Source organism: Micromonospora qiuiae (assembly GCF_016863555.1).
GTDB lineage: Bacteria > Actinomycetota > Actinomycetes > Mycobacteriales > Micromonosporaceae > Micromonospora > Micromonospora qiuiae.
In genome coordinates this window covers 1-111620 of sequence record NZ_BOPC01000037.1, presented here as the reverse complement: position 1 = coordinate 111620, position 111620 = coordinate 1, and the positions used below count along the sequence as shown (strand labels likewise).

Annotated in this window: 102 protein-coding genes, 4 tRNA genes, 5 pseudogenes and 1 riboswitch; of the genes and pseudogenes, 68 read left to right on the top strand and 43 right to left on the bottom strand. The window is 69.9% G+C overall.

The genetic code is table 11. The features are described from left to right. Positions 1-1475: 1475 nt before the first annotated feature. The 8 genes from Vqi01_RS14825 to rpmH all read right to left on the bottom strand — a co-directional run bounded on the left by Vqi01_RS14825 (position 1476) and on the right by rpmH (position 7541). The gene (locus Vqi01_RS14825) at positions 1476-2489 is read right to left on the bottom strand and encodes a ParB/RepB/Spo0J family partition protein (protein ID WP_204035361.1); all 1014 of its coding nucleotides are present in this window, start codon (positions 2487-2489) and stop codon (positions 1476-1478) included. Between the two features lie 27 nt (positions 2490-2516). Beyond that, the gene (locus tag Vqi01_RS31305; RefSeq protein ID WP_275408807.1) at positions 2517-3797 is read right to left on the bottom strand and encodes a ParA family protein; all 1281 of its coding nucleotides are present in this window, start codon (positions 3795-3797) and stop codon (positions 2517-2519) included. Between the two features lie 259 nt (positions 3798-4056). Further along, entirely contained in the window at positions 4057-4881 is an 825-nt protein-coding gene (gene rsmG, locus Vqi01_RS14815) for a 16S rRNA (guanine(527)-N(7))-methyltransferase RsmG (protein WP_372444361.1), read from the bottom strand. A 4-nt stretch (positions 4882-4885) separates the two neighbouring features. Next, positions 4886-5467, bottom strand: coding sequence for a Jag family protein (locus Vqi01_RS14810; RefSeq protein ID WP_204035360.1), 582 nt, complete (start codon positions 5465-5467; stop codon positions 4886-4888). 217 nt (positions 5468-5684) lie between these two features. Next, entirely contained in the window at positions 5685-6671 is a 987-nt protein-coding gene (gene yidC / locus Vqi01_RS14805; protein WP_204035359.1) for a membrane protein insertase YidC, read from the bottom strand. Between the two features lie 3 nt (positions 6672-6674). After that, on the bottom strand, positions 6675-6947 hold the full coding sequence (gene yidD, locus Vqi01_RS14800; protein WP_204035371.1) for a membrane protein insertion efficiency factor YidD: 273 nt from the start codon (positions 6945-6947) through the stop codon (positions 6675-6677). 11 nt (positions 6948-6958) lie between these two features. Further along, positions 6959-7369, bottom strand: coding sequence for a ribonuclease P protein component (gene rnpA / locus Vqi01_RS14795; protein ID WP_204035358.1), 411 nt, complete (start codon positions 7367-7369; stop codon positions 6959-6961). Between the two features lie 34 nt (positions 7370-7403). Then, positions 7404-7541, bottom strand: a complete 138-nt coding sequence (rpmH, locus tag Vqi01_RS14790; RefSeq protein ID WP_074478258.1) for a 50S ribosomal protein L34 — start codon at positions 7539-7541, stop codon at positions 7404-7406. 643 nt (positions 7542-8184) lie between these two features. On the opposite strand from rpmH, the gene dnaA reads away from it, so the two are divergent. From dnaA to Vqi01_RS14765, 5 genes are all read left to right on the top strand, one after another. Next, positions 8185-9996 carry a chromosomal replication initiator protein DnaA gene (dnaA, locus tag Vqi01_RS14785; protein WP_204035357.1) on the top strand — a complete coding sequence of 604 codons (1812 nt, stop codon included), beginning with the start codon at positions 8185-8187 and terminating at the stop codon, positions 9994-9996. A gap of 815 nt (positions 9997-10811) precedes the next feature. Next, positions 10812-11945 carry a DNA polymerase III subunit beta gene (dnaN, locus tag Vqi01_RS14780; protein WP_204035356.1) on the top strand — a complete coding sequence of 378 codons (1134 nt, stop codon included), beginning with the start codon at positions 10812-10814 and terminating at the stop codon, positions 11943-11945. A 39-nt stretch (positions 11946-11984) separates the two neighbouring features. After that, positions 11985-12857 carry a phosphogluconate dehydrogenase (NAD(+)-dependent, decarboxylating) gene (gene gnd / locus Vqi01_RS14775; protein WP_204035355.1) on the top strand — a complete coding sequence of 291 codons (873 nt, stop codon included), beginning with the start codon at positions 11985-11987 and terminating at the stop codon, positions 12855-12857. Between the two features lie 15 nt (positions 12858-12872). Further along, positions 12873-14006 (top strand): DNA replication/repair protein RecF, encoded by a 1134-nt coding sequence (gene recF, locus Vqi01_RS14770; RefSeq protein ID WP_204035354.1) that lies wholly within the window; start codon positions 12873-12875, stop codon positions 14004-14006. Continuing rightward, on the top strand, positions 13993-14580 hold the full coding sequence (locus tag Vqi01_RS14765; RefSeq protein ID WP_372444362.1) for a DciA family protein: 588 nt from the start codon (positions 13993-13995) through the stop codon (positions 14578-14580). Before recF ends, Vqi01_RS14765 begins: the two co-directional genes overlap by 14 nt. Here Vqi01_RS14765 and Vqi01_RS14760 read toward each other — a convergent pair. Then, a complete protein-coding gene (locus Vqi01_RS14760) occupies positions 14571-15152 on the bottom strand; it encodes a hypothetical protein (RefSeq protein ID WP_204035353.1) in 582 nt (193 codons plus the stop codon). The genes Vqi01_RS14765 and Vqi01_RS14760 overlap by 10 nt on opposite strands. A gap of 553 nt (positions 15153-15705) precedes the next feature. On the opposite strand from Vqi01_RS14760, the gene gyrB reads away from it, so the two are divergent. The 11 genes and pseudogenes from gyrB (at position 15706) to Vqi01_RS14715 (ending at position 27108) form a co-directional block, all read left to right on the top strand. After that, positions 15706-17652 carry a DNA topoisomerase (ATP-hydrolyzing) subunit B gene (gene gyrB, locus Vqi01_RS14755; RefSeq protein WP_204035352.1) on the top strand — a complete coding sequence of 649 codons (1947 nt, stop codon included), beginning with the start codon at positions 15706-15708 and terminating at the stop codon, positions 17650-17652. Positions 17653-17786: 134 nt separating this feature from the next. Further along, entirely contained in the window at positions 17787-21563 is a 3777-nt protein-coding gene (gene gyrA / locus Vqi01_RS14750) for an intein-containing DNA gyrase subunit A (RefSeq protein WP_204035351.1), read from the top strand. A gap of 4 nt (positions 21564-21567) precedes the next feature. Continuing rightward, positions 21568-21760 (top strand): annotated as a pseudogene (locus Vqi01_RS31605) (DUF3566 domain-containing protein); the annotation flags it as partial. A gap of 92 nt (positions 21761-21852) precedes the next feature. Beyond that, positions 21853-22494 (top strand): annotated as a pseudogene (locus Vqi01_RS14745) (DUF3566 domain-containing protein); the annotation flags it as partial. A gap of 170 nt (positions 22495-22664) precedes the next feature. Further along, positions 22665-22738: transfer RNA gene (locus tag Vqi01_RS14740), tRNA-Ile, on the top strand. 44 nt (positions 22739-22782) lie between these two features. Further along, positions 22783-22911 (top strand): DLW-39 family protein, encoded by a 129-nt coding sequence (locus Vqi01_RS30760; protein WP_217705935.1) that lies wholly within the window; start codon positions 22783-22785, stop codon positions 22909-22911. 25 nt (positions 22912-22936) lie between these two features. After that, positions 22937-23012 (top strand) — tRNA-Ala (locus tag Vqi01_RS14735). Positions 23013-23763: 751 nt separating this feature from the next. Continuing rightward, a complete protein-coding gene (locus Vqi01_RS14730; protein WP_204035349.1) occupies positions 23764-24282 on the top strand; it encodes a SigE family RNA polymerase sigma factor in 519 nt (172 codons plus the stop codon). Next, positions 24279-25427, top strand: a complete 1149-nt coding sequence (locus tag Vqi01_RS14725) for a beta-propeller domain-containing protein (RefSeq protein WP_204035348.1) — start codon at positions 24279-24281, stop codon at positions 25425-25427. The genes Vqi01_RS14730 and Vqi01_RS14725 overlap by 4 nt, the downstream gene beginning before the upstream one ends. 116 nt (positions 25428-25543) lie before the next feature. Then, positions 25544-26098, top strand: coding sequence for an RNA polymerase sigma factor (locus Vqi01_RS14720; RefSeq protein WP_204035347.1), 555 nt, complete (start codon positions 25544-25546; stop codon positions 26096-26098). Then, a complete protein-coding gene (locus Vqi01_RS14715) occupies positions 26098-27108 on the top strand; it encodes a CU044_5270 family protein (RefSeq protein ID WP_204035346.1) in 1011 nt (336 codons plus the stop codon). The genes Vqi01_RS14720 and Vqi01_RS14715 overlap by 1 nt, the downstream gene beginning before the upstream one ends. Before the next feature lie 63 nt (positions 27109-27171). Here the strand turns inward: Vqi01_RS14715 and Vqi01_RS14710 are convergent, their stop codons facing one another. Then, positions 27172-27756, bottom strand: a complete 585-nt coding sequence (locus tag Vqi01_RS14710; RefSeq protein WP_204035345.1) for a GNAT family N-acetyltransferase — start codon at positions 27754-27756, stop codon at positions 27172-27174. 184 nt (positions 27757-27940) lie between these two features. Between Vqi01_RS14710 and Vqi01_RS14705 the strand changes: the two genes are divergently transcribed. Next, complete coding sequence (locus Vqi01_RS14705; protein ID WP_204035369.1) at positions 27941-28903, top strand: L-threonylcarbamoyladenylate synthase; 963 nt, start codon at positions 27941-27943, stop codon at positions 28901-28903. Here Vqi01_RS14705 and Vqi01_RS14700 read toward each other — a convergent pair. Next, positions 28881-33311 (bottom strand): cation-translocating P-type ATPase, encoded by a 4431-nt coding sequence (locus tag Vqi01_RS14700; protein WP_204035344.1) that lies wholly within the window; start codon positions 33309-33311, stop codon positions 28881-28883. The two genes, Vqi01_RS14705 and Vqi01_RS14700, sit on opposite strands and share 23 nt — an antisense overlap. A 256-nt stretch (positions 33312-33567) precedes the next feature. On the opposite strand from Vqi01_RS14700, the gene Vqi01_RS14695 reads away from it, so the two are divergent. The 4 genes from Vqi01_RS14695 (at position 33568) to Vqi01_RS14680 (ending at position 35201) form a co-directional block, all read left to right on the top strand. Beyond that, a complete protein-coding gene (locus Vqi01_RS14695; RefSeq protein WP_239098398.1) occupies positions 33568-34092 on the top strand; it encodes an MFS transporter in 525 nt (174 codons plus the stop codon). 19 nt (positions 34093-34111) lie between these two features. Further along, positions 34112-34252, top strand: coding sequence for a hypothetical protein (locus Vqi01_RS14690; RefSeq protein ID WP_204035343.1), 141 nt, complete (start codon positions 34112-34114; stop codon positions 34250-34252). Positions 34253-34349: 97 nt separating this feature from the next. Beyond that, the gene (locus Vqi01_RS14685) at positions 34350-34544 is read left to right on the top strand and encodes a hypothetical protein (protein ID WP_204035342.1); all 195 of its coding nucleotides are present in this window, start codon (positions 34350-34352) and stop codon (positions 34542-34544) included. Between the two features lie 108 nt (positions 34545-34652). Then, a complete protein-coding gene (locus Vqi01_RS14680; RefSeq protein WP_204035368.1) occupies positions 34653-35201 on the top strand; it encodes a YbaK/EbsC family protein in 549 nt (182 codons plus the stop codon). 7 nt (positions 35202-35208) lie between these two features. Here Vqi01_RS14680 and Vqi01_RS14675 read toward each other — a convergent pair whose 3' ends face one another. The 3 genes from Vqi01_RS14675 to Vqi01_RS14665 form a co-directional block, all read right to left on the bottom strand. Then, positions 35209-35844, bottom strand: coding sequence for a DsbA family oxidoreductase (locus tag Vqi01_RS14675; RefSeq protein WP_204035341.1), 636 nt, complete (start codon positions 35842-35844; stop codon positions 35209-35211). 78 nt (positions 35845-35922) lie between these two features. Next, positions 35923-36351: a SufE family protein gene (locus tag Vqi01_RS14670; protein ID WP_204035340.1), complete on the bottom strand. Its 429-nt coding sequence runs from the start codon at positions 36349-36351 to the stop codon at positions 35923-35925. Positions 36352-36376: 25 nt separating this feature from the next. Beyond that, positions 36377-36802 carry a CBS domain-containing protein gene (locus Vqi01_RS14665; protein ID WP_204035339.1) on the bottom strand — a complete coding sequence of 142 codons (426 nt, stop codon included), beginning with the start codon at positions 36800-36802 and terminating at the stop codon, positions 36377-36379. Positions 36803-37004: 202 nt separating this feature from the next. Here Vqi01_RS14665 and Vqi01_RS14660 point away from each other — a divergent pair, with 202 nt between their 5' ends. Then, positions 37005-37763, top strand: a complete 759-nt coding sequence (locus Vqi01_RS14660) for an HAD family hydrolase (RefSeq protein ID WP_204035338.1) — start codon at positions 37005-37007, stop codon at positions 37761-37763. Between the two features lie 47 nt (positions 37764-37810). Here the strand turns inward: Vqi01_RS14660 and Vqi01_RS31600 are convergent, their stop codons facing one another. The 3 genes from Vqi01_RS31600 to Vqi01_RS14645 form a co-directional block, all read right to left on the bottom strand. Then, positions 37811-38098: a DUF397 domain-containing protein gene (locus tag Vqi01_RS31600; protein WP_204035367.1), complete on the bottom strand. Its 288-nt coding sequence runs from the start codon at positions 38096-38098 to the stop codon at positions 37811-37813. Positions 38099-38403: 305 nt separating this feature from the next. Next, a complete protein-coding gene (locus Vqi01_RS14650; protein ID WP_204035337.1) occupies positions 38404-39621 on the bottom strand; it encodes a COG1361 family protein in 1218 nt (405 codons plus the stop codon). A gap of 75 nt (positions 39622-39696) precedes the next feature. Then, a complete protein-coding gene (locus Vqi01_RS14645; RefSeq protein ID WP_239098397.1) occupies positions 39697-40359 on the bottom strand; it encodes a formylglycine-generating enzyme family protein in 663 nt (220 codons plus the stop codon). Positions 40360-40515: 156 nt separating this feature from the next. On the opposite strand from Vqi01_RS14645, the gene Vqi01_RS14640 reads away from it, so the two are divergent. Continuing rightward, on the top strand, positions 40516-41295 hold the full coding sequence (locus Vqi01_RS14640; protein WP_204035336.1) for an SGNH/GDSL hydrolase family protein: 780 nt from the start codon (positions 40516-40518) through the stop codon (positions 41293-41295). Positions 41296-41383: 88 nt separating this feature from the next. Here Vqi01_RS14640 and Vqi01_RS14635 read toward each other — a convergent pair whose 3' ends face one another. Beyond that, entirely contained in the window at positions 41384-42469 is a 1086-nt protein-coding gene (locus Vqi01_RS14635) for a COG1361 family protein (protein WP_204035335.1), read from the bottom strand. Positions 42470-42714: 245 nt separating this feature from the next. Here Vqi01_RS14635 and Vqi01_RS14630 point away from each other — a divergent pair, with 245 nt between their 5' ends. After that, positions 42715-43605 (top strand): sulfurtransferase, encoded by an 891-nt coding sequence (locus tag Vqi01_RS14630; protein WP_204035334.1) that lies wholly within the window; start codon positions 42715-42717, stop codon positions 43603-43605. A gap of 42 nt (positions 43606-43647) precedes the next feature. Here the strand turns inward: Vqi01_RS14630 and Vqi01_RS14625 are convergent, their stop codons facing one another. Then, positions 43648-44271 carry a TetR/AcrR family transcriptional regulator gene (locus Vqi01_RS14625; RefSeq protein WP_204035333.1) on the bottom strand — a complete coding sequence of 208 codons (624 nt, stop codon included), beginning with the start codon at positions 44269-44271 and terminating at the stop codon, positions 43648-43650. A 108-nt stretch (positions 44272-44379) separates the two neighbouring features. Between Vqi01_RS14625 and Vqi01_RS14620 the strand changes: the two genes are divergently transcribed. From Vqi01_RS14620 to Vqi01_RS14590, 7 genes and pseudogenes are all read left to right on the top strand, one after another. Beyond that, positions 44380-45576, top strand: coding sequence for an FAD-dependent oxidoreductase (locus Vqi01_RS14620; RefSeq protein WP_204035332.1), 1197 nt, complete (start codon positions 44380-44382; stop codon positions 45574-45576). 80 nt (positions 45577-45656) lie between these two features. Next, positions 45657-46283 (top strand): TetR/AcrR family transcriptional regulator, encoded by a 627-nt coding sequence (locus tag Vqi01_RS14615; protein ID WP_204035331.1) that lies wholly within the window; start codon positions 45657-45659, stop codon positions 46281-46283. A gap of 261 nt (positions 46284-46544) precedes the next feature. Next, positions 46545-47912 carry an acetyl-CoA carboxylase biotin carboxylase subunit gene (locus Vqi01_RS14610; RefSeq protein WP_204035330.1) on the top strand — a complete coding sequence of 456 codons (1368 nt, stop codon included), beginning with the start codon at positions 46545-46547 and terminating at the stop codon, positions 47910-47912. Between the two features lie 150 nt (positions 47913-48062). Continuing rightward, positions 48063-48980: a hydroxymethylglutaryl-CoA lyase gene (locus tag Vqi01_RS14605; RefSeq protein ID WP_204035329.1), complete on the top strand. Its 918-nt coding sequence runs from the start codon at positions 48063-48065 to the stop codon at positions 48978-48980. A gap of 210 nt (positions 48981-49190) precedes the next feature. Beyond that, positions 49191-50723 carry an acyl-CoA carboxylase subunit beta gene (locus tag Vqi01_RS14600; protein ID WP_204035328.1) on the top strand — a complete coding sequence of 511 codons (1533 nt, stop codon included), beginning with the start codon at positions 49191-49193 and terminating at the stop codon, positions 50721-50723. Positions 50724-50795: 72 nt separating this feature from the next. Further along, positions 50796-51950, top strand: a complete 1155-nt coding sequence (locus Vqi01_RS14595; RefSeq protein WP_204035327.1) for an acyl-CoA dehydrogenase family protein — start codon at positions 50796-50798, stop codon at positions 51948-51950. Between the two features lie 114 nt (positions 51951-52064). Continuing rightward, positions 52065-54515: pseudogene (locus Vqi01_RS14590) on the top strand (ATP-binding protein); the annotation flags it as partial. A 366-nt stretch (positions 54516-54881) separates the two neighbouring features. On the opposite strand, the gene Vqi01_RS14585 reads toward Vqi01_RS14590, so the two are convergent. Beyond that, complete coding sequence (locus Vqi01_RS14585) at positions 54882-55382, bottom strand: MarR family winged helix-turn-helix transcriptional regulator (protein ID WP_204035325.1); 501 nt, start codon at positions 55380-55382, stop codon at positions 54882-54884. A 101-nt stretch (positions 55383-55483) separates the two neighbouring features. Between Vqi01_RS14585 and Vqi01_RS14580 the strand changes: the two genes are divergently transcribed. Both Vqi01_RS14580 and Vqi01_RS14575 read left to right on the top strand, forming a co-directional pair. Next, positions 55484-56065: a YceI family protein gene (locus Vqi01_RS14580; RefSeq protein WP_204035324.1), complete on the top strand. Its 582-nt coding sequence runs from the start codon at positions 55484-55486 to the stop codon at positions 56063-56065. A gap of 326 nt (positions 56066-56391) precedes the next feature. Beyond that, on the top strand, positions 56392-57870 hold the full coding sequence (locus Vqi01_RS14575) for a glutamate-cysteine ligase family protein (protein ID WP_204035323.1): 1479 nt from the start codon (positions 56392-56394) through the stop codon (positions 57868-57870). 36 nt (positions 57871-57906) lie between these two features. On the opposite strand, the gene Vqi01_RS14570 is transcribed toward Vqi01_RS14575, so the two are convergent. Beyond that, positions 57907-59172 (bottom strand): hypothetical protein, encoded by a 1266-nt coding sequence (locus tag Vqi01_RS14570; RefSeq protein WP_204035322.1) that lies wholly within the window; start codon positions 59170-59172, stop codon positions 57907-57909. Between the two features lie 123 nt (positions 59173-59295). Here Vqi01_RS14570 and Vqi01_RS14565 point away from each other — a divergent pair, with 123 nt between their 5' ends. Next, positions 59296-59943 (top strand): PASTA domain-containing protein, encoded by a 648-nt coding sequence (locus Vqi01_RS14565; protein WP_204035321.1) that lies wholly within the window; start codon positions 59296-59298, stop codon positions 59941-59943. 153 nt (positions 59944-60096) lie between these two features. Continuing rightward, positions 60097-60849 carry a PASTA domain-containing protein gene (locus tag Vqi01_RS14560; RefSeq protein WP_204035320.1) on the top strand — a complete coding sequence of 251 codons (753 nt, stop codon included), beginning with the start codon at positions 60097-60099 and terminating at the stop codon, positions 60847-60849. A 10-nt stretch (positions 60850-60859) separates the two neighbouring features. Here the strand turns inward: Vqi01_RS14560 and Vqi01_RS14555 are convergent, their stop codons facing one another. Both Vqi01_RS14555 and Vqi01_RS14550 read right to left on the bottom strand, forming a co-directional pair. Next, entirely contained in the window at positions 60860-61300 is a 441-nt protein-coding gene (locus Vqi01_RS14555; protein ID WP_204035319.1) for a hypothetical protein, read from the bottom strand. 99 nt (positions 61301-61399) lie between these two features. Then, entirely contained in the window at positions 61400-61687 is a 288-nt protein-coding gene (locus Vqi01_RS14550; RefSeq protein ID WP_204035318.1) for a hypothetical protein, read from the bottom strand. A 467-nt stretch (positions 61688-62154) separates the two neighbouring features. Here Vqi01_RS14550 and Vqi01_RS14545 point away from each other — a divergent pair, with 467 nt between their 5' ends. The 3 genes from Vqi01_RS14545 to Vqi01_RS14535 all read left to right on the top strand — a co-directional run bounded on the left by Vqi01_RS14545 (position 62155) and on the right by Vqi01_RS14535 (position 63835). Beyond that, positions 62155-63036, top strand: coding sequence for a helix-turn-helix domain-containing protein (locus tag Vqi01_RS14545; protein WP_204035317.1), 882 nt, complete (start codon positions 62155-62157; stop codon positions 63034-63036). After that, complete coding sequence (locus Vqi01_RS14540) at positions 63006-63227, top strand: DUF397 domain-containing protein (RefSeq protein ID WP_204035316.1); 222 nt, start codon at positions 63006-63008, stop codon at positions 63225-63227. The genes Vqi01_RS14545 and Vqi01_RS14540 overlap by 31 nt, the downstream gene beginning before the upstream one ends. Before the next feature lie 203 nt (positions 63228-63430). Then, positions 63431-63835, top strand: a complete 405-nt coding sequence (locus tag Vqi01_RS14535; RefSeq protein ID WP_204035315.1) for a hypothetical protein — start codon at positions 63431-63433, stop codon at positions 63833-63835. On the opposite strand, the gene Vqi01_RS14530 is transcribed toward Vqi01_RS14535, so the two are convergent. Continuing rightward, the gene (locus tag Vqi01_RS14530; protein WP_204035314.1) at positions 63803-64405 is read right to left on the bottom strand and encodes a hypothetical protein; all 603 of its coding nucleotides are present in this window, start codon (positions 64403-64405) and stop codon (positions 63803-63805) included. The two genes, Vqi01_RS14535 and Vqi01_RS14530, sit on opposite strands and share 33 nt — an antisense overlap. Before the next feature lie 221 nt (positions 64406-64626). Here Vqi01_RS14530 and Vqi01_RS14525 point away from each other — a divergent pair, with 221 nt between their 5' ends. Continuing rightward, complete coding sequence (locus Vqi01_RS14525; protein WP_204035313.1) at positions 64627-66501, top strand: S8 family peptidase; 1875 nt, start codon at positions 64627-64629, stop codon at positions 66499-66501. A 55-nt stretch (positions 66502-66556) separates the two neighbouring features. On the opposite strand, the gene Vqi01_RS14520 is transcribed toward Vqi01_RS14525, so the two are convergent. From Vqi01_RS14520 to Vqi01_RS14510, 3 genes are all read right to left on the bottom strand, one after another. Continuing rightward, positions 66557-67354 (bottom strand): WecB/TagA/CpsF family glycosyltransferase, encoded by a 798-nt coding sequence (locus Vqi01_RS14520; protein WP_372444359.1) that lies wholly within the window; start codon positions 67352-67354, stop codon positions 66557-66559. After that, a complete protein-coding gene (locus Vqi01_RS14515; protein WP_204035311.1) occupies positions 67351-68466 on the bottom strand; it encodes an NAD-dependent epimerase/dehydratase family protein in 1116 nt (371 codons plus the stop codon). Before Vqi01_RS14515 ends, Vqi01_RS14520 begins: the two co-directional genes overlap by 4 nt. Positions 68467-68531: 65 nt before the next feature. Continuing rightward, a tRNA-Leu gene (locus tag Vqi01_RS14510) sits at positions 68532-68617 on the bottom strand. 255 nt (positions 68618-68872) lie between these two features. On the opposite strand from Vqi01_RS14510, the gene Vqi01_RS14505 reads away from it, so the two are divergent. Genes Vqi01_RS14505 through pknB form a run of 7 tightly spaced genes read left to right on the top strand, consistent with a single transcriptional unit; the run spans position 68873 to position 77876 of the window. Next, positions 68873-69634 (top strand): FHA domain-containing protein, encoded by a 762-nt coding sequence (locus Vqi01_RS14505; protein ID WP_204035310.1) that lies wholly within the window; start codon positions 68873-68875, stop codon positions 69632-69634. Positions 69635-69640: 6 nt separating this feature from the next. Next, the gene (locus tag Vqi01_RS14500) at positions 69641-70129 is read left to right on the top strand and encodes an FHA domain-containing protein FhaB/FipA (protein ID WP_204035309.1); all 489 of its coding nucleotides are present in this window, start codon (positions 69641-69643) and stop codon (positions 70127-70129) included. Further along, positions 70126-71604, top strand: a complete 1479-nt coding sequence (locus Vqi01_RS14495) for a PP2C family protein-serine/threonine phosphatase (protein WP_204035308.1) — start codon at positions 70126-70128, stop codon at positions 71602-71604. Before Vqi01_RS14500 ends, Vqi01_RS14495 begins: the two co-directional genes overlap by 4 nt. Before the next feature lie 27 nt (positions 71605-71631). Then, positions 71632-73122, top strand: coding sequence for an FtsW/RodA/SpoVE family cell cycle protein (locus Vqi01_RS14490; RefSeq protein WP_204035307.1), 1491 nt, complete (start codon positions 71632-71634; stop codon positions 73120-73122). Beyond that, complete coding sequence (locus Vqi01_RS14485) at positions 73119-74624, top strand: peptidoglycan D,D-transpeptidase FtsI family protein (RefSeq protein WP_204035306.1); 1506 nt, start codon at positions 73119-73121, stop codon at positions 74622-74624. The genes Vqi01_RS14490 and Vqi01_RS14485 overlap by 4 nt, the downstream gene beginning before the upstream one ends. Before the next feature lies 1 nt (position 74625). Then, a complete protein-coding gene (locus Vqi01_RS14480; protein ID WP_204035305.1) occupies positions 74626-76050 on the top strand; it encodes a serine/threonine-protein kinase in 1425 nt (474 codons plus the stop codon). 5 nt (positions 76051-76055) lie between these two features. Then, positions 76056-77876, top strand: a complete 1821-nt coding sequence (gene pknB / locus Vqi01_RS14475; RefSeq protein ID WP_204035304.1) for a Stk1 family PASTA domain-containing Ser/Thr kinase — start codon at positions 76056-76058, stop codon at positions 77874-77876. 166 nt (positions 77877-78042) lie between these two features. Here the strand turns inward: pknB and Vqi01_RS14470 are convergent, their stop codons facing one another. From Vqi01_RS14470 to Vqi01_RS14455, 4 genes are read right to left on the bottom strand one after another with little or no spacing between them, the layout of a single operon-like run. Further along, a complete protein-coding gene (locus Vqi01_RS14470) occupies positions 78043-78693 on the bottom strand; it encodes an aminodeoxychorismate/anthranilate synthase component II (protein ID WP_204035303.1) in 651 nt (216 codons plus the stop codon). Between the two features lie 7 nt (positions 78694-78700). Then, a complete protein-coding gene (locus tag Vqi01_RS14465) occupies positions 78701-79000 on the bottom strand; it encodes a hypothetical protein (protein WP_204035302.1) in 300 nt (99 codons plus the stop codon). Positions 79001-79002: 2 nt separating this feature from the next. Further along, the gene (locus Vqi01_RS30750; protein WP_239098396.1) at positions 79003-80820 is read right to left on the bottom strand and encodes a class E sortase; all 1818 of its coding nucleotides are present in this window, start codon (positions 80818-80820) and stop codon (positions 79003-79005) included. Positions 80821-80827: 7 nt separating this feature from the next. Further along, positions 80828-81628 (bottom strand): DUF881 domain-containing protein, encoded by an 801-nt coding sequence (locus Vqi01_RS14455; RefSeq protein ID WP_204035301.1) that lies wholly within the window; start codon positions 81626-81628, stop codon positions 80828-80830. A gap of 220 nt (positions 81629-81848) precedes the next feature. On the opposite strand from Vqi01_RS14455, the gene Vqi01_RS14450 reads away from it, so the two are divergent. From Vqi01_RS14450 to Vqi01_RS14435, 4 genes are all read left to right on the top strand, one after another. After that, complete coding sequence (locus Vqi01_RS14450) at positions 81849-82112, top strand: cell division protein CrgA (RefSeq protein ID WP_204035300.1); 264 nt, start codon at positions 81849-81851, stop codon at positions 82110-82112. A gap of 283 nt (positions 82113-82395) precedes the next feature. Beyond that, complete coding sequence (locus Vqi01_RS14445; RefSeq protein WP_204035299.1) at positions 82396-84603, top strand: (Fe-S)-binding protein; 2208 nt, start codon at positions 82396-82398, stop codon at positions 84601-84603. Between the two features lie 253 nt (positions 84604-84856). Next, positions 84857-85870 (top strand): C40 family peptidase, encoded by a 1014-nt coding sequence (locus Vqi01_RS14440; protein ID WP_239098401.1) that lies wholly within the window; start codon positions 84857-84859, stop codon positions 85868-85870. A gap of 186 nt (positions 85871-86056) precedes the next feature. Further along, positions 86057-86193, top strand: a riboswitch (cyclic di-AMP (ydaO/yuaA leader). Between the two features lie 12 nt (positions 86194-86205). Further along, complete coding sequence (locus Vqi01_RS14435; protein ID WP_204035298.1) at positions 86206-87246, top strand: NlpC/P60 family protein; 1041 nt, start codon at positions 86206-86208, stop codon at positions 87244-87246. Between the two features lie 102 nt (positions 87247-87348). On the opposite strand, the gene dcd is transcribed toward Vqi01_RS14435, so the two are convergent. Next, positions 87349-87927: a dCTP deaminase gene (gene dcd / locus Vqi01_RS14430; RefSeq protein WP_204035297.1), complete on the bottom strand. Its 579-nt coding sequence runs from the start codon at positions 87925-87927 to the stop codon at positions 87349-87351. 79 nt (positions 87928-88006) lie between these two features. On the opposite strand from dcd, the gene Vqi01_RS14425 reads away from it, so the two are divergent. Next, positions 88007-88546, top strand: coding sequence for a pyridoxamine 5'-phosphate oxidase family protein (locus Vqi01_RS14425; protein ID WP_204035296.1), 540 nt, complete (start codon positions 88007-88009; stop codon positions 88544-88546). A gap of 69 nt (positions 88547-88615) precedes the next feature. Here Vqi01_RS14425 and Vqi01_RS14420 read toward each other — a convergent pair. Next, positions 88616-89176, bottom strand: a pseudogene (locus tag Vqi01_RS14420) (zinc metalloprotease); the annotation flags it as partial. A gap of 62 nt (positions 89177-89238) precedes the next feature. On the opposite strand from Vqi01_RS14420, the gene Vqi01_RS14415 reads away from it, so the two are divergent. The 3 genes from Vqi01_RS14415 to Vqi01_RS14405 all read left to right on the top strand — a co-directional run bounded on the left by Vqi01_RS14415 (position 89239) and on the right by Vqi01_RS14405 (position 90907). Then, a tRNA-Gly gene (locus Vqi01_RS14415) sits at positions 89239-89312 on the top strand. A gap of 376 nt (positions 89313-89688) precedes the next feature. Continuing rightward, entirely contained in the window at positions 89689-90105 is a 417-nt protein-coding gene (locus Vqi01_RS14410) for an NUDIX domain-containing protein (RefSeq protein WP_204035295.1), read from the top strand. 427 nt (positions 90106-90532) lie between these two features. Next, positions 90533-90907, top strand: a complete 375-nt coding sequence (locus Vqi01_RS14405; protein ID WP_204035294.1) for a hypothetical protein — start codon at positions 90533-90535, stop codon at positions 90905-90907. Between the two features lie 98 nt (positions 90908-91005). On the opposite strand, the gene Vqi01_RS14400 is transcribed toward Vqi01_RS14405, so the two are convergent. Continuing rightward, the gene (locus tag Vqi01_RS14400) at positions 91006-91308 is read right to left on the bottom strand and encodes a hypothetical protein (protein ID WP_204035293.1); all 303 of its coding nucleotides are present in this window, start codon (positions 91306-91308) and stop codon (positions 91006-91008) included. A 308-nt stretch (positions 91309-91616) separates the two neighbouring features. Between Vqi01_RS14400 and Vqi01_RS14395 the strand changes: the two genes are divergently transcribed. Both Vqi01_RS14395 and Vqi01_RS14390 read left to right on the top strand, forming a co-directional pair. Then, positions 91617-92414: a GntR family transcriptional regulator gene (locus Vqi01_RS14395; protein ID WP_275408809.1), complete on the top strand. Its 798-nt coding sequence runs from the start codon at positions 91617-91619 to the stop codon at positions 92412-92414. Next, a complete protein-coding gene (locus Vqi01_RS14390) occupies positions 92411-93151 on the top strand; it encodes a PP2C family protein-serine/threonine phosphatase (protein ID WP_239098395.1) in 741 nt (246 codons plus the stop codon). The genes Vqi01_RS14395 and Vqi01_RS14390 overlap by 4 nt, the downstream gene beginning before the upstream one ends. A gap of 33 nt (positions 93152-93184) precedes the next feature. On the opposite strand, the gene Vqi01_RS14385 is transcribed toward Vqi01_RS14390, so the two are convergent. The 3 genes from Vqi01_RS14385 to Vqi01_RS14375 all read right to left on the bottom strand — a co-directional run bounded on the left by Vqi01_RS14385 (position 93185) and on the right by Vqi01_RS14375 (position 96065). Further along, on the bottom strand, positions 93185-94384 hold the full coding sequence (locus tag Vqi01_RS14385) for a low temperature requirement protein A (RefSeq protein WP_204035291.1): 1200 nt from the start codon (positions 94382-94384) through the stop codon (positions 93185-93187). A gap of 89 nt (positions 94385-94473) precedes the next feature. Then, entirely contained in the window at positions 94474-95571 is a 1098-nt protein-coding gene (locus Vqi01_RS14380) for a hypothetical protein (RefSeq protein ID WP_204035290.1), read from the bottom strand. Then, positions 95568-96065: a SigE family RNA polymerase sigma factor gene (locus tag Vqi01_RS14375; protein WP_204035289.1), complete on the bottom strand. Its 498-nt coding sequence runs from the start codon at positions 96063-96065 to the stop codon at positions 95568-95570. The genes Vqi01_RS14380 and Vqi01_RS14375 overlap by 4 nt, the downstream gene beginning before the upstream one ends. Positions 96066-96402: 337 nt before the next feature. On the opposite strand from Vqi01_RS14375, the gene Vqi01_RS31300 reads away from it, so the two are divergent. Beyond that, complete coding sequence (locus tag Vqi01_RS31300; protein WP_204035362.1) at positions 96403-96786, top strand: NADPH-dependent FMN reductase; 384 nt, start codon at positions 96403-96405, stop codon at positions 96784-96786. A gap of 29 nt (positions 96787-96815) precedes the next feature. Beyond that, the gene (gene cutA, locus Vqi01_RS14365; RefSeq protein ID WP_204035288.1) at positions 96816-97136 is read left to right on the top strand and encodes a divalent-cation tolerance protein CutA; all 321 of its coding nucleotides are present in this window, start codon (positions 96816-96818) and stop codon (positions 97134-97136) included. On the opposite strand, the gene Vqi01_RS14360 is transcribed toward cutA, so the two are convergent. Further along, a complete protein-coding gene (locus Vqi01_RS14360) occupies positions 97126-98295 on the bottom strand; it encodes an MFS transporter (RefSeq protein WP_204035287.1) in 1170 nt (389 codons plus the stop codon). The two genes, cutA and Vqi01_RS14360, sit on opposite strands and share 11 nt — an antisense overlap. A gap of 201 nt (positions 98296-98496) precedes the next feature. Between Vqi01_RS14360 and Vqi01_RS14355 the strand changes: the two genes are divergently transcribed. Together Vqi01_RS14355 and Vqi01_RS14350 are read left to right on the top strand one after the other, a co-directional pair. Next, on the top strand, positions 98497-99375 hold the full coding sequence (locus Vqi01_RS14355) for an LLM class flavin-dependent oxidoreductase (RefSeq protein WP_204035286.1): 879 nt from the start codon (positions 98497-98499) through the stop codon (positions 99373-99375). Positions 99376-99449: 74 nt separating this feature from the next. Next, entirely contained in the window at positions 99450-99965 is a 516-nt protein-coding gene (locus Vqi01_RS14350; protein ID WP_204035285.1) for an alpha/beta fold hydrolase, read from the top strand. 68 nt (positions 99966-100033) lie between these two features. Here the strand turns inward: Vqi01_RS14350 and Vqi01_RS14345 are convergent, their stop codons facing one another. Then, entirely contained in the window at positions 100034-100582 is a 549-nt protein-coding gene (locus tag Vqi01_RS14345) for a phosphoribosyltransferase (RefSeq protein WP_204035284.1), read from the bottom strand. 244 nt (positions 100583-100826) lie between these two features. Between Vqi01_RS14345 and Vqi01_RS14340 the strand changes: the two genes are divergently transcribed. From Vqi01_RS14340 to Vqi01_RS14325, 4 genes are all read left to right on the top strand, one after another. Beyond that, positions 100827-101474, top strand: a complete 648-nt coding sequence (locus tag Vqi01_RS14340; protein WP_204035283.1) for a septal ring lytic transglycosylase RlpA family protein — start codon at positions 100827-100829, stop codon at positions 101472-101474. Between the two features lie 99 nt (positions 101475-101573). Then, the gene (locus tag Vqi01_RS14335; protein WP_204035282.1) at positions 101574-102701 is read left to right on the top strand and encodes a PP2C family protein-serine/threonine phosphatase; all 1128 of its coding nucleotides are present in this window, start codon (positions 101574-101576) and stop codon (positions 102699-102701) included. A 195-nt stretch (positions 102702-102896) separates the two neighbouring features. Then, on the top strand, positions 102897-104753 hold the full coding sequence (locus Vqi01_RS14330; RefSeq protein ID WP_204035281.1) for an acyl-CoA dehydrogenase: 1857 nt from the start codon (positions 102897-102899) through the stop codon (positions 104751-104753). A gap of 262 nt (positions 104754-105015) precedes the next feature. Next, the gene (locus tag Vqi01_RS14325) at positions 105016-105285 is read left to right on the top strand and encodes a DUF6458 family protein (protein ID WP_013730795.1); all 270 of its coding nucleotides are present in this window, start codon (positions 105016-105018) and stop codon (positions 105283-105285) included. Between the two features lie 38 nt (positions 105286-105323). On the opposite strand, the gene Vqi01_RS14320 is transcribed toward Vqi01_RS14325, so the two are convergent. Next, positions 105324-105863, bottom strand: a complete 540-nt coding sequence (locus Vqi01_RS14320; protein WP_239098394.1) for a SixA phosphatase family protein — start codon at positions 105861-105863, stop codon at positions 105324-105326. A gap of 116 nt (positions 105864-105979) precedes the next feature. On the opposite strand from Vqi01_RS14320, the gene Vqi01_RS14315 reads away from it, so the two are divergent. Then, on the top strand, positions 105980-106264 hold the full coding sequence (locus Vqi01_RS14315; protein WP_204035279.1) for a DUF6458 family protein: 285 nt from the start codon (positions 105980-105982) through the stop codon (positions 106262-106264). Positions 106265-106330: 66 nt separating this feature from the next. On the opposite strand, the gene trhA is transcribed toward Vqi01_RS14315, so the two are convergent. Beyond that, positions 106331-107008, bottom strand: coding sequence for a PAQR family membrane homeostasis protein TrhA (gene trhA / locus Vqi01_RS14310; protein ID WP_204035278.1), 678 nt, complete (start codon positions 107006-107008; stop codon positions 106331-106333). 106 nt (positions 107009-107114) lie between these two features. Between trhA and Vqi01_RS14305 the strand changes: the two genes are divergently transcribed. Genes Vqi01_RS14305 through Vqi01_RS14295 form a run of 3 tightly spaced genes read left to right on the top strand, consistent with a single transcriptional unit; the run spans position 107115 to position 109370 of the window. Then, a complete protein-coding gene (locus tag Vqi01_RS14305) occupies positions 107115-107786 on the top strand; it encodes a 5-oxoprolinase subunit B family protein (RefSeq protein WP_204035277.1) in 672 nt (223 codons plus the stop codon). Further along, positions 107783-108637 carry a 5-oxoprolinase subunit C family protein gene (locus tag Vqi01_RS14300; RefSeq protein ID WP_204035276.1) on the top strand — a complete coding sequence of 285 codons (855 nt, stop codon included), beginning with the start codon at positions 107783-107785 and terminating at the stop codon, positions 108635-108637. Before Vqi01_RS14305 ends, Vqi01_RS14300 begins: the two co-directional genes overlap by 4 nt. Then, positions 108621-109370 (top strand): LamB/YcsF family protein, encoded by a 750-nt coding sequence (locus Vqi01_RS14295; RefSeq protein ID WP_204035275.1) that lies wholly within the window; start codon positions 108621-108623, stop codon positions 109368-109370. The genes Vqi01_RS14300 and Vqi01_RS14295 overlap by 17 nt, the downstream gene beginning before the upstream one ends. Positions 109371-109492: 122 nt before the next feature. On the opposite strand, the gene Vqi01_RS14290 is transcribed toward Vqi01_RS14295, so the two are convergent. After that, a complete protein-coding gene (locus tag Vqi01_RS14290) occupies positions 109493-111328 on the bottom strand; it encodes an NHL domain-containing thioredoxin family protein (protein WP_204035274.1) in 1836 nt (611 codons plus the stop codon). Positions 111329-111430: 102 nt separating this feature from the next. After that, positions 111431-111620 (bottom strand): annotated as a pseudogene (locus Vqi01_RS14285) (hypothetical protein); the annotation flags it as partial.

Here is a 111620-nt window from a genome sequence, read left to right as displayed (position 1 = left end):
AAGACCCCGGACGGGCGCGATCCGTTGTCACTCGACGCTCTCACCGGGCGCTACTGCGAGACAGGGCCTCTCTCTCCAGATCGGGCCGATCGACTCAACTTCCGTGAGGGTGCGGTGTCAGATCCGCTCGATGAGGCAGCACGTTCACGGAGGTGAGTGGATCATTCGGGACCGTAGAGGGGTAGGCAAGAGTTGGACCGGGCCTCGGCGAGTGTTACTCAGGACGGGGAGATCAGGTCGGTCCTTCAGGGCTTACCGGGAGATGCCGCGGGCTCGAAGGCGAGGCCGGACGCAGGGGGCACCTCGACGAACGAACCGTCAGCGAGCCCGTCTCCGGCTTCGTCTCCTGGCACCTCGACCGGAACCACTCGGCGGCGCGGTCGGCCAGGTATGCCCGCCGCCTGGCTTGGCATAGGGATCGGAAACCGAGCGGTGGCGAGGCGAGGCGACTCCTGGTCAAGACTGGCAAGGGACGACGCCCTGCGGGGACGGGGTTCGGCAGGAGGGGGCATGTCGGCGGTGCTGCAACGCCAACGACAACAACGCCGGCCGACGTGCCAGGGCCCGTAGCCCCACCAGTCCCGACGCGCAGGGCCCGTTGCACCCCCGCCAGTCCATTGGCACGACGGAGGCAAGCCCACCGAACGCCAGCGACGGCAGGACGCTAGCAACCAACGGGACGGCAACAACCGACGGGACGGCAACAACCGCCAGGAGGCCGGCAACCGCCAGGAGGCCGGCAACCGCCAGGAGGCCGGCAACCGCCAGGAGGCCGGCAACCGCCACAGGGAGGCCAGCAACCGCCAGGACCCCAGCAACCGACGGGACAGCAGCAGGGGCAGGACGGGCAGCGGCCGGGGCGACGGAGCGCCGAAGGGACCTGAGCCCTCGGATCGCTGGCGTGGGAGAGGTTCCCCCGGCCATGCAGCCAACGGTGGCCGGGGCGGCGAGAAGCCCGCTACCGCCAGCAGGGGCCACGCCCACCGCCAGGCCCTTCAGGTGGGGTGGTGCGGGGCGTTCGGCGGGCCAGTGGGCATCCTGGGCGGCCCGAGGGCGTACTCAGAGGGGCGGCTGCGGGCACTGGTCGCGAAACATGCCCGCTTCAGCTATGGCACCGACCGGCGTCCCAAAAAACCGTGGGCTGGTTTCACGTGAAACCAGCCCACGCCGACCGCTCCAGTGCCGTCGATCGCCGGTTGCGCTACCGCCGCCGGGCCCTGTCCCAGTCGGAGCAGGGCTTGCCCCTGCTTGCAGGCGCACCGGCGACAGGGCGGTGGAGGTGAGGCGGCCTCCTGGCCGAGGCTGGCTGGCGGGGAGGGCAGAGTGCATGCATGGCCGACGACAAGTCCTCCGACCCACGTACCAAGGCCCGTCGCCGCCCCGCCACTCCCGGCGCGCCAGCCCGTTCCAACCCGGCCAGTCCCGACGTGCCAGGGCGCCTCGCAACGCCGCGCCAGTTCTATTGGCAGCCTCTCTTACAACTCGGACTCTGCCCGTTCGACGCCGATCAGGCCGACAATCCGTTCCAGGTCGTCGACCGTGGCGAACTCGATCGTGATCTTCCCCTTGTTGCGTCCGATATCGACCTTCACCCGGGTGTCGAAGCGGTCGGAGAGCCGATCAGCGAGGTCGTTCAAGGCGGGTGCGTGCGGCTTCGGTCGACGCTTGGTCGACTCCTTCTTTCCCGGCCCCTCGCTGAGGGTCAGCGCGACGATCTCCTCGGTCGCGCGGACCGACAGGCCCTCGGCGACGATTCGCAACGCGAGCTGCTCCTGGGTATCCGGATTCTCCAGGCTGAGCAGCGCCCGAGCGTGTCCCGCGGACAGCACCCCGGCGGCCACCCGCCGCTGCACCTGGGCCGGCAGGTTCAGCAGCCTGATGGTGTTCGAGATCTGCGGTCGGCTACGCCCGATCCGGCGGGCCAGTTCTTCGTGGGTGGCGCCGAACTCCTCCAGCAGCTGCTGATAGGCGGCGGCCTCTTCCAACGGGTTCAGGTTCGCTCGGTGGATGTTCTCCAGGAGCGCGTCCCGCAGCATCGCGTCGTCGCGGGTGTCGCGGACGATTGCCGGGATACTTTCCCGGCCGACCGCCTGCGCCGCCCGCCACCTGCGCTCGCCCATGACGAGTTCGAACTTCTCGCCGTCGAGCTGCCGCACCACGATCGGCTGGAGGAAGCCGACCTCCTGGATGGAGGTCTTCAGTTCCTCCAGCGCCTCCTCGTCGAAGACCTGCCGCGGCTGTTTGGGGTTGGGCACGATCGAGTCGACCGGGATCTCGGCGAAGCGAGCACCGGGCACCGGGCTGAGGATCGGATCCTCCGGCTCGCTCGTTGGTGCCGCCGGCGGCGGCACGGCCGGCCGGCCGGCGTCGGCCGTGTCGATCGTTCCAGCCGCTACGACACCGACGCCAGCGCCGGCATCGGGGGCCGGCCCGGTCGGGATGAGCGCCCCAAGGCCCCGCCCCAGACCACCCCGAGGACGGTTCTTCATACCACGCCTCCCAGCGCCTCGTCCGCACTACGCATTACGGCTCACCGGTTCCTTGACCCCTCGCTCGGCAATCTCCTGGGCGGCTTCGAAGTAGCTCGTAGCCCCCCGCGAACCGGGATCGTAGGTCATCACCGATTGGCCGTAACTGGGTGCTTCCGAGACCCGGACGTTACGCGGAATCACCGCCTGGAGCACCTTGTCTCCGAAGTGGTTCCGAACGTCCTGCTCGACCGCGTCGGCGAGCCGGGTGCGCCGGTCGTACATGGTGAGCAGGATCGTGGACACCGCAAGCCGGGGGTTGAGGTGCTGACGGACCAGATTGATGTTGTTGATCAGCTGGTTCAGTCCTTCGAGCGCGTAGTACTCGCACTGGATGGGGATGAGCACTTCCTGAGCGGCCACCAAGGCGTTCACCGTCAACAGGCCGAGCGACGGTGGGCAGTCGATGAAGACGTAGTCGAAGTGCCCGGGGTACGCGTCGATGGCCCGAGCCAGCCGCGACTCGCGCGCCACCACCGACACCAACTCGATCTCCGCGCCAGCCAGATCGATGGTGGCCGGTACGCACCAGAGGTTGGGGATGCCCTCGACCGCCTGGGTCACTTCCTCCAGCGGCACGCTATTGATCAAGCATTCGTAGACGTCCGGCACACCGGTGTGATGCGGGACGTTCAGTCCGGTGGAGGCGTTGCCCTGCGGGTCCAGGTCGACGACCAGCACCCGGTTGCCGTGCAGGGCGAGCGCCACCGCCAGGTTGACCGTGGTCGTGGTCTTGCCCACGCCGCCCTTCTGGTTCGCGACGCACATGACCCGGGTCCGCTCCGGCCGAGGCATGCTCACCTCGCCACTGGGGTTCAGGATCTGCACGGCGCGCATCGCCTCCATAGCCAACGGTGGATCATCCTCTTCGCGCGTTGGAGTTTCATGTGAAACGTACGCGGCGTCAGTGACAGCCGGGACGTACCCCGCCGATGCCACGGGCGGGTCAACCGCCGATCGGGGATCGGGCACCACGCCGGGCACTTGCGGGTTGGCCGTTGCCGGCTCGAACCGCGCCGATGCCGAGGTGTTCCGCCGGATCGGTATCACCCGCGCCTCGGGAGTGGCGTTGACCGGCCGGCCGGTCGGATCGGACGCATCTCGCGCCGAAGGCCACGGGACACCCGACGTGGGCACCTCCCGGCCGGACTCCGGATAGCTCTGCGGTGCCTCGGCGGACCGCCAACCCGGGTATTCGGTTTCACGTGAAACAGGGTCGTCCGCTGCCCCGCTCACCCGTGGATCGTCGTACCTGCCGTCGTCATGCACCTGTCATCCCTACCCGCTTCGGATGGTCGGTCCGCACCCCGTCAACCGGGCCACTCGCGCGCTCTCCGCAGAGGTACCGCCCGGCGGGAGCGGCCGGGCCCCGGAGGGCATCGCCGCCCGCTCCACACTATCGGCGCGCGGTCAGCCTACGGCGCATGGGCGCGACAGGTCCACGTCGGGTTCGCAACCCGCTGGCCGCAGCTGGGTGAGACGTCCGAATTGCCGGCCGGGGAGCTGATAATCACCACGACCGGCCCGGTCACCGCCGGCGGGAACGACCGGCTCGCCGATTCCGGGACGCCACCTTGGACGTCGGGCCGAGCACCCGCTCCCGCACGATCTCCGCCACCGTCGTGGGCGGCTCCACGACGCCTTCACCGCACCGGTGCAGCACGGGCTCGCCACCACCCAGACGGTGCACCGCTGCGGCGTGGTCGGCGATCTCCTCGGCCGCCGAGGCGCCCTTCAGGGCGAGCAGACGCCCACCCGGCACGGCCAGTGGCAGGCACCAGGCGGCAAGCCGATCCAGGGGCGCCACCGCTCGGGCCGTCACCACATCGCCCTGCACCGGGTCCGCCTGCGCTGCCAGTTCCTCGGCCCGGCCCCGCAACACCCGGACCGACTCGTGGAGCGCCAGCGCGTCCACCACCTCCTGGAGGAACGCGGTACGACGGGCCAGCGGTTCGATCAGCGTCACCGTGAGGTCAGGTCGGGCGATGGCGAGCACGAGCCCCGGCAGCCCCGCCCCTGATCCCACATCGAGCACGGTCGCGCCGGCCGGAATGAGTTCGGCGACCGCCGCGCAGTTCAGCAGATGACGATCCCAGATCCGAGGAGCCTCGCGCGGGCCGATCAGGCCACGCAGCACGCCGTCGGTGACCAGCAGTTCGGCGTACGCGGCAGCGAGGTCAAGCCGGTCGCCGATCAGTCGCCGGGCCGCCGCGGCCAACTCGGGCGGCAGCACCGCCACGCCCGGGTCGGGCGACCGGACCGCCCGGGGCGGCTCGGGCTGGACAGCCGGCGGCCCGGGCGGCGTACCACCCGGGCCGGACGGGGGACCGCCCATGATGTCGTCCCGCGCCACCCGTTCACTCCGTCGGGCTGACGATGATGCGCCGGTTGGGCTCGACACCCTCGGACTCGCTCTCCACACCGTCGATCGCGTTGACCACGTCGTGCACACACTTGCGCTCGAACGCCGACATCGGCTCCAGTCGCACCGGCTCGCCGTGCTCCTTGACCTTCTCGACAGCGTTACGGGCGACGGCCGCGAGTTCCTTGCGGCGGTTGGCCCGATAGCCCCCGATGTCGAGCAGCAGCCGGCTCGGCGAACCGGTCTGCCGGAAGACGGCGAGGCGGGCAAGTTCCTGAAGCGCCTCCAGGGTGGCGCCCCGCTGACCGACCAGGTTCTGCAGGCGGCCACCGACCACTTCCACCACCGGCCGGCCGCCGGACACCAGCTCGTCGATATCACCGTCGTAGTCGAGGATGTCGAGCAGCCCTTCGACGTAGTCGGCGGCGATCTCGCTCTGCCGGAACAGATCGCTGTCCCCGGCGGCCTTGCTCGGCGCTGGCTCCGCGTCGATCTCCTCCGGTTCGTCGACCGGAGCCGTCGCGGTCGGCTCGTCGTCCAAGGGCTGGTCGGCGCGGGGGATGCTGGTGTCGGTCACGGTGTCATCTCCGTACTCGCTCGGCCGGACCTGAGGGTCCGCTGGTTTCCCGCGGCCGGCGGGAGGTCGCCGGTGCCACGGGCACGTCATCTGTAGAGGCAGTCTCGCCCGTACGCCGCGGCACGCGCGGCGGTTCGCGCTTGCGGCGCCGGCCTTCCGGCGACGGCACCCTCACGCAACGGGCCGCCGCCGTCTCCGGCGGCGGCCCGAACGATATTCAGCCCTTCCGCTTGGCTGGGCGGCCCTTCTTCGGGTTCACCGGCTTGGCACCCGGCTTGGGCGCGGCAACCTTCGGCGCAGCCGGCTTCTGCGGTGCCGCGGCGGGCTTGCTCCGGCCGAACAGGCCACCGGTCTTCGCCAGCTGCGTCCCGTTCCGTCCGGAGGTGCCCGGCTTGCTGGTCGCCGTCACGGGCGGCGGGAACTTGCGCAGCACCCACTGCTGCTGGCCGAGGGTGAAGAGGTTGTTGGTGACCCAGTAGATGATCACGCCGATCGGGAAGATGGCGCCGGAGATCAGCAGCGACAGCGGGATGCCGTAGAGCATCAGGCGCTGGATCATCCGCTGCTGCGGGTCCTCCGCCCAGCCGGTCTTGAGGATCATCTGACGGCTGGTGAGGTACGTGGTGCCCATCATCACCAGCACCAGGACACCAGCCATGATCTTGACGGTGGTGCCGTTGGCGCCGAGCCGAGCCAGTTCCTCTGCCGTGGATCCGAACTTGCCGGCGATCGGCGCGGTGAACAGCGTGGCCGCCGAGGCGCTGTCGAACTGGTCCACCGTCCAGCCGTACAGCGTCTTGGCGCCCTCGCCGCGGTCCGGGTTGAGGCGGCGGAGCACGTGGAAGAGGCCGAGGAAGACCGGGATCTGGAGGAACATCGGAAGGCAGCCCATGAGCGGGTTGGCCTTTTCCTTCCGGTAGAGCTCCATCATCTCCTTCTGGAGCGTCTCCCGGTCACCCTTGTGCTTCTCCTGCAGCGCCTTCACCTGAGGCTGGAGCGCCTGCATCGCCCGCTGCGACTTGATCTGCTTGACGAAGACCGGGAACAGGATCACCCGGACGGTGACCACCAGGAAGAAGATCGCCAGGATCCAGGACCAGTTGGTGCCGAGGGCCGCGGTGGCCGGAACCCCGATGGTGTCCCAGACCGAATGCCAGGCCAGCAGGATCCACGAAATCGCGTAGTAGATCCAGTCGAGACTCAATTCTCAGGCTCCAGTCACGTCGGCAGCTCGGCGGCCGCCCGGCTCCGGCACCGGGTCGTATCCACCAGGATTAAATGGGTGGCAGCGCGACAGCCGCCGGACCGTCAGCACGGCCCCCCGGAGCGCACCGTGCCGCGCCATCGATTCGAGGGCGTACGCGCTGCACGACGGGTGGAACCGACAGCGGGCCGGCAGAGCCGGACTTATCCACCGACGGTACGCGATGATGGGCAGGGCCAGCACCCGGGCACCGGCGGTAGCCGGTCGGGGCGACATCGGCTCGCCGCTCACCGTCGCCGTCCTCGGGCGGCCCGGGCAGCGGTGAGCGCGGCGTCCAGATCGGCGCCGAGCCGCTGATACGTGGCCTCCGCCGCTGGCGGCAGAGCGCGTACGACGAGGGTGCTTCCGGCCGGCAGGGCGTCGAGCCGGTCCCGGACCAGATGCCGTAGCCGACGGCGGACCTTGTTCCGGACCACCGCGGGCCCGACGGCCTTGGAAACCACGAAGCCGGCGCGGGGTACCGGCGCGGAGTCCGCCTCCGTGCCACCCCGCACCGGCTTCGGCGCTGTGTCGGTGGGTCCGGCTGTGCTCGGCAGGATCAGGTGGACGACCAGGGTGCCCCGGCCGGCCCGACGACCACCGCGAACCGCTGCGGCGAAGTCGCTACTGCGCCGCAGTCGCTGCGCGGCTGCCAGCACGACGCCACATCCCCCGGAGCAGACCCGATCGGCCTCAGGCCGACAGGCGGGTGCGGCCCTTGGCGCGACGGGTCGAGATGATGGCGCGGCCGGCCCGGGTGCGCATGCGCAGCCGGAAGCCGTGGGTCTTCGCGCGCCGGCGGTTGTTCGGCTGGTAGGTGCGCTTGCTCACGTCAGGCTCTCCGTTGTCGGACGCCCCGGGACGAATTGATCGCCGGGGTCGTGGTGGTCCAGGCCGCCGCTGTGGTGGCCCCGATCGGCGCTGCCCAGGCGGTGCGACACCTCCCCGGCACTCGACGACACCTCGACGAGCGGGAGAAACGACCGCGGACAGCAAGCACCCATCACCCTAGCAGAGGGCGTGAGAGCAGCCTCTCCAGCCTAGGTCGGGGTGCAATGACCGTCAAACCACCTCGGCCACGCCGGTAACCTGCGGTAGAGCGCGAATTTTCCCGCATGTTGACAAGGGTGCGGGTGCGTCGCCGGTTGATGATGCGGCGACATCGCTGTTACCGTGCCCGATTGCGGTCAGCGTCTCCAGGTCCGGAATTGTCGCCGGGGCAGGCAAGACCGGACATGGTAGTCAATCGTTCGGCACGGTGAACCCGCTTCAGCGCCCGACCATGGCAGGGGGCAGGTCCGACCCGCGCCCGGCGGACGGCCACAATCGGTCGGTACACAGGCTGTGGATAACTTGTGGAGAACGACCGGTGGGACGTCCGGGCGGGTGATGAGGTGGCGCCCGCTCGGCACGAGCCATCCGGACGGCCGGAGACGGCGGCGTCCGGGAGCAGAGGCGAGGGGGTGGCACGACGGTGGCCGGTACGACCGACCTTGCCGCGGTGTGGACGGCGACCACGGAAGAACTCGCCGACGAGATCATCTCCGCGCAGCAGCGAGCGTACCTGCGACTGACTCGCCTACGGGCCATCGTCGAGGACACCGTTCTGCTGTCGGTGCCGGACGCCTTCACCCGGGACGTGATCGAGTCCCGGTTACGGCCAGCCATCACCGAGGCGCTCAGTCGCCGACTCGGCAGGTCGATCCAGGTCGCGGTGACCGTCCGCGTACCGGACGACGGCCGGGCCGTGGGCACGGTCTACCGCGGCGCACCGGAGGTGGGCCCCGCCGCCGACGATCACGACCAGGCCCCGGACGGCTTCGCGCCCGCCCCGGCCGATTCCCGGCAGCAACTTCCGCTCATTCCCGAGCAACCCGTCTCAGGTCGCTTCGACCGGCCCGCCCCCGACGCCCCACCGTCGGAGGCGGCTCCCCGTACGGGCCCGCGCGTGGCCGACGGCCAGGAGCCTCTCTTCGGCGCCGCGTTCGTCGAGTCGCCCGACCCCTCCGGGGAGGCCGTCCGCCCGCCCGGCGACCGACTCGGCTTCACCGACCACGGCGGCCGTTTCGGCCCGCCGGAGAACGATCCGCGTGGCTTCGGTACCCGGTTCGGCGAGGATCGCGGTCTCTCAGGCCGGGACCAACACGTCATCCGGGCACTGCCGGTCGACGATGGCACCGACAGCGGACCCGGCCGGGGTGGCGCGGATCACCGGCCCCGGGACGACCGGCGACTGTTGACGGGTGCGGACAGCGGCGGCAACCGGCTCAACCCCAAGTACATGTTCGAGACGTTCGTCATCGGCTCGTCGAACCGGTTCGCGCACGCGGCCTCCGTGGCAGTGGCCGAGTCGCCGGCGAAGGCGTACAACCCCTTGTTCATCTACGGCAGTTCCGGGCTGGGCAAGACCCACCTGCTGCACGCCATCGGCCACTACGCCACCACCCTGGGCAACGCCCGCTCGGTCCGGTACGTCTCGACCGAGGAATTCACCAACGACTTTATCAACTCGCTACGCGACGACAAGACCAGCGCCTTCCAGCGCCGCTACCGCGACGTCGACATCCTGCTGATCGACGACATCCAGTTCCTGGAGAACCGCGAGCGGACCCAGGAGGAGTTCTTCCACACCTTCAACACCCTGCACAACGCCAACAAGCAGATCGTGATCACCTCCGATCGGTCGCCGAAGCAGTTGGCCACCCTGGAGGACCGCCTGCGGACCCGGTTCGAGTGGGGCCTGCTCGCCGACATCCAGCCGCCCGACCTGGAGACCCGGATCGCAATCCTGCAGAAGAAGGCCGCCCAGGAACGGCTCTTCGCCCCGCCGGACGTACTGGAGTTCATCGCCTCCCGGGTCTCCAACTCGATCCGGGAGCTGGAGGGGGCCCTGATCCGGGTCACCGCCTTCGCCAGCCTGACCCGATCGAACGTGGAACTGTCGTTGGCCGAGGAGGTGCTGCGGGACTTCATCCCGGACGGCGCCGGCCCGGAGATCACCGCCGACCAGATCATGGCTGCCACGTCCGACTACTTCGGGGTCAGCCTGGAGGACCTGCGCGGGCATTCACGCTCCCGGGTGCTGGTCAACGCCCGTCAGGTGGCCATGTACCTGTGCCGCGAACTGACCGACCTGTCGCTGCCCCGGATCGGCCAGGCGTTCGGCGGTCGCGACCACACCACGGTCATGCATGCCGATCGCAAAATACGCCAGCAGATGGCCGAGCGGCGTTCGCTCTACAACCAGATCGCCGAGCTGACCAACCGGATCAAGCAGAACACCTGAGCGACGGCTTCGGGTCGCGGCGTGGCGCCAGACCCGTCCCCTGAAGCTGTCGTTCCGTACGGCACCAGACAGGCCCGACCGGTGATCCGGTCGGGCTTCTTCTCGCTCTGCCGGTTGACCCTCGACGAGGTGTAGACCACACGCTTGAAGGCGTGTCCAGCCAGGTTGACGATCGTTGTCCACAGCTCGTTGTCCACGGGCGGTGGACAACGACGCGGCGCCGGACCCGGGTTATCCACAGCCTGTGGAGAAAGGCTGGGGACAACGTTGTGGACGCCTGGGGACGGCTGGGGACAACTCGTCGCGTTGTCCACCGACCGCGGCCCACCTGTGGACGACCTGTTGAAGGTTCTGGGGATGACGGTCGCCCGAGCCCGTCCGCCCATCCACAGGGCTGGGGAGAAAGTCGGTGGATAACCGGTGGATAACCGGTGGACGACGGTGGAAAACCGGGGACACGAGGACCCCCTGTGGATCGACAGCCTGGTTTCACACCTAGTTCTCCACAGCTAAACCACCGGTGGATAACCTATCTGACCTGCACCGATACGAGTTCTCCACAGTTTGCACAGGTGCGACGAAGACGATGGGTTATCTCTTCTGAAAGAACGAAAAACCAATCATCGGCGTTGGGCTTTCTGTGGATCGTCCGCAGCTGCCGGAAACACCTGTCAGCACCGACACGATCCATGGGGCCGGACACACAGCCGACACCCTCGCGCCCTAAGGTGCGAGGGGTACCCGCAGACGGCGGGTCGGTGGGCAGCGTCCGGCATGAGAGAGTTGACGACGTCGACGTCGACGCGGAGGCATTGATGAAGTTCCGAGTGGAGCGCGACGCGCTCGCCGAGGCCGTGGCCTGGACCGCAAAGAGCCTGCCCAACCGGCCGTCCGTGCCGGTGCTGGCCGGGGTGATGCTGCGCGTCACCGACGGCAGCCTGCAGGTCTCCGGTTTCGACTACGAGGTCTCCAGCCAGGTCACCGTCGAGGTGCAGGGCGACGCCGACGGCGCGGCCCTGGTCTCCGGGCGCCTGCTCGCCGAGATCACCAAGGCACTGCCGGCCAAGCCGGTCGACATCGCCGCAGTCGGGGCACACCTCGAACTGGTCTGCGGCAGTGCCCGATTCACCCTGCCCACCATGCCGGTGGAGGACTATCCCACCCTGCCCGAGATGCCGGAGAGCGCCGGCACCGTGGACGCCGCCGCGTTCGCCGCCGCCGTCGCGCAGGTGGCCGTCGCCGCCAGCCGGGACGAGACCCTGCCGATGATGACCGGCGTCCGGATCGAGCTGTCCGGTGGCACCCTGGCCATGCTCGCCACCGACCGTTACCGGCTCGCACTGCGAGAGATGCAGTGGGACCCGGACGACCCGGAGATCAGCATCAACGCCCTGGTGCCGGCCCGTACGCTCAACGACACCGCCAAAACGCTCGGACCGCTCGGCGGCCAGGTCACCCTCGCCCTCTCCCAGGGAACGGCCGGCGAAGGAATGATCGGGTTCTCCGGCGGCACCCGGCGGACCACCAGCCGCCTGCTCGACGGCGCCAACTACCCGCCCGTCCGATCGCTCTTCCCCGCCAGCCACAACGCCGAGGCCCGGGTGGCGGTCAGCACCCTCATCGAGGTGGTCAAGCGCGTCGCCCTGGTCGCCGAGCGGACCACGCCGGTGCTGCTCAGCTTCAGCGCCGACGGGCTGGTCGTCGAGGCCGGCGGCACCGAGGAGGCCCGAGCCAGCGAGGCGATGGAGGCGAACTTCTCCGGCGAGCCCCTCACCATCGGCTTCAACCCGCAGTACCTCATCGACGGGTTGGCCAACCTCGGTGCCCAGTTCGCCGTCCTGCACTTCGTCGACGCCTTCAAGCCCGCGGTGATTTCTCCGGCCGGCGAGGATGGCGAGGTCATCGGAGGGTACCGGTACCTCATCATGCCGATCCGCGTGTCCCGCTGACCGGCAGCGCACACCCGCACCACGAAAGGTAACCACGAGATGCAGCTCGGCCTGGTAGGCCTTGGCCGGATGGGCGGCAACATGCGCGAGCGACTGCGCAGCGCCGGCCACGAGGTCGTCGGTCTGGACCACAACCTGGAGCGGAGCGACGTCGCGAACGTGGCCGAGCTGGTCGAGAAGTTGGACCGGCCGCGGGCGATCTGGGTGATGGTGCCCGCGGCCGTCACCGACGCCACCATCGACGAGGTGGCCGACGTCCTGGCCGAGGGCGACCTCATCATCGACGGCGGCAACTCTCGGTTCAGCGACGACGCCCCCCGAGCGGAACGGCTCAACGCGCGGGGCATCGGCTACCTCGACGTGGGCGTCTCCGGCGGGGTCTGGGGCCGACAGAACGGCTACGGCCTGATGGTCGGCGGCGCCCAGGAACACGTCGAGCGACTCATGCCGATCTTCGAGGCACTCAAGCCCGAGGGCGAGTACGGCTTCGTGCACGCCGGGCCGGTCGGCGCCGGCCACTACGCCAAGATGGTGCACAACGGCATCGAGTACGGCCTGATGCACGCGTACGCCGAGGGCTACGAGCTGATGACCGCCTCCGAGCTGGTGACCAACGTGCCCGGCGTGATCAAGTCCTGGCGGGAAGGCACCGTGGTGCGCTCCTGGCTGCTGGACCTGCTGGACCGCGCGCTCGACGAGGACCCGGAGTTGGCTCAGCTGAGCGACTACACCGAGGACACCGGCGAGGGCCGCTGGACGGTGGACGAAGCGATCCGCCTCGCCGTACCGCTCCACGTCATCACCGCCTCGCTGTATGCCCGGTTCGAATCCCGGCAGGACGAGTCGCCGGCGTTGAAGGCCGTCTCCGCGCTGCGCCAGCAGTTCGGCGGGCACACCGTCCGCAAGCGCTGACCGGCACCCAGCCTCGTGTACGTCCGCCGGCTCGAACTGGTCGACTTCCGCTCCTACCAGCGGGTCGACGTCGACCTCGAACCGGGGCCGAATGTCCTGATCGGTGCCAACGGCGTCGGCAAGACCAACCTCGTCGAGGCACTGGGCTACGTGGCGACGCTGGAATCGCACCGAGTCGCCACCGACGCGCCCCTGGTGCGGATGGGTGCCGCCGCCGCGGTCATCCGGTGCGCGGTGGTACACGAGGGCCGGGAACTGCTGGTCGAGCTGGAAATTGTCCCAGGCAAGGCGAAGCGGGCCCGGCTGGGCCGATCCCCCGCCCGCCGAGCTCGCGACGTGCTCGGCGCGCTACGGCTGGTGCTGTTCGCCCCGGAAGACCTCGAACTCGTCCGAGGCGATCCGGCCGAGCGTCGCCGCTACCTCGACGACCTGCTGGTGCTGCGCCAGCCCCGGTACGCGGGAGTCCGCGCCGACTACGACCGGGTGCTCCGGCAACGCAACGCGCTGCTGCGCACCGCGTACCTGGCCCGCAAGACCGGAGGGTCTCGGGGCGGTGACCTGTCGACCCTGGCCGTCTGGGACGCCCACCTGGCCCGCCACGGCGCCGAACTGCTCGCCGGCCGCTTGGAACTGGTTGCCGCGCTGGCCCCGCACGTTGCCAAGGCGTACGACGCGGTGGCCGCCGGGCGCGGCGCGGCGTCCATCGCGTACCGGCCGTCGATGGAACTGGCCGAACCCACCACCGACCGACAGACCCTGGCGGCGATGTTCGCCGCGGCGCTGGAGGAATCCCGCACCGCGGAAATCGAGCGGGGCACCACCCTGGTCGGCCCGCACCGCGACGATCTCACCCTCACCCTCGGCCCGCTGCCCGCCAAGGGATACGCCAGCCACGGCGAGTCGTGGTCGTACGCGCTCGCTCTCCGGCTGGCCGGCTACGACCTGCTGCGCAGCGACGGAATCGAACCGGTACTGGTCCTGGACGACGTTTTCGCCGAGTTGGACACCGGCCGGCGAGACCGGCTGGCCGAGCTGGTCAGCGGGGCGAGTCAACTGCTGGTGACCTGCGCGGTCGCCGACGATGTGCCGGCCACCCTACGCGGCGCCCGCTACGAGGTGACCGAGGGGACGGTGCATCGTGTCAGATGAGCCGCAGCGCCCGGGGCGCGGCGTCGACCCGGCCGGCGACGCCGGGGAACCGGCCGTGAGCGAGTCGGCGGGGATGTCCGGGCCGCAGCTGGCCCGCGCCGTGCTGGACGCGGCCAGGGCGAAACGGGACGCCGCCGGGCGGACCCGGCGGCGCGGCACGACCGGGAAGGGCGACGGCGAGCGCCGGCTACGGGGCTACTCCGGCCCAGGGCCGGACCCGCGCGACCCACAGCTTCTCGGCGCAGTGCTGGACCGGCTGGTGAAGGCCCGCGGCTGGCAGCAACCGGCCGCCGAGGCGACCGTCTTCGGCGCCTGGGAACGGGTGGTCGGCCCCGAAGTGGCCCAGCACAGCCGACCGGTGAAGCTGGAGAACGGCGAACTGACCGTGGAGGCTCGCTCCACCGCCTGGGCAACCCAGCTGCGCCTGCTCGCTGGCTCGCTGCTGCAGCAGATCGCCCGTCAGGTCGGCCACAACGTGGTCCGCAAGCTGCACATCCACGGCCCCGCCGCGCCCTCCTGGTCGCGGGGGCCACGCCGGGTACGCGGTCGCGGCCCCCGCGACACCTACGGCTGACCCGCCCGCCGCGGCGCGGCGGACTCGGCGTAGACGGCGAAACCACGCTCGGCGCAGCGCCGGTAGAACGCGGCCACCACACTCAGCTCCGCACAGGTGAAGGTCCACTGCGGGGCCGCGCCGCTCTCGTCGCGGAGGGCGTCGAGCCGGCTGCCCAGCCAGCGCAGCTGCTGCTCGGCGAGGCGGCCGTCGGAGAGCAACGAGCGCAGCACCGTGCCCACCGACTCGAAGGTGACCGCCTCCCCGTGTGACCGGTGCGCCGCGACGAACCGCTCGATGCCGCTGGCGATCCAGGAGCAGCCGTCTGGGTCGATCACCGGATCCTCGTCCTCGGCGGCTGAATCGGTGGCGTACAGCACACCGTCCAAGCCGAGGATGAGATCCACCACTTCGGTGTACCCGGTGGCGCGGACCGTACCTGTCTTCGCGATGAGCTCGGCGAGCGCGGCGGTCGGCGCCGAGATGCCCGGCACGTCGACGATGTCGCCGAAGTCGACGAACTCGGCCGGTGCGACCGGGTCGTAGAAGCGGCCGGTCCGCGGCCATTGGACCGCGACGTTGTCCAGCCCCATCTGGTGTCACCTCTCAACGAGCAGGGGTCGAGTCAATCGGGTTAAACGTGTCGATCGTCCGGTTCCGGCCGTCAGAGATCAAGACCGGTCGGCGAGCCCGACCGCCGGGAAACGTCCGCCGTGCACGGTACCGGCCTCCGAGACCGATTTGCGGACCGGCTGGACCGCATCGCCGTCACGCGACGGATCCGACGAACACGCCCTAGCGTGTAGGGGGAGTCGCGGATAGCGCAGTTCGGCCCGCTACGTAGATCTGAGCCGCTGTGAAGGGGTGCCGACTGGTGGTTCTATCGCCCGCGCACAGTAAGATTGGGGAGAGACGAAGACCCGGCGCGGAGCGAAGGGTCACGGGGCCGCTGGCGGGCCCGCGACCACTGTCCGACTCGGGTCGAGCCGATCGCGATCCGCGGGCATCCGCGGCGACCGGCGCGTTCGACCCGTACCCCGGAATATGTCCCCGGTGCCGGTCCGCGTGCCGACGTCGCGTACCTGTCCCGCCGAACCCGCGCCCGACGTGCCTGACGGTGCGGACGGCGCGAGAAAGTGGCCGAGGGTGGCAGCGCAGGACAATCAGCAGTACGGCGCCGAGTCGATCACCGTCCTCGAAGGGCTGGAGGCGGTCCGCAAGCGGCCCGGTATGTACATCGGGTCGACCGGCGAGCGTGGCCTGCACCACCTGGTGTGGGAGGTCGTCGACAACGCGGTGGACGAGGCGATGGCCGGCCACTGCGACACCATCGACGTGGTGCTCCTCGCCGACGGGGGCATCCGGGTCACCGACAACGGCCGAGGCTTCCCGGTCGACCTGCACCCCAAGCTCAAGAAGCCGGGTGTCGAGGTGGCACTGACCGTGCTGCACGCGGGCGGCAAGTTCGACGGCAAGGCGTACGCCGTCTCCGGCGGCCTGCACGGCGTAGGCGTCTCGGTCGTCAACGCCCTCTCCACCCGGATGGCGGTGGAGATCCACAAGGACGGCTTCGTCTGGCGGCAGCAGTACCACCACTCCAAGCCGACTCCCCTGGACAAGGGGGAGCCGACCGACCGGACCGGTTCGGCGGTCTCCTTCTGGCCGGACCCGAACGTCTTCGAGACCGTCGACTTCGACTTCCAGACCATCTACCGACGCCTCCAGGAGATGGCCTTCCTCACCCGTGGCCTCACCATCAACCTGCTCGACGAGCGGGTCGAGGAGGGCGAGGAAGGCAAGATCCGCGAGGTCACCTTCAAGTACGACGGTGGTATCGCTGACTTCGTCCGGCATCTCAACGCCTCGAAGAACCCGATCCACAGGACGGTGGTCGAGTACGGTGCCGAGGAAGAGGGCATGTCGCTCGAGATCGCCATGCAGTGGAACGAGTCCTACGGCGAGTCGGTCTACACCTTCGCCAACAACATCAACACTCACGAGGGCGGCACCCACGAGGAGGGCTTCCGGGCCGCGCTGACCAGCGTGGTCAACCGCTACGGCGCGGAGAAGAAGCTGCTCAAGGGCGACGAAAAGCTCTCCGGCGAGGACATCCGCGAGGGGCTGGCCGCGATCATCTCGGTCAAGCTGACCAACCCGCAGTTCGAGGGGCAGACCAAGACCAAGCTGGGCAACACCCCGGTCAAGAGCTTCGTGCAGCGGGTCTGCAACGACCGGCTGGTCGACTGGCTGGACCGCAACCCCGCCGAAGCGAAGATCATTATCACCAAGGCGTCCCAGGCCGCCCGCGCCCGGATCGCCGCCCAACAGGCACGCAAGCTGGCCCGGCGCAAGTCGCTGCTGGAGTCCGGCTCGATGCCGGGCAAGCTGGCCGACTGCCAGTCCACCGACCCGCGCGAGTCCGAGGTGTTCATCGTCGAGGGCGACTCGGCGGGCGGTTCGGCCAAGCAGGGGCGCGACCCGCGCACCCAGGCGATCCTGCCGATCCGCGGCAAGATCCTCAACGTGGAGAAGGCCCGGATCGACCGGGTGCTGAAGAACAACGAGGTGCAGGCGCTGATCACCGCGCTGGGCACCGGCATCCACGACGACTTCGACATCGAGAAGCTGCGCTACCACAAGATCGTGCTGATGGCCGACGCCGACGTCGACGGCCAGCACATCCAGACGCTGCTGCTCACCCTGCTGTTCCGGTTCATGCGTCCACTGGTCGAGCTGGGCCACGTCTACCTGGCCGCCCCGCCGCTCTACAAGATCAAGTGGAACAAGAAGGGCGATGACGCGCAGTACGCGTACTCCGACCGGGAGCGCGACGGCCTGATCGCGCTGCGCCAGCAGAAGAAGCCGAACGCCAAGCCGGACGACATCCAGCGGTTCAAGGGCCTCGGCGAGATGAACTACCCGGAGCTGTGGGAGACCACGATGAACCCGGCCACGCGTACCCTGCGCCAGGTCACCCTGGACGACGCGGCCACCGCCGACGAGCTGTTCAGCGTGCTGATGGGCGAGGACGTCGAGGCCAGACGCTCGTTCATCCAGCGCAACGCCAAGGACGTTCGCTTCCTCGATATCTGACGGCCCGGCTGGCCGAACCGGGCCGGAGTTGTCCGGTTCGGCCAGTCAGTCCACAGAGTTATCCACAGCTTGGCCGGTATCCACAGCTGTTATCCACAGCACGAAAACGACTCACACTCTGATAAGGGTTAACAGTGACCGAATCCCCCGAGTCCACACCTAACGAGCCCGAGGTCCCCGAGGCGCAGGCCGCCGTCGTCTCGCACGACCGGATCGAGCCCGTCGGGCTCGAGGTGGAGATGCAGCGCTCCTACCTCGACTACGCGATGAGCGTCATCGTCGGGCGGGCGCTGCCGGACGTCCGGGACGGGCTCAAGCCGGTCCACCGCAAGATCCTGTTCGCCATGTTCGACTCCGGCTACCGGCCGGACCGTGGCTACGTGAAGTGCTCCCGGGTCGTCGGCGACGTGATGGGCCAGTTCCACCCGCACGGCGACTCGGCCATCTACGACGCCCTGGTCCGGATGGCCCAGCACTGGTCGCTGCGCTACCCCCTGGTCGACGGCAACGGAAACTTCGGTTCGCCCGGAAATGATCCAGCTGCGGCGATGCGTTATTGTCTGACCGGAGATGTCCGAATTCGCACCGCTCTTGGTGGCGTGCGGATCGACCAGGTCGTGCCCGGCGCGGTGCCGAGCAGTGAGACCGACATCGACCTCAAGGTCCGCGACCGCAACGGCGACCTGGTCCGGGCCTCGAAGTTCTTCCACTCCGGCGAGCACCCGACGCTGCGGCTGCGCACCCGCGAGGGGTACGAGCTGACCGGCACCCACAACCACCCGGTGCTCTGCCTGGTGGATGTGGCCGGCGTGCCGACCCTGCTCTGGAAGCTGCTCGCCGAGATCTCTCCCGGCGACCGGGTTGTCCTCCAGCGCAGTGTGCCGGACGAGATCGGCTACCCGATGCTGGAACACGTCGAGGCGGCGGTCCTCGCGGGTGCGCTCGTGAGTGAAGGCTGGATTTCGGATGAGTGGGTGGAGTTCGCCAACACGGACCGTGAGTTTTTCACGCGAGTGGTGGCAGCCTTCGACCTCGCCGTTGGGGGCAAGCGCTGGTTCGGCGAGGAGATCATGCCCTCGGGCAAGAGCTTGCATCGGGTTCGCGCCAGTATCCGGCAGTTCGCTACGACGGCTCTCGGCGAGCTGATCGGGGCTCGGAGTGCCGGCAAGTTCGTGCCGGAGTTCGTCTGGCAGGGGCCGGCTGCGATCAAGCGGGCTTTCCTCCAGGCGCTCTTCGAGGGGGACGCTTCCTCCTCGCTGCTGCCACGCAACACCATCCAGATCTCGTACTCCACCCGCAGCGAGCGCCTCGCCCGCGAGGTGCAGCAGCTGCTGCTCGAGTTCGGCGTGATCAGCAAGCAGTGCCGGTACGACAACGGCGAGATCAAGGTCGTCATCACCAACCGCCGCGACGCGCGGATCTTCGCTGCCCACGTCGGTTTCCTCGGCCGCAAGCAGGCCAAGCTGGAGTCGGAGCTGACGTCGGTGCCGGCGAGCAGCACGGCGCTCTCCAGCGATCATGTGCCGCTGGTCGGTGACTTCATCCGGAGGCACGGCGCGAGCCGCTGGACCGAGCGGGACTGGCTGCGCCGGCACAACGTGGACCGAGTCGAGCGCTGGGAGCGGGACCGGGACGAGATCGCGGCCCGGATCACCAACGCCGAGGTGCTCGATGTGGTCGAGCCGCTGGTGGACGGGCGCTTCTACTACGCCGAGGTGGCCGAGGTCGCGGACGCGGGCGTGCAGCCGGTCTACAGCATCCGGGTGGATACGGACGACCACTCCTTCGTCTCCGACGGCTTCGTCAGCCACAACACGGAGTGCAAGCTCGATCCGCTGGCGATGGAGATGCTGCGGGACATCGACGAGGACACTGTCGACCTGCAGGACAACTACGACGGCCGGGCCAAGGAGCCCACCATCCTGCCGTCGCGGATCCCGAACCTGTTGGTCAACGGTTCCGAGGGCATCGCGGTCGGCATGGCCACCAAGATCCCGCCGCACAACCTGCGGGAGATCGGTGCGGCGGTGCAGTGGTGCCTGGAGAACCCGGACGCCGACGAGGCCACCACGCTCGAAGCGCTGTTGGAGATCGTCAAGGGCCCGGACTTCCCCACCCACGGGCTGATCGTCGGGCAGTCCGGTATCCAGGACGCGTACCGCACCGGTCGGGGCTCGATTCGGATGCGCGCTGTGGTCGAGGTCGAGGAGGACAAGCGCGGGCGCCCGGCGCTGGTGGTCAGCGAGCTGCCGTACCAGGTGAACCCGGACAACCTGGCCGAGCGGATCGCTGAACTGATCAAGGAGGGGAAGCTCGGCGGGATCGCCGACATCCGCGACGAGTCGTCTGGGCGTACCGGTATGCGGATCGTGCTGGTGCTCAAGCGTGACGCGGTCGCGAAGGTGGTGCTGAACAACCTCTACAAGCACACCCAGCTCCAGGAGACCTTCGGCGCGAACATGCTGGCGCTGGTCGACGGGGTGCCGCGCACGTTGAACCTGGCGCAGTTCATCCGCTACTACGTCGAGCACCAGATCGAGGTGATTCGCCGGCGGACGGCGTTCCGGCTGCGCAAGGCTGAGGAGCGGGCGCACATCCTGCGCGGTCTGGCCAAGGCGTTGGACCACCTTGACGAGGTGATCGCGCTGATCCGGCGCTCGCCCACCGTGGAGGACGCCCGGCAGGGTCTGGTCCGACTGTTGGAGATCGACGAGATCCAGGCCACCGCGATTCTGGACATGCAGCTGCGCCGGCTCGCCGCGTTGGAGCGGCAGCGGATCCTGGACGACCTGGCCAAGCTGGAGCTGGAGATCGCCGACCTCAAGGACATCCTCGCCAAGCCGGAGCGGCAGCGGAAGATCGTCTCGGAGGAGCTGGGTGAGATCGTCGCGAAGTGGGGCGACGACCGACGTACTAAGATCGTCCCGTTCGACGGTGAGGTCTCGATGGAGGATCTCATCGCGCGGGAGGACGTGGTGGTCACGATCACCCGCACGGGGTATGCGAAGCGCACGAAGGTCGACCTCTATCGTTCGCAGCGGCGTGGTGGCAAGGGTGTCAGTGGTGCCTCGCTCCGCCAGGACGACATCGTCAGCCACTTCTTCGTCTGCTCCACGCACGACTGGATCCTGTTCTTCACCAATAAGGGGCGGGTGTACCGGGCCAAGGCGTACGAGCTTCCGGAGGCCAGTAGGGTGGCCAAGGGCCAACATGTGGCCAACCTGCTCGCGTTCCAAGCGGACGAGCAGATCGCACAGATCATCGAGATTCCGAATTACCAGGTGGCGCCTTACCTGGTCCTGGCGACGAAGAACGGCCTGGTGAAGAAGACGCGGCTTGAGGAGTTCGACTCCAACCGTTCCGGCGGCATCATCGCGATCAACCTGCGCGATGAGGACGAGCTGGTCGGTGCTGCGCTCGTTGGTCCTGAGGACGACCTGTTGCTGGTTTCCAAGAACGCCCAGGCGATCCGGTTCAACGCCACCGACGAGGCGCTGCGGCCGATGGGCCGGGCGACCTCGGGGGTGATCGGGATGCGGTTCAGCGAGGATGACGAGCTGTTGGCCATGGAGGTCGTCCGGGAGGGGCTGGACGTGCTGGTGGCCACGAACGGGGGATACGCGAAACGCACCCCGATCGAGGAATACCCGGTCCAGGGCCGGGGAGGTAAAGGTGTGCTGACTGCGAAGATCACCGAGCGACGCGGTGGTCTGGTCGGTGCGGTGGTGATCGACCCGGACGACGAGCTGTTCGCTATCACCAGCAACGGTGGCGTTATCCGGACTCCGGTGAAGCCTGTACGCCGTACGCGTGACCGGAACACAATGGGGGTCAAGCTGATGGACCTTCCGGACGGCGTGACTATCGTGGCGATTGCTCGCAATGCCGACGAGCCTGACGAACAGGACTAGTTGAATGACGGAGACACAGGCGAAGTCGGGGAACGCGGGGACCTCGGCCAACCCGGTCGACGAGGAGGCCGCGAAGAGCGGCGCGCCAGCGACCGGCCGCGCGGCCGTGGGCCGGGCCACGGTCCCCGCCGACGCGCCTGCACCGAAATTCACCCGGGCCCCGGGCATGGCGCCGCCGCCCGACAAGGCCACCGACGACGAGGAGGCCGCTTCGGGGGAGCAGAGCGGCACCGAGTCCGCTGGCTCGGGGGAGGCCAACGCGACACCGGCGACCGCCACCGCCGGGCCCCCGTCGACGACCCAGCCGATCGGTAGCCGTCCTGGCCAGTCTTCGACGGGTACAACGGGTTTCCTGCCGAAGATCGGCAGCGGAGCGACGGGCACGCAGCCGAGGGTCACCGGGGCGGCGGCGAAGCCGGACACCACCCGCTCGTTCGGGACCGGACGTCCGGCGAGCGGCGGAGGGCTTCCTCCGGGCGTCGGCGCTGCGGCCGTCGGCGCCGCGCGGGTGGGTGATGCGGTACGCGCAGCCCGTACCTCGGTCAGCTCGGCCGCCTCGCGCGGGCCGCGTCGGGCTCGGCTGAACCTCAAGCGGATCGACCCCTGGTCGGTGATGAAGTTCGCGTTCGCCGTCTCGGTGGTGCTGTTCATCGTGATCGTCGTCGCGACTTCGGTGCTGTACCTGGCACTGGACGCGATGGGGGTCTTCACCAGCGTGAACGACAGCCTGGGTGACCTGGTCAACGCCAGCGGCGGGCAGGGCACCAGCGGCTTCCAGATCACCGCGAAGGGCGTGATCTTCAGCTCGGCGCTGATCGGCCTGGTGAACGTCGTACTGTTCACGGCGCTGGCCACGCTCGGGGCGTTCGTGTACAACGTTTGCGCCGACCTGGTGGGCGGCATCGAACTGACCCTCGCCGAGCGCGACTGATCTCCACAACCCGAACACCGGGCCGGCCACCGCGGCCGGCCCGGTGTTTATTTCGGTGTGGCTGCGGCTGGTCCTCGGGTAGGTTCGGCAGCGACGATGCGGGTGCTCGACCTGCCTGACCCCGATTTGGGGCGGGGTGGGCGGATGGGTTAACCTTGCTCGACGCTAGCGGGGCTATAGCTCAGTCGGTTAGAGCGCAGAGCTGATAACTCTGAGGTCGCTGGTTCGATTCCAGCTAGCCCCACCGCACATGATCCGACGGCACGCCGAGCGTGAGGGGTAGCCCCGATGTTCAAGAAGCTGTTGATTCTGGCCGGCGTTGTCGGCGTGGCCGCGGTGGTAGCCAAGAAGATCAAGGAAGCGAACGACGAGCGAGCTCTCTGGCACGAGGCGACCACCTCGCCGGACCTTCGCTGAACCATCGGCGGCACCGTCCGCCATCGGGGCCCTAGCTCAACTGGCAGAGCACTGCCTTTGCAAGGCAGGGGTTAGGGGTTCGAGTCCCCTGGGCTCCACCACACATCTAGCCTGGTCGCCGGCTCTCTTCACCCTTGATGGGCTCTTTTCCTGATTGAGGGTCGTCATTGAGCGTCAGCAGGAAGTCAGCAGAAGCGTGACATCCGTTGGTAAGCCCTGACAGCGGACGACGGGCGCTGAGTGAAAGACGACTGCGTTGCCGCTTGTCGGTCACGCTCAGCGCCCGCCTCTGCAAGGCAGGGGTTAGGGGTTCAAGCTCCATGGGCTCCACCAGCACTCTCCTTGGCTCATGTCGCTCCGAGGGCAGCTGAGCTGCTCACGAGAAGCCGGTCGATGGCGGAGGTAGCTTGGCGGGCACGCGCCGGCCGGACGTCGTTTCATGCACCTCGGTGCCGTGTGCAGGTGGCCATCGAGAGGGAACGCGGGCGGCGCTGCGGGCAGGACCTTGTCGATCGGAGCACGTTTCTCAAGGACCGCGAAGCCGAACAGGTTGCCCGTTACCCAGCCTCGCTGCTGGGCCTGCACCCACCGCATCGCCTCAGCATCGTTGCTCATGAGAGAGATCGTCCAGCGACGCATCGCGAGATCCTGGCACACCTCAAGCAGTGCGGGAACGTCCTCCATTCGCCAAGGGCGGAGCGTGAGGGCAGGGGCGGCGGGCATCGTGACCGTATGCAGTACGACGGTGTCGTTCACCGGTCGATCGTGGGAACCGGCCAGGATCGGAGGGCGGGTGACGCAGCGAACCATGGCGATCTCGCGTTTGTAGGGGCATGACACGCGGGAGCTTCTATGGATCTTGAGACGCGGCAGGACTTCACTGCCTTCGTCGGGGCGCGGTCGCATGCGTTGTTTCGGACCGCCCTGGCGCTGACCGGCCACCGGCAGCAGGCCGAGGACCTGTTGCAGACGGTGTTGGCCAAGGCGTACCGGCACTGGGGGAAGGTCCGCCACGGCCAGCCCGAGGCGTATCTGCGCCGGGCGCTCTACCGGCAGCAGGTGAGTTGGTGGCGCCGGCCGATGCGGGGCCGGGAGGTGGTTACCGACCGGCTTCCGGATGTGGCCGACACGGACCCCACCGCCCGGGTCGACCTGAGTCTGGCGTTGCGGGCGTCCCTGGACCGCCTGGCGCCGAAGCAGCGTGCGGTGCTCGTGCTGCGTTATCTGGAGGACCTGCCCGACGAGGAGATCGCCGACATCCTGCGCTGCAAACCGACGACGGTACGCAGCCAGGCCGTTCGCGCCCTCGATCGGATCCGCACGCTCTGCCCTGAGCTCACTCACCTTGCCGTGCAGGAGGTTCACCAGTGACCACCCAACTCGAGAACGCCGTTCGTGAAGCGCTAGACCAGCTCACCGACGTTTCCCCACCGGTCGACCTGGCTCAGGTGGCGATTCGTAAGGCCGGCCGGCAGCGAGCCGCACGCCTGGCGGTGACCGGCGTCGCCGGGGTTGCCGTGGCGCTGGTGGCTGTGCCGGTGGCGATCGGTGTCGTGGCGAGCCCTGGTGGCAATCTGTCCCCCGCGGTGATGGGCCAGGGACCGGCGGTCAAGCCGTTCGTCGTGACGGCGTACAGCGGAGTTGACAACCCGGGAGACCCGGGGCCGGCGGACGACTATTCGCTGTTGCTCGACCCGAACACCGGCGAGTACGACAAGGTTCCGTACAACGAGGTGGTGCCATCCCCGGACGGCAGCCAGGTGGTGGTGCACGTGGGGGACAACAGCCCGGCGTACCCGTCGAGGAGAGGGGTGCTGGACCGGGAGAGCGGGGAGGTCCGGTGGCTTCCGGGCAATGCCGGCTACACCTCGGGTGCCAGTTGGTCGCCCGACGGCCGACAGATCCTGATCACCAACCGGCCGAAGCACGGCGGTGGCGACGGTTTCTTGCTGGTCGACGCGGCGACGCTGGACGTCCGCCAGGTCGAGGTTCCCGACGTCAGCACGCAGAACACCAACGGCCTGGTCTTCGTGTGGACACCTGACGGAACGGGAGTTGCTCTGACTCATTCGGTTTCTGACAGCGAGAGTGAGCCGGGCCGGGTGACAGGTGTCGGCTTCTACGATCTGTCCGGCAAACCGACGCGTACCCTCCGCGTCACGGGTGGCTCCCTGCGCGACGGCAGCGGGTTCTCACCCGACGGCAACAGGATCGCGTTGGACAACCCCTTTGTGGACGACCGGATCCAGATCGTGGATGTCGTCACCGGCACCATCGAACAGGAGTTCTCCGTACCGACCGCCGGGACCGTGGTGGGCTGGTACGACAACGAGCACCTGACCGTGTATGACTACGGTGATCGGGACCTCACCGAACGGCCCAGCATCAAGGTTGTCGACCTGACCGGTGAGGTGATCCAGACGGTACAACTCGCGGAAGGGTCGGACACCGCCCAGCGGGTGCATGTCGGATCGTCGGCGGATCTCGCCGCAGCCGCCGAGAAGCTCGCGTTCTGACAGTTGCCCGACGCGGCGGATCGCCGAGAGGGGCGGGTGGAGGTCGACGGTAATCATCGGACCGGTGGTGACACAAGCCAGGGTGAGAGTTCGTCAACCAGGCGGGGAGATCTTGGATGGGCCCACCGGAAAAGCGCGATGAGGATTGGTTCACCGGGGTGTACGCGGCCTCTTACGAACACGTTGTGAGGTACGGCCATCGCCGGCTCGCCGATGACGGAGCGGCGGCTGAACTCGCCCAGGAAGTGTTTGTCATCGCCTGGCGGCGTCGCCGCGAGGTTCCGGACCGTAGCCTGCCCTGGCTGTACGGGGTGGCTCGGCGTCTGCTCGCAAACAGATGGCGAGCTCGGAAAGCTGCACCGGACGTACTACCGATGACCGACGCTGGCCTTTTGCAGGAGCCGGGCGTGTGCGGTGCCGACGCGACGGTGGGCGTCGCTGATCTCCAGGCCGCCCTAGCCACCCTCACCGACCTCGATCAGGAAATCCTCCGGTTGGTCGGTTGGGAGGAGTTGACGGTTGCTGAGGCCGCTCAGGTTCTTGGTTGCACCCGCACCACCGCCGCAGTCCGCTTGCACCGCGCCCGTAGGCGCCTCAACGACGCGATGTCGCACCGATCTGGAACGCCGGCGCAGCAGCCGGTGCTGGCTCGACCTCGAAAGGTCATGTGATGTTCGGAGAACAGCGAACCCGTGCTCTCCTCAAGCCGATCGACCCGGCCCGGGGCAGCAGCGTCGCACCACCCCGGCTGTCGGCACACGAGCTGATCAGCCGCGTTGAGGCTGTCGCCGAGCCGGTAGCTCGTCGCCGTCAGGTACGCCCGACCCGCAGGCTCGTCCTGACGGCCGGGACGCTGGCCGTAGCGGTCGGCGCGGCAGCGATCGCCCAGACGCTCCGCTCGTCCAGCCCGGACACCTCTGAGGTCGCCAGTCCGCGCGGGGCGGACCCGGGGGTGGTGCTCGTGCCGGTGGCGTACGGTGCTGGCACCCGTGATGCTGCAAGCGAACTCCGCGCGTTGGCGAGCAGGCTCGTCGACGCGGAGCACGACAACCGCACCGGCCGGTACATGTACCACCACACGAAGACGTGGGGCGACCCGGTGATGAGTTCTGCCGACGGTCGCTACCAAGTCGCTTTCGCGAACGACACCAAGGTCTGGCAGGCGGCGGACGGGACCGGTGAGCAGGTCACAGTTCAACTTGAGCCACAGTATCCGGACCAGGAGTCCCGGGACTACTGGCAGCGCAACCTCGAACCCACGGCTGCCGCCTCCGCTGCACCGGGCAGGGTTGTGCTGCCACCGATGGACCTCGCGCCGCTGCCGTCGGGTCGAGCACAACTGAACGAACTGCTCAAGGTCAGGTTCGGTGGCGTCGCCGTCAGCAAGGAGGTCGCAACGGTGTACGGGCGGTATGTCGTCCCGCGCCAGACGCGAACTGAGATCTTGCGGGCCCTTGCCGATGTACCCGGGTTCGTGTGGCGGGGCCAGGTCACCGATCGGGCCGGTCGGAAGGGGGTGGGCATCACGTTCGACGACCGCGCGCACAACGCGCAGTCTTTGCTGATCTTCGACCCGAAGACAGGCGAACTGCTCGCTCACGAGCGGCTGACCCTCTCGCCGGTGCGGATCAGCTTGTACCAGGTGATCCTCGACACCGCCTGGACCGATCGACCCAACTGAATTGCCGGTGCCGGGGCCGCTTCTACGAGGTGGTCCCGGTCGGCGTTGCGCAGCCATCGTGGTTCAGACACCGCCTTCGGGCAGTTCGCGAGGGTGACGATGGCTCGCCGTGGACACCTTTCGCCCACCTTCGAACGGCAACGAAAGGTCTCGGCGCATGCAGACCCGGGGCCACCGGTCCAGCCCATGTTCGGCCTCGCGTCGGCGGACGGCCCGAAGGCCGGGCGTGAGGCCGCTGTCGTCGAGGGCCCGGAATCCACAGCGAGCGTAGTACGGGGCGTTCCATGGCACGTCGGCGAACGTGGTGAGGGTCAGGGCAGGTACGCCGCGAGCCGTTGCCTGGTCGGCGAGATGGGCGAGCAGTTGACGCCCGATGCCGCGCCGTGCCCAGCGGGGATGCACCGAGACCTGTTCGACGTGGAAGTTGTCGTCGACGACGTCGGCGATGAGGTAGCCGATCGGCGCGTCGGCGGCATCGGTGGCGACCCAGGCATGGCCTGCCTCGTGGTACCGGGCGAGTACGTCCAGCGGCAGCGGGTCATCGTCGGCGATCTCCGGCATGGCGATGTCTCGGAAGCATTCTCCGGCGGCGCGTTCGATGTCCTGCAGGGCGGTCAGCTCGGCCTGGCGAACGTCGCGGATCTGCATCCGGCCATCTTGCCGTTGCTGGTGGTCAGCATCGACTTCTTTTGCTTGGCTGCGCCGGGCGCGACCCGACTGGGAGAGCGATCCGTTTGTGCAGTCAGCTCGACAGCGTCAGTTCGGATGTGGTGGGGCGCGGAAAAAGCCGGGCGGTAGCGTCGAGCATGTGAGCACCGGATCTCCCCGCGTCCTGCCCGCCGACGGCGATCTCGCCGAGGCCGCGGCCGTTCTGCGTACCGGCGGGCTGGTGGCATTTCCCACCGAGACCGTCTACGGCCTGGGCGCGAACGCGTTGGATGCGCGGGCGGCGGCCCGGATCTTCGAGGCGAAGCAGCGGCCGAGCTTCGATCCGCTGATCACCCACCTTGCCGACGCGGCCGACCTGGAAGCGCTGGTGGGTCCGGTGCCGCCGGCGGTGGCGGCGTTGGCGGACCGGTTCTGGCCGGGGCCGCTGACGTTGATCGTGGATCGGCCGGACGCGATCCCGCCGATCGTCACCTCCGGGCTGGACACGATGGCGGTCCGGGTGCCGGACAACGAGTACGCGCGGCGGCTGATCGCCGCTGCGGGCGTGCCGCTGGCCGCGCCGAGTGCCAACCGGTTCGGCCAGCTCAGCCCGACCCGGGCGGAGCATGTGGTGCGCGGGCTGGGTGCCGCCGTGGAGGTGGTGCTCGACGGCGGGCCGACCCGTTGCGGGATCGAGTCCACGATCGTGGACGCACGGGGGGAGCGTCCGGTGGTGTTGCGGCTCGGCGCGCTGCCGGTCGAGGAGGTGGAGAAAATCACCGGCCCGGTGACCGTCCGCCTGGGCAACTCGGGCCAGCCAGTCGCGCCGGGCACGCTGGCCGCGCACTATGCCCCGCGTACGCCGTTGCGGTTGCTGGCCGCCGGTGAGCCGCCGGCCGGGGGCGGGCCTCGACGCGGTTATCTGGCCTTCCGGGACCGGCCGGCACAGGGTTGGGCGGTGGTCGAGGTGCTCTCGGCGTCCGGTGACCTGACCGAGGCCGCGGCGCAGCTATTCGAGGCGTTGCACCGGCTGGACGTGGCCGGGGTGAGCGAGATCGTCGCCGAGCCGGTGCCGGATACGGGGGTGGGTCGGGCGGTCAATGATCGGCTTCGCCGTGCCGCCGCTACCTGGCAGCCTGCTGGCTGAGGTGCTGCTCGCCGTCGAGCTGCGGTAGGCGGGCGACCAGGCGGGTGAGGGCACCGTTGGCGAGGGTGGCGCCGAGCGCGGAGCCGGTGGCGATGGTCCAGCCGACCGGCCCGAGCGGGGTGCAGCCGAAGAACTGGCTCACCCCGGGGGTCTGCACCACCGCGGCCAGCACACCGACCGAGGCGGCGGTGGAGGCGAGCACGGCCGGGCTGGTGCCGCCGGCCAGCACGGTCTGGCCGAGTTGCGTGCCGACGAGGGAGACCAGGGCGACGGTGCCGGCTCGGCGACGGGTGCCGGTGTAGCGGGCCAGGGTCCAGCCGGCGGTGGCGCCGAGCGTGGTGGCGGCGGCCCGGAGCCCGATCTCCCGGGTCATGGTCGCGCCGAGCGACGTGTCCGGTCCTTCGCGGAGCAGACTGTCGGCATGGTCGCCGCCGGGTGGTCGGACGGCGATCGCCAGTGCGGGTGCCATGTCGGTGAGCAGGTTGACCAGGAGCAGTTGGCGACCGTTGAGCGCGGCCTGCCCGGTGGTGGCGGCGGTCAGGACGCTGAAGGCGATCTCGCCGAGGTTGCCGCCGACCAGGATGCTCAGCGCGTGGCGTACCGACGACCACATCGCCCGGCCCTCGACCAGGGTGGCGATGATGGTTTCCAGCCGGTCGTCGGTGACCACCAGGTCGGCCGCCGCGCGCGCCGCCGGGGTGCCCCGTTGACCGAGGGCGATGCCCACGTCGGCCAGCCGGATGGCGGGCGCGTCGTTGGCGCCGTCGCCGGTCATCGCGACGGTTCGGCCGTACTTCTGCAGGGCCTGGATGATGCGGACCTTGTGCGCGGGGGTGCACCGGGCCACCACGTCGGTGGCGGCGAGCCGGGCGGCAAGGGCGTCGTCGTCGAGCTGGTCGAGTTCCGCTGCGGTGACCACCTGCTGCGCGTCCCCGTCGCTGATGGCGGCGGCGATCGCCTCGGCCGTCGCTGGGTGGTCACCGGTGATCATGATGGTGTGTACGCCGGCCTGGCGGATCCGGCGTACGGCCGGGGCGGCGCTGGTGCGTACCACGTCGGCGAGTGCCAGGAAACCGGTGAAGACCAGGTCATCGACGTCGTCGTCGGTGATGTCGTGGTCGCCGACGACGGATTCGGCGACGGCCAGGATGCGGTGGCCCGCGCCGGCCCGCTCGGCGAGCAGCCGGTGCAGTTCGGCCCGGCCGGCGTCGTCCAGCGGCTCGTCCCGGCCCCCGCTGCGGCGGGCGGTGCAGCGGGGTACCACCTTTTCTGGTGCGCCCTTCACGCTCAGCAGCTTTTGTCCCTGCGTCTCGCCGACGGTGGCGTGATAGCCGCGGGACGGTTCGAACGGCAGGCCGCCGAGGGCTCGCCAGCCCGGTGCGCCGTCCTGCTCGGACACCTGGATGGCAATGGCGCCCCGCCGCACCGCCCGGTCGGTCTGCATGGACAGTTTCTCCGGGTCCGCTGCGCCGGGGGTGGCCCGCAGCGCTGCGGCGAGGGTCCGCCGCAGTCGCTCGTCGAGTTTCTCGACCGGCGCGTACCCGTCGGTGTCGCCCACCGTGGCCAGCATCAGGTGCCCCTCGGTGAGGGTGCCCGTCTTGTCGAAGCAGAGCACGTCGACCCGGCCCAGCGCCTCGATGGTGCGCGGGTTGCGGACCAGGGCGCCGTGCTCGGCCAACCGGCGGGCGGCGGACAGTTGGGCGGCGCTGACCAGGAACGGCAGCCCTTCTGGCACCGAGGCGACGGCCAGGTTCGCTGCGGTCGCGGCGGTCTGGGCCAGGGGTACGCCGTGCAACAGTCCGGCACCGGCCACCGCCACGGCCGACCCGGCGGCCAGCGGGATGGCGGTGCGGGTCAGTCGGCCCAGCCGTGCCTCGACGCCGCTGCCGGGCGGCGCCTGCCGGGCCAGGGCGAGACTGCGTCCGGCTTCGGTGTCCGCGCCGGTGGCGACCACCACGCCGATGCCGTGCCCGGCGGCGATCGTGGTGCCCTCGTAGAGCATCGATCGGCGTTCGGCAACGGAGGCAGCCACCACCGGCTGCTCGGTCTTGTCGACCGGAAGCGACTCGCCGGTGAGGGAGGACTCGTCGGCCTCCATCCCGACCGCCTTCAGGACCCGGCAGTCGGCGGGTACGGCGTCGCCGGAGGCGAGCACGATCACGTCGCCGGGTACCAGGTCGTCGGCGGGTACCACCCGTTCGGTGCCGGCTCGCCGGACGCGGGCCGTGACCGCCGAGCGGGACAGCAGTTCGGCCAACGACTTCTCGGTGTTGCGCTGGTGTATCGCGCCGACCAGCGCGGAGCTGCCGATCACTCCGCCGACGAGGGCGGCGTCGACCAGCGAGCCGAAGCTGGCGGAGAGCACCGCTCCGGCGGCGAGCACCGGGGTGAGGGGGTTGGCCAATTCGTCGACGAAGGCCCGCAGCAGCCCACCCGGGCCGGGCGTCTCGTCGCGGCCGGCGACCTGCCGGCGCTCGGCCTCGGCGTCGGTCAGCCCGTTTGGTCCCGTGTCGAGTTGGTCGAGGACGGTCGGTGCCGGCATCAGGTGCCAGGCGGTGATCGCGGGGGCGGGTGACTCGATGCGTCCGGAGAGCCGGCTGGCCCGCCACACGCCGTGCGCGAAGGCCAGCGCCGCAGCGCCGTTGACCGCGGTGAGCGCACGGCCCGGCAGTTGGACGGGGGCAGCGGTGAGGGCACCGATTGCGCCGAGGCCGGTGCCGGCCAGGCCGATGCGTAGGTTCTGTCGGGTCATCCGGCGGGCCACCCCCGCCGCCTCGATGATCAGTGCGACGACCTGCAGGTCGGTGCCGACCAGCAGGTGCGCTCCCCATGGCGGAAGCGCCTCCGGGGCGGCGAGACCCAGCCCGCAGTCCGCTGCGGCGAGCGCCGGCCGGTCGCCGGAGAGCAACATGACCACCGCGCCCTCGCGTTGCAGGGTGCGTATCGATTCGGCGAGCCGGTCGCCGCCGGGCACCAGCGCGTCGGCGTCGTACCGTTGGGCGTTGTCGCCGGCCACCACGAGCCGCAGACCGGCCTGCCGGGCGGCGGTCGGCAGGACGTCGATGCCCGGTGCCGGTTCCGGCTCGATCCGCAGCACCGCGGCCAGGGTGTCGCCCTGGGCGAGGCCGAGCAGGTCCCCGCCACGCTCGCGTAGCCGCCGGCTCTCGTCGGTGTCGCCGGGGTCGCCTGCGTCGAGCCGGTCCAGCGGGCCGAGCCGCCAGCCGTCCAGTTGGCGTATGTCGGCCGGGGCGGTGGGTTCGAAGAGCGCGAAGGCCTGCGCGGCGACCTGCGACGTGTCGGCGCCGGGCAGCGGGGCCAGGTCGGCCAGTACGCACCGGTCGGAGCCGAGCACCCGGTCGTCGAGTACGAGCGTGTCGATCCGGTCCAGTTCCCGCAGCACACTGCGGTCCATCGCGATGACGCCACGTCTGGCGAGGATGCGGCCGAGGTGGGCGGCGTACCCCTCGCGTCCGCTGCCGGGCGCCTTGGGCAGCGCGGAGAGGCCCAGCGCGGCGGCCCGTTTCGGGCCGATCACCGGCGTCGCCGCGGCGAAGGCCGCCGCCCCGCTGCCGAGCATTCGGATGAGGTACCGCTCGACGGGACCGTCCGGCTTGGGGCAGGGGCGTTCGCCGGTTGGTGTGCGGGCGACGGCTCGATCGGGGGCGCCGGTGAGCCGGGGTTCGGCCTTGCTCCAGGCGCGCTGCTGGGCGAGCCCTTCGCCCCATTGCACGATTCGCTGCGCCCCGTCGAGCACGATGCCGGTCCAGCCGCCGGTAAGGCCCTGCACCACCGCCTCGGCCAGCGGAAAGATGAGGTCGGCGCGCGGGTCGCGACGTAGGCCCAGCCCGGCGAGGGAGTGCAGCTTCGGGTGCAGGTCGAAGGCGGTGAGCAGGCCGGACACCTCGGCCGGGACCGGGGTGACCGGCAGGATCCGGGTGGCCGCGGAGATGGTGAGGCCGAGCGCGTCGGAGGCGAGCGCGCCGAGCGTACGCGGGGTGCGTGGTCCCTCCTCGGGAGGGTGCGGCGGTGGGATCTCGGGGTCTGGTTCGTGTGGGCAGGTGCGTTCGACGCGGGCGACGGTGGCGATCAGGTCACGCAGTTTCGGTTCCGGAGTGTCGACGGCCACGACCACCCGCCCGGATGGCGCGTTGACCCGGGCCCAGCGAACTCCCGGCATCCGTTCCAGCGCCGTCTCGACCTGGCGGGCCAACGTGTCGCCGCCGTTCTGGCAGACGCCGTGCACCTCGATGTGGTGCCGGCCGGGGCGGGACCACACCCGCCGGCTGGTGAGCCCGAGCGTGCGGGCCAGTCGGGTGGCGGCGGCGCCGAGGTTACGGGAGGCGTCGTTCACCAGCGGTACGGCGACCGGGGGCCGGAGGCGGCGAGCGATGTCGCCGAGGGCGGTCATCGACGGGTACGGGTCCGGTCGTCGGCCGGCCGCCCGCTGCTCCTGTCGTGCCGCATCTCGCCTCCCACCGTTCGTGCCCCGCGGCCTGGCTTCCCGCCGCTGCGTCCCTTATGCCCGTCCGCGAGAGGGAAGTTTCCTGCTCGCGGCAGGTGTGGCGGGCCCGGCCCGAGGGCACGGTGGAGCGCTCGAGCCCGCCTGAGGGTAAGCGGGGGTCACCCTTGACCTGAAGGCGGGTTGAGGTCCGAGGCTTGGGGGCATGACCGCCACCATCGAAGCGCCGCAGGCTGCGGCGGACTCGCTTCTCGTTTCTCGGCTGCGGGCGATGACGGTGGGCAGCGTCGCGCTGGTCTCGTTGCTGGCGTTCGAGGCGCTGGCGGTGGGCACCGCGATGCCCACCGTCGCACGCGCCCTGGACGGGCTGGCCCTGTACGGGATCGCCTTCGGTGGCCCGTTCGCCGCCGGTGTGGTGGCGATGGTGCTCTCCGGTGCCTGGTGTGACTCCCGCGGGCCGCGCGCCCCGATGTGGTCCGGTCTGGCCGGATTCGTCGCCGGGTTGCTGCTGGCCGGCGGGGCGACCACGATGGGCATGCTGGTGGTCGGCCGGATTGTGCAGGGCTTCGGCTTCGGTCTGCTGTCGGTGGCGCTCTACGTCATCGTCGCGCAGGCGTATCCGGAGCACCTGCACCGTCGCATCTTTGCCGCGTTTGCCGCCGCGTGGGTCGTGCCGTCGCTGGTCGGGCCAGTGGTGGCCGGTTTGGTCGTGGAGCATTTCAACTTGTGACTCGCTCGCGGCGGCGACCGTGCTGGCGCTGACCGGTGCGGTGCTCGCCGCCGGGGCGGTGCCTGGACCCGGCAGCTATGCCGGCACCCTGGTGGTGGCGGCCGGGCTGGCGCTGGTCGGTGCGCTGCTCGCCGGTCGGGTGGTGACGAAGCCGTCCTGACCTGTCGGATCGCCTGCCAACTCGGTGGCCCACACGTATGGGCGAACGGCCGCAAGATGACGCCCGCTCTCATTCATGTTCGATCTACCGTCGGCTCATGCTCACCTTCATCGCCACCAGCATCCTGTACGTCTGCGGGTTCGTCTTCCTCTACGGGGTGATCCGGCTCGCTGTCCGGCATGCGTTGGAGGACATCGAGGTCCGGCGGGTCCAGGCCCAGCGGGCGGAGGAGATGGCCATGGCTCGCGACCGGGCAATGCTCCGGGATCACGGCTTCCTCACCAACGGCTGATCCCCGCGGCGTCCCGGCCTCCCCGTCACGTCCGGTCACCCGCTGGTCATGGTCGAAGGCGGGTACGCGTGACCACGCGCGGCAACGGATGCGACGATCACACCCGTGATGGGAACGTTGAAGACCGAGCCCGCTCGCACCCGAACCGACCTGCTGGCCCCGCCGGTCACCGCGGCGCTCGCCCAGTGGCCCGCCGATGCCGGGGTGGACATCGACTCGGTGCTGGTGGCGCCGATCGACGCCGACCTCGCCGACACCGCCGCCTTCTGTGAGGCGTACGGCGTGGGGCTGGACGAGTCGGCGAACTGCGTGGTGGTCGCCGGCAAGCGCGAAGGAACGATCCGGTACGCGGCCTGCCTGGTGCTCGCCAACACCCGGGCGGACGTCAACGGGGTGGCCCGGCGGGCGCTGGATGTACGCAAGGCGAGCTTCGCGCCGATGGCAGACGCGGTCGAGCTGACCGGGATGGAGTACGGCGGCATCACCCCGATCGGCCTGCCACCGGAGTGGCCGATCCTGGTCGACGCGCGGGTGGTGGCCACGCCGTACGTCATCGTGGGATCGGGCGTACGGCACAGCAAGATCGCGTTGCCCGGGGCGGCGCTGGCCGAACTGCCCGGTGCCCGGGTGGTGGAGGACCTGGCCCGGCCGGCCTGACTTTCGATCAGTTGGCGGAGGATTCCCGCTTGTCGACCTCGGTGAGAGCGGCGAGCAGGGCGTCCGGTTCCTGGGCGCCGGTCACCACGTACTTTCCGGCGAGGACGAAGGTGGGCACGCTCGTCACACCGAGTTGTCGGGCGGCGGCCAGTTCGGCGGTCAACTCCGCCGTTCCCTCGGCCGAGTCGAGGAACCGGCGAGCCGCGGTGCCGCCCAGGCCGATGGCGGCGGCGACCCCCGCGAGGGCGTCCCGCGAGCCGATGTCGACACCGTCGGTGAAGTGGGCGCGGTGCAGGGCTTCGACCGCCTCGTCGCCGTGGCCGCGCTCGGTCGCCCAGTTGATCAACCGGTGTGCGTCGAAGGTGTTGGCCGCGATCGCGCGCTCGAAGTTGAGGTCCAAACCTACGCTGGCACCGGCCTTGGTGACCTGGGCGGTCATCTGCCGGACCCGCTCCGACCCGCCGAACTTGGCGGCCAGCGAGTCGAGCAGCGGCACCGGCCCGGCCACCGGCGACGGGTCGAGCTGGAAGGGCCGATGCCGCACGGTGACCTTGCCGTCGTACGAGGCCAGGGCCTTGTCCAGGCGACGCCGGCCGATCCAGCACCACGGGCAGACCACGTCGGCGTAGATGTCGATCTCCATGACCGTACCAACCTACTGACCGCCCGATATGTTCCCCCCTGAGCTGGCGGGCACTGTCCGCTCAGCGCTGGTGGCGGGTCAGCTGACCTGTTCGCGGAGCTGTCGCTTGAGTCGGGCGAGGATGGCCGTGCCGCCGCGTACCCGCAGTGGGCTGATTGCCTGCGCCAGGCCCATCCGCTGGTACAGGTCGTCGGGTACGGCGAGCACCTGCTCGGGGGTGGCACCGGCCAGCCCTTCGGCGAGAATGCCGGCGAATGCCCGGGTGGTGGGCGCCTCCGGTGGGCAGTCGAACATTGTGCGTACCGTGCCCTCGGTCGTCACCTCGGCACGCAGGAAGAACGCGGTCTGGCACTCCGGCACCTGCTCCATGCCTTCGTGACCCGCGTATTCCGGGGGTAGCGGCGGGACTGAGTCGGAGTACTCCAGCAGCATCTCCAGCACCACGTCGCGGGGCGCGGCGGCGAACTCATCGACGATCTCGGCCAGCTTGCTCGGCATCTCGGGCATTCCGCCAGGCTACCGATGCCGCCGCTCACACCGTGGGGGACTGTTCGCTGATCTCGCTGAGGGCCGAGGTGGGGTCGAGCTGCATCGCCAGGTCGCCGAGCGACACGATGCCGACCAGCTTGCGTTCGTTGTCGCAGACGAGGATCCGTCGGATGCCACGCTCGCGCATCAGCGACGCCGCCTCCCCGGCCGTGCAGAACTGCTCGATCATCACGACCTCCCGGGTGGTGATCGAGCCGATGGTGGTGCTTGCCGCGTCGGCGTTCTCGGCGACCGCGCGGACCACGATGTCGCGGTCGGTGAGAACACCGGCCAGGTTGGCGCCGTCGGTGACCACGACGTCGCCGATGTCGGCCTCCTTCATCACCCGGGCGGCCTCGTCCAGGGTGGTCTCCGCGGGCAGGTAGATCACCTGCCGGGTCATCACGTCAGCGACCCGGTAGTCGGTCATGAGAGCCCTCCAGACACAGTCAACCGATCAGGATGCGGTACCCCGTCACATGACGGCTACACCATTCTTGAAAGGAAGGGCCCCCTATTAACGCCTCGTGTAGAGAAAGGGCCCCTTTTTAACAAGCCGCTGGCCCGCCGCGGCTGCTGAGCATCCGGATCCGAGGGTGCCCTCGGAGATGGATCTACGCGAGGATGAAGGGATGATGCGGGCGCCAGGCGGGTTGTTGCTGGACTTCGGTGGGGTGCTGGCGGATGCGCCGGCCGGTGGGGCGGCCTCGCCGCAGATGGTGCAGCGAGTCGGCGAGGTGATCGGTGGGGTTCTGTCGGCCGAGCGGATCGCGGCCGACCTGATCGAGGGGGCGCGGGCGTACTCGCTGTGGCGAGACGAGATCAGCGCCTCGGCCGAGCCGATCGAGCTGCCGCACAACCGGGTGTGGGCCGATTTCGTCACCCACGGCTGGCCGCAGCAGGCGCGGGCCGCCGTCGAGCACGAGGCCACATCCCTGGCGTACGCCTGGACCTGGCGCACCGAGTGGCAGGTGCGGCCGGGTATCCCCGAGGCGCTGCGGGCCGTTGCCGAGGCGGGAGTGCCGATGGCGGTGGTCAGCAACGCGCTCTGCGGTGCCGCCCACCGGGACTTCCTCGCGGGCGCCGGACTGTCGGGGCTCTTCGTCGCCGAGTTCTACAGCGACGAGACGGGGCTGCGTAAGCCCAACCCGAGGTTTGCGGAGTTGGCCGCCGAGGCGATCGGCGTACCGATCGGGGAGTGCTGGTTCGTCGGCGACAGTCTGCACCGCGACATTGCCTGCGCCCGGCGGGCCGGCACCGGCACGGCCATCCTCATGCGCTCGCCGCGCACCGACCGCGAGCCGGACCACCCCGACGTGTCCCCGGACGCCCGGATCGAGGACGGCCACGGGCTGCTCGACCTGCTGCGGCAGAGCCGGGTGGCGAGCTGACAGCCCCAGTTGCGCGGCGCGGCCTGGCGGCGCGGTGAGCTGACGGTTCAGCTTCGCTTGGCGTACGCGATGATGCTGCGCCAGACGGGCCGGGTGAAGGCGAGGGTCGGGCCGGCGGTGTCCTTGCTGTCGCGTACGCCGATGACGCCGGGCAGGTTGTCGGCCACCTCGGCACACTCGCTGCTGCCGCTGCGGGTGGATTTACGCCAGGTCGCGCCGGTCAGGGTTAGCGGACCGTCGAGTCCAACATGGATGCTCAGCTCGGCCGAGATGATGTGGATCAGCACGCCGCCGCGCTGCACGCAGTCGAGCAGGTGAGCGATCTGCTGCGTCATGATGCCCCGGAAGCTCTCGTCGGCGCACCAACTTGCCGAAATCATCCTGAGTCATGCCGGCGGCCTAGCCGCAGCCGGCGTAGCTGTGTTCGGATCAGTTCGGCGGTCGGCTCTGAACCACGGTGCCACCGCGCGAGAGGCTGACGCCGCCGCGGTGTGCCTCCACGACTTGTCGGCTGGCTTCCCGGCCCAGGACGGCGTCTCCGCGGCCAGATCGACATCATCCGACGGTAATCGCTTGGCCACCACGCGGTCACCCGGTGGCTTGCGAACAGGACCACCGGGTGACAGCGTGGGCTGCGCCGCTACGCGTGCGGCAGTCGGTTTCGGCGTCGGGCGAGGAACAGCATGATGCCGCCACCCGCCAGCATGGCGAGACCAGCGCCAGTGATCAGCCCGGCCGGCGGCCCGGTGACCGGCAAGCCACCCCCGCCCCCGCCGCCATCGTCACCGTCACTGGGGAGTGCGGCGATCACGACGGCGAAACCGTCCTGGTTGTCGCTGGCGTCCACGTCGGCTGCCGGTACGGCGACGGCGTTCGCCGGCAGCCGGGTCCGCTTCGCAGCGGAGCGGGGTTCCGCCCGCTCGGTCAGTCCCTCGACCTGGACAACGCCGCCTTTCAAGGTGACAGGTGCCCTGGTGTCGGCCGGCACCTTTATCAGACTGCTCAATTGGACAGCGGAATAAAGGTCCTCGTTGTGGTTTTCCTCGTCGGCTGGTACGAGCGCGAGCGTGTCGTAGGTGCAGATCGCCGTCCGTCCGCCGCTGTCGATCTCACATGCCTCCTCCGGTTGGATGAACGCCACGCCCTCCGGCAGGCGCAGCGTGACCTTGATGCCGCTGACCGCCTTCCGGCCGTGGTTGGCGACCATGTAGTACACCGCGCCCGCTTTACCCGGGGTCAACGGTCCGGCAGGTTCGATCCTGCCCGGATTGATGGGTACCGACCGAGTCACGTCCGGCGCCACCACCGACAGATCGGCTTCGGGATAGTCGACCACGTTGAGTGTGAACCATTTGCTGGATTCGACAGGCTTGCCCTCACCCCAGGACATGCTGGCTGAGACGCGGAACTTCCCTTCGAAAGGCTCCTGCATTCTCGGGCTGACGGTAATGGTGATAGGAATCTCCACAGTCCCGCCGGGAGCCGGGATGTGGTGTGGGTCATCGACCGAATTGATGTCGCATCCCCAGGACGCCCAGTCGCCGTCGCACTCGCCGACGCCACCGCGATCCGCCCACTCGACGGTGGCCTTGAATCCTCCATCCGGGAAGTCCCATTCCGGCCCGAAGGAACCGACATGGAAGCGGATCTGACTCGAGGCCTCGTCGGTCAGATTGGTGAACCTCAGGTAGACCGTCTTTTTTAACGTTCCCAACGAAACCGTCGTGCTGGTCAGATCGAACGTGAATTTCCCATCGGGATCCACAGCCGAGGCGGGGCTGGCCGGGATGGTCATTCCGGTAAGGAGGAGCAGCGTGGCGGCTGTTTTCGACAGCCATCGACGACGACCAGAGGTCATAGCAGAACCCTTCGGGTGAGCGGACAGTGTGGCTGGAGACGCTATTCGCGTCGGAGCCACAGCGCTATCCCTCGATCATTCGGAGCGCGCCACCCGGAAACCCACATCGTCGACAGTGAACGTCGGATGGCTGCGCCGACGTACCGACGCGCGGCAACTCCAGTGCTCGTCGAACCAGCCGCCGCCGCGCAGCACCCGGTAGGTGCCGTAGACCTCCGCGTCGTAGACGTCCCAGCACCAGTTCCACACATTGCCCAACATGTCGTACAGGCCCCAGGCGTTGGGTTGCCTGCCACCCACGTCGTGCGGGCGCTCGCTGGAGTTGTCGCGGTACCAGGCGATCTCGTCCAGTGGTCCGTAACGGGGGCCGGTCGTGCCGGCGCGGCAGGCGTACTCCCATTCGGCCTCGGTCGGCAGCCGGTACCCGTCGGCCGTGCGGTCCCACTGGACATCGGCGTCGTCGAGCCGGTACGCGGGCTGTCGTCCTTCCCGCTCGGAGAAGGCGTTGCAGAAACGGATCGCGTCCCACCAGGAGACGCTCTCGACCGGCAGCTTCTCCCCGGTGAACGCGCTCGGCCGCTCGCCGGTGACGTGCGCGTACTCCGCCTGGGTGACGGGAAGCGCCGCGATCTCGTACGGCGCCAGCTCGACCGGCCACCGGCGCTGCGTACGCCGATCTGACAGTACGACCTGACCGGCGGCCACGGAGACCATCGTGATTGCCGTGCGGCTGCCCATCCGGGCGATCCTACCCAGCGGATGACCTCTGCCACGTTCCCCTCTGCGGGGCAGCCCAGCGATCGTGCTGGTGCCACACTTTCCGGTGTTAAAAGGGGGCCCTTCCTCTACCGCAGGCGTTAATAAGGTGCCCCTCCTTACTCCGAAGGAGTAGCGGTGCGCTGGGGTAATTTCGTCGCGGTCGGTGACAGCTTCACCGAGGGACTGGACGATCCGTATCCGGACGGTAGCTTCCGGGGCTGGGCGGATCTGGTCGCCACCCGGCTGGCCGTCGAGGCGGGCCCGGAATTCCGGTACGCCAACCTGGCCATCCGAGGGCGTACGTTCCCGAACGTGGTGGCCGAGCAGGTGCCGGCCGCCCTGGCGATGAAACCTGACCTGATCAGCTTCGCGGCGGGCGGCAACGACGTGCTGCGTCGTAGCTTCGACCCGGACAGGCTGGTCAGCCGCTTCGACGAGGTGGTCGCCGAGTTGCGCGGTGGCGGTGCCGACGTGGTGCTGTTCCGGTTCGCCGACGTGATGGCGCGGCTGCCCGGGCAGCGGCTGATCGCGCCACGGGTCGCCCTGCTCAACCGGGCGGTGGGCGAGACCGCCGAACGACACGGTGCGATCCTGGTCGACCTGTACGCCGACGACACGTACCTCAATCCGATGCTGTGGAGCACCGATCGGCTGCACCTCTCGCCGGCCGGACACCGCCGGGTTGCCGGCCAGGTGCTCACCGCCCTCGGCGTCGGCTGCGACGAGGAGTGGCTGCTGGTCCCGCCGACCCCGGCACCCACCCCATGGCTTGCCGCACGCACTGCCGACCTGCGTTGGGCCGGCCGACACCTGGCCCCCTGGATCAAACGCCGCCTGACCGGTCGCTCCTCCGGTGACACGATCACCGCCAAACGCCCCACCCTCACCCCGTTCCCCCCACTTCCGAAAAGTTGATCAAGAAGTTCTGGTCGGGATCCGGCCTCCGGCAGACCAGAACTTCTTGATCAACTGGCAGGGTCACCGGCGACGGCTCTCCGCCGCGCTACGCGTGCGGCAGCCGGTTTCGGCGTCTGGCGAGGAGCAGGAGGATGCCGCCACCCGCCAGCAGGACGAGACCGGCTCCGGCGACCAGGCCGGACTGCGGTCCGGTGACCGGCAGACCACCCCCGCCGCCGCCGTCGTCACCGCCAGTGCGGGGTGCGGCGACCACGATGGCGAACCCGTCCTGGTTGTCGCTGGCATCCACATCGGCTGCCGGTACGGCGACGGCGTTCGCCGGCAGCTTGGTGCGCACCAGCTTGGACGCCGTGCCGACTTCCTCGGTCAAGCCCTCGACCTGCACAACTCCGCCCTGCAACGTGATGGGCGCCTTGGTGGTGGCCGGCACCGTCACCAGGTTGTGCAGTTCGACGCCGGAGTGGATGCCATCCTTCGGGTTGGTGTCCTGGTCGACCGGTACGAGCGCGAGCGTGTCGTAGGCGCAGACCGCCGACCCTCCGGCATTGTCGATGGCGCATTCCTTTGGTGGCTGGGTGAAGTTGACGCCCTCGGGCAGGCGTAGCGTGACCTTGACCCCGCTGACCGCCTTCCGGCCCTGGTTGACGATCCGGTACCGCACCGCGCCGGTCTCACCCGGGTTCAACGGACCGGTTGCTTCGAGCCTGCCGTCCGCGCCGATGCGCACCGATTGCTTCACGTCGGGCGCCACCACCGACAGGTCGGCTTCGGATTCGTCGACCACGTTGAGCGTGAACTGCTTCCTTTCCTCGAGCCACTTCCCGGGCTTGTCCCCCTTCCAGGCCATGTCCACCTGGACTGTGAACCTGCCCTCGTACGGTTCGTGCTTCTCGCGCACGTAAATATCAAGGGGAATTTTCACTGTCCCGCCCGGCGCCGGCATGAGTTCCGGAAACCAGTTCGAAGCGATGTGACAGTAGAAGTGATCGGGCTCACCGTCGCACTCACCGATGCCACCTTCCTCCGGCCACTCGACTGTGGCCTTCTCCCAGGCCAACTCGGTGGGCCGGACGTGGAACTGCAGCGCCTCCGGGGTCTCGTCGGTCAGATTGGTGATTGCAAGGTAGATCCTCTTCTTCTTGACCCCCAACGAAACCGTCGTACCGGTCACATCAAAAGTGAACTTCGGATCCGTTTCCACCGCGGAGGCGGGACTGGCAGGGGCAGCCATCCCGGCAAGGAGGAGCAGCGCGGCGGCGACTGTTCGGGACAGCCATCGACGACCAACAGCCACAGCAGAACCTTTCAGGTGAACGGACAGTGTGGTGCAAGACACTATTCGCAATGAGCTCACTGTGGTGTCCCGCTCATCCGGAGGGCGCCACCCGGAAGCCCTCGACTGGGTACCTTGGCATCATGTCTGTGCCGAGTGATCCCGATCCCCGACTCCAGTCCTACGCCGATCCGCAGCGGCTGGTCACCACCGACTGGTTGGCGGAACACCTGAACGACGAGGGCCTGGTCGTCGTCGAGTCCGATGAGGATGTGCTGCTCTACGACACCGGTCACATTCCCGGCGCCGTCAAAATCGACTGGCACCTGGAGCTGAACGACCAGGTGACCCGTGACTATCTGGACGCCGAGCGGTTCGCCGAGTTGTGTGCCGCCAAGGGCATCGGCCGCAACGACACCGTCGTCTTCTACGGCGACAACTTCAACTGGTGGGCCGCGTACGCCCTCTGGGTCTTCACCCTTTTCGGTCACCCCGACGTGCGGCTGCTCGACGGCGGCCGGCAGAAGTGGATTGCCGAAGGGCGGGAGCTCACTCGGGACAAGCCGAACCGGCCGCGGGCGGAGTACCCGGTGCCGCAGCGTGACGACGCGCCGGTGCGGGCGTTCCGCGAGGAGGTGGCGGAGCACGTCGACGCCGGCCGGCCGCTGGTGGACGTGCGCTCGCCGGGTGAGTACACCGGCGAGATGCTGCACATGCCGGACTACCCGCAGGAGGGCGCGCTGCGCGGTGGGCACATCCCGGGCGCGGTGAGCAAGCCGTGGAAGTCCGCGGCCAACGACGACGGCACGTTCAAGTCCGCCGAGGAGCTGCGTGCCATCTACGCCGACCAGCTCGGGCTGAGCCCGGACGAAGACGTGATCGCGTACTGCCGGATCGGCGAACGCTCCAGCCACACCTGGTTCGTGCTGCGCCACCTGCTCGGCTACCCGAAGGTGCGCAACTACGACGGCTCCTGGACCGAGTGGGGCAACCTGGTCCGGGCCCCCGTCGTCAAGGGCCCCGACCCGAGGTGACTTACGAAGTCGGCGGGCTCGAACAGCCCGCCGACTTCATCATCAATCCGTGCCGGGCGCGGCGCGGAGGTAGCGCTGGACGGTGGGGGAGAGCCAGGTGATCAGGTCGGCGGTGGGAATGTCGACCATGGGGGGTAGGCGCAGGACGTAGCGGGTCAGGGCCACGCCGAGCAGTTGGCTGGCGACCAGGGCGGCCCGGCGGGGGGCTTCCGCCGGGTCGGCGACCAGGCGGGCCACGGCGGTGCTGAGCTGGTTGGCGAAGATTTCGCGTACGCGTTCGGCCGCGCTCGGATTGGTGCTCGCCGTACGCAGCAGCGCCGGCAGCGTGCTGTCCTCCTCCCAGCGGGTGAAGAAGTAGCTGACCAGTGCCGCGCCGAGTCGGTCGGGCGGCACGTCGCTCAGGTCCGGCAGTCGCAGGTCGAATTCCGCCGCCGTGGCGAACAACTCCTCCTTGCTTCCGTAGTAGCGGATCACCATGGACGGGTCGATCCGAGCGTCTGCGGCGATGGCGCGAATCGTCGCCCGGTCGTAGCCGTCCGCCGCGAACCTTTCGCGAGCTGCCCGCAGGATGGCCGCGCGGGTCGCGTCCGAGCGACGCGGGCGCTGGACCCCGGCCGCCGACTCCGCGTCTGATCCTCCCGCTTCCGGGAGTACGCCTTCCGTCATGCGACCGACGATATGCCAACGATTGTTGACTTCTGCCTCCGGGGGCGCCTAGCGTTGCCAACAAGCGTTGGCAAACAATTGTTGGCAACTGCTCCACGGGAGGTCGTCATGCTGCCCGAGCGAACGGACGTGCTGATCATCGGAGCCGGTCCGACCGGGCTGACCGTCGCACTCACCCTGGCCCGTCGTGGTGTCGAGGTCACCCTGGTCGACCAGCGCGAAGAGCCGGCGGTCACCTCGCGGGCAGCGGTCGTGCACGCGTACACCCTGGAGGTGCTGGACCGGCTCGGCGCGGGCGCGCCGCTGGTGGCCCGAGGGCTGCGGTCGGCGCGGTTCAGCGTCCGCGACCGGGACCGGCTGTTGCTCACCGTGCCGTTCGACCGGCTGCCCAGCCGCCACCCGTACGCGCTGATGGTCTCCCAGTCGGTGACCGAGGCGGTGCTGACCGAGCGGCTGGCCGAGGTGGGCGTGCGGGTGCTGCGCCCGTACCGACTCACCGGCCTGCACCACGACGGCGGCGGCGTGGTGGCCCGCCTGGACGATGCGACCGTGCGCGCCCGGTGGGTGATCGGTGCCGACGGCATCCACAGCGCGGTGCGCGAGTTGGCCGGCATCCCCTTCACCGGCCCGGCCGGTTCGATGGAGTCCTTCGTGCTGGCCGACGTACGCGTCGACAGCGCCCTGCCCCGCGACGGCGCGTCGATCTTCCTGGCCCGCAGTGGCCCGTTGGTCTGGGCGCCGCTGCCCGACGGCCGGGTACGACTGGTCGCCACCGTCGCCGAGGCGCCGCCCGAGCCGGACGCCGATCACCTGCAACGACTGCTTGACGAGCGCGGTCCGGTGCATAGGCCCGACCGGATACGCGAGGTGCTCTGGTCGTCGCGCTTCCGGCTGCACCGGCGGATCGCCGAGACCTTCCGTGTCGGGCCGGTGCTGCTGGCCGGTGACTCCGGTCACGTGCACAGTCCAGCTGGCGGGCAGGGGATGAACCTGGGCATCTGTGACGCGGTAGACCTCGGCGAGACCCTCGCCGACGTGCTGGCCGGCGGTCCCGACCAGTTGCTGGACGAGTACGCCGCGCGCCGGCACCCGCTCGCCCACGAGGTGGCCGGCTTCGCCGACCGGCTCACCCGGCTGGCCACCGCACCGCCTATTCTGCGTCCGGCCCGGGACGTGCTGCTGCGCCTGGTCGGGGTGCTGCCACCGGCACGCCGCCGGGTCGCCCTGCGCCTGTCCGGCCTGGCGCAGCGGACCACCGATGCCGCCGCCCGCGGTGGTCCTGCGCCCGGCGGTGTCGTTGGGTAGGCGCAGTGGTGTTCCCGGTAGGCGGACTGGCTGGTAACCGAGACTGCCGGCCGCCAGCACGGTGGGTCTACGCTTGCCCGGTGACGGTGGAGGAGCAGGCCCGGGTTACGAGCGGCGGGTCCACGGGGGCGGGGCGGCGCCGGTCCCGCAAGGACGAGATTCTGGAGATCGCGGTGGGGCTCTTTGCCTCCCGTGGCTACCACGGCGTGTCGATGGACGACATCGGTGCGGCGGCCGGCGTGACCGGCCCGGCGCTTTACCACCATTTCGCCGGCAAGGAGGCGATGCTGGTCGCGGCGCTGGTGCCGGTGAGTGAGGGGCTGCTCGACGGCGGGCGGCAGCGGTGCGCCGCCCACCCGGACGACCCGCGTACCGCCCTGGAGTCCTTGATCGACTTCCATGTCGACTTCGCGCTGGCCAACCCGGCCGTCATCGCACTGCACCTGCACGAGCTGGACCGGTTGCCCGAGGAGCCCCGACGGCGGATCCGCCGCCTTCAGCGGCTCTACGTCGAGGAATGGGTCGTCGTACTGACCGCGCTGCATTCCGGGCTGCCTGCCGCCGAGGCGCGGGTGCTGGCGCACGCCGCGTTCGGTCTGATGAACTCCACCCCGTTCCTCGGTGGTGAGGTCGACCGCAGGCGCCGCGCGGAGCTGCTGCGCGCCGCGACCCTCGCCGCGCTGCTCGCCCCCACCGAGCCGGCCTGACCCGGCCCGCCCTGCCCGCCCCCACCGAGCCGGCCTGGCCCGGCCCGCGCTGCCCGCCCCCACCGAGCCGGCCTGGCCCGGCCCGCGCTGCCCGCCCTGCCTTCCGCCGTTAGCGCGCGGTGCTGCCCGCCCTGCTCTGCCTCGTCGTGTTAAAAGGGGGCCCTTCCTCTACCGCAGGCGTTAAGAGGGGGCCCTTCCTTACACCGAGGGTGGCATGGTTTCCTGGCCCGCGTCCCACAAAATGGAACGCTCGGAGGAGCCATGATCGAATCGCTGCTGGTCGCCAACCGGGGCGAGATCGCCCGCCGGATCATCCGTACCGCCAAGCGGCTCGGGGTGCGCGCGATCGCGGTGCACTCGGAGGCTGACGCCGACCTGCCGTTCGTGACCGAGGCCGACGAGGCCGTCTGCGTGGGCCCGGCCAACCCGGCGCAGAGCTACCGCAACTCCGAGGCGATCCTCGCCGCCGCGAGGTCGACCGGCGCGCAGGCGATCCACCCCGGCTACGGCTTCCTGTCGGAGAACGCCGACTTCGCCCGTACCGTCGAGGCCAGCGGCCTGATCTGGGTCGGACCGGGAGCGGACGCGATCAGCGCGATGGGTGACAAGATCAATGCGCGGAACCTGATGGCGGTGGCCGGGGTGCCGGTGGCGCCCGGCACCACCGAGCCGGCGACGGACCTGGCGGCGGCGATCGCCGCAGCCGCCGAGATCGGCTACCCGGTGATGGTGAAGGCCGCTGCGGGTGGTGGCGGCATGGGCATGGCTGTGGCTGCCGACGAGGCAGCGTTGCGCACCGAGTACGACAAGGTGTGCTCGTTCGCCGAGCGGATGTTCGGCGACGGATCGGTGCTGATCGAGCGGTACTTCCCCCGGGTGCGCCACGTCGAGGTGCAGATCCTCGGGCTGGCCGACGGCCGGGTGGTGGCGCTCGGTGAACGGGAGTGTTCGGTGCAGCGCCGCAACCAGAAGCTGGTCGAGGAGTCGCCCTCCCCGGCGGTCTCGCCGGAGCTGCGCGCGCGTCTGCTCGCGGCGGCGGTACGCGCGGGCGAGGCGGTGCACTACCGCAACGCCGGCACGGTGGAGTGCCTGTTGGTCCCGCGCCAGCGGGACTTCAAGGGTGACGGCTCCGGCGTCGACGAATTTTTCTTCCTGGAGATGAACACCCGGCTCCAGGTGGAGCATCCGGTCACCGAGCTGGTCTACGGCCTGGACCTGGTCGAAGAGCAGCTGCGGGTGGCCGCCGGCCTGGCGCCGGCCTTCGACCCGGAGGCGTTGACTCCGCGCGGCCACGCCATCGAGCTGCGAATCAACGCCGAGGACCCGAAGCGGTTTCTGCCCGGCCCGGGCGTGATCAAGACCTGGGTGGAGCCCACCGGCGAGGGGGTGCGCGTCGATTCCGGCTACGTCGCGGGCAACACCGTCACCCCGTTCTACGACAGCCTGATGGCCAAGCTGATCGTCAGTGCCCCCACCCGCGCCGAGGCGATCGAGCGCGCGAAGGCGGCCGTGGACCGGTTCGAGCTGACCGGCCCGAAGAACAACCTGCCCTTCTTCGTCGAGCTGCTCGGCAATCCCGAGTTCGTTTCCGGCGACTACGACACCACGATCATCCCCCGCATGCGCTGACCCCCACCCCACCAGTCGCGTTGATCAAGAGGTTTGCGTCGGGATCCGCGCTCGAACTGACGGAAACCTCTTGATCAACCAGGCTGGGTTGTTGGAGTGACATGCTGGGGAGAGCAGCAACAGCGCCGTGTCACAGTGAGGTGATCCCTGATGGCGAAATTGCCGGACTTCGTCTCCATCCGGGAGGTCGGGCCCCGGGACGGGCTCCAGAACGAGGAGCCGATTCCGACCGACGCCAAGGTGCGGCTGCTCGACGCGCTCTCCCGCACCGGCGTAGGGCGGATCGAGGCGGTGTCGTTCGTGCACCCGAAGGCGATCCCGCAGATGGCCGACGCCGACGAGGTGTGGCGGCGGGCGACGAAGGTCGCGGGGATCCGCTACTCGGCGCTGGTGCCGAACACCCGTGGTGCCCAGCGGGCGCTCGCCGCCGGGTTCACCGAGATCGAGGTGGTCGTCTCCGCCAGTGACACGCACAACCGGCGTAACGTCAACCGCTCCACCGACGAGTCGCTCGACGACATCGCCGAGCTGATCGACCTGCTGCACGGTGCCGGCGCGCAGGCCGAGGTGATCATCGCGACCAGCTTCGGTTGCCCGTACGAGGGAGACATCGATCCGGCGCGGGTCGCGGCCATCGTGGACCGCGTGGTCCGGGACGGTGCCGACCGTGTCGCGTTCGGCGACACCACCGGCATGGGTACGCCCCGACGGGTCCGTGACCTGCTGACAGCGGTACGCGATCGCAACGCGCACATTCCCGTGCTGCTGCATTTCCACAACACCCGGGGCACTGCGCTGGCGAATCTGCTGACCGCGTTGGAGTTCGGGGTGACCGAGTTCGACGCCAGCGTCGGCGGCCTCGGCGGCTGCCCGTACGCGCCCGGAGCCAGCGGCAACCTGGCCACCGAGGAGGCCGTGCACATGCTGCACGACATGGGCATCGACACCGGCATCGACCTGGACGCCCTGATCGAGGTCGCCAAGTTGGCCGAGACCCTCACCGCCCGCCCCCTCCCCTCCGGAGTCCTCCGCGCCGGCCCCCGCACCCGCCTCACCCCCCTCCCCTGACCCCCGCCCTCTCCCCCCGCGCTCTCCCCAGGCGCGCCCCCAACTCCGCGCCGATCATGCAGTTTGTGTCGGCTATTCGCGGCTTTTGTGGCGATATGCGGCGACGAGAAGTGCAAGATCGCGGGGGTGGGGCGGGCGTGGGGCGTGGTGAGGCGGGGGTGGGGTGGGGTAACCTAACGATCGTTCAGGTCGGTCGGGATGGGGGCCGGGGTGACGGGTGACGGTGTGGCGCTGGAGCAACTGCGCAAGCGGGTTCGGGCCGGCGGTGCGGAGAAGTACCACGCGGCGAACTCGGCCAAGGGGAAGCTGTTCGCGCGGGAGCGGGTCGCGTTGCTGGTCGACGAAGGGTCGTTCGTCGAGGACGGGCTCTACGCCAACGCGCTTGCCGAAGGGCTGCCCGCCGACGGCGTGGTGACCGGCACGGCCACCATCGACGGTCGCCAGGTCTGTCTGATGGCCAACGACTCGACCGTGAAGGCCGGCAGTTGGGGTGCGCGTACCGCCGAGAAGATCATCCGGATCATCGAGCGGGCGTACGACAACGGTGTGCCGATGGTCTACCTGGTCGACTCGGCCGGGGCCCGGATCACCGACCAGGTCGAGTTGTTCCCCGGGCGACGCGGCGCCGGGAAGATCTTCTGGAACCAGGTCCGCGCCTCCGGCTCGATCCCGCAGGTCTGCGCGCTGTTCGGGCCGAGCGCGGCCGGTGGGGCGTACATCCCGGCGTTCTGCGATGTGGTGGCCATGGTCGACGGCAACGCCAGCATGTATCTCGGCTCCGACCGGATGGTCGAGATGGTCACCGGCGAGAAGACCACCCTGGAGGCGATGGGCGGGGCGAAGGTGCACTGCGCCGAGTCCGGCGTCGGGCACTTCCTCTGCAAGTCCGAGGCCGAGGCGCTCGACGTGGTGAAGCGCTACCTGTCGTACCTGCCGGCGAACTGGACGCAGGCGCCGCCGACGGCGCCCGCCAAGCATGCGCCGGAGAAGGCCGACCTGGCCGCGCTGGTGCCGGCGAGCGAGCGGCAGGCGTTCGACATGCGGCGGTACGTCAGGGGCCTGCTCGACGAGGGTTCCTTCTTCGAGATCCAGGCGCTCTGGGCCAAGGAGTTGACCGTCGGGTTCGGCCGGCTGAACGGCGAGGTCGTCGGCGTGGTCGGCAACAACTCGATGTTCAAAGGTGGGGTGCTCTTCGTCGACTCGGCCGACAAGGCGACCCGGTTCGTGCAGCTCTGCGACGCGTTCAACGTGCCGCTGCTGTTCCTGTCTGACGTGCCCGGGTTCATGGTCGGCAGCGCGGTGGAGAAGCAGGGCATCATCCGGCACGGCGCCAAGATGATCACCGCGATCTCCGAGGCGACCGTACCCAAGATCTGTGTGGTGGTCCGCAAGGCGTACGGAGCCGGCCTCTACGCCATGGCCGGTCCGGGCTTCGAGCCGGACGCCACGATCGCCCTGCCCACCGCGAAGATCGCGGTGATGGGCGCGGAGGCCGCGGTCAACGCGGTGTACGCGAACAAGATCGCCGCGATCGAGGACGAGGCCGAACGGGCCGCCTTCGTCGCCGCCAAGCGCGCGGAGTACGAGCGGGACATCGACATCGTCCGGCTGGCCAGCGAACTGGTGATCGACGCGATCGTCGAGCCACACGAGCTGCGCGCCGAGTTGGTCCGCCGGTTCGCCGCCGCCGGTGGCAAGGAACGGCACTTCTCCCGCCGCCGGCACGGGGTCACCCCTGTCTGAGCCGGCCGGCCCGGCACCACCCGTCCCGGCGTCACGAGCGCCCGGCGGCTCCGTCCACACAGGAGGAACCCGATGGACTTCCGGCTCAGCGAGGAACAGAAGGCGCTGCGCGACAGCGTGCGGGACTTCGCCCGCGAGGTGGTCGCGCCGGTCATCGCCGAGCACTACGAGCAGCGCACCTTCCCGTACGAGATCATCCGGCAGATGGGCAAGATGGGGCTGTTCGGCCTGCCCTTCGGCGAGGAGTACGGCGGCATGGGGGGCGACTACTTCGCTCTCTGCCTGGCCCTGGAGGAACTGGCCCGGGTCGACTCCAGCGTGGCGATCACCCTGGAGGCGGCGGTCTCGCTCGGCGCGATGCCGATCTACCGCTTCGGCACCGACGAACAGAAGGCCCGATGGCTGCCGAAGCTGCTCAGCGGTGAGGCGCTGGCCGGGTTCGGGCTGACCGAGCCGGGCTTCGGCTCGGACGCTGGCGGCACCGAGACCCGGGCCGTGCTGGACGAGTCGACCAACGAATGGGTGATCAACGGCGCCAAGGCGTTCATCACGAACTCGGGCACCGACATCACCGCGCTGGTCACCGTCACCGCCGTCACCGGCATCCGCCCCGACGGCTCGAAGGAACTGTCCACCATCATCGTGCCGAGCGGTACGCCCGGCTTCATCGTCGCGCCGGGATACTCCAAGGTCGGCTGGACCGCCTCGGACACCCACGAGCTGATCTTCGACGACTGCCGGGTGCCGGCGGAGAACCTGCTCGGCGAGCGCGGCCGGGGCTTCGCCCAGTTCCTGCGCATCCTCGACGAGGGCCGGATCGCCATCGCCGCGCTGGCCGTCGGCCTCGCGCAGGGCTGCGTCGACGAGTCGATCAAGTACGCGAAGGAGCGCCACGCCTTCGGCCAGCCGATCGGGAACTACCAGGCGATCCAGTTCAAGGTCGCGGACATGGAGATGAAGGCGCACACCGCCCGGCTGGCGTACTACGACGCGGCGGCCCGGATGCTGGCCGGCGAGCCGTTCAAGCGCCAGGCGGCGATCGCCAAACTGCACGCCAGCACCATCGCGGTGGACAACGCCCGGGAGGCGACCCAGATCCACGGCGGGTACGGCTTCATGAACGAGTACCCGGTGGCCCGGTTCTGGCGGGACTCGAAGATCCTGGAGATCGGCGAGGGCACCTCCGAGGTGCAACGCATGATCATCGCTCGCGACCTGGGCATGTAGGCACCGGGCAGCAGGGCCCGGCCGGCCGGGCCGGTGTCGGGTTTCGGCATCGCCCGGTCGGGTGGCCGACGATGCCGTGCCGGCTGTCGGGACGGGCCCGTAGTGTCCCTGCCCATGACTTCGGGTCATGATCGTCAATCCGGCTCGGAACCGTCCTCCACCCTGCCCGGGATGTTGCGCGGGCATCGCCTGGCCGCCGGCCTCACCCAGGCCGAGTTGGCGGCGCGTGCCGGCATCGGCGTACGGACGGTCCGCGACCTGGAACGGGGCCGCTCCGCGCGGCCACAGCGCACCACCGTCGAACTGCTCGCCGGCGCGCTCGGACTGGCCAGCGGGGACCGAGCCGCCTTCCTGGCCGCCGCCCGGGGAACCGGCGTGACGGCTGCACCCCCTGATCCGGGTACGCCGCTGCACATACCGCCGCCGCCCGAGCTGATCGGCCGGGAACCGGACCTGGCCGAACTGGTCACGACGCTGACCGATCCGCGCGGCCCCCGGCTGGTGAGCCTGGTGGGGCTGGCTGGGGTCGGCAAGACGGCACTCGCGCTGGCGGCGGTACACGCCGTCGCCGCCGCCCACCCCGGCGGCACCGCCGGTGTGCTGGTGGGGACCGGATCGGATGTTCCCGACGTGCTCGCCGCCGCGGTGACGGTCCTCGGTGCGGCCCGGGTGGCCGAGTTGGCCGCCCGCCTCGGTGACCGGCCGGCGTTGCTGCTGGTGGACGCGGCCGAACGGGCACCCGACCCGGTGGCCGGGACGTTGCGACGGCTGCTCGACACGGTGCCGTCGCTGCGGGTACTGGTCACCGGTCGGCACCCGGTGGGGCTGCCGGGTGAACGGGTCCGCCCGGTGTCACCACTGGATGTGCCGCCGCCCGGTGTCACCGACCCGGCGGCGCTCGCCGGATATCCGGCGGTGGCGCTGTTCACCGCGCGGCTGGCCCAGGTCCGGCCGGAGCCACCGTCGGATGACGAGCTGCCGGCGCTCGCCGCGCTGGTCCGGCGGCTGGGTGGGCTGCCGTTGGCCATCGAGCTGATGGCGGCGCGTGGGCGGCTGCTCGACCTCACCGAACTGTTCGACCGCTACGGGGACCGCGTCCTGGATCTGGACACCTCGGTGGCGCCCCCCAGCGGCTGGGCGGCGGGCCAGTCCCGGGGCGACGACGCGCGGGCGGCGGTGGTGGAGACGCTGCGGGACGCGGTGGCAACCAGCTACCGGCTGCTCGCGGACGAGGAACGGATGGCGTTGCGCCGGCTCGCCGCGTTCCGCAACCGTTGGTCCGTCGAGTTGGCCGAGGAGATGCTCGCCGATACCGGCACCGCCGATCCGGTACCTCTGCTGAACCGCTTCCTCGACCTGGGGCTGCTGAGCGTACGCGGCGGTGGGCCGTTCCGTTTCCGGCTGGTCGACGCGGTCCGCGACTACGCCGTCGAGCAGGCTGCCGGTGCCGGCGAATCGACCGCGATCCGCCGCCGGCATGCCCGGGTGGTCACCCGGCTGGTGGAACGCACCGCACCCGGGTTGGCCGGTGCCGCTGCCACCGCCGCCGCACACCGGCTCGACGAGGTCACCGCCGACATCAGCGCCGCGCTCGGGTTTGCGGCGGTGGACGATCCGCTGACCGCGTTGCGCCTGGCGGCCAGCCTGCCGTCGTGGTGGCGACTGCGCGGGCGGGACGTGCCGGGCCGGCAGTGGCTGCTGCGGTTGCTCGCCGATCCGCGTACCGCCGACGCTGATCCGGCGCTGCGGGCCTGGGCGTCGCTCGGCGTCGCACTGCTTGCCGACGAGCACGGCGCGGCGGGTGAGGAGGTACGCAGCGCTCGCGTGGCGCTGGAGGCGTTCCGCCGCCTCAACGACGTACCCGGCGAGGTGGAGGCGCGCATGGTGCTGGGCGCCCTGCTGGCCGCTACCGGCCGGACGGATCAGGCGCGGGACCAGGCGGAGACGGTGCTGGCAGTGGCCACCGACGGTGGGCTGACCCGTCAGATGGCGGTCGCCCAGCATCACCTCGCGTGGCACGAGATCCGCGTCGGCGAACTCGCTGCCGCGCGTCGTCGGCTCGCCACCGTGGACCGGCTCAGCGGGCAGTGCGGGGAGCGGCGCCTGCGGGTGCTGGCTCGCGGCACGGTCGCGGAGGTGTTGCGCCTGGAAGGCCGGTACGCCGAGGCGGTCGACGAGGCGCGGCGGGTGCTCAGCGCTCTCGCCGACCTGAGCCCGCCGGGGCAGCGGCGGCGGGTGCTCGGCACGCTGGGGCTGGCGCTCGCCCAGGACGGCCGGGCCGTCGAGGCTGCCCGGGTGCTCGTCGAACTGCGCCCGCTGGGCGCCACCGGCGCGCTGGTCGAGGGGCACCTTGCCCTGCACCGGGGTGATCGGGAGGTGGCCGCGGAGTGGTTCGCCGCTGCAGCGGAGACGGTCGGGGCGGACCGGACCCGTCGGACGGTGGTGGAGGCGCTGGTCGGCCTGGCTGTGAGCACCTCGGATCCGACCGTGCTCGAACGGCTGGACCTGGTCTGCCGGGAAACCGGCATCCGGCTGTTGCGGCCCGAGGAGGAGTTGCTGTACGCGTTGTCCGTGGCCCGGAGCGAGACGCTTGCGGACACTACCGCCGAGCGCGACCGGCCGGGCCAACGGCCCGGCCGGCCAGCGATGCGAACGGGGGTGGCGCGGGCGAGGAAGCCCCCTGTTGCCACCCCTCGCTCATCGCCCGCGCCGGCACCCCCCGATGCGCCCCCGCTGAAGCGAGAGTAGCCAGGCGGCGCCAGACCAACTGTCGGGTTTGACGAACTATCGACCATTGGTCGACCAGTTCTGCCGGTCTTTCTGCCGGTGTCCGTCACGCTCGGCTGGATTGCCTGACACGGAGAGTTCTCCGGCGGGGCGGGGTCGGCCGGACGGTTGGGCGAGGCCGCGACGATCGTTCCGCCGCAAGCATCAGCACGGTTCGGCCGCCTCGTCGGAGTCACCGTTGCTGCCGGCAGTGGCGCAGGGGTTGACGGCATCGCGTACCCGACGTAGACCGTCGAGCACGGCCTCCAGCGCCGACGGGTCGAGCTGGCCGGTGAACCAGTCCTCGATGAGCTGCAGGTGGCCGGGCAGGCACGCGTCGAGCCGGCTCAACCCGGCCGGCGTGACGACCGCGAACGAACTGCGCCGGTCGGAGTGGCAGGCACGCCGGGTGAGCAGGCCGTCGCGTTCCATCCGGTCCACCACCCGGGTGACACCACTGGTGGAGAGGGAGGTCTGGGCGGCGAGGTCGGTCATCCGGAGCTGGGCACCGGGCGATCGGGCGAGTCGGGTCAACACCTCGAACTCGACCGGTGACAGCCCGTGCTCGTCGAGTTGGGCCGCGAATCTGGCGGACAACCCGGCGTGCACCTCGAAGAGCAGGCCGACAGCGGTGATCCGAGGGTCGTCGAACACGTTCGGGTTCACCAGCCCATCATACCAGTATTTGACACGGGGAATGTTGCTTGATGTATAGTTGTTTACACAGCAGTTGTGCAAGCAATCAATCTCTTGAAGGGCAGTCTTTCATGACCAGCAGCACCGAGTCGGTTACCCGCGACTGGAACGGCCTGACCATCCCGACGGCCGGCACCTACCTGCTCGATGCGGCGCACAAGCGGGTCGGCTTCGTCGCCCGCCACATGATGGTCAGCAAGGTGCGCGGTGACTTCGCCGACGCCAGCGCGACCATCACCATCGCCGAGGAGCCCCTCCAGTCGTCGGTCACCGCCACCATCCAGGCGGCCAGCATCAACACCGCGCAGGCCGACCGGGACGCGCACCTGCGCAGCCCGGAGTTCCTCGACGTGGAGAAGTTCGCCACCCTGGAGTACCGCAGCACGGGGGTGAAGTCCCACGAGGGCAACGAGTTCGTCCTCGCCGGTGAGCTCACCATCAAGGACGTGACCCGCCCGGTCGACCTGAAGGTCGAGTTCGAGGGCGTCGGCCGCAGCCCGTTCGGTCAGGACATCTTCGGCTTCTCGGCCACGGCCGAGATCGACCGCGAGGATTTCGGCCTGACCTGGAACGTCGCCCTGGAGTCGGGCGGTGTCCTGGTCGGCAAGAAGATCAAGATCGAGATCGAGGGCGAAGCCATCCGCCAGGCCTGATTCTCGTACGCCCCCCGACCGGCCCGCGCCCCGCACGGGCCGGTCGGCCGTTCTCCGACCGCGCCGGCCCCCGCGGTCGTCCCGGCGGCGCGATGTGAATTGTCACAGCTTGGCCGCCGGTCGACCCGCTGGCCTGCCCTCTCGGGCTGGGTAGAGATGCTGGCAGAGGCGCCGACCCGGTCGGTCGGGGTTCCGCTGGCCAACCGGGTGGGCTGCGACAATGGACCGGCCTTCCGGGCCGATCGGTTCGGCGCTTTTACCGAGTATGGTTCACACTGCGCTGCGGAGCGGAGATCGTTCCGTCGCGTCGCGCGCCGGGAGGAAACATGGGCAGGGACGTCGACCGAGCCGCCTTCTCCCGTGAGGACCGGGTCCGGTACCGGCAGAAGGTCCGCCGCTGTCTGGACGTCTTCGCGCTGATGCTGGACGACTTCGGGTTCGATGCCGACCGGCCGATGACCGGGTTGGAGATCGAGCTCAACCTGGTGGACCCGAACGCCGAACCCGCCATGCGCAACGACGAGATCCTCGCTGCCATCGCCGATCCGCTGTTCCAGACCGAGCTGGGACGCTTCAACCTCGAGTTGAACGCGAACCCGCGGCTCATCGAGGGCAGGGGATTCGCCGACTACGAGCGTGATCTGACCGGCAGTCTGACCCGGGCGAACGACCGGGCAGCCCGGTCGGACACCCGGATCGTCCTGGTCGGCATCCTGCCCACGCTGACCGAGCGTCATCTGGTGGCGGACAACCTCTCCACCAACGAGCGGTACCGGGTGCTCAACGACCAGATCGTCGGTGCCCGGGGCGAGGACATCGAACTCGACATCCGCGGCGTCGAGCGGCTGCGTACGCACACCGACTCGATCGCGCCGGAGGCGGCGTGCACCAGCCTCCAGTTCCATCTTCAGGTCGCACCGGACAGCTTCGCGGACTACTGGAACGCCTCACAGGCGATCTCGGCGGCGCAGGTGGCGATGGGCGCCAACTCGCCGTTCCTGTACGGACGGCAGCTCTGGGCGGAAACCCGGATCGCACTGTTCGAGCAGGCCACCGACACCCGGCCGGACGAGTTGAAGGCCCAGGGGGTACGCCCCCGGGTGTGGTTCGGTGAGCGCTGGATCACCTCGATCTTCGATCTCTTCGAGGAGAACGTCCGCTACTTCCCGCCGTTGCTGCCGATCTGCGAGACAGAGGACCCGGTGGAGGTCCTGCACGCCGGCGGGGTACCCGAGTTGGCCGAGCTGCGGCTGCACAACGGCACGGTCTACCGGTGGAACCGGCCGGTCTACGACATCATGGACGGCCGCCCGCACCTGCGGGTGGAGAACCGCGTACTGCCCGCCGGGCCGACCGTCGTCGACATGCTGGCCAACGCCGCCTTCTACTTCGGTCTGGTCCGTGGTCTGGCCGAGGCCGACCGGCCGATCTGGAGTCAGCTCACCTTCAGCTCAGCCGAGGAGAACTTCCACGCCGCGGCCCGACGCGGGATGGACGCCATCCTGCACTGGCCGCGGCTCGGCGAGGTGCCGGTAACCACGCTGGTGCTCGACGTGCTGCTGCCGATCGCCTCGGCGGGACTCGACGGCTTCGGGGTGGCCCCGGCCGAACGTGACCGCCTGCTCGGCATCATCGAGCAGCGCTGCCGTACCGGCCGTAACGGGGCGGCCTGGCAGACCGCCACGGTCTGGGCCGCCGAGCGGCACCGCAACCTGGATCGCCACGCCGCCCTGCGCCACATGTTGCAGCGCTACGCGGAGTTGCAGCGCACCAACGAGCCGGTGCACAGCTGGCCGATCGGCTGATCGCCCTGTTTGTCCCTGTGGCCCCATGAGGGCCTGTCAGCCCTGTTCGTCGCCGTCAGCGGGGCGTGCGGTGTCGGCATCGGCCGTCCCGGTGGTGCTGGCCGACTCCGTGGTCCGGGTGGCCTTTGCCGCTGGCTTGCGGCTCCTCGCCCCGCGAGTGGCTGGTGCGGCGGGTACCGGCGCCGAGGACGAGGACGCGGGTGTGCGCCGACGACCGGCGCTGCCGGTAGCGGTGCCGCCGGCACCCGGGCCGGTGGGCGTGGCGGGATCGGTGCGTACGGCTGGGGTGTCGACTGCGGTGACCGGATCGGTGCCGGGCGTGTCGTGGTCGCCGGTGCGCTGGCGGGGCACGGCGGTGGCTGCGCCGGGGTCGGGCCTGCTCGTCGCGCGCCGGGCCGAACGCTGGGCGAGCGCCGCGACCAGGACGGAACCGCCGATGCCGACTATCACCGCGTACGGGGCGATCAGGTGGGCGGACACCTGCTCCGGGCTGATCGCGGTAAGCCTCGGCACAGCCAGGAAGTACGCGACCGCCACCAGCAGCGGGCCGGCCGCACCCGAGGCGGTGGCACCGACCCGGCGGTCGGCGTCGCGGACACCCGCCCGGGCGGCCAGCGCGCCGATCAGCAGCGCCGACCCGAGCGAGAGGACGGCCCCGGGCCAGTAGAAGTAGTCCCGGATCCAGAACTGGTCGCTGCCTGAACTGAGCTGCCAGATGCCGAGCTGTGCGGTGGTCAGGCCGCGACCGGCGAGCACCGAGTCGACCACGGCGACCACGGCGAGCAGCCACAACCAGCCGGCCGTGGCGATGATGTTGGTGGCCGCCGCCCGGCAGCGCAGCGCCCAGAGCGCGACCAGCGCACCGACCAGGACGCCGAGCGCCGCGTACGCGGCGGCCATGTCCCGGGGGGACGGCGTGTCCGGCACCACCGCGACCCGGGCCGGTACGGCGACCAGCAGCACCGTGATCAGTGCGCCCAGCGCGGCGGCGCCGGACAGGGCACCCCACCACAGGCTGCCCCCGTCCCGCCGGCCGGCACCGGGACCCTGCGCCGGGCTGGCGGCGACAAAGCGTCGATCGTGCAGCCGCTGGGCGCAGACCGCACCGAAGATGGTCGAGGTGGCCGCGATCCAGGTGGCCCAGATCAGGCTCGCCACCCAGGTCGCCGTGCTGGCGGTGGTCTCGGCCGGTGCCCAGTTGAGGATGCCCAGGCCGTAGCCGAATCCCAGTTGGGCCGCCCCGGCACCGGCCGCCACGCCGGCCGCGGTGGCGATCGATCCTCCCCAGCCCACTCTGGCCATGCCGGGCAGCGTAACGTCCTGTGCTCGGTGCGGCGAGTCGTGCGCCGTACCAGACGGCGAACGGTGACGGACAGTGCTTGGCATCGGCGGATACGGTCGCCGGTGATAGGGCGGTGGGGCGGTATGAACGACGGGACCACGGACGGGCGGTCGGGGCGCGGTGACGCCGGCCCGGACCGCAGGCTGATCATCGGTGGCGGCCTAGCGGCGGTGCTGCTCGCGATCATCGGAGCGACCGGCGGCTGGGTGCTGGCCGGTGACCGGAAGCCGACAACGCCCCTGTCCGCTGATGCGACCGGTGGCCCTACCCCCAGCGCCCAACCCACCACCTCGCCGCCGCGCAGCCGGCCGACCCCGGCCGCCAAGCCGAGCAGTGCGGCGCCGGCCCAGCCGACCGGGCTCACCGTGCCGGACCTTGTCGGGATGGACTTCGAGGAGGCCCGGGAGGAGCTGCGGGACCGGGGACTGGGCTGGCGGTTCGTCTTCGGCAGGGGAAACAGCTCCAGCGTGCGCAGCACCAACCCGGAGGCGGGTACGCCGGTGAAGCGCGGCATCACCGTCGTGGTCAACGTGGCCGGGGCGGCCCCGCCGAACGAGGTGCCGGACCTGATCGGGGACGACTGCAGCGACGCGAAAGACCGCCTCGTCGACGACGGTTTCTCGCCTCGCTACCCGACCGGGAAGTCCGGGACGGTCACCGCCCAGGATCCTCCTGACGGCACCATGCGGCAGTGGAACGACATCGTCTCCATCTGGTGCGGCACCGCCTAAAACTGGATCTTGGGCTGGGGTCCTCCCGGATCCGGGCCTCTGCTCAGGTGACACGCATCCGACGCCACAGGTTGAGGGTGATCAGGGCGGTGGAGCAGTAGGTTGACCGTCGAGGGCCTCGATGCCCGCCCGGCTGGCGGAAGGGGACGTGCGATGAGCGACGACCGCCAGGAGCCCCCCGACGACCAGACCCGCCCGTGGCCACCGGCCGCTGCCGGGCACCCCGAGACCGCGCCGACCGGGCGCACGCCGGACGAGACGGCGCCGTTGGGGCGTACGCCGGGATCCGGCAAACCGGAGGCGACCGCACCGTTGCCGCCGACGCAGCGGTCGGGGCCGGCGGCATGGTCGGGGCGCGCGGAGGTGCCGTCGATCCGGCCGGGCAACGACCGCGAACTGGCGGACGGAGACTGGTACGGCGACGAGCAGCCGGACCGTCCCTGGTGGTTGCCGATCCTCTGGGGAATCGTCCTGCTGCTCCTGCTCGGCCTGATCGGTGTGGGGGTGTGGCTGGCGCGCCAGGCCGTGGACGACGACGGGCCGGCTCCGCAGCAGCCGACAGCGGCACCCCCGACCATCCGATCGGCCTCGCCGACTCCGCGCTCGCCCTCGCCCGCGCCGACGACCAGCGCCGCTGCGGTGCGACTGCCGCTGCCGCCACTGGTCGGTTACTCGGAGGCCGCGGCGCGGGCGGTGCTGGACCAACTGGGCCTCGACCACCGGGTGGAGTACCGCCCGTCGGAGGAGCCGGCGGGCACCGTCATCGCCACCGATCCGGAGGCGGGTGAGCTGGTCGAGGTCGGCGACGAGATCACGCTGGTGGTTGCCGAGGCCAGTGCGAGCCCGTCGCCGACGACGGGTGCGCCGACCACCGAGCCGCCCGCCACGGTGAGCCCCACCGGGTGAGCGCTCCGATTCACCAACCGCGGCGTCTGGTGCCGACGAGCCCCAGGCCGGCGAGCGAGATCGCCAGCCCGAAGATGCCCGACCAGAACAGCGAACGTCTGACCTCGTCGGGTGTGTGCTGCTCACCGGTCGCGTGGTCGGTGCCCGCCGATTCGTCATCCGACGGGAGAGGAGAGGCGTACCCGGCGGTCGGCTCGCCGGCCGCCCTCCCGACCGGGGCGCCGGGCGCGAACTCGTCCCAGGCGCCGCCGGTCCCGTCCGGCTCGAGCGGATCGCTCTCCACCACAGTGATCTCCGGAGCCGGCAGCGGCTCGGCCAGCCGGGTGGACGACAGGGCGGGATCGCGGACCAGTACCACCAGGATGGTGGCACCGAGCAGTGCCAGGAGTCCGAAGGAGTGGATGATACGGGACCGATGGGGCCACCGCGCGGACAGATTGACCATGGCCATCCCAGGTTCGAGGTCCTGGACGCGCGGGGTGGAGACGTGCCGGGGCGGGCACACCGATTCTATGGCGTCGGTATGCCCGCCGGCGGCCGTTCGTGATGCTCAGGCCACCCGCATCGAGCCTCGGGCGGGCGCCCGACGAGCCGAGCGCACGGTGTGCGGACGCGGCTGCCCAGCGGCCTGCAACTGCCGTAGCCCGGCCCGCTGGACGAAGATCGAGCGCCGGTTGACCGCGTCCCCCGCCGCGTTCAACTCGTAGCCTTCGAGCCAGACCCAGCCGTCGTAGGTCGGCCGGTCGAGCACTCGGATCACCCGGAACAAAATGGGTCTGCGGAACTGGACGCTCGCCGCGCGTGTCACGTGCAGTACGTCACCGGAGCGGGGAAGCACATGGGCTCCTGAAGGGTTCGGCCGGCTCAACGGCCGGCGAGGTTGTCGGGGGATTTCCTCCGGCGAACGAGGTCGTGTCTCGTGGGCCGGTACGTGCGGCTTTGCCCGGCGAGCCCGGAATCCGCTGGTGGCGTACCGGTGCCCGACCGCGCGGACTGCACCGTCCCGAACCCCTGATGATCACGTGGAGAGACAGGGTGGGGACGGTGCGTGACCCGGGTCATGCGGACAGACTGCATCAGGGACGTGCTTTGTGCAAGTTGCAGGTCGCTGTTTGCCAAGATGTGAGCGGCTCGCGCGAAACGGCGCTTGTACGTGCCACCGCCTGGACGGCACACTGAGGGCCGTTCTGCCCGTCGCGGCCGGGTCGAACCGGTTCCACCCAACTGCCGCGAACGCCCGCCGCCCAATAGTCGCGCCCTAGGCGGGGTGGTGAGAACGGCGCGTCGAGGCGGAGAGGTGACACCGTGAGCGAGCGGCGCAGCCCGACCATCCGGCGGCGCCGGCTCGGCGCGGAGCTGCGCCGCCGGCGCGAAGCGGCCGGGATCACCATCGAGGCCGTTGCCGAGCACTTGGAGTGCTCGGCATCGAAGATCTCCCGGATCGAGACCGGCCACACCACCGCGACGCCCCGCGACGTCCGGGACATGCTCGGGATCTACGGGGTGGTGGGCCCCGAGAGCGACGAGTTGGTGCAGATCGCCCGCGAGGCGCGACAGAAGGGCTGGTGGCATCCGTACAGCACGGTGCTGGTCGGGGCGTACGTGGGCTTGGAGGCTGCGGCGAGTTCGATCCGCGCGTGGGAGCAGCAGGTCGTTCCCGGGCTGCTGGAGACCGAGGACTACGCCACCGCGATGATCCGCGCCGCCCGCCCCGACTTCACCACTGAGCAGGTGCGGCAACGGGTGCGTGTCCGACTCGGGCGCCAGTCGTTGTTGACCCAGGATGATCCGGTCGATCTATGGGTGGTGCTCGATGAGGCGGTGATGTGCCGTCCGGTTGGCGGGGAAGCGGTGATGCGTGACCAACTGCGCCGACTGGTGGAGGTGGCCCAGATGCCGAACGTGACGCTACAGATCCTGCCGTTCGAGGTGGGGGCGCACGCCGGCATGGACGGCACCTTCACGATCCTCAGCTTCCCCGAAGCCGGTGATCCGGATGTCGTGTACGCGGAGAACGCCACGGGTGGGCTCTTCCTGGAGAAGAGCGACGAACTACAGAAGTACAGCTTCATCTTCGATCACATTCGAGCAGCGGCCATGCGTCCGGAGGAGTCCGTCGGATACATCGCGAAACTGGCAGAGGAGCCGTTGTGGAAATGGCCGCGAAAGCATTCCCCGTCGACCTGACGCAGGCGAACTGGTTCAAGAGCTCGAAGAGCGGGCCGAACTGCGACAACTGCGTGGAGGTGGCCTACGTGACCGGAGCGGTCGGAGTCCGGGACTCGAAAGACAAGGCAGGTCCGGCCCTGGTCTTCGCCCCGGGTGACTGGCACGCCTTCGTCACCAGCACTCGGGACGGCGCCTTCGGCCGGGGCTGACTCCCGGGGCAGCGCTGCAGGGTCCCCGTCCGGCGTGGCCGGGCGGGGACCCGTGCGTCCGCCGAGGACCGGCGCACGGCCCGGCCGCGCGCGATCCGTCGCCCCGCCGTCGCCACAACGTGCCCGTCTCGTTGTACCTGTCGGTACGCGCTGGTCGACATCCCCCCGAGCAGGGCGGGTAACCGAACGAGGCAGGCGAGACGATGACGAGTATCGGGTCAGAGAACCTCACCAACGGGCCGGGAAAGCCGGAGCGGTTCGGTGGCAAGTACCGCGGCGCCCGCCGGGACACCGTGTTGACCGAGGTGGTGTCGACGGAGACCGAGCCGACCGGCCGGGACAGCGCGGTGGCGACCGAGGCGGCCACGCCGCCGCTCACCCTGCCGTCGCTGGACCCCAACCCGCTCACCGAACCGTCGTTCCCGGCGTCCGGCTGGTCGACCACGGACAGCGGCTCCCTCGTGGATCACCCGCTGCTGCGGGGCCTGATGATGGAGTTGCCCCCCAGGGGCAGCGTGCCGCCCCCGGGCTGGCTGGACCGCTGGTTCGAGGCGACCCGGGCGATCCTGGAGCTGCTATACGTGCAGGACGCCGGCCGGACGCGCTGAGGCCGGCGACCGCTCCGGCATGGCCCGCTCGGCGAGCCGATTGTGACGCAGCGCGTGCCGTACGCCGATGGCCCCGACGCCCAGCGCCCCGACGGTGATGGCGGGCCCGATCGCCCCGGGACCGACGAATTGGCCGGCGCCGCTCGCCGCGATCAGGCCCGGCAACAGAGCCAACCCGGTCACCTGCAACGGCAGCCCGATCAGCGGGTGTGCGGCTGTGGCTCGCAACCCGTGCGGCGCCGGTGTCCGGGGTGTGACGGCCAGCGCGCCCGCCCCGGCGCGAAGCCGGTGCAACCTGCGTACGGTGCAGAACGCCACCACCAGCGCCGGAATCGCGGCCAGCGTGAGGCCACTCGCGGCTCGATCCGCCAGGGTCGCGCCGGCGGTGGCCAGGCCGGCGACCGGCAGAGCCACCGTCAGGCCGAGCCCGGCCAGGGTCAGCGCGAGCAACCAGCCGGCGTGCCGGCGGAGCCCGCGGGCGTAGGTCATCCGGGGCAACCTGTCGGCGAGGTAGCCGGCGACCCACCACACGGCGACGACCGGGAGCAGGAGGGCGAGATGGCTCTGCATGCCTCTCAGCCTTGCCCGATTCACCGTCCGTCGAATCGGGCCCATCCCCCCGTTCGTCCCGTACCCGTTCCCCCTAGGGGAACCATCGCGTCAGTGTTATGGGGAATCCAACATGTTCATCTTTCTCCACGCGTCCGACTACCCTCATTTTGATCGGCATTCATCGATGAGCCTGTCACGAGCGGGTGGACGATCGGTGCCGGTCGGAGGGAGGTAGGAAGATGGCTCTTCCACACAGGTCCGTACTCGTCGCGGTGGCCACGCTGGCCATGGTGGCGGCGGCGACGCCCGCCATGGCCGCCGAGCCGGTCGGCACGATCCGCAGTGCCGGCGGCACCACAGCCATCGAGGGCAGCTACATCGTCGTGTTCAAGGACAGCGAGGTCAGTCGCAGCACAGTCGGCTCCTCGGTGGACCGGCTGCTGCGCCGGCACGGTGGCGCGACGGCCCGCACGTACAGCGCTGCCGTCCGCGGCGCCGAACTGCGGGTCAGCGCCAGGGCGGCAGCCCGGATCGCCGCCGACCCCGCCGTGGCGTACGTCGAGCAGAACCACACCGTGTCGATCGCCGCCACCCAATCGAACCCGCCGTCCTGGGGGCTGGACCGAATCGACCAGCGCAACCTGCCGTTGAACAACTCCTACACGTACCCCAACACGGCCGCGAACGTGACCTCGTACATCATCGACACCGGCATCCGGACCACCCACTCGGACTTCGGTGGTCGAGCGATCTGGGGCACGAACACGGTCGACTCCAACAACACCGACTGCAACGGTCACGGCACCCACGTCGCCGGCACGGTCGGTGGCTCGGCGTACGGCGTGGCGAAGGGCAGCCGGCTGGTGGCGGTGAAGGTGCTCAACTGCTCCGGCAGCGGCACCAACGCCGGGGTCATCGCCGGCATCGACTGGGTCACCGCGAACGCGGTCAAGCCTGCCGTCGCCAACATGAGCCTCGGCGGCGGGGCGAACACCGCAGTCGACAACGCCATCGTCAACTCGATCAACTCCGGCGTCACGTACGCGGTCGCCGCCGGCAACGGCAACCTGTTCGGCCAGCGGCAGAACGCCTGCAACTACTCGCCGGCCCGCGCCGAGCCGGCGATCACCGTCGGCGCCATCCAGAACAACGACGCCGCGGCGAGCTTCTCCAACTACGGCACCTGCGTGGACATCCTGGCCCCGGGCGTGAGCATCACCTCGGCCTGGCACACCAACGACACCGCGACGAACACCATCAGCGGCACCTCGATGGCCTCGCCGCACGTCGCCGGAGTGGCAGCGCTGGTGCTCTCGACCAACCCGTCGTGGACCCCGCTGCAGGTACGCAACCACCTGGTCGACACGGCCACCCCGAACGTGGCCACCAACGTGGGCACCGGCACCCCGAACCGGCTGCTCCACGTGGTCAACGGCGACACCCCACCGCCGGCCAACGACTTCTCAGTCTCGGTGTCCCCGACCTCCGGCTCCACCTCACCGGGCGGCTCGGTGACCACCACCGTGGCCACCGCCACCACCAACGGCTCCGCCCAGTCGGTGAGCCTGTCGGCCAGCGGCCTGCCGTCCGGGGCGACCGCCTCGTTCAGCCCGGCCACGGTCACCTCGGGCGGGTCGTCGACGCTGACCATCGGCACCACGGCCAGTACCCCGGCCGGCACGTACACCGTGACGGTGACGGGCACCGCGGCCTCCGGCGCGAAGACCGCGACCTACTCATTGACGGTGACCGGCAGCGGCAGCGGTGGCTGCACCGGGACCAACGGCACCGACGTGACGATCCCGGACGCCGGCTCGGCTGTGACCAGCTCGATCACCATCTCCGGCTGCAACCGGAACGCCTCGTCGACCTCGACCGTGGCGGTGAACATCGTGCACACCTACCGCGGCGATCTGGTCATCGACCTGCTCGCCCCGGACGGCTCGTCGTACCGGCTGAAGAACAACAACATCTTCGACAGCGCGGACAACGTGAACGCCACCTACCAGGTGAACCTGTCCAGCGAGGCGGCGAACGGCACCTGGCGGTTGCAGGTGCGCGACGCCTACGCCGGTGACACTGGCTACCTCAACACGTGGACGCTGACCCTCTGACATCGGCACCGGGCCCCCGACAGCGGAGTCGGGGGCCCGGTGGCGAGATCCGTGGTCAGACTGCGAACCCGGCCGGCCGTTCGGTGGCCGGCGCGGGCGGCCGGGCCTTCCACAGCCCGGTCTTCTGCGCGAACAACCGGCCCAGGTACGCGGGGTTGAGGATCACGTAGCGCCGCCACAGCCGCTTCGGCTCCAGACCCAGCCGCCAGAACCACTCCAGCCCGGCGCGCTGCATCCACGGCGGCGGCTGGCGCAGCAGCCCGGCGTGGTAGTCGAAGGCGGCACCGACCGCCATCAGCGGCATGTCCAGCAGCGGACGCATCGCGTACGCGAAGATCTCCTGGCGGGGGCAGCCCAGCCCGACCAGGACGAGCCGGGCCCCGCTGGCCTTGATCCGGTCGGCGATCTCGGCGTCCTCACCCGGCCGTACGGCGCGGAACTTCGACGCCTCCACCCCCGCGATCTTCAAAGCGGGGAACATCCGCTCCAGCGCCGGGATCAGCCGCGCGAGGGTCTCCTCCGTCGAGCCGTAGAGGTAGACCGGCAGCCCCTCGTCGGCGAAGCGGGAGAGCACGTGCAGAGTCAGCGTCGGTCCGTAGACCCGGTCGGTGAGCCCGGCGCCGTGCAACAGGTTGAGCGCCCAGCGCACCGGCTGGCCGTCCGGGGTCACCACGTCGAACGAATTGAGCCGGGCGTTGTGCGCCCGATCCAGCACCCCGGTCATCACGCCGTGTACGGCGAGCGCGGTCAGCGCCAGCGGCCGACGCTCCTGTGCGGCGGCCACCACCTGCTCGGTGGCCTCTGCGTAGTCGGTGGCGTCGACCAGAACGCCGAGGACATTCCGCTTTCTCACGCTGCCGGCACCCACTTGTCCATGTTGGCCTCGTAGATCTCACGCATGATCATTGGTACGTCGTAGACCTGCTTCCAGTCCGGGTAGTCGGCCTGGAACGCCTCGTTGGAGCCGATCCACCACTTGTGGTCGCCGATCCGGTTGGCCTCCACGTACTCGGTGACCATCTCCTGGCCGGTGATCTGCTCGGCCAGCGCGAAGGCCTCCCGGTTCGAGACGTTGGAGTGCCGGCCGCCGCCCAGGTTGTAGACCGCCGCCGAGCGCGGGTTGCGGAAGAACGCCTCGAACGCGGAGACCACGTCCGAGCTGTGAATCGCGTCCCGGACCTGCTTGCCCTGATAGCCGAAGATCTTGTACGTCCGGCGCTCCATGTTGGCGCGCATCACGTAGCCCAGGAAACCGTGCAGCTCAGTCGCGGAATGGGCCGGCCCGGTCAGCGTCCCGCCCCGGAAGCAGGCCGTCCGCATGCCGAAGTACCGGCCGTACTCCTGCACCATCACGTCCGCGGCGACCTTTGAGGCGCCGAAGATCGAGTGCAGGCAGGCGTCGATCGACATGTCCTCGCGGATGCCCTGCTCGTACGGGTGGCCCGGCTCGATCTCCCACCGGGTCTCGAGCTCCACCAGGGGCAGGCTGTTCGGCCGGTCGCCGTAGACCTTGTTGGTCGAACAGTGGATGACCGCTGCCTCGATGCAGTGCTCGCGGACGTTCTGCAGCACGTTGAGGGTGCCGGCGGCGTTCACGTCGAAGTCGGTGAACGGATCGCGTACCGCCCAGTCGTGCGAGGGCTGCGCGGCGGTGTGGATCACCACAGCCACGTCCCTGGCGTACCGCTTGAACAGGTCGCCGAGCGCGGTTCGGTCGCGGATGTCGATGCTGTGGTGCGAGTACGCCCCACCCAGTTCGTCGGTCAGTCGGCGGACGTTCCAGGCGGTGGAGGCCTCCTCGCCGAAGAACTCCTGCCGCATGTCGTTGTCGATGCCGACGACGTCGAGACCGAGGCCGGCGAAGTGCCGGACCGCCTCGGAGCCGATCAGCCCGCCCGAACCGGTCACGAATGCGACACTCACGAGCCACTCCTGGTGCGTCAGAGGCAGAAACCATCGGAGCATAGCCTGACGTCCGAAACGCTCCGATACGGTGCGAGGGCCCCGCGTCGCCGCGGAGCCCTCGTCTGTGGTGGGGAAGGGGGGAGTTGAACCCCCACGCCCTTTCGGGCACACGGACCTGAACCGTGCGCGTCTGCCATTCCGCCACTTCCCCGTGGCTCGACCGTCGGACTGCGTAGCCCGTGCCGTTGCCCGCTGTGGCCAGCGGACCTCGGCCATGTTACGCGGCCCCGGTCATCACCGCGAATGGCATTCGCTGCGGACAGCGGTTACCGTTCGTGGCGGACGAAAGAGTAGCACGAGGATCGCCGAGCCTCCGAACGGGCTGTGGCCTGCTGGCAGAGCGGCGTATGAGCTGCGTGCGCTCTGGACCGATACCATCATGTCCTCGGGACCCGAGGAGGAGCCGGTGAGCGTGCTGCAACGCTTCGAGAAGCGTCTGGAAGGCCTGGTCGAAGGGGCCTTCGCCAAGGTCTTCAAAGGGGTCGTGCACCCCGTGGAGATCCTCAACGCCATGCAGCGGGAGGCCGAGGCGCACAAGGCCATCCTGGCTGGTGGGCGCACGTTGGTGCCCAACCGTTACGTGATCGATCTCTCGCCGTACGACCATAGTCGCTTGGCGCCGTACGCCGCCGCGCTGGCTCAGGAACTGGCTCAGTCGCAGGCGGAGTTCATCGGTGAGCAGGCCTGGACGGTCTACGGCGACGTGATCGTCGAGATCGAGCGGGGCGAAGGGCTGGACACCGGCATGTTCCGGGTCACCGCCGAGGTCTACACCGGTGGCGAGGTCGCCCCGGTCTCGGCGCCCGGCTACGACGCCGGCCCGCCCGGTTACCCCGCCTACGACCAGGGTGGCGGCTACGGCCCGCCGCCGGGTCACGGCGGCGGGCGCAACGTCCGACTGGTCTCCGGTGACGGCCGCACCTACCCCCTGCAGATGGGCTCGACCGTGATCGGTCGGGGCGACCAGGCCAACCTGCGCCTGCCGGACGTCGGCATCTCCCGACGGCACGCCCGTCTGGACTTCGACGGCGGCCAGGTCGTGCTGACCGACCTCGGCTCGACCAACGGCACCATGGTCAACGGTCAGCGGGTCTCCGCCGTGGCGCTGAACCCCGGCGACATGATCCAGCTCGGCACCACCACCCTGACCTTCCGCGTGGACGGCTGACCCGCCTTGCCGGAACTCGTCATCACCGTCGCCCGGTTCGGATTCCTCATCCTGCTGTGGATTTTCGTGTTCACGGTGGTCGGTGTCATCCGCCGGGACCTCTTCGCGGGGGCCCGCTCAGGCCGGCTGGTGGCCGCGCCCCGCACGGTGGGTGCGTCGACCGGTCAGGCGACCGCGAGGCCGGCGAAGGTGAAGCGAGGGCGGGCGGCGCACCAGTTGGTGGTGACCGCAGGCCAGCTTGCCGGCACCCGGATCACTCTGGGTGAGGCGCAGATAACCATCGGTCGTGCCGAGGATTCCACGCTCGTCATCACTGACGACTATGCCTCCGCGCGACACGCCCGGCTCGTGCCGCGCGACGGACAATGGTTCGTCGAGGACCTCGGTTCGACTAACGGGACGTACCTGGATCGCGCTAAGGTCACCGGACCGACCCCCGTCCCCCTCGGCGTGCCGATCCGGATCGGCCGCACCTCTCTCGAATTACGGCCATGACTCTGACCCTGCGCTATGCGGCCCACAGCGACCGCGGTCTGATCCGAGACGGAAATCAGGATTCCGTCTACGCCGGGCCGCGGCTACTCGCCGTCGCCGACGGCATGGGCGGCATGGCCGCCGGTGACGTCGCCAGCAACATCGTCATCGGCGCCATGGCGCCACTGGACGAGGACGTCCCCGGCGACGCCCTGGTCGACGCGCTCCGATCTGCGGTGGGCACCGCCAACCAGCAGCTCCGCGAGACCGTGGACGCCAACCCGCAGCTGGAGGGGATGGGCACCACGCTCACCGCGACCCTTTTCTCCGGCAGCAAGCTGGGCATGGTCCACATCGGCGACTCGCGGGCCTACCTGCTGCGTGACGGCGAGTTCGCGCAGATCACCAAGGACGACACCTACGTCCAGATGCTCGTCGACGAGGGCCGGATCAGCCCGGAGGAGGCGAGTAGCCATCCGCAGCGCTCGCTGCTCACCCGGGCCCTGGACGGCCGCGACATCGACCCGGAGTACTCGGTCCGCCAGGTGCTGACCGGCGACCGCTACCTGATCTGCTCCGACGGCCTCTCCGGGGTGGTCAGCGCGGAGACCATCGCCGAGACCATGCGTGAGTACGCCGACCCGCAGCAGTGCGTCGAGCGGCTCGTCCAACTCGCCCTACGCGGCGGCGGCCCGGACAACATCACCGTGATCATCGCCGACGCGACCGACCGCGACATCGTCGAGGCCGCTCCGATCGTCGGCGGCGCGGCCGCGCGCGATCGGGGCATGGCGACCTCGGCCGACGGCTCCACGCCCGCCGCCCGAGCCTCGGCGCTCTCCGCCCCCCGTCCGGCCACCCCGGAGGAGCCGGCCGGCAACGACGACGAGCCGGAGGCGCGCCGCCGCCCGCTGCGCGCGCTCGCGATGACGACCGCCCTGATGGTGATCGTCGGCGGCGGAGTCTTCGTCGGGTGGAGCTACACCCAGCGGCAGTACTACGTCGGCGCGACGGAGGACGGCCAGGTAGCCGTGTTCCGCGGGATACAGGGCCAGATCGCGGGCATGGATCTCTCGACCGTGCACTCGAAGAGCAGCGCCCAACTGGACGATCTCACCCTCGCCGCCCAGGAGCAGGTCAAGCAGGGCATACCAGCCAAGAACGAGCCGGATGCGAAACGCCGAATGGCGGAGCTGACGCTGGACAGCCCGACCAACGTCAACCTCAAGCCGATCTGCCCGCCCACTCCCGGCCCGACGTCGAGCCCCACCCCCACGGCCCAGCTGCCATCCGCGGGGCCGAGCGCTCCGGCCGCTTCGCCGAGCGCTCCGGCCGCTTCGCCGAGCGCTCCGGCCGGTCTGCCGAGCGCGGTGGTCAGCGTCGCACCATCGCCCAACGGCGGATCGGTGGCTCCGCCGGCCAGTACGCCGGACGCCCCGCCCGCCGACACCTTCACGCCCACGGTCGACCCGGCGGCCTGCCGGTCGCCCGAGTAGGCGCCGGCTACCGAACCGAGGACGATCGTGACCGCAGCGGCCACCCCGGCAACCTCGCCCGCGACTGCTGGCGAGCGATCCGGCGTGCGCCTGGCCCGATCCCGGCGCAACGCCGAGCTGTCGCTGCTGTTGCTGGCGATGGCGCTGGTCGCCGCGTACGGCGCGATGGTCGAGGCGAAGGTGCTCGACACGGTCACACCCACCTTCTGGGTGCCGGCCGCCGCGCTCACCGCGGTGTTCCTCGGCATGCACCTGGTGATCCGATTCCTGGCACCCTTCGCCGACCCGGCCCTGCTGCCGGCGGTGGCCCTGCTCAACGGGCTCGGCGTCGGCTTCCTGCACCGGCTGGACCTGGCCAACGCGGCGCCCGCCGAGCGGGCGGAACTGGCCACCTTCGCCGGCACTGGTGGCCGGCAACTGGCCTGGACGCTGATATCGGTGATCCTCGCCGCCGGGTTGCTGGCCCTGATGCGCGACCACCGGTCGATTTCCCGGTACGCGTACACCCTGGGCCTGGCGGGCATCGTGCTGGTCATGCTGCCGGCGGTGCTGCCACGCAGCATGTCCGAGATCAACGGCGCCAAGCTGTGGGTACGCATCGGTGGCTTCACCATCCAGCCCGGTGAGTTCGCGAAGCTCGCCCTGCTGGTCTTCTTCGCCTACTACCTGGTCCGCAAGCGCGAGGTGCTGTCGCTGGCCAGCCACCGGTTCCTCGGCATCGACTTCCCGCGCGGGCGGGACCTCGGCCCGGTGCTCGTGGTCTGGGTGATCAGCCTGCTGGTCCTCGTCTTCGAGAAGGACCTGGGCACCTCGCTGCTCTACTTCGGCATGTTCGTGGCCACGGTCTACATCGCCACCGAACGGGTCAGCTGGCTGCTCATCGGCCTGGTCCTCTTCTTCGGCGGCGCCTATCTCGCGTACGTGCTGGGTAGCACGGTGGGGGGACCGTTCCTCAACTTCTACCACCGGGCCGAGATCTGGCTGGATCCGTTCGCCGATCCCTATGACCGGGGCTACCAGCTCGTGCAGGGGTTGCTCGCGCTGGGCACCGGCGGGCTGTTCGGGGCCGGGCCGGGTGGTGGCCAGCCGCTGCTGCTGCCCGAGGTGCAGAACGACTTCATCTTCGCCGGCATCGGTGAGGAGATCGGCCTGTTCGGCCTCTCCGCGCTGCTGATGATCTACCTGCTGATCGTCGAACGGGGCCTGCGGGCCGCGCTGGCGGTGCGGGACTCGTTCGGCAAACTGCTCGCCGGCGGTCTGGCGTTCACCCTCGCACTCCAGGTCTTCGTGATCGTCGGCGGGATCAGCAAGCTGATCCCGCTCACCGGCCAGACCACGCCGTTCCTCTCCGCCGGCGGCTCGTCGCTGATGGCGAACTGGCTGATCATCGCGGTGCTGCTGCGGGTCTCCGACGCCGGGCGTCGCCCGGTCAGCGGGGTCGGCGGCAAGGTGAGCCGCCCCGCCGGCGGCCCGCCCGAGCAGCTGCACGGTGCTCCCACGGAGGTGATCAGGCCGTGAACGCACCCCTGCGCCGGGTCGGTGTCGTGGTCATCGTCCTGTTCGGCCTGCTCTTCGCGAACCTGAACTGGATCCAGGCCTACAAGGCCGACGAATACCGCACCAGCGACTACAACGGTCGGGTCCAGGTCGCCAAGTACGACCGTAAGCGGGGCAACATCGAGGCGGGCGGCACCGCCCTGGCGGTCAGCAAGGAGACCGACGGGGAGCTGAAATACCTGCGTACCTACCCGGGCGGCGCAAAGTACGCCCATGTGCTCGGGTACGAGCCGGTCAACGGCTCGGCCACCGGCCTGGAGCGGTCCGAGAACGACTTTCTCGCCGGCACCAGCGACCAGCTCATCGTCAACCGGCTGCGGGACATGGTCACCGGCGACCGGACCGCCGGCGGTAACGTGCTGCTCACCCTCTCGAAGCGGGCCCAGGACGTCGCGTACGACCAGCTGCGCAACAACAACCGGGGGGCGAACAAGGGCGCCGCGATCGCCCTCGACCCGCGTACCGGTGCCGTGCAGGCGTTGGTTTCCATGCCCAGCTTCGACCCGAATCCGCTGTCCAGCCACAGCCGGAACGAGGCGAAGGCGGCGTACAACAAGCTGGAGCAGGACCGTAACCGTCCGCTGCGGAACCGGGCGCTGGCCGAGGTGCTGCCCCCGGGCTCCACCTTCAAGATCGTGGTGGCCGCTGCGGCGCTGGAGAACGGGATCGGCAAGGACACCAACATCTCGGCCGGCCCGAGCTACACCCCGCCCACCTCCGGCCAGCCGATCACCAACGCCGCGCCGTCGATCTGCCCGCAGTCGGAGGTGACCCTGATGAAGGCGGTCACCGACTCCTGCAACACCGGCTTCGCCAAGCTCGGCGTGCAGCTCGGCCCCGACGTGATCAAGAAGAAGGCCCAGGAGTTCGGCTTCGAGCAGGAGGACCTGACGGTCGGCCGGCTCGGTGAGGGCGGTCATTCCGTCGCCGCCAGCCGTACCGGCAGCATGGAGAACCCGGACGGCGGTGCCGACCCGGCGGCGCTGGCCCAGTCCTCCATCGGGCAACGGGACGTGCGGATGACCCCGCTGGAGGGGGCCATGATCGCGGCGGCGGTCGCCAACAACGGCAGCCAGATGCGTCCCTACCTGGTGCGCCAGCTGCTTGCGCCGGACCGCACCACGGTCTACGACACCGCAAAGCCCGGCGAACTGCGCCGGCCGGTCAGCGGCCAGGTCGCCGCGGACCTGCGGGACATGATGGTCAGCGTGGTGCGCAACGGCACCGGCCGCAACGCGCAGATCAGCGGCTACACCGTGGGTGGCAAGACCGGTACCGCTCAGTCGGCGCCGGACCGGCCCGACCACGGCTGGTTCATCGGCTTCGCGCTCGATTCCGACGGCAATCCGGTCTCTGCGGTCTGCGTGGTGCTGGAGGAGGCCGGCAGCGGCGGCAGCGCCGAGGCCGCCCGGATCGCGGGGCAGATCATGCGGGCCGTCATCGCCGAGCCCGGGGGTCGCTGACATGCTCAGTCCCGGAGTGCAGCTCGGTAACCGGTACCGCCTCGACGAGCGGATCGCCAGCGGCGGCATGGGCGACGTGTGGCGCGGCACCGACCAGGTGCTCGGCCGTACGGTGGCGGTCAAGAGCCTGCTCCCGGCGTTGCTGGACGAGCCGGGGTTCGCCGAGCGGTTCCGGGGCGAGGCCCGCACCATGGCGACGATCAACCACCCGGGCGTGGTCGACGTCTACGACTTCGGCAACGACCAGCACATCGCCTTCCTGATCATGGAGTACGTCGAGGGTGACCCGCTGTCGGCCACCCTCAGCCGGGTTGGCCGGCTCACCCCGGCCCGGACCATGGCGCTGGTCGCGCAGGCCGCCGACGCGTTGCACGCCGCCCACGTCAAGGGCATCGTGCACCGCGACGTGAAGCCCGGCAACCTGCTGGTCCGCCCCAACGGGACGCTGGTGCTGACCGACTTCGGCATCGCCCGCTCCGAGCTCGTCGGGCAGCTCACCGCGGCCGGCTCGGTGCTCGGCACCGCTTCGTACATCTCGCCGGAGCAGGCGACCGGTCAGGTCGCCACCCCCGCCTCTGACGTCTACGCCCTCGGTGTGGTCGCCTACCAGTGCCTCGCCGGGCGCCGGCCGTTCGAGGGCGACAACCCCCTCGACATCGCCATGCGGCACGTCCGGGAGACCCCCAGGCCGCTGCCCTCCGACATTCCGCCCCAGGTCTGCGCGCTCGTCGAGCGGGCGATGGCCAAGGACCCGAAGGACCGTTGGCAGAGCGCCGCGGTCCTCGCCGGGGCGGCCCGGCAGTTGAAGGCGGCGCTGTCCCGGCAGGCCCGGGGGGGCGCTGGCCAGGCCGCGCCGATCTCGGCCGCGCCGGCATCGCCGGCCCCCGGCCGGGCCGCGCCGATCTCGGCCGCGCCAGCGTCTCCCGCTCCCGGCCGGGCTCAGGTGCCGCCGCGCGCCGCACCGCTGGTCAGCCCGGCCGCGCCGGTGGCGCCACACCGGCCGGCCACGGCACCGCCGCCGAACCGTCCGCCGGTGGCGCAGCCACTGAACCGTCCGCCGGTGGCGCAGCCGCCGCGCCCTACGGTGGTCGCTCCGGCGGCAGCCGGTTATCCACGCGGCGCGGCCACGGTCCCGTCGGCCTACTCCCCGCAGCCCACTTCGTCACGGAATGCGCCCAAGCGGTCGCGATCCGGAATGGTGTTCCTGGTCATCGTGCTGGGCGTACTGGTCGTGGTCTGCTCCGGCGTGGTTTCCTACAAACTGCGGAACAGCCTCAATGTCATGCCGGGCGGGGTATCCGTGTCGGCGGTGACCTCTGAGGCGCTGCGGCCGGACGGACGAGACGACCCGGCCGGCACGGCGTACCGTCGACTGGATCAGCTCCGACCGGACGGCGACGAGACGATCACGAGCGAAGGACGATAGACGCGATGACAGCCCAGGCCCGCCTGCTCGGTGGCAGGTATCAGGTCGGCGAGCTGCTCGGGTACGGCGGCATGGCCGAGGTGCACCGCGGCCGCGACCTGCGACTCGGCCGGGATGTCGCGATCAAGATGCTGCGGGCGGATCTTGCCCGTGACGCCACCTTCCAGATGCGCTTCCGCCGGGAGGCGCAGAACGCCGCCTCGCTCAACCACCCCGCCATCGTCGCCGTCTACGACACCGGGGAGGAGCAGGCCCCCACCGGCGAAACCCTCCCGTTCATCGTGATGGAGTTCGTGAACGGGCGCACCCTGAAGGAGGTGCTCGGCGCCGAGGGCCGGCTGCAGCCCCGCCGCGCGCTGGAGATCTGCGCCGACATGTGCGCGGCGCTGGAGTTCAGCCACCGGCACGGCATCATCCACCGCGACATCAAGCCCGGCAACGTGATGCTCACCCAGACCGGCCAGGTCAAGGTGATGGACTTCGGCATCGCCCGGGCGCTGGCCAGCGGCGCCACCACGATGACGCAGACCAGCGCAGTCATCGGCACCGCACAGTACCTCTCCCCGGAGCAGGCCCGGGGTGAGGCGGTGGATGCCCGCTCCGACGTGTACGCGGCCGGCTGCGTGTTGTTCGAGCTGCTCTGCGGTCACCCGCCGTTCGTCGGCGACAGCCCGGTGAGCGTCGCGTACCAGCATGTGCGGGAGGCCCCGCCGACGCCGAGCGACCTCAACCCGGACGTCAACCCGGCGGTCGACGCGATCGTGCTCAAGGCGCTGTCGAAGAACCCGCTCAACCGCTACCAGAGCGCCGGCGAGATGCGGGCGGACCTGCTCCGCGCGGCGGCCGGCCGGCCGGTGATGGCGACCCCGGTGATGCGCGAGGACGAGACCGTGGCGATGGCCGCGACCCCGAGCCATCCGTCGGCCGGCGCGACGCAGACCCGGCAGATCCCGGCCCGGGTGGGCGACCCGCGCCAACGCCGGGCCTCGTCGTGGCTGATCGCCGTCTTCGCCGCGCTCGGCGTGCTCGCGGTGATCGCCCTGGTCGCCGCGCTGTTGCTGAACGATCGGGAGCCGCCGGACGTGCCGGTGCCGACGCTCACCGGGATGACCGAGCAGGAGGCGTTCGACCGGATCCAGCAGGACGGCCTCCAGCCGGCGCGCGGTGAGCCGGAGTTCACCTCGGACTGCAAGAAGGACACGGTCACCAGCCAGACCCCGCAAGCCGGGGAACGGGTGGCACCGAACAGCACGGTGACCGTCCGCATCTGCGGCGGCAAACCCGAGGTGACCATCCCGCCCGGTCTCGTCGGCAGCAAGGTCGACAGCGCCCGGGAACGGCTCGATGAACTCAACCTCGAGGTCAAGACCGTCGAGGAGGACAACGCTGAGGCGGCCGGTCTGGTGCTCAAGGTCGACCCGCCCGAGGGCGAGAAGGTAGCCGAGGGGACCAAGGTGACGCTCACCGTCTCCAGGGGCAACGTAGTCCAGGTGCCGAACGTGGTAAACCTCACCGAGGCCGAGGCGAAGCGGCAACTGCGCAACGCGGGCTTTGTCCCCGATGTGGTGCTCGGTCCGGAGGTGCCTGCCGCTCAGGCCGGCCGGGTCGTCGATCAGAGCCCGAACGCCAACTCCCGGCAGACCAAGGGCAGCAAGGTGAAGATCGTGGTGTCGGTGGAGGAGCCGGAGGATCCGGATCCGCCGACCCAGACCCCGCCGACCGGCACGCCCACCACGACCCCGCCGCCAGACGGCGACGACGGTGGCGGTGGCGGCGGCGGTCAGATTTCGCCGCCCCTCCCGCCGTTCCGCCTGCCCGACAGCTGAGGGGCCTCCGGCCAGCCCTCTCCAGGCGTCAACCAGCAACTCCGTTTCGTCGGTATGGCGGTGTCTGAGCGGTCGGGACACCGCCATTACGGCGAAACGGCGATCGGCGATGATCAAGGCGATGACGCCCCGCCTGTTGCCGGTCGCCCCGGACCGAGACCCGATTTCAGCTGGCGGCGAAGGCGGCGCGGCGACGGGCGTCGACCTCGGCGGCCAGCGCGGGAGCCCTCTCCAGTGCCTCCGGATGACCGCAGCCGGCGAGCCAGTTGGCCAGCATCAGGTGGCCGCCCTCGGTGAGCACCGACTCGGGGTGGAACTGGACGCTCTCGATCGGCAGGGTGCGGTGACGCATCGCCATCACGATCCCGCCGTCCGTCCAGCCGGTCACCTCCAGCTCCGGTGGCAGCGTCTCGCGCAGCACCGCGAGGGAGTGGTAGCGGGTCGCGGTGAACGGGTCGGGCAGTCCGGCGAGGACACCCGTGTTGTCGTGCCGGACCTGCGAGGTCTTGCCGTGCAGCAGTTCCGGGGCGCGCGCGATGGTGGCGCCGAACGCCTTGCCGATCGCCTGGTGGCCGAGGCAGACGCCGAAGATCGGCAGCTTGCCGGCGTACGCACGGACCAGGTCGAGGCAGATGCCGGCCCGGTCGGGGGTGCCCGGCCCCGGTGAGAGCAGTACGCCGGCCGCACCGACCCGGCCCACCTCGGTCACCTCGATCTCGTCGTTGCGTCGCACCTCGCAGTCGACGCCGAGCTGGCCGAGATACTGCACCAGGTTGAAGACGAACGAGTCGTAATTGTCGATCACCAGGACGCGCATGTCCGCCTCACCCGTCCTCGTCCGATGGCGCCGTGTTGTTCCGCTCGGTGTCGTACGGCAGGTCGTGCTCGTCGTCGGCCGGCGCGTCGTCGGCCGGATCCCCGCCGGGCACCCCGTCGCCAGGCGCGCCGGGCACTCCGGAATCCTCGGTGACCTGCACGTCGCTACCGGTGAAGGGCAGCAGCGGCTCCGCCCACGGGAACACCACGTACCAGAGCAGCGCCACCATCGTGGTGGCGAGCAGCAGGCTGCCGACGAGCTTGCCGGGCAGCCCGAAGGGAAGTTTGCGCCAGATCCAGGCGTACATGGTCAGGCTCCCAGCTCTGCCGGGCGTCCCTCGGACTTCGGCTGGGTACGCGTCAACTCGGCGTGAATGATCAACCGCTGATAGTTGTCGAACTTCGGGTTGCAGGTGGTGAGGGTCAGCATACGTTTGGTCGGCTTCTGGCCCGGCCGGCCGGGGACCGGGGCGACCACCTCGACCTGGGACGGTTTCACGATCAGGCTGTCGGTGACCTGGTAGACGTACCACTCGTTGCGGCCCTCGACGAGGATCGGGTCTCCCTTGCGCAGCTCGTCCAGCCGCCAGAAGGTGGCCCGGTTCCGGTGCCCGGCCACGGAGAAGTTCCCGACCTCACCCGGCATGGCGCTGTCCGGGTAGTGGCCCGGGGCGTACCGGATGTCCTTCTGGGTGACGCCCTCGACCACGATCCATTCCTTGTCGAGCTTCGGAATGGCGAGGAGGGCGATCGGCTTGCCGTGCACCGGCGGCTTCGGCTTGCTCGATGGGCTCGCCGAGGGCGCCACCGTGGGGTCGCCTTCGGGCCCCCACGCCTGAGCCAGTTGCTCACTCAGATCGCCCTGGTGGGCGTCGACGATCGCCGACTTGCCCCAGATCTCGTAACCGGCGAAGAGGAGCACCACCAGGCCGAACGTGATCAGCAGCTCGCCACCGAAGCGCAGGCCGGTACGGACCCGAGACCAGACCGAGGGACGGGTCAGCTCCGAGTAGATGCTCTTGTATCCCTCGTCGACCTGCTGCGCGCGCAACTGGACAACCCGGTCGCCCCGACGCGGTTTGGGCTGCTCGGCGGAGCGGTCGGCCTCGTCCGACGGCTCCTCCTCCCGGGGTGGCCGGGGCACCGCTCCCATCAGGGCGGTCGAGTCCAGCGCGGGCTGGCTGCCCGGCCTGACCCCGGTGACGGCCGGAATGAGCGCGGTGGCTGCCGGGTCCAGCGGCCGTCCCGGCGTTGCCGGTCCGGTCTGTTGGGTCGAAGCGGTCGGGCTGGTCTGCTGGTTCGCCAGGGCTGGTGCACCGGTCGGGTCCGGGCGACGCACCTCGCCCGACCGGCCCAGGTCCGACGGCGGGTTGGTCCTGGTGTCGCTGATTTTCGGTATCAGCGCGGTCGCACCTTCGTCGTTCGACCAGCCGCCCTGACCGCCGGCACGGCCGGTGGGATGCCGCGCAGGCTCGCCACCGTGGCCACCGTTGCCCTCCGCCGCCCGGGCCGGCGCCGTCCACGGCAGTTGGGTCTGCGGCTGCGGTGGGGTGGGTGCCGACGGCTGTGCCTGTGGCTGTGGTGCGGTGGGTGCCGACGGCTGGGCCTGCGGCTGCGGTGCGGTGGGCGCCGACGGCGCACCGGGCCTCAGCGGAGCACCGTGCGCGGGCGGCGCGGCGTACGACTGCGGTACGGCCTGCGGTTGGCCGTGGCTCGGCTGCCCGGACAGCGGCTGCGTGCCCTGGGAAATCCATCCCGGCTCACGCCCCGGCGCGGCGTGCGGCGGCTGCTCGGGTCGGCTCGGCCGGAAGGCGTCCCGCCAGGGCGTCGGTTCGCCGAAAGGGCCGGGCTGGCCGGCCGTCGAGCCGGCGCCGTTGCGCTGGTCGGCACCGCTCGTGGCCGGTCGCCAGCTGGCAGGGGCGAGGCTCGGGTCGGGCGCCCTGCCCCACTGCTCCGTCGCCGGGTGTTGCTGCCGGCCCGGCGCGGGGCGCGGTGCCACCTGGTCGTCCGGCCACGGCAGGGTCGGACGCGGAGGGACCGGGGCGGGCTCTGCTCGCTCGACCTTGGGCAGGAAGGCGGTGGACTCGCCGGTCTGGTCGCGGTGCCGGCCGTTTGGTTGCTGGCTCATTGCGGCCTCACTTCAGCACGGTCGCGGAGCGCAGGGTGGTGGAATCCTCGAAGGCGGGAACGGTGACCGTCGAGATCTTCTCGGAGTAGCCGAGCTGGTAGTTGTCGACCGCGTCCCTGAACCACCGGACTCCCTCGGAAGCGGCGAGGGCCTGCCGGAGCGCGGCGGGATCGCCAATTGCTACGATCTTGAAAGGTGGGGAGTACACCCGCCCGTGCAGCAGGAGGGTGTTACCCACGCAGCGTACCGCGCTGGTGGTCAGGACGCGCACGTCCATGATTGACATGGCCTCGGCGCCGCCCGCCCAGAGCGCGTTGACCACCGCTTGGACATCGCCCTGATGGACGACCAGGTCGTCGTTCTCGACTCCCTCGGGCAGGCTGCCGACCTGCGGCGCATCGTTGAGCTCGACGGTGAGCCCTGGACCGGTGAGGGCGGTGAAGCCAGCGGCGCCGAGACTCGCGGCAGAGCGCTCCTGCTGCTCCCTGATCGGGCCGTCGGAATCCGCGAGATCGGTCGTGCGGCTCTCGACCTCCCGGCGCAGTCTCGCGGCCCGTTCCTCGTTGGCGGCCACCTGGGCCCGCCGGTCCTCGATGAGTTCGGTGAGCTGGGGACGTCGGTCCTCGCGCAGCGCGGTGCCGCCAGCGGTGGTGGCGGTGGTGGTGAAGAGCAGGCCGGCGGCGGCAGCGATCAACGGTACGCCGATCGACCAGCCCGGTCGGCGCTGCCACGGCCGGCGAGGCAGCAACCCGGCGACGAGGCGTCGCAGCGCCTTCTGCCACGAGGCTGCGCCGGACGTGTACTCCACGGACCGTTCCCCTTTCCCCACCTGTCGTGCCCGCGGGATGCGGTCGGATCGAGCGCCGTCGGCAGTCCGTTTCCGGGTTGCCCGGCACCTGTCTGGCCCCATTCGTGGATTGGACGAGCCTTCCGGACTACGCTAGCTCTCGAACATTATTGGCCATGGACCGTCGCCCTCGCGCCCGGTTGTCAGGCCGGACGAGGTCGTAACCCCTCTGGAGAGCGTCGTGCCCAAGTCTCAGGTCCGCAAGAAGAAGGTGTACACCCCGCCCACGGACGTCCGCCCGACGGCGACAGCGGCGACGCGCAAGCCCAGCCCGCTCTGGCTGCCGGTCTCGGCGGTGTCGCTGATCGTGTTCGGGATCGGCTGGCTGGTGGTCTACTACCTCTCCGAGCAGGAATACCCGGTCATGGAGCTGGGTTACTGGAACCTCGCGGTGGGCTTCGGCGCCATGGTCGCCTCGCTGATCCTGCTCTCCCGCTGGCGCTGAGCGGCGGCCAACGGGCGCGCCGAGCGTAACCGGCAGGTCACCTCAGGCTGCCCGACGAGCGATGCCGCGGACCTCCCAAGGTCGACGCAGGGCGAGATGGGCCCGTCCAGGTGCGATAAGGCTCACGTTACTGTCGGGTAACGTTGCGCGTACGCTGCACTGCATGACCCAGTGGAGCGAGATCGTCGACTGATTCGGTTGACGATGCGGTGGTGTCGGCGGATCGTGCTCGATCCGGTCGCCACGCCCGCTCGACAGGCAGCAGACCGGGAGGGCCAACTCGATGGGCAGCGTCCAGATCGTCACCACGATCCTCGCGGCCGCCATCACCGCCGTGGCGGTGTGGCTTGCGGTGTGTGCGGTCATGAAGATGGTGGCTGTGATCCGGCTGGGTCAGCCCGACCCGTCCCGAGCCGGTGACCTTGGCCGCCGCACGAAGACCATGCTCGCGGAGACCGTCGGGCACACCCGGATGCTCCGGTGGAGCGTGGTGGGGGCGGCGCACTGGTTCGTGATGGTCGGCTTCATCGTGCTGTCGCTGCTGGTGCTCGAGGCGTACTTCGAGGTGGTGTCGCCGACCGGCGGGCTGCCGCTGATCGGCGGCTGGGCGCTCTACGGGCTGGTCACCGAGTGGATCGGCATCCTTGGCATCGTCGGGATCGTGGTGCTGATCGCGATTCGGCTGGCCAACCGGCCGAACCGGCCCGGCCGCCGGTCGCGCTTCACCGGCTCCACCATGTGGCAGGGCTACTTCGTCGAGGCGGTCGTCCTCGCCGTGCTGATCATGGGCTTCCTGATCCGCGGCTTTAAGGTGGCCACCGACCACTTCGAGTACCCGGCCTGGGCCGCCCCGTTGAGCCACGCGGTCGGTTCCGGGCTGCCGGACTGGGAGGCCGGCGTCAGCATCGCCGCCCTCATCAAGATCGCCATCTCGATGACCTGGCTCATCGTGATCTCGCTGAACGTCACCATGGGTGTCGCGTGGCACCGCTTCCTCGCCTTCCCCAACATCTTCTTCAAGCGCGAGCCGGGTGCGGCCGGCTCCGGCCTCGGCGCGCTGCGGCCGATGATGAGCGACGGAAAGCCGCTGGACTTCGAGGAGGCCGACCCCGAGTCCGACCAGTTCGGCGTCGCTCACGTCGAGCAGTTCACCTGGAAGGGCCTGCTGGACTTCACCACCTGCACCGAGTGCGGCCGATGCCAGTCGCAGTGCCCGGCCTGGAACACCGGCAAGCCGCTGTCTCCGAAGCTGCTGGTGCTCAGCCTGCGTGACCACGCGTACGCCAAGGCGCCCTACCTGCTGGCCGGCGGCGGCAAGGACCTGACCGGCGAGGAAAAGGCCACCGCGGCGCAGCTCGCCCACGTCGACGTGCTGGCACTGGCCGAGGCGGAGAAGCCGCTCATCGGTGACGCCGAGGCGGGCGGCGTGATCGACCCGGACGTCCTCTGGTCGTGCACCACCTGCGGTGCCTGCGTCGAGCAGTGCCCGGTGGACATCGAGCATGTCGACCACATCGTCGACATGCGCCGCTACCAGGTGCTCATCGAGTCGAGCTTCCCGTCCGAGGCCGGCGTGATGCTGCGCAACCTGGAGAACAAGGGCAACCCCTGGGGCGCCCCGCAGAACACCCGGGAGGACTGGACCAAGGGCCTCGACTTCGAGGTCCCCCGGGTCGGCGAGGTCGACGACTTCGAGTACCTGTTCTGGGTGGGCTGCGCCGGCGCGTTCGAGGACCGGGCCAAGAAGACCACCCGGGCGGTGGCCACGCTGCTGAACGAGGCGGGCGTCTCGTTCGCCATCCTCGGCGAGGGCGAGACCTGCTCGGGCGACCCGGCCCGGCGGATCGGCAACGAGTTCGTATTCCAGATGCTCGCCCAGCAGAACGTCGAAACCCTCAACGAGGCGTTCGAGGGCCGGGAGAAGGCCAAGCGCAAGATCGTCGCCACCTGCCCGCACTGCTTCAACACGCTGGGCAACGAGTACGGCCAGCTCGGCGGCGAGTTCGAGGTGGTGCACCACACCCAGTTGCTGGCTCACCTGGTCGCCACCGGAAAGCTCACTCCGGTGCAGCCGGTCGACGGCGGCGTGACCTACCACGACCCGTGCTATCTCGGCCGGCACAACCGGGTGTTCACCCCGCCGCGTGAGGTGCTGGACAGCGCCATCGGTGGTGGCTCCGGCGGCGGTGTCATCGAAATGCCGCGCAACAGCGAGCGCTCCTTCTGCTGCGGTGCCGGTGGCGCCCGGATGTGGATGGAGGAGCGCATCGGCAAGCGGATCAACGTGGACCGGGTGGAGGAGGCCATGTCCACCGGGGCGCGGACGGTGGCGGTCGGCTGCCCGTTCTGCTCGACCATGCTCACCGACGGGGTGAATGGCAAGGGCGCCGGTGAGCAGGTCGAGGTGGTCGATGTGGCCAGCGTTTTGCTGCGTTCGGTCAAGCCCGGGCAGCACCCGGCCGCCCCGGAGCAGGAGCCGGTCGGCGGCTGACCCAGGGTCCGTACGCGGGGTGCGGCGATGCCTGGACGGTGTCGCCGTGTCCCGTTTACGTATTGGCGTAGATAACTGTTGCGACAATGGTCGACACCCTTTGTATTCGACCGGTCGCGCAAACGTGAATGGGCCGTAGGTCGCCTTGATTCCGCCCCGCGCCTTCCCTAATGTTGGGCACCGACCGCCGTGGGTCGTCTGTCTCGCCCCTTACCGCTCGCGGGACGCCCGGTGGTCGGTTGCAAAGGAGTCGCTGCCGGTGGCAACCATGCCCCTTCATCGTCGTGTGCCCGGGCGTTCCCCTCGCCCCGGTGGCCTGCGCAGGGTCGCCCGTCGGCTGGTCGTCCTGGTCGCTGCCACCGCGGTGGGCGCTGGCCTGCTCGCCGCTCCCGCATACGCGGAGCCCTCGGTCGAGCAGATCGAGGCGGAGATCGACAAGCAGTGGCGGAAGCTGGAGCCCACCATCGAGCAGTACAACAAGGTGCGGGCTCAGCTGAAGGTCAACCGTGAGAAGTCGAAGAGCCTGGAGAAGAAGATCCAGCCGCTGGCCCTGGAGGCCGAGTTGGCGATGAACCGGGTGGGCGACATGGCCTCCCGGTACTACATCAGCGGTCCGTCCCACGAACTCGGCGCGGTGCTGCTCAACGCGAAGCCGGACACGCTCGGCGAGCAGATGGCCTTCCTCAACCGGCTGGCGGCGGAGGAGCGCCGGCAGCTCGAGGGCGTCATGAAGATCAAGAGGAAGTACGACGGACAGAAGGCCAAGCTGGACGCGTTGATCGCCGACCAGGAGGTCAAGGAGAAGCAGCTGGCGGCGAAGAAGAAGCAGATCGACGCCGAGATCAAGCGGCTGGAGAGGTCGCTGCCGGTGACCACGGTCAAGACGACCAACTGCCCGACCATCAACGGCGTGGTCAGTGGGGCGGCGCGGACCGCCATCAGGACGGCCTGCGCCCAGGTCGGCAAGCCGTACGTCTGGGGTGCCACCGGGCCGAACGCGTTCGACTGCTCCGGGCTGACGCAGTACGCCTACCGGGCCGCCGGCATCCACCTCACCCACTTCACGGGTGCCCAGTGGAACGAGGGCAAGGCCATCTCCCGGGCCGACGCCCGGCCGGGTGACCTGGTCTTCTTCTTCAGCGACCTGCACCATGTCGGGCTCTACCTGGGCAACAACCAGATGGTGCACGCGCCCCGCGCCGGCAAGCCGGTCAACGTCTCGCCCATCACGACCATGCCGGTCGCCGGCTTCCGTCGACCGGGCTGATCCACTCGGCTGAGCGGTAGCGCAGGAACGAGCCGAAGGCCCCCGGTCAAGCGACCCGGGGCCTTCGTCGTTGTCGGATTTATGCACCGACGGTGATGGCGTGGGTGTGTTGCGTATCGACGCAGATCGTCCCTACGCTGGGCAATCGCCGGCCGGCTGGCAGCTCCGCCCATCAGGGGCGGTAACGGTCCGGCACCGCCGAGTCGCTGCCCGAGCGAGCCGGGGAACCAGGTACCCGGGGTGAGTCCGCGATGTGCGCGGTAGGGCGTCCCCTTCCCGCCCGAACCCGTCAGCTAACCCGGTAGGCGGTATGGGAAGAAGGAGTACGGAGCCCGGTGGCACACCATGCCCCGCGGCCACCGTCGCAGCGGCCGGCGATGCCCGGCCCGACGACGGCTGCGCCGCGTTCCCGCTGGTACCGCTGCACCACCGCACTCGCCGCCTTGACCGCGGCCGCCGTCATCCTGACCGGCGGAGCGACGGTGGCGTACGCCGACCCCACGGTCGCCGACATCGAGCGCCAGATCGACGAGGACTGGAACCGGCTCGAACCTGTCATCGAACGGCACAACGCCACCCGGCAGGACCTGGCCGTCAAACGGCGCCAGGCCGACGCCCTGGCCACCCGGATCGCCCCGCTGCAAGCCAAGGTGGACGAGGCGATGAACCGCGTCGGCGCGCTGGCCGCCCGGGCCTACAAAGGCGGTACGGTCCGCGCGGTCAACGCGCTGCTGGGCAGCAGATCCCCTGGCGAGGTGGTCGAGCAACTCGGCCTGCTCGACCGCTACGCCCGCTTCGAACAGCAGGACGTACGGCAGGCGAGCGAGCTACGCGACGAACTCGCCGCCGCAAAGGGGACGCTGGACCGCAGCATCGCCCAGTTGACCCGCACCGAGGCCGAACTCGCGCGGAAGCGGCGGCAGATCGACGCCGAGATCGACCGGTTGCAGCGGCTGCGGCTGCGGGCGTACGGCAACGGGGGCGGCGGCCCGCTGCGTCCGGCGCCCTGCCCGGCCGGCTACCCCGGCGGGCCGGCCGGGAAGGCGGTCACCTTCGCCTGCGCCCAGATCGGCAAGCCGTACTCGTGGAGTGCCGAGGGGCCGAACGCGTACGACTGCTCGGGGCTGACGCTGGCCGCGTGGGCGCGGGCCGGAGTGACGCTGCCGCACAACGCGGCGCGGCAGCGCCAGGTGACCGCGTCGGTCAGCCGGAGCGCCCTGCGCCCGGGTGATCTCGTTTTCTACTACCGGGACCTGCACCACGTCGGCATGTATGTAGGCGACGGTTGGGTGGTGCACGCCTCCCGCGCGGGCCAACCGGTGAAGATGAAGCGAATGGACGACAGCCCCATCCACAGCTTCGGCCGGCCCGGGTGACGGATGTCGCGTACGACGGCAGGGGCCGTGCCCACGGCGGCGCGGCCCTGCCGCTCGCGTGCCTGCGCGCCGCCCTGCCGCTCGGGGTGTATCTCTCGTGGGTCAGTGGGTCGGCCAGGTGCGCCAGTTCTGCCAGGCGCGGCTCGGCGTCGGGCCGCGTTGGCCCTGGTAGCGCGAGCCGTAGACAACCGAGCCGTACGGGTGCTCGGCCGGGGACGAGAGCCGGAAAATGCAGAGCTGGCCGATCTTCATGCCTGGCCAGAGAGTGATCGGCAGGTTGGCCACGTTGGACAGCTCCAGGGTGACGTGACCGGAGAAGCCGGGGTCGATGAAGCCGGCGGTGGAGTGGGTGAGCAGACCGAGCCGGCCCAGGCTCGACTTGCCTTCGAGCCTTCCCGCGAGCTGGACGCCGAGGGAGATCACCTCCAGCGTGGAGGCGAGCACGAACTCACCCGGGTGCAGCACGAAGGGCTCACCGTCGGGCACTTCGACCGGCGAGGTCAGGTCGTCCTGTTGGGTCGCCGGGTCGATGTGGGTGTAGAGATGGTTGTTGAAGACCCGGAACAGATTGTCCAGGCGTACGTCGATGCTGGACGGCTGCACCAGCGTGGGCTCGAAGGGCTCCAACGCCAGGGTGCCCGCCTTGATCTCGGAGACCAGGTCGCGGTCGGAGAGCAGCATCGCCACACCATAGCTGCCGGTACGGGTGACCTGCGTGTCGGACTACCTGCTTCGAACGTATGTTCGATAAGATGTCGGCATGGCTTCCTGGTCCGAATTCGCCGCTGACGAGCCTCGACTCGCCGACGGGATCCGCCTTCTCATGCAGCAGTACGGCCCGGGCTTCGGCTACCTGGCCACGGTCCGCGCCGACGGCGGGCCCCGGGTGCACCCGGTCTCCCCGGTGATCACCGACGACGGTCTGTTCTGCTTCGTGATCAACTCGCCGAAGCGGCGCGACCTGGAGCGCGACGGGCGCTACGCACTGCACTCGTTCCCGCCCGAGGAGAGCGACGACGAGGCGTACGTCGCCGGCCGGGCCCGCCCGGTCACCGACGACGCCACAGTGGCCCGACTGGCCCTCGCGGCACGGGCCGCGCCGCACGCCGACTGGCGGTTGTTCGAGTTCTCGGTCGACGTGGCGATGCTCGCCCGTCACGAGCAGCGTGGCGCTGGGCCCGGCGACCTGGTGGGCCGTCCGGCCGTCCAGGTCTGGTTGGATCCGGCCGGCGCCGCCGCGGACGCTGTCCCGCCCGCGCCGTTACCGGTCCGGGCGGGCCGACACGCCCGCGCCGCCTGAGCCAGTGTGCGCCGGTGCCGGCCCCGTCTCGCGGGACCGGCACCGGGTCACTCGTCGATTTGGTCCGCGCTACGCCGCGCGGTACGTGTTCCAGGCGTTGATCATCCGGGTCGCCTGACCCGGCGTGAACTGGTACATGCAGGAGTCGTACGAGTAATCCATGAAGTTGGTGATCGGGTCCAGGCCCGGGGCGGAGCAGGTGTCCCGACCGGTGGGGCAGCCGCTGGCCGGAGATGCCTCCGCCGGGGTGTCCGCGACCTGGTCGCCCTGGCCCGAGCAGCCGCCCTGGAAAGTGTGGTAGGGGTTCAGCCAGTGGCCGACCTCGTGGGTGCCGGTGTCGCCCTGGTTGTAGTTGGTGACGGTGCCGCCGGGCAGCGACTCGCTCAGCACCACCACGCCGTCCATCACATTCAACGTGGTTTGCGGGAAGGTCGCCCAGCCGAGCAGGTTGTCGCTCAGCGCGCCGAGATAGATGTTGAGCGTCGCCTTCGTACCCTGGCGCAGTTGGGTCTTCATCTGCCGCTCGGCCGTCGAGCCCTGCCGGATCGGGTACCACGCCGAGTTGGTGACCCGGTTGATGCGCTGAAGCTGGAACGCGAAGGCCGTGGCGGCACCGCCGGTCGCCTGGGAGCCGGGGTGGATCGAGCCCTGGGTGCGTCGGGGTGGCCGGCTCAGGTAGAGTGGTCCCGCCTGCGGGTGTAGTTCAATGGCAGAACATCAGCTTCCCAAGCTGACAGTGCGGGTTCGATTCCCGTCACCCGCTCCACAGCGAAGGCCCTGGCCAGGACAACAGTCCCGGGCCGGGGCCTTCACTATTTCTCGGTCAGAGTCATGCAACGTGGCATTAACCCATCGAGCGGCCCACTGCTACGCCGCGAGCAGGTTGGCCAGTGCCGCCATGTGGGCGACGCGCCCACGGTGCTGCCGGGCCTGAAGCACGAGGTTCGCTACGACGAGTGCTGGGTCTGATTCCGGTGCATCGATCTTGAGGTTGTGTCTGATCCAGGGGACGACCTCGCTTCACCGGTAGAAGGATGTGCCCTCACAAGCCGGGTTGACCGGTGGTGGGAAGGTGCCAGGGCCGCGATCCCCGGTGGCGTATCGGCGCATCAGCAGACAGGCGGGGTGCGGTGGATGTACGGATGACGGAACGCAGACGAGCGGCAGCGGTGATCGTTCGCGACGGCCGCGTGCTGATGGTTCGGGAGCGAAGCCTTGGACCGTCCGGGCGACACGACGGCCTGGAGTACTGGACGCTCCCGGGGGGTGGCATTGCGGACGGAGAGACCCCCGAAGAAGCCGTGCGACGCGAGGTTGAGGAAGAGGTCGGACTGACCCCACTCAGTACTCGCTACCTCATCGATGTGCCTTATCCATCAGGGCTGACGGCATGCTTCGCGGTGACTGTGGCCGACGGTGAGCCCCGGGTCGGCCACGACGAACTGCCCTGCGATTGCCCGAGCCTGGTGTCGGTGGACTGGGTGCCGCTGCCACCCGTGAGCCCCGAAACAATGGGTGCTCCCATCCCAACAATGATCGTGGTGTGGCCCACACACTGACGGTCGCGCAAGCAGTACAGCCACCGTGCAACTCCAGCCGGCCGACGGGCGGGGGTCAAAGCGACCGCAGCGGACAAGCCGAGGCAGCCAGCGGCAGTGGGTGACGGGGCGGACCGCAGTCTTGATTTTTCAAGGCAAAGGTCGGGCTGGGCCATCCGCGGGCCACAAGGTGGTGTCACGAGAGGCTACGCGAGGCGGCCGCCGGCCAGGTCGACAATGCGAAACGCCACGCTCCGAACCGATCTTGTGCAATTCCCAAGCTTGCAGTGCGGGTTCGATTCCCGTCACCTGCTCCAAGGCACGAAAGCCCCTGGTCAGGGCACGTTCCCGACCTGGGCCTCATGCGTTCCGGTCAGTTCCCGTTGTCACAAGCGCGATTCCCCGGCCAGGGCCTTCGTCCACCGCGCCGGAAGGCTTCGTCGGACAGATGTTCGCGACGATGAAGCCGTACCTGCCCCCGCCGCCGCCCGGCGCGCAGCCCGCACCACTGTGGGGCAGCGAGGAACACGTACGTGGACTACTCGGCGAGCAGGTCACCGATGTCGTGGCGCGCCGGCAGACGGTCACGGTCGACGTGTTCGCCAGCCCGGACGCCTTCCGCGACTTCTTCAAGACGAACTACGGACCGACGGTCGCCGCGTACCGCGGGCTCGCTGGAGAACCCCACCGGGTGGCGGCACTGGACCGCGACCTCGCCGCACTCGCGGCGCGGCACGACCAGGGCGGGGACGCGAACCGGATCGTCATGCAGTGGGAGTACCTGCTCTGCACGGCCCGCAAGCACAACCCCACTCCTGGCTGACCAAACGCGCCGAGCTGGACCCGCGCCGTTGCGGCGAAGTGGCGGTGTCCGCCTGGGGTGGATACCGCCATTTCGGCGAAACGGAGTGGATCAACCCGTCATACCGTCACTTGGCCGCGTATGAGTGCGGTCTGAAGGCGGTAGCCGAGGTTGACGGCCGTCTGCTCCCGCCTACTGGAGCCCCAGATCCGGCGGATGGTGGCGATCTCATCCGGCGCATCAGCTGAAGGGTCGGAGCGGGTCTTGTCGCAGTAGGAGATGTTGGCGGCCCGCGTTTCGGCGTTGAGGTGGCGGGCCTGGGCCAGGCCGAGCTGGGCGATGCCGGCGTACGCGAGTGCCCTGATCTGCTCGACGGTCAGCGAGCTTGGCTTGGCGGGAATGCCGGCGGCGTGGATGGCCACGGCGAGTTCCCCGTAGCTGAGGGAGTCCAGCCGGACAGGTGAGGGCCCAGGGTGGCCGGTAGTAGTGGTCGTGGCGCTCGTCGGAAAATGGCCCGAGGCGCACGGAGCAGGGTGAACGGTAGGCTGAGCGGGCATCGTGGGTGTCCTTTCGCGAGGACCGATGCGCCGGCCTCGACGGGTAGCCGCCCGTCGAGGCCTTTTGCTGGCCACGTTGTCCTGGGACAATGGCTTGGCAATAGTCTGGGGACAATCGGCGTGCCCGTCAAGGATTGTCCCCGGATAATCAAGAGGGGAAGTGTTTCTTGCCCGTGCACTCGCGCTACCTGGACATCGCGTCGAAGATCAGAGGCCGGATCGAAGCCGGAGAGTGGGCGCCTGGGGCCCGGCTTCCCCGACTGAACGACTTCGCGGCGGAGTACGGCGCCAACCGCGACACGATCGGCCGAGCCATCGCCGTGTTGGAGGCCGAAGGCTACGTGTGGGCGGTTCAGGGACGAGGTATCGCCGTGCGCTACGGCACGATGCGTCCTCGCCGCCCCCGTGGGGACCTGGTCAAACGCAACGAGCAGGCGACCGGATACTCGTTCCCCTCGGCCAGTGGTCAGGAGGTGTGGGTGCGCCACGGGACGGCCAGCAGTGCACCGACCCGGCTGGAGGACCCGCGCATCGCCAAGCTGCTCGGCGTCGAGGCCGGCACCGAGGTGCTGCGCCGGTTTCGCGTGACCGGGCCGGCTTCCGAAGCTCCCTTCCAGATCAACGTCTCGTGGATCCACCCGCGCGTGGCCGAGATCGTCGCCGGTGTTGACGCCAACCCCGCAGTTGGTGAGTGGCTCTGCCGCATCGAAAAGGCCGGACACTGGCCCATCCGGTGGATGGAGATCCATCGAGCCCGGATGCCCAGCAAGGAAGAGGCCGCTCTCCTGGAGATCCCGACCAACCTGCCCGTACTGGAGATCGTGCGGGTCGGCACGTCAGGTGCGGACAACCAGCCGGTCGAGGTCACCGAGTACGTCGTGGCGAGCGACCGGGTCGAAACCGTCCACGTCCTGCACCGCGATGAGAAGGCACAGGAGCCGTGGCCCGACGAGCCCGAAGACCATTCATGATGGGACTCCTGAGGTTGAGTGCCGCAAGCCGGACGCACGTAGGCCACGTCCGTCGACGCAACGAGGACAGCCTTCTTCACGGGCAGTGGTTGTATGCGGTCGCCGACGGACTCGGCGGCCACGTCGCCGGTGACATCGCGAGCGCCACGGCGGTCCAGGCCATGAAGGCGTACGACCGTCCAGCCGAGGTGGATGACCTGGCCGACGCCCTGGGAAGAGCCATCAGTGACGCCAGCGAGGCGCTACGCCGGAAGACCCGCGAGGAACCGGGTTTGAGCGGGATGGGCACCACGATTGTCGCCCTACTGTGGTCCGGCACCACCGCTGTCGTGGGAAACGTGGGAGACTCTCGCGCCTACCTGATGCGCAACGTCGGATCACCCAGGAACACGTTGACCCAGGTGAGCGAGGACCACACCTACCAACACCTGGTGGCCGAGGCCAAGATGATTCCGAACCTTCCCGATAAGCTGGCCCGCTTTCTCGACGGGCGCAAGGACGGCCGGTCTCCCGATCTGACGACCCTGCGTCTTCATCCCGGCGACCGGATCCTGCTGTGCTCGGACGGGCTGAGTTCGTACGTGCCGGCGGACTCGGTCCGAGCCACCCTGAACTCTGCCGAGGACGCTGAAAGCGTCGCCGACCGGCTCGTCACGCTGGCCCTCGACGAAGGCGGTCGGGACAACGTCACCGTCATCGTCATCGACGTGCACCGCGCTAGTGGTGCTGGCCGGTGAGATCCCCCGAGACGCCCGGGTTGCTGGCGTGGGTCACCGGGCCTGAGTGCCCGGCGGGGCGAGTGCCTGCGGGAGCAACCGCCACGTGACCACGTTGGACAGGGCGATCGCGGCCAGCACCACCGCGGCGACCATGGCGACCACGACCGGCGGCAGCCTGAGCGCCACCGGGGCCAGTGCGGCGAGCAGGAGCACCCCGATCGGACGGGACCAGGAGACGCGGCTGAAGACCGCGTAGTCGAGCATGCTCCGCCCGGCCAGAAAAAGTGCGGGCCCACCGAAGATGACCACGACCCAGGTCCACTTCGTGTTCCCGAAGGGGTGCCTGATGATCAGCGTGTCGCCCACGGCGCTGAGGCTGATGCCGATCACCATGACCAGGTGCGCGTACGACGCGAGTTCGCTGATGCGGGCAGGGGCCGAGGCCGAGGCGATGGCGGCGTGGAGCAGTACGCCTGCCCGGTAGTAGTAGAGCTGCCAGAGCAGCACCGTGATGACGAACGACACCAGCAACGCCACCGTCCGGTCCCGCTCGAAGCCGTACGGGCTGAACTGGATACCCGAAGCCAGGACCGCCTCGCCGAGCGCGATGATGAGCAGTTGACGGCAGCGTTCGGTCAGATGCTCCCCCGAGATCGGCTGAAGCCGGAGTCCCGCGCGGCCGAGCCGTGGTGTCGGGAAGTCGAGAATCCCACCGCCGTAGTCGATGACGATCGCCAAGGACCACAGGGCCAGCCGCAGGCCGTCCTGGGTGAAGGTCCCGGCAATCCAGGGCACCGCCGACACGGCTGTCCAGAAGAGGATCCGGACGTGCACGAGTCGCGGGTAACCATCTGCGCCGCCGATCAGCAGGAGCCAGAGAGGGCGGAGCAGTTGGACGGTGACGTAGACCCAGGCGAAGACCACCCCGCGCTCGGTGAGAGCCGCCGCAGGCACCGCGGCCGACATCAGCAGGGTGCCGAGCATGGCCACGATGACCAGGAGTTGGATGGCTGGACGCTCCGGGTCGTACCTGTTGGTCGTCCACACCACCCGGTACCAGAACCACCACATGGCCAGCATCAACAGCAGCGTCGCCCAGGTGTTCTCCCAACTGAAATGCTCGACCAGCCGCTCGCCGAACCGGGTGAACGCGAAGACGAACACCACATCGAAGAACAGCTCCACGAAGCCCACCGGCTGCGGATGTTGCTGGCTCCCCGCGGCCTCGGGCGGTCCCCCCGGCCTGGCCATACTGAATCACCCCCGCTCGGCCACTATTCCCCCGAAATAGTGGCCGAGCGGGGCGTTTGGTCGGTCTGCCTGCAGGTCGTCGGTGTGCGTCAGCCTTGGGCTGCTGAGTCCTGCCATTCGGACCGCAGTTCAGCCAGCCAGGGGCCGGTGGCGTGCTGCGCGGTGACGGTGATCGTGACGTGGTCGCCGTCTTTTACAGACTGGAGTTCGGGTACGCAGAACCCCTGATCGTTTCGCTTGACCTGGCAGCTGGCGTTCGGACCATTGCCCGAGTAGTCGTAGACCTCCCCGGCGAGCACGCTGATGCCGTTGACGGAGACCTGGTAGATGCCGGGCGTCTGCGGGATCACGGTGAAGTCGTATCCCCTGTGCCAGGGCATGCTGATGCTGACGGCCTTGTTGGCATCTGTGGGATCGCTGTGCACGATCCTGGTGCCGGGCTCGGTTCCCATTCCGTCCGGCTTCGGGAGCTTCAGTTTGGTCGGCCGGGGCGGCAGGGGGTACTCGTCGAACGGCACCTTCTCGGCCACGGCGAAGTGCAGGATGCCTTCCGTCGGGATCGTCGCGAGTTGGCGACCGGTGCCCTTCATGTCCTGTGCGGCGGTGACCGTGTACGTGACCGTCACCGTCTCCCCGATGTTCGCCCCTACCCTGCGGGATCCTGGGGTCATCGGGCCCTGATGCACCTCCGAGAGGCAGTTCATGGAGCCAGTGGATTCGCCGTTGATTGCTACCTCGGCGTCGAGCGAGATGTACTTGTTCGGAAGGCCGGGGCAGTAGCTGAAGAACTGGACGTCTGTCGAGTTGACCGTCCAGGTGAGCTGCACCTTCTTTGAGCTCACCGGCGCCTCGCCGGCGGCCATGACCCGGTAGCCGCGGGCGTATTCGGCGAAGGGACCGAGTTTGCGGCCCGCCACGGGTTTTGGAGTAGCTGATGTGGTGATGGTCGGCTGTCCGGCTGACGCGGCCGCCGACCCCGGGCCGAGCGTCGGTGGCTGAGCCGGCTCCGCGCCGAGAACTAGGGTGGAGGCCGCCGCCAGTGCCAGCACTGCCGCAGCGGCCGCTGTTCCCGCCAGGGCGCGCCTACGCTGCCGTAGGCGGATCTTGTGTTGGACCTCCGCTAACCGCCCGTGCCCCGGGGTGCCGTGAGCCGAGCGTTCATCCATCAGATCCTTGAGATCGATCACTGGTGCAACGCCTCCAACGTCAGCGACTCGTCCAGTCGCAGCTTCTCCAGGGCCTTCTTGGCCTGACTTTTGACCGTGCCCACCGAGATGCTCATCGCGTCCGCGATCTGCGCCTCGGTCATGTCTTCGAAGTAGCGCAGCACCAGCACCGCTCGCTGACGTCGCGGCAGCCTCCCCAGCGCCTGCCACACCTCGTCGCGCCTATCCACCCGCGAGACCTGGTCGGCCGCAAGCCGATCCGGCAACTGAGACATCGGCCGTTCGACGTGCCGCCATTTACGCCGCCACCACGAGGCGTAAACGTTCACCATGATTTTTCGCACGTACGGCTCGGGGTTCCCGTCGATCCGTCCCCACGCGCCCCATGCGCGCACCAGGGCCGTCTGCAGCAAATCCTCAGCCTGCGCCCAGTCATGGGTGAGTAGGTACGCGGTGCGCTGAAGGTCGGGTGACCGGGCCGTCACAAATTCAGCGAATGTATCGCTTGATGCCACGGGCTCTCCTTCGAAGACGAGTCACCCGCTACTACCTCACCGACGCATCCGAAGGTTGCCTCCCGAGCGAACTTGCGACGGGCGCGCGTGCGAGACAGCCCACGGGAGCCCCGGGAGGATGTTTCCCGCAGGCGTCGCCCCGGATGTGTCGAACACGGCACGAGTGCACGCATCCTGGTCCAACCTTGAACGCGAACACCTCGGACCGGACCGAGCTATCGCTGTTGGAGGGGAAAATGCGTTCGTATAAGGTCGGCTATTTCGTCGGAAGCCTCTCGTCCACGTCCGTCAACCGGGAACTTGCGAAAGCCCTGAAGCTCTCGCACTCAAAGGCGCTATTCGTCAGGTTGACGCGGTACTGTTTGTCACTCCGGAATATAATCGCTCTATTCCGGGTGCGTTGAAGAACGCCATCGACTGGGCCTCCCGGCCGTGGGGTCAGAATTCGTTCGACCACATCCCAGCGGGAGTGATCGGTGCCTCCATCGGGCAGATCGGCACTGCCGTGGCCCAACAGAGCCTGCGCGCCGTGCTCACTTTCTGCAACGCCCGGCAGATGACCGCTCCCGAGGCATACATGCAGTACACGCAGCAGATTTTCCCGGGCGAAGGTGAGGTCGCCGACGAGTCCACAAAGGCTTTCCTGAGCAACTACATGGCGGAGTTCCGGGACCACGTCGTCCGGGTCCTGGCCGGACTGCCTCGTCAGGCCGCCAGTTAGGTGGCGGAGCGGGATGATGTACTTGGGAAATGACCGACGTAGTCGAGGTGATCATCACCGGCCCGGACGCGGACTGGCTCGCCGCCTTCACCCGCCGCGTGGTCGACGACCGCTTGGCTGCCTGCGGGCACAACCTCGCCCAGATCCGCTCCATCTACCGCTGGCAGGGCAGCGTCCACGACGAACCGGAGGCCCGGGTGGCACTGCACACGCGGGCGAGTCTGGTCGAGCGCATCACGGCGCGCGCCAACGAGGAACATCCGTACGATGTTCCCTGCGTCATCGCCCTGCCCGTGGTGAGCGGTAATCCTGCCTACCTGCAATGGGTCCTGGACGAGACTACGGCGTAGCTTTCTCCACGACCCGTCGACTGGTCCGGGCAGCCAGGAAGATCGGCACCGAGGCCAGTTGTGCGCCGGCCGCGAACAGCACGAGCGCGATCCGGGACTGTTCGTAGAGCAGACCCGCCGCCACCGCGCCGACCAGCCAGCCCACACCGTATCCGGCGTAGTAGAGGCCGAACGCCAGGTTGCGTCGCCCCTGCGGCAGGACACTCGCGACGAGGGCGGCGAGCAGGCTGTCCTGGGTCGCCTGTCCGATGCCCCAGAGCACCATCCCGACCAGCGCGAGATGAGCAGGCAGAAGAAACACGAACGGCGAGAAGGCGGCAGTGGCGAGCACCGCCACGATGACCGTGGGGAAGCCCACCCGGTCGTACAGCCGGCCGAGGCCGAGACTGGCGAGTGCGCCCACGCTTGTGGCCAGCACGAGGAAGAGCGGCACGGAATGGTGTGGCACACCGTTCCGGGACAGATGAAAAGAGATCAGCTCGAAATTGATCAGACCCGCCGCGAAGAACGCGCCTGCCGCCAGGTAGAGCCAGTACGACCGGCGGAACCCCGCGACGCCTTTCTTCGGCTTCTGCTGTCCGGATGAGGCGGGCGCAGGAAGCTGCTGCTGTTCGAACGAGGCGGGCGCAGGAAACCGGATCCGCACGACCGCCAACGTGACCAACGCCAGCACGGCCGGAATGACGAGCAGCGCGTACGCCGTCCGGAAGATCTCCGCGAAGAGGAGCACTCCGGCGACGACCAGTGGACCGAGCGCGCGTCCCGTGTGGTCCAGCGCCGTGTTCACCCCGTATACCCACCCCTTGCCGTACCGCTTGGTGGTGTAGGACAACATGGCCTGCACGAGCGGCTTGCGGACGCCACGTCCGATGCCCTGTAGAAGGATCAGGCCGGCGGCGACCTGCCAGTGACCGGCGAGCGCGAGCGCGGGCACGGCGAGCAGATTGACGCCGTAGCCTACGAAGACCAGTGACCAGCGCCGGCGAATCCGGTCGGCGAAATAGCCGGACACCCCGCGAGTGAGGTAGTTCAGGAATTCGCTGAGCCCACCAACCATGCTGATCACGGCGGCGCCCGCGCCGACCGACGCGAGGAACAACCCGTTCATGCTCGCGCCACCGGAGTACGTGGTGTCTCCGAAGAGGTCGACGACCCCCATGAGGAGGACGAATCGGAACGCCGTCGACCCTGGCGTAGTACCAGGGCTGGTCCGCACTGCCGCCCCTTGTCTGCGTACTCCCTGCAACTCCACCGTCAACGAGCCAGCACACCGCGCCGATGCGGGCGCCCACGGCGGTGGCACGGGTGCCGCCGCTCACGCGGGCCGACCGGGCGGGCTCACCGCCGTACGCTGGCGATCATGCGGATTGGCATCGTGATCCTGCCGGACCAGCGTTGGTCGGTGGCCCAGCACCGCTGGCGGCAGGCCGACGAATGGGGCTTCGACCACGCCTGGACGTACGACCATCTGGGCTGGCGCGACCTGGTGGATGGTCCGTGGTTCGACTCCATGACCACCCTGACCGCCGCCGCGACCGTGACCGCCCGGATCCGGCTCGGCACGCTCGTCGCATCCCCGAACTTCCGGCATCCGGTCGCCTTTGCCCGGCAGGTGACCGCGCTCGACGACGTCTCCGGCGGGCGGGTGCTGCTCGGGCTCGGGGCCGGTGGCATCGGTTTCGATTCTGCTGTGCTCGGTGGGGAGACGCTTCCTCCGCGGCAGCGGGTAGAGCGGTTCGCCGAGTTCACCGAACTGCTCGACGCGATCCTGCGCGAGGACGGGACGACGTGGCGGGGCGACTGGTTCGCGGCTGTGGATGCCAGGAACAACCCAGGGTGCGTCCAGGCTCCGCGGATGCCGTTCGTGGTGGCCGCCAACGGCCCGCGATCGATGCGGCTGGTCGCTCGATTCGGGCAGGGATGGGTGACCACCGGTCCCGGGGCGGACGACCTGGACGGCTGGTGGGCCGGGGTCGCCGAGTTGGTGAAGCGGCTCGACTCGACGCTGACCGCGCAGGGGCGTGATCCGGCCAGTCTGGACCGCTACCTCTCGTTGGATTCGGCGCCCGTCTTCTCGCTCAGCAGCGCGCAGTTCTTCGCCGACCAGGTCGGCCGCGCAGCCGAGCTGGGCTTCACCGATGTGATCACGCACTGGCCTCGAAAGAGCAGTTGGTACGCCGGCGATGAGGCCGTGCTGGCGGATGTCGCCACCCGCCTGCTGCCCGGCCTACGCAGCTGAGCCTCCGTATGGCCGGTGGCGTTACCGATCGGGCCGGCAGGGGTACGGTCGATGGCCAACGAAAAGGAGATGACATGGCGGACCGACGTGCGGTGCTCATCCCGGGAGGCGGTTACGACACCCGGTATCCACTCTTCGTCTATCTCGGTGAGGCACTGCGCCGGGCCGGTTTCCGGTTGCACGGGATTTCCTGGCAGGTGCCGGAGAACTTCAGCTTGGACACCGGCGGCCCTTGGGTGTACGACCAGGTCGCCGCGACTCTGACCGAGCGCACCCAGTTGCTGGTCGGCAAGTCACTCGGCAGCATGGCGGCACCGCTTGCCGCCGACCGTGGCCTGGCCGCCGTCTGGCTCACCCCGCTGCTGCATCGCAACGAGGTGGTCGAGGCGCTGCGTCGGGCCACCGCCCCGTTCGTGCTGGTCGGCGGGACCGCCGATCCGTCCTGGGACGGTGCGGTCGCTCGGCGGCTCACCCGGTACGTGCTGGAGATCCCGGAGGCCGACCACGCGCTGATGGTCCCCGGGCCGCTGGCCCGCTCCGCCGAGGCACTCGGCCGGGTTTGTGCGGCGGTCGAGGACTTCGTCCGCTGAGCCTCGATGGTGGTTTGTTAAAAGGGGGCCCTTCCTCTACACCAGGCGTTAAAAGGGGGCCCTTCCTTTCACCCAAGGTCGGTGGCGGTTAGTAGGGCGTGGATGCGTAGGTCGGCGGCGAGCGCGGGTGGGCAGCCGAGGACGATGGTGGAGGTCCCGATCGGCTCGGCGCCCCGGGCTGCGCAGATGTCGTAGAGGGCACGTACCTGGGCGGCGGTCGCCACCCAGTCGTCGACCACCAGCACTCGGTCGTCAGGGCCGAGGTGCTGATCCCGGACGGCCAGGTCGACCCGTCGGCCACGGAAGTCGGGCGGGCTCTGCGCCCAGGTCAGTGGGCCGGCGGGCAGCCGTCCGTCACCCGGTTTGTGTGCCGCGACGAAGCCCACGCCGAGCGCCGTGGCCGCCAGCGGGCCGAGCAGGAAGCCGGTGACCGCGGGGGCGACGACGACGGTGGGCTGGGCCGAGCGGAACGGGGCGACCAGTGCCGGGCCCAGCGCGGCGAGCGTCACCGGGTCCCGCCACCAGCCGGAGATGTCACTGACCAGATGGCTCGCGTCGGGATCGGGGTCGACCCAGCGGAACAGTTCGACGAGGCGTTCCTTCAGCTCAGTGGGCATGGCACCCATCGTGCGCCAGCGTCGCGCCAGGTGCCGGACCGGTCGACCCGGCGCCGGGGCGCGTCCGGAGCGGCCGGCCCGGCGTCGGGGCAGGTGCCGGACCGGCCGGCCCACCTCGGATCGGATGATCAGCTTCACGTATCGCCGCAATTGCGGGCATAACGTCATGATCACGTTGACTTCCGAAGTGCTTCTCTCGTTATGGTCCGACCCGATTTGATCCGTTGACGAAAGGACCGGGCCGGTGGCTGGTAGGCACTCCCGTACCCGCAGGCTGACGCCGACTGGTCTCGCGGCCAGCGCCGCGGTGGCCGTCGCCCTGGCTGTCGGGGGCACCGTCGGTGCCGTGCATCTGACCGCCGGTGCGGAGCCCGCCCGGCCGCCCGCCGTCGACCTTGGACCCGGCGTCGACCCGGACCCGTCGACCACGAGTGGCAGCGCGTCGCCGAGTGCCAGCGCGTCGCCGAGTGCGACCGGCTCGCCGAGTGCGAGCGCGACGGCGAGCCCGACGCCGTCGCGGGCGGCGAAGGCGCCGTCGCGCAGCAAGCCGCGTACGCCCAGTCCGAAGCCGACGCCGAGCGCGAAGAAGACGACGGCTCGCCCGGTGGTCGAGACCGGTTCGTGCGGCGCCTCCTTCTACTGGCAGGGGCAGATGACCGCCAACGGCGAGACGTTCAACCCGGAGGAGTTGACGGCGGCCCACAAGACGCTGCCCTTCAATACCAAGGTGAAGGTGACCAACCCGGCCAACGGCAAGTCGGTCACGGTGCGGATCAACGACCGGGGCCCGTTCATCGAGGGACGCTGCCTGGACCTGTCCCGGGCGGCGTTCGCCCAGATCGCCTCCCTCGATCTCGGCCACATCACCGTTCGGTACGAGGTGCTCGGCTGAGCTGATGCGAGCGTCGTTCGGGTTCTGGTCGCGGCCCTCGCGGCCAGAACCGGCTCGTCCGACGAGTCAGGGTCATTCTTTCCGTCCCGGCCATCGGGCATGCTGTCGCATGTACGCACGCAACTCCTTCAGCCGGGCCGTAGCCCGCTGAGTCCCGGATCCCGCGCCGGTCTCGGCGCGGCCCTCGTCCTGCTCGCGATCGTCGCGGCGATGGAGTGGGCGGACGGCCCGTCGGCGAACTACATCGCGCTGATGGTGGCCGCCCCGTTCCTGGCCGCGGCGTTGGCGTCCTGGCGGATCGTGCTGGGGGTCGGCGCTGCCGCGTCCCTCCTCGGGGCGGCCTTCGCGCTGGCCGAGCGGCCGGTCTCACTCTCCGCCGCGGTCGCCGTGGCCGGCATCGTGCTGGGCACCGGCATCGCGGCGGCGGTGGCCGCGATACGCGAGCGGCAGGCCGAGCAGATCGCCGAACTGTCGAAGCTTGCGGCGGTCGCACAGCAGGCGGTGCTGCGCCCGCTCGGTCCCCAGGTGGGCACCCTTTCCGTGGCCGCGCGCTACATCTCCTCGACGGCCAAGGCGGAAATCGGCGGTGACCTGTACGAGGTGATCGACACCCCGTACGGAGTCCGCATGATTATCGGCGACGTACGCGGCAAGGGGCTGGAGGCCGTCCGCCTGGCCAGCATCGTGCTCGGCTCGTACCGGCACGTGGCGTACGAGCGGGCCGACCTGCGGGCCGTGGTGACGGACCTGGACCGGGCGGTGGCCCGTAGCGTGGGCGACGAGGACTTCGTCACCGCGGCGCTGGTCGAGGAGCGGGGCGGCACCCTGACCATCGTCAACTGCGGGCATCCGGCGCCGCTGCTGCTGCGTGGCGGCGAGGTGATGCCGATGGAGCCGCCGGCACCGGCGCCGCCGTTGGGCTTCATGCCGGTGGTTCGGCCGCGGGTGGAGCGGCTGGAGCCGGGCGACCGCCTGCTGCTGTTCACCGATGGGCTGGGCGAGGCACGCCGGGACGGCGAGTTCTTTCCCACCGCCGACCGGGCGTGGCGGCTGCTCGGGCACGGCACGGTCGCCGACGGCCTGGCCTCGCTGGAGACCGCCCTGGTCGAGTGGGTGCACGGCCGGCTCGACGACGACATAGCGCTGGTCCTGATGGAGTACACGGGCTCGCCGAGCAGGGCGACCGCGGCGGTGCCGAGCTGGGAGGTCGGCGCGACCGAGGGCTGACCTGACCGCCAGCAGGGTGGGCGCGGGTGGCCCGCCAACGGTGGGCGAGGAGAGGGCGGCCGGCTGGCCGGGTATCTGAAACCACGCAGGTGTGTAACCGCTGTCACTTCGGCGGGTGGCTTGCCGCTGCCTACTTACGAGTAATAGAGTCAGGGTTACTGATCGGTAACACCTGTCCGGAAGCGGGGCCAGCGCATGACCCACTACAAGAGCAACCTTCGGGACCTCGAGTTCAACCTGTTCGAGGTGTTCGGGGCGGACCGGGCGTTCGGCCAGGAGCCGTACTCCGACCTCGACGTCGACACCGCGCGCAGTTTTCTCGCCGAGGTCGACCGCCTCGCCCGGGAGGACCTGGCCGCGAGCTACCAGGACAGCGACCGCAACCCACCGGTCTTCGACCCGGCCACGCACACCGCGCCGCTGCCGGAGTCGTTCAAGAAGTCGTACCAGGCGTTCATGGAGTCCGAGTTCTGGCGCCTGGACCTGCCCCCGGAGCTGGACGGCACCAACGCACCCCGGGCGCTGTGGTGGGCGCTCGCCGAACTGGTGCTCGGCTCGAACGCCCCGGTCTGGATGTACGCCTCCGGCCCGTCCTTCGCGCACGTGCTGCACGTCGAGGGCACCGAGCAGCAGAAGAAGTGGGCCAAGCTGTTCATCGACAAGCAGTGGGGATCGACCATGGTCCTCACCGAGCCGGACGCCGGGTCGGACGTCGGCGCCGGCCGTGCCCGGGCCATTCCCCAGCCGGACGGCTCGTGGCACATCGAGGGCGTCAAGCGCTTCATCACCTCAGGTGAGCACGACCTGAGCGACAACATCGTCCACTACGTGCTGGCCCGTCCGGTCGGCGTGGAGGGCGTCGGCGGCCCGGGCACCAAGGGCCTGTCGCTGTTCGTCGTGCCGAAGTACCACTTCGACGAGAACACCGGCGAATTGGGCGAGCGCAACGGTGTCTTCGCCACCAACGTGGAACACAAGATGGGCCTGAAGGTCTCCAACACCTGCGAGCTGACCTTCGGCGAGCACGGCGTACCGGCCAAGGGCTGGCTGCTGGGCGAGAAGCACGACGGCATCCGGCAGATGTTCATGATCATCGAGTACGCCCGGATGATGGTCGGCACCAAGGCGATCGCCACCCTCTCCACCGGCTATTTGAACGCCCTGGAGTACGCCAAGAACCGGGTGCAGGGCGCCGACCTGACCCAGTCGGCGGACAAGACCGCCCCCCGCGTCACCATCACCGCGCACCCGGACGTGCGCCGCTCGCTGCTGCTTCAGAAGTCGTACGCCGAGGGCCTGCGCGCCCTGGTCATCTACACCGCCTCCTGGCAGGACCGGGTCGCCATCGCCGAGGCGGCCGGCGACGAGCAGGCCATCAAGCTGGCCAAGCGGGTCAACGACCTGCTGCTCCCGCTGGTCAAGGGCGTCGGCTCGGAGCGGGCGTACGAGCTGCTCGGACACGAGTCGCTGCAGACCTTCGGTGGTTCCGGCTTCCTGCAGGACTACCCGGTGGAGCAGTACGTCCGGGATGCCAAGATCGACACCCTGTACGAGGGCACCACGGCGATCCAGAGCCTCGACCTGATCTTCCGGAAGATCGTCCGGGACAACGGCAAGGCTCTGATGACGGTGGCCGGTGAGATCCAGGAGTTCATCACCAGCGAGGCCGGCAACGGCCAGCTCAAGGAGGAGCGCCAGGCGCTCGGCAAGGCGCTCGCCGAGATCCAGACCATGCTCGGCGTGCTCACCGGCTGGCTGGGCGAGGCGCAGGGCGGCGACCCGCGGGCCCTGTACAAGGTCGGGCTGAGCAGCCGGCGGTTCCTGCTGGCAGTCGGCGACCTGGTGGTGGGCTGGCTGCTGCAGCGGCAGGCCGGCGTGGCGTTGACGGCGCTGGCCGGCGAGGTCTCGGCCACGGACAAGGCGTTCTACACCGGAAAGGTGGCCGCGGCCCGGTTCTTCGCCCGCGAGGTGCTGCCCCGCATCGGCGCCGACCGGCGGATCATCGAGGGTGCCGACCTGGACGTCATGGACCTCCCGGAGGAGGCCTTCTGAGGCCGGAACGGTAGGCCGGGCAGCCGGCGGGCCTCGCCCGCCGGCTGCCGCCGTTACCGCAACGATCGACCGAGGGCGGCTGACCGGTTGATCGGTTTGGGACAGAGAACCTCAGTTCCGTCCCGCGTTGCCCGATTCCCCGACGGGCCGGTGTCGACGGGTTCGCCGGCCGACGGCGCGGGTAACCCCGTGCCGGACGGGTAACCGTCGCGGACCAGTCAGATGTACGCCCAGAGCAACCGCACGGGGGAGTGCCGCGCACATGGGCATCGGTAGTGGAATCTTCCTGATCGCGATCGGCGCGATCCTGACCTTCGCCATCAGGGCCAACGTCTGGTGGGTTGACCTGCGCGCGGTCGGTTGGGTCTTCATCCTGGCCGGACTGGGCGTCCTGCTCACCACGCTCTGGTTCTGGCAGGACCGCCGCAAGCGGGCCCGGACACTGATCGTGGAGGAGAACCGGCTCTCACACCCGACGGCCATGATGCCGCCACCTCCCGATCCACCGCCGCCGACCGCACCACCGAGCTGAGGGCGCCCCGCCGACACACCGCACGCGGCTGATCCGACTCAGCCACGTGCGGTGTGTCGCGCGCTGATCGGGGCGGGGCTGCGACCCAGTTCCGCCCAGGGCCCCGCCGGCCGGTGCACGACCAGGTCGCTGGTGCGCAGTCCGTCCGGATCGGCGCCGAGGGGATCGAGCAGCTCCGACAGGAGCGAGATGCCGGGATTGTGCGCGATGAACAGCACCCTGGCGGCGTTGGGTTCGACTCCACGCAGCAGCGTCAGCAGCTCGTCCGGATGCGCCTCGTACGCCTGCGGCTCGTAGCGGACGATCGGCACCGGACCGGCCGGCCCGCCCTCCGGTGGTGAGCCGGTCATGCCCATCTCCACCTCGTGCCAGGTCTGCCGGGTGCGCAACGCCGCCGAGCAGAGCACCACGTCCGGCAGCAGTCCGTGGCGGGCCAGCCAGGCGCCGGCCGCCCTGGCGTCGGCACGCCCTCGGGCGGCCAACGGGCGAGCCGTGTCGGGGCCGTCCGGCGTGGGTGGTTCGGCCTTGGCGTGCCGCAACAGCACGAGCGTGCGTTCGGCAACCGGAATGTGCGTCACCTGCTCAGCTTGCCCGATTGGCGATCTCCGTGCCGGGGTAAGTCCCTCGATGCCGCAACCGTCATCCATGGCCGCGGCGGAGTGATTGCCAGCTCGAAAGCCGAGGAGACGACGAGATGGGTATCGGTGGCAGTATTTTCCTGATCGCGGTAGGTGCGATCTTCGCGTTCGCCGTGCAGGCGGAGATCGGTTGGCTCAATCTGAACGTCGTCGGCTGGGTGCTCATGCTCGCCGGGGTCGCCGGCCTGATCGTGACGCTTTACTTCTGGAACTCGCGTCGGCGTGCGGTGGTCGCCCCGCCCCCTGCCGAACGGGTGGTCACCGAGCGCGCCGTGCCGGTCCAGAACGACCGGGTGGTGCAGGAGTACCGCGAGGTGCGCCGGCCCGGTCCGACGGTCTGACCTGTTCTCTCGGCGGCAGTGGAACGGCCCACTGCCGCCGCTCCCGTCCCGCCCCGGGATCACGCCTCACGCGAACAGCGCGAAGTAGATGGCGATGTGGTGACAGATCGCCGCCACCAGGGTGCAGGCGTGGAAAAACTCGTGATGACCGAAGACGGTGGGCCACGGGTTCGGCCGGCGTAGTGCGTAGAAGACCGCGCCGACGGTGTAGATCCCGCCGCCGACGATGAGCAGCACCAGCGCGGTGACCCCGCCCCGGTGGAGGATGTCAGGCAGCATCGCCACCGACACCCAGCCGAGGGCCAGGTAGAGCGGTGCGGAGACCCAGCGTGAGGCGTGCGGCCAGATCAGTTTGAGCGCCACCCCCGCCATGGCTCCACCCCAGACCACCGACAGCATGACCACTGCGGCGCGGGTCTCGAGCAGCAGAACACAGAACGGCGTGTACGTGCCGGCGATGAACAGGAAGATCATCGAGTGGTCCATCCGGCGCATGATCTGGAAGCCGCGCGTCGACCACACCCGACGGTGGTAGAGGGCGCTGGTGCCGAAGAGGCCGCAGACGGTGAGGCTGTAGACGACGCAGACGGCCAGGGGGGTCCAGCCGGGGCGGGCGGCGGCGATCGAGCAGAGCACGATGCCGCAGACCAGGGCGACGAAGAAGGCGTACGTGTGCAGCCAGCCGCGCATCCGAGGTTTCCCGATGTCGACCGGCTTGAGCCGGGGGCGTGCTGAGGTGGTCACGACCATCAGGTTACGGCAGCGTAGGTTACCTACGGGTAGTGGAACTCGTCACGCTTCTGACCGGCGACCGACGCCGGCATGAACGCCGATCCGGGATGATGGCGCAATGCGGATCCGACCGGTCGGCGCGCACGCCCTGCTGCTCGACTTCACCGCGAACCCCGCCGAGCCGGCGGACCTCCGGGCGGCGCAGCCGTCTGCCGCCGAGGTGGCCGGAATGGTGGAGGCGTGGCGCGCGGAGCTCTGGCGTCGCCGGGACCGGGGCGACCTGGTCGCCACCGAGATCGTGCCGGCTGCCGCCACCGTGCTGCTGAACGGCGTACCGGACCCGATGGCCGCCGCCGACCGGATCGCCGGCTGGGCACCACCGTCGCCCGCAACCACGGCCCTCGCCGACGCCGACCTGCTCGAGGTGCCCGTGACGTACGACGGGGAAGACCTGCCCCGCGTCGCCGGACACTGGGGCACGGACGTGCCGGGCGTGGTGCGCCGGCTGGGCCGGACCGAGTTCCGGGTGGCGTTCTGCGGCTTCGCACCCGGCTTCGGCTACCTGACCGGGCTACCCGCCGAACTGGCCGTACCCCGCTTGGCCACCCCACGCCCCCGGGTGCCGGCCGGCTCGGTCGCCCTGGCTGGCCCGTACGCCGGGATCTATCCCACCGCCTCCCCCGGCGGCTGGCTCCTGGTCGGTCGCACGGCGCTGACCCTGTTCGACGCACACGCCCACCCGCCGGCCCTCCTCACCCCCGGCACCCGCGTCCGCCTGGTGACGGCATGACCCGCTTGTGCGTGGTGCGGGCGGGGGCCTTGAGCACGGTGCAGGATCTGGGGCGGGCGGGGTGGGCGCACCTCGGGGTGGCCCGCTCGGGGGCGCTCGACCCGGGAGCGCTGCGACTGGCCAACCGCCTGGTCGGCAACCCGGAGTCGGCGGCCGGCCTGGAGACTACCCTGACCGGCTGCGACCTGCGGCCGACCCGGGCCACGACAATGGCCGTGGTGGGAGCCGAGGCCGACGTGTGGGTGGGCGACCGCCCCGGCGACACCGGTCGGCCCCTCGCCGTGCCGGGCGGAACGCTGCTGCGAATCGGTCCCGCCCGACGGGGTCTGCGCTGCTGGCTCGCGGTGGCCGGTGGGATCGCCGTCGACCCGGTGCTGGGTAGCCGGTCCACCGACACGCTGTCCGGGCTCGGTCCGTCGCCGTTGCGCGACGGCGACCGGCTGCCGCTGGGTGCCCCGGCCGGTCCGCCCGCGCCGGTAGACGTCACCGTGCCGGTCGCGCATCCGGCGCAACTGGACCTCGCTGTCCGGCTCGGCCCCCGACACGACTGGTTCACCCCGGCCGCGCTCGACCTGCTGTTCGGCACGGCGTACCAGGTGAGTCCGGTGAGCAACCGGGTCGGCGCGCGACTGACCGGCGCGCCGCTGCCCCGCGCCGTGGCCGGGGAACTGCCCAGTGAAGGGCTCGTCCTCGGGGCGGTGCAGGTGCCGGCGGACGGCCAACCGTTGATCTTCCTTGCCGATCATCCCGTGACCGGCGGGTACCCCGTCATCGCAGTGGTGGACGACGTGACCCCGCTCGCGCAGGCCCGCCCAGGCACTACCGTCAGGTTCCATGGACCTCAACGCTGATCTCGGTGAGGGATTCGGTGCCTGGCGGCTCGGCGACGACGAGGCGCTGCTGGATCTGATCACCTCGGCCAACGTCGCCTGCGGCTTTCATGCCGGCGATCCGCCCACCATGCGCCGGGTCTGCGCCGCCGCCGCGCAGCGGCAGGTCGCCGTCGGTGCCCAGGTGGGCTACCGGGACCTCGCCGGCTTCGGTAGGCGGCACATTGCGTACGACTTCGCGGAACTGCGCGACGAGGTGCTCTACCAGCTCGGCGCGCTCAACGCGTTCTGCCGGGCATACCGCACCCGGGTCCGCTACCTCAAGCCGCACGGCGCGCTCTACCACGCCGCCGCCCAGGACGAGGTGCAGGCCGCTGCGCTGGTCGCCGCGATCTGCGACTACGACCCGGAACTGCCCGTGCTCTGCCCAGCCGGTTCCGTGCTGGCCCAACTCGCCCAGGGGGCCGGGCTGCGGGTGGTGGCCGAGGGCTTCGCCGACCGGAACTACCTGCCCAACGGGCGGCTTGTACCCCGGACCGCGCCCAACGCCCTGATCACCGATCCGCAGCAGGTGGCCCGCCAGGCGGTACGGATGGCCACCGAGCGAAGCGTGATCGCCATCGACGGAACCGTCATCCCGTGCGCCGTCGAGTCCATCTGCCTGCACGGCGACAGCCCCGACGCGGTGGCCGCCGCGGAACTCGTCCGCGCCGTCCTCATCGACGCCGGCGCACCCCCCACCCCCTTCACCTGAAGTGAAAGGAAGGGCCCCCTTTTAACGCCTGGTGTAGGTAAAGGGCCCCTTCCTAACACCGAGCAACACCGAGCAGCGGCGGGCAGCGGGAGGCAGCGGCGGGCAGCGGGAGGCAGCGGCGCTCAGCCGGCGTCCAGGCCGCGCAGAACGAGCGGGAGGCGGGCCGCGCCGTCGGCGACGACCCGTACCGGCACGCCCCAGTCCTGCCGGGTCAGGTGGCAGGCCGCGTGCTCCACGTCGGCGTCGCAGGTCGCCGCCTGTGCGGTCACCTGAAGCACACCACCGGGCACGGAGCCGTCGACCACCAGGCGGCGGGACAGCTCAGTGCCGGTACCCGCCCCCTCGACCAGCAGCTCCGGCGGCGACGCGGACACCACCAGGCGGGTCGACGGACCGTACGTCTCGTCCAGCTTCTGCCCGGGCGCCGGAATGAAGACGACGTCCAGCACGACCTCGCCAGCGGCCAGGTCGATCGGCTTGCGTTCGGTACGGTGCCGAGGGCCGTCGACGGTCTGGGCCCCGGCCGCCGAAAGCGCGCCCGGCGCCACCTGGGTGACCCGGTGTGCGGCGGACTCCACCACCAGCACCGCGCCGTCGGGGGTGAGCACCAGGTCGCTCGGCTCGCCGAGCCCGGCTGCCACGGTCGAGACCAGGTCGGCCGCCGGGTCGTAACGGCGGACCGCACCGTTGTACGTGTCTGCGATCAACACCGAGCCGTCCGGCAGCGCGCAGACACCGAGCGGATGTTGCAGCAACGCCTGCGCCGCCGGCCCGTCCACGTGACCGAAGTCGAACAGGCCCTGGCCGACCACGGTGCCCATGACGCCGTTCTCGACGTACCGGATGGCGCTGGTCTCGCTGTCGGCGACCCAGAGTCGCGCACCATCGGCGGAGACGGAGAGCCCGGACGGCTGCGCCAACCACGCCTCGGCCAGCGGCCCGTCCCGCAACGCCTCGACGGTCGTGCCGGCGTACATCCCGGCGGTGCGCTTGACCGGGTCGAACCACCACAGCTGGTGGATGCCGGCCATGGCGACGATGACCCTGCCGTCGTACCAGGCCAGGTCCCAGGGGGAGGAGAGGTCGATCGAGAGCGCGTCGTGCGCGTGGTCGTCGACCGTGGACCGCCACTGCCGCCCGGTGCCGGCGGCGGTGACCACCTCACCGGTGTCCAGGCGTACGCCACGCAAGAGGTGATTGACGGTGTCGGCGACCACCAGGTCGTACCCGGCGACCTCGGCGACGTGCGCCGGGAGCAGGCACAGCCCCTGCGGCTCGGAGAAGCTGGCGGTATCCGCCGCGCCGTCGGCTCGACCCCGGCTGCCGGTGCCGATCGCGCGCACCACGGTCTCGCCGTCGTCGGCAAGCTCGACCACCCGGTGCCGGGCCGAGTCCGACACCAGCAGACCGCCGTCGGGCAGGGCCACCGCCTTGCCGGGAAAGCGCAGGGTGGTCTGCGGCTCGGCGGGCGGAACGTACGGGCCGTCGCCCCGGTGCAGCGTGCTCTTGGCCTCGTGGGTGGCGATCAGCTCGTCGATGAGCCGGACCAGCCCTTCGGCGTGGCCCTCGCCGGCCATCGTGGCCACCACGTATCCCTCGGGGTCGATCACCACGAGGGTCGGCCAGGCGCGGGCCGCGTACTGCTGCCACATGTCCAGCTCGGGATCATCGAGTACGGGGTGGTGCACGCCGTACCGCTCGACGGCGGCGGCCAGCGCGTCCGGGTCCTTCTCGTGCTCGAACTTCGGCGAATGTACGCCGATCACCACGAGGACGTCGGCGTACTTCTCCTCGATCGGGCGCAGTTCGTCTAGCACGTGCAGGCAGTTGATGCAGCAGAAGGTCCAAAAATCCGCGATTGTGATCTTGCCGCGCAGGTCGGCGAGCGTCAGCTGCCGCCCACCCGTGTTCAACCAGCCCCGGCCCCGAAGCTCGGGCGCCCGCACGCGTGCACTCATCACCCCATCGTGCCCTACCAGCGGCATCGGCCGGCCTGGCGGGCGAGGGGCCGCCCGGCGGATCTTGGACGCAGGAGGCCCCTCTTGGGGCAGAAAGGTTGCTCAAGCCCTCATGGGGATCTCATATTTGTGGCTCGTCGCCGTCGCCCCATCTGAGCCCGTGACGCCGGCCGCACTGTGCCAGCCGGGGTGGCCGGTGACGTCCATGCAGATTTCGTTGTCCGGGCCGATCCGGCCGCAGAACACCGGCTCGACGTGGTTCCAGGCGTCGGCGCGGGACAGCAGCGCCGCA

Excerpts from the sequence above, each read along its gene's own strand:
- Vqi01_RS14720 (WP_204035347.1), top strand. The coding sequence starts at position 25,544 with ATGGGCCCACCGGAAAAGCGCGATGAGGATTGGTTCACCGGGGTGTAC.
- Vqi01_RS14645 (WP_239098397.1), bottom strand. The coding sequence starts at position 40,359 with ATGGGCAGCCGCACGGCAATCACGATGGTCTCCGTGGCCGCCGGTCAG.
- Vqi01_RS14360 (WP_204035287.1), bottom strand. The coding sequence starts at position 98,295 with ATGGGGGTCGTCGACCTCTTCGGAGACACCACGTACTCCGGTGGCGCG.
- Vqi01_RS14345 (WP_204035284.1), bottom strand. The coding sequence starts at position 100,582 with ATGCCCACTGAGCTGAAGGAACGCCTCGTCGAACTGTTCCGCTGGGTC.
- Vqi01_RS14330 (WP_204035281.1), top strand. The coding sequence starts at position 102,897 with ATGACCCACTACAAGAGCAACCTTCGGGACCTCGAGTTCAACCTGTTC.
- Vqi01_RS14445 (WP_204035299.1), top strand. The coding sequence starts at position 82,396 with ATGGGCAGCGTCCAGATCGTCACCACGATCCTCGCGGCCGCCATCACC.
- Vqi01_RS14315 (WP_204035279.1), top strand. The coding sequence starts at position 105,980 with ATGGGTATCGGTGGCAGTATTTTCCTGATCGCGGTAGGTGCGATCTTC.
- pknB (WP_204035304.1), top strand. The coding sequence starts at position 76,056 with ATGACAGCCCAGGCCCGCCTGCTCGGTGGCAGGTATCAGGTCGGCGAG.
- Vqi01_RS14410 (WP_204035295.1), top strand. The coding sequence starts at position 89,689 with ATGACGGAACGCAGACGAGCGGCAGCGGTGATCGTTCGCGACGGCCGC.
- Vqi01_RS14605 (WP_204035329.1), top strand. The coding sequence starts at position 48,063 with ATGGCGAAATTGCCGGACTTCGTCTCCATCCGGGAGGTCGGGCCCCGG.
- Vqi01_RS14385 (WP_204035291.1), bottom strand. The coding sequence starts at position 94,384 with ATGGCCAGGCCGGGGGGACCGCCCGAGGCCGCGGGGAGCCAGCAACAT.
- dcd (WP_204035297.1), bottom strand. The coding sequence starts at position 87,927 with ATGCTGCTCTCCGACCGCGACCTGGTCTCCGAGATCAAGGCGGGCACC.
- Vqi01_RS14760 (WP_204035353.1), bottom strand. The coding sequence starts at position 15,152 with ATGGGGCTGGACAACGTCGCGGTCCAATGGCCGCGGACCGGCCGCTTC.
- yidD (WP_204035371.1), bottom strand. The coding sequence starts at position 6,947 with ATGTCGCCCCGACCGGCTACCGCCGGTGCCCGGGTGCTGGCCCTGCCC.
- Vqi01_RS14495 (WP_204035308.1), top strand. The coding sequence starts at position 70,126 with ATGACTCTGACCCTGCGCTATGCGGCCCACAGCGACCGCGGTCTGATC.
- Vqi01_RS14425 (WP_204035296.1), top strand. The coding sequence starts at position 88,007 with ATGGCTTCCTGGTCCGAATTCGCCGCTGACGAGCCTCGACTCGCCGAC.
- Vqi01_RS31600 (WP_204035367.1), bottom strand. The coding sequence starts at position 38,098 with ATGACGCAGCAGATCGCTCACCTGCTCGACTGCGTGCAGCGCGGCGGC.
- Vqi01_RS14630 (WP_204035334.1), top strand. The coding sequence starts at position 42,715 with ATGTCTGTGCCGAGTGATCCCGATCCCCGACTCCAGTCCTACGCCGAT.
- Vqi01_RS14620 (WP_204035332.1), top strand. The coding sequence starts at position 44,380 with ATGCTGCCCGAGCGAACGGACGTGCTGATCATCGGAGCCGGTCCGACC.
- Vqi01_RS14575 (WP_204035323.1), top strand. The coding sequence starts at position 56,392 with ATGGGCAGGGACGTCGACCGAGCCGCCTTCTCCCGTGAGGACCGGGTC.
- Vqi01_RS14300 (WP_204035276.1), top strand. The coding sequence starts at position 107,783 with ATGACCCGCTTGTGCGTGGTGCGGGCGGGGGCCTTGAGCACGGTGCAG.
- Vqi01_RS14540 (WP_204035316.1), top strand. The coding sequence starts at position 63,006 with ATGGCCGCGAAAGCATTCCCCGTCGACCTGACGCAGGCGAACTGGTTC.
- Vqi01_RS14335 (WP_204035282.1), top strand. The coding sequence starts at position 101,574 with ATGCTGTCGCATGTACGCACGCAACTCCTTCAGCCGGGCCGTAGCCCG.
- Vqi01_RS14730 (WP_204035349.1), top strand. The coding sequence starts at position 23,764 with ATGGATCTTGAGACGCGGCAGGACTTCACTGCCTTCGTCGGGGCGCGG.
- Vqi01_RS14680 (WP_204035368.1), top strand. The coding sequence starts at position 34,653 with ATGGGAACGTTGAAGACCGAGCCCGCTCGCACCCGAACCGACCTGCTG.
- cutA (WP_204035288.1), top strand. The coding sequence starts at position 96,816 with ATGACCGACGTAGTCGAGGTGATCATCACCGGCCCGGACGCGGACTGG.
- Vqi01_RS14355 (WP_204035286.1), top strand. The coding sequence starts at position 98,497 with ATGCGGATTGGCATCGTGATCCTGCCGGACCAGCGTTGGTCGGTGGCC.
- Vqi01_RS30760 (WP_217705935.1), top strand. The coding sequence starts at position 22,783 with ATGTTCAAGAAGCTGTTGATTCTGGCCGGCGTTGTCGGCGTGGCCGCG.
- Vqi01_RS14610 (WP_204035330.1), top strand. The coding sequence starts at position 46,545 with ATGATCGAATCGCTGCTGGTCGCCAACCGGGGCGAGATCGCCCGCCGG.
- dnaN (WP_204035356.1), top strand. The coding sequence starts at position 10,812 with ATGAAGTTCCGAGTGGAGCGCGACGCGCTCGCCGAGGCCGTGGCCTGG.
- Vqi01_RS14650 (WP_204035337.1), bottom strand. The coding sequence starts at position 39,621 with ATGACCTCTGGTCGTCGTCGATGGCTGTCGAAAACAGCCGCCACGCTG.
- Vqi01_RS14700 (WP_204035344.1), bottom strand. The coding sequence starts at position 33,311 with ATGACCGCCCTCGGCGACATCGCTCGCCGCCTCCGGCCCCCGGTCGCC.
- Vqi01_RS14665 (WP_204035339.1), bottom strand. The coding sequence starts at position 36,802 with ATGACCGACTACCGGGTCGCTGACGTGATGACCCGGCAGGTGATCTAC.
- Vqi01_RS14595 (WP_204035327.1), top strand. The coding sequence starts at position 50,796 with ATGGACTTCCGGCTCAGCGAGGAACAGAAGGCGCTGCGCGACAGCGTG.
- Vqi01_RS14565 (WP_204035321.1), top strand. The coding sequence starts at position 59,296 with ATGAACGACGGGACCACGGACGGGCGGTCGGGGCGCGGTGACGCCGGC.
- Vqi01_RS14295 (WP_204035275.1), top strand. The coding sequence starts at position 108,621 with ATGGACCTCAACGCTGATCTCGGTGAGGGATTCGGTGCCTGGCGGCTC.
- Vqi01_RS14465 (WP_204035302.1), bottom strand. The coding sequence starts at position 79,000 with ATGTACGCCTGGATCTGGCGCAAACTTCCCTTCGGGCTGCCCGGCAAG.
- Vqi01_RS14555 (WP_204035319.1), bottom strand. The coding sequence starts at position 61,300 with ATGGCCATGGTCAATCTGTCCGCGCGGTGGCCCCATCGGTCCCGTATC.
- Vqi01_RS14525 (WP_204035313.1), top strand. The coding sequence starts at position 64,627 with ATGGCTCTTCCACACAGGTCCGTACTCGTCGCGGTGGCCACGCTGGCC.
- Vqi01_RS30750 (WP_239098396.1), bottom strand. The coding sequence starts at position 80,820 with ATGAGCCAGCAACCAAACGGCCGGCACCGCGACCAGACCGGCGAGTCC.
- Vqi01_RS14710 (WP_204035345.1), bottom strand. The coding sequence starts at position 27,756 with ATGCAGATCCGCGACGTTCGCCAGGCCGAGCTGACCGCCCTGCAGGAC.
- Vqi01_RS14480 (WP_204035305.1), top strand. The coding sequence starts at position 74,626 with ATGCTCAGTCCCGGAGTGCAGCTCGGTAACCGGTACCGCCTCGACGAG.
- Vqi01_RS14560 (WP_204035320.1), top strand. The coding sequence starts at position 60,097 with ATGAGCGACGACCGCCAGGAGCCCCCCGACGACCAGACCCGCCCGTGG.
- Vqi01_RS14660 (WP_204035338.1), top strand. The coding sequence starts at position 37,005 with ATGATGCGGGCGCCAGGCGGGTTGTTGCTGGACTTCGGTGGGGTGCTG.
- Vqi01_RS14305 (WP_204035277.1), top strand. The coding sequence starts at position 107,115 with ATGCGGATCCGACCGGTCGGCGCGCACGCCCTGCTGCTCGACTTCACC.
- Vqi01_RS14670 (WP_204035340.1), bottom strand. The coding sequence starts at position 36,351 with ATGCCCGAGATGCCGAGCAAGCTGGCCGAGATCGTCGATGAGTTCGCC.
- Vqi01_RS14570 (WP_204035322.1), bottom strand. The coding sequence starts at position 59,172 with ATGGCCAGAGTGGGCTGGGGAGGATCGATCGCCACCGCGGCCGGCGTG.
- Vqi01_RS14695 (WP_239098398.1), top strand. The coding sequence starts at position 33,568 with ATGACCGCCACCATCGAAGCGCCGCAGGCTGCGGCGGACTCGCTTCTC.
- Vqi01_RS14685 (WP_204035342.1), top strand. The coding sequence starts at position 34,350 with ATGCTCACCTTCATCGCCACCAGCATCCTGTACGTCTGCGGGTTCGTC.
- Vqi01_RS14325 (WP_013730795.1), top strand. The coding sequence starts at position 105,016 with ATGGGCATCGGTAGTGGAATCTTCCTGATCGCGATCGGCGCGATCCTG.
- Vqi01_RS14530 (WP_204035314.1), bottom strand. The coding sequence starts at position 64,405 with ATGCAGAGCCATCTCGCCCTCCTGCTCCCGGTCGTCGCCGTGTGGTGG.
- Vqi01_RS14350 (WP_204035285.1), top strand. The coding sequence starts at position 99,450 with ATGGCGGACCGACGTGCGGTGCTCATCCCGGGAGGCGGTTACGACACC.
- Vqi01_RS14405 (WP_204035294.1), top strand. The coding sequence starts at position 90,533 with ATGTTCGCGACGATGAAGCCGTACCTGCCCCCGCCGCCGCCCGGCGCG.
- Vqi01_RS14675 (WP_204035341.1), bottom strand. The coding sequence starts at position 35,844 with ATGGAGATCGACATCTACGCCGACGTGGTCTGCCCGTGGTGCTGGATC.
- Vqi01_RS14390 (WP_239098395.1), top strand. The coding sequence starts at position 92,411 with ATGATGGGACTCCTGAGGTTGAGTGCCGCAAGCCGGACGCACGTAGGC.
- Vqi01_RS14625 (WP_204035333.1), bottom strand. The coding sequence starts at position 44,271 with ATGACGGAAGGCGTACTCCCGGAAGCGGGAGGATCAGACGCGGAGTCG.
- Vqi01_RS14515 (WP_204035311.1), bottom strand. The coding sequence starts at position 68,466 with ATGCTCCGATGGTTTCTGCCTCTGACGCACCAGGAGTGGCTCGTGAGT.
- gnd (WP_204035355.1), top strand. The coding sequence starts at position 11,985 with ATGCAGCTCGGCCTGGTAGGCCTTGGCCGGATGGGCGGCAACATGCGC.
- Vqi01_RS14715 (WP_204035346.1), top strand. The coding sequence starts at position 26,098 with ATGTTCGGAGAACAGCGAACCCGTGCTCTCCTCAAGCCGATCGACCCG.
- Vqi01_RS14290 (WP_204035274.1), bottom strand. The coding sequence starts at position 111,328 with ATGAGTGCACGCGTGCGGGCGCCCGAGCTTCGGGGCCGGGGCTGGTTG.
- Vqi01_RS14535 (WP_204035315.1), top strand. The coding sequence starts at position 63,431 with ATGACGAGTATCGGGTCAGAGAACCTCACCAACGGGCCGGGAAAGCCG.
- Vqi01_RS14825 (WP_204035361.1), bottom strand. The coding sequence starts at position 2,489 with ATGAAGAACCGTCCTCGGGGTGGTCTGGGGCGGGGCCTTGGGGCGCTC.
- Vqi01_RS14470 (WP_204035303.1), bottom strand. The coding sequence starts at position 78,693 with ATGCGCGTCCTGGTGATCGACAATTACGACTCGTTCGTCTTCAACCTG.
- Vqi01_RS14580 (WP_204035324.1), top strand. The coding sequence starts at position 55,484 with ATGACCAGCAGCACCGAGTCGGTTACCCGCGACTGGAACGGCCTGACC.